Here is an 89918-nt window from a genome sequence, read left to right on the forward strand (position 1 = left end):
CTCGTCGAATTGATTGTTTTTTGATCATTTGGCGAGTTTAAAAGTTGCGCTAGGTGGTATGCCGGGGAAATACATGGCTACTTCAGACCATCCCTAGGTTAAACATGCCAAACTTCGCTATTAGGAAAGAAGATGACGAAAACCACTAGCTTCAAACTTCGCCGGAACATCACGCTTTTGGTTTCCTGTTTTTTAGGAAGTCAAGCCTGGGCGGTTGAACAGCTTAATATAAGCACCGATCAGATGAAGACGATGGGAATCCAGACAGCACCAGTTCTTAGTAACTCTGGAGATCTAAAAAATCGTTACCCTGCTCAGGTGGTCGTACCTCCCGGCGCAGAACAGATCGTTACGTCACCGATGCAGGCTATGGTTTCGCAGCTTCTCGTCTCGGAATTTCAGGTTGTAACAAAAGGTGACCCGGTGGTGCGGTTGACAGGCCCCGCCATGAGCCAATTGCAGCTTGAATTGCTACAGGCTTCATCTCGAGCAAGCCTCGCTAGAAAAGCCTACAACCGCGAAAATACTCTCTTTGAAGAGGGCATTATTCCTCAACGGAGGGCGCAAGAAGCGGAGGCAGCCTTACGTGAGGCTGAGGCAACGCTATCACAGGTGCGCTCAGAACTTTCACTTGCAGGTCTCTCGAAGTCTGACACCGATAAAATTATAAAGTCGGGTTCGCCTTCGGACGGAATTATTTTGGCGGCGGCTCAAGACGGTATTGTCACGTCTATCTCGGTGAAGCCCGGCCAGAGAGTTGATGCTGCTACAGCTTTATTGAATATCGCCCAAGTCAAGGTTCTGTGGGTAGATATACAGGCCGCTTCAACGGCTGCGCAAAATATAAGCTTAGGTACTATTGTAAATGTTGTAGGTAAAGATGTATCAGGGAAAATTAAAAGCATCAGCCCCATTATAGCGTCGGGCAATCAGTTTGTAATAATGCGAGCAGAAATAGAGAACGTTCAAGGTAAGCTGAGGCCTGGTGAGTATATTTCAGTCGATATTCCAGTAGCATCTTCAGGAAATACTTGGGATCTACCATTGTCCGCTATCGCTCGCAATAAGGCAGACTCAGTCGTATTTGTGAAAACTGAGCAGGGCTTTTCAGTCCGCCCTGTCGAAGTTATGGCCAGTACAGGCCAATACGTGCGAATTGAAGGTGACTTTCAACCACGAGACCAAGTAGCTATCAGTGGTGTGATTGCGCTGAAAGGCGCCTGGCTTGCTGAAGGGGAAGCAGAATGATTTTGAACAAGCTCATTCAATTTTCTCTGGCCCAACGATTATTTATAATTTTGGTTACGGTTTTGATTTCTGCTGCGGGTTGGTATGCCTATCGCGGCCTGCCGATTGATGCGTTTCCAGACGTTGCAAGCACTCAAGTTAAAATTATTATGAAAGCCCCCGGCATGACGCCGGAAGAGGTAGAGAGTCGTATCGCAGTACCCGTCGAAGTTGAGATGCTTGGCATTCCGAACACCAAAACACTTCGATCAGTGACGAAATATGGTCTGGTAGACGTCACCATCGATTTTCAGGATGGCATCGACATTTTCTGGGCTCGCCAACAGGTTGCTGAGCGACTCGGAAATCTGTCGGACAGTTTACCGGAGGGTATTTCCGGTGGCATGGCTCCTATCACTACCCCGTTAGGGGAAATGTTCATGTTTACGGTCGACGGAGACTCTTTATCGCTGGTAGAACGCCGAAGCTTGTTGGACTGGGTAATTAGGCCGGCGCTGCGGACAGTGCCTGGAGTTGCCGATGTCAACTCCCTGGGTGGTTTGGTGCGCACTTTTGAGGTGCTTCCTGACCCTATGAAGATGGCAGCCAATAAAATAACCCTGGAGCAACTATCGAATGCTCTAAGTATAAATAATCGGAACGATGGTGCAGGACGTTTGGCCGAAGGCGATGAAGTATTATTGGTGCGAAGTGAGGGCAGCATTAACTCGCTTGACGATCTAAAAAATATAGTGGTGAGTGCGACGACCGGAACTCCGGTTCGAGTTAGCGACATTGCGAGAGTACAGATCGGAACGCTCACACGCTATGGCGTAGTAACTCAGAATGGCACCAATGAAGCAGTGCAAGGATTGGTACTAGGCCTTGCTGGTTCAAATGCGCGTGAGGTGGTTAAAGGCGTGCAGGACAAATTGGCAGAGTTAGCACCTACCTTACCTGCAGGGATATCGATTACGAGTTTCTATGACCGCTCGTCTCTGGTAGATAAAGCTGTCGGTGCTGTTTTCAAAGCTTTACTTGAAGCAACCGTACTCGTCATCATTCTACTTGCACTATTTTTGGGGAACATTCGTGCGGCTTTGACCGTTGCGCTCGTGCTGCCACTTGCGGCGCTGATTACTTTCATCCTTATGCGACTATTTAATATGTCTGCCAACCTTATGAGCTTGGGGGGGTTAGCAATTGCAATCGGGATGCTGGTCGACGCGGCAGTGGTCGTTGTTGAAAACATCGTGCAGCGACTGGCTACCGATGAGTCTCGTGGAAAAGTTCCAAGGCTTCATCTCATATTCCGAGCCGTTCGAGAAGTCGCTGTTCCTGTAACTTCTGGTATCTTGATCATCATTACTGTTTTCCTCCCTCTAATGACCCTACAAGGCCTTGAGGGCAAGTTTTTCGTCCCTGTAGCGCTGACGATTGCTTTTGCACTGGCAGGGTCGTTGCTGCTTTCCTTAACTGTTATACCTGTGCTTTCATCTTATTTTTTAAAAGAGGTAAAGCATGAAGATCCTTGGTTGGCGAGAAAGCTTCTAGGGCTCTATAACCCGATTTTGAGTTGGGGCATGCAGAAGCAAAAAGTAGTGTTTGTTGGTGCTGCAGTTATGCTTTTAGCCGCTGGGATTGTGTACACACAAGTCGGTAAAACCTTTATGCCTACAATGGATGAAGGGGACTTGATCGTGGGTATAGAGAAATTGCCATCCATCAGTCTCGAGCAAACTGCCGAGCTGGATAAAAAGATTCAAATGGCGTTGATGACGGCTATACCAGAGATAAAAGGAGTTGTAGCTCGCGCTGGCTCTGATGAGATTGGTTTGGATCCTATGGGTCTCAATCAGACTGACACCTATTTGCTGCTCAAGCCAAAAGACCAGTGGCGCATGAGCTCTAAGGAAGATTTGCTGAATGAGATTCGTAAAGTTCTAGATAATTTACCTGGTATCGAATACAGCTTTACTCAGCCTATCGAAATGCGTGTATCTGAAATGATTATTGGTGTTCGGGGCGACTTGGCCGTGAAGGTATATGGCCCAGACCTTGGCACACTCAATAAGCTCGGAACCCAAATTGAAGAATTACTGAAGACAATCAACGGTAGCCAGGACGTTTATACGGTTCAAAATGACGGTGTCCAATACTTGCGAGTCGAAATTGACCGATTGCAAGCAGGTCGATTAGGACTTGATGTTGAAACCATTCAAAACATACTTAGAGTTCAGATTGAAGGTAAGCAAGCTGGCATTGTGATCGAGGGCAATCAGCGTACGCCGATCTTGATTCGTGCTGATAAAAGTGTTCGTACCTCACCGGCGGAGTTCGATGCTTTGATTATCACTACACCTTCAGGAATGTCTGTTCCTCTGCGCGATGTCGCCAAGTTAGTTCGTGCGGACGGCCCCGTTAAAATTGACCGTGAAATGGGTAGCCGATATGGCGTAGTAATTGCGAACGTGAGTAACAGGGATCTGGTAGGTTTTGTTGAGGAGGCCAAGGCTTCGGTTGCCAAAAATATCGAATTACCCAAAGGTTACACAATTACTTGGGGTGGGCAGTTCGAGAATCAACAGCGCGCTGCTGCGAGATTATCTATTGTGGTTCCAGTCGCACTTGGCTTGATTTTCGTGCTGCTGTTTTCGACATTTGGATCCGTCAGACAGGCTCTGCTTATTCTTAGCAATATTCCTTTTGCACTTGTAGGCGGTATCGTTGCCCTTTGGGTTACTGGCGAATATCTGTCAGTGCCAGCTTCAGTCGGCTTCATCGCACTGTTAGGTATCGCGGTACTCAACGGGATCGTCTTGGTCAGCTATTTCAATCAGCTCTATCATGAAGGGATGGCTATTAAAGACGTAGTCATCCAAGGTTCAAGGCGCCGGTTAAGACCAGTCCTCATGACTGCTTCTATTACTGCTTTTGGACTGGTTCCACTTCTATTTGCAACGGGCCCTGGCTCAGAAATTCAACGCCCTTTGGCTATTGTAGTGATAGGCGGCTTGATCACTGTTACGGCATTGACACTTCTCCTCTTACCGATACTGTATTTGCGTTTTGCTCATTCGAAAAAGGAGAGCTCCAATGCCTAACTTGCGAATTACTCTACTTTTGCCGCTAAGTCTTGAAGAGAAGGTTTCTGACTATTTTCTTTGTGATCCTAGCATCGGAGTCTTTACGAGCAGGGTGGTTTCAGTACATGGACTATCCAACTCCATGTTGAACTCTGCGGAGCAGGTTATGGGAAGCGCTAAAGAAACGGAAATCGTTGTCGTGGTAGACGAGGAACGCTTCGAACTCTGGATTAGTGAATTTGAGAGGCTTTTCACTAGCTCGGGTATTCGCTATTGGTCGACCCCTATTTACCGTTCGGGAGTTCTGGTGTGATGGAAAAGTTATTACTTCTAGTATTACTACTGGGTGCCAGTGGAGCGGCTCAGCCTCAGTCTTTTGAAATGCCATTGCCACCTGCTCAAATTTTACCAGCAAGCATTGCGACAAAGCTATTGGATGCAGATCCACGAGTAGAGTCAGCCCGGGCCAGTCTGGATGCGGCTATACAGGAGGCGGGGATTATTAAAAGATCTCCTTACGAATGGATAGTTAACGGTACCTCTCAGCAGCGTCGTGTCCAGGGGGGGCCTAACTATAACGAGTGGACGGCTGGAGTAGAGCGCACCATACGGCTCCCTGGAAAGTCTAGTGCTGACTCGGATATCAGTACCGCAACCCTTGAAATTGCGGAGGCTAGTTATGGTGAAGCTAGGCATGAAGCCGCCCGTGAACTGATGTTAGCTTGGCTTGATTGGCAAGCTGCTGAGGAGGCCCGAGATATTGCGGCGAGAGGAGTAGAGTCGGCTAAAGATAGCCTGGCAGCAGTGCAGAAACGCAACAGAGCGGGGGACGCATCTACGCTTGACGTGAATATCGCTAAGGCAGAGCTCTCCGATCAATTACGCTCGGGTAATGATGCAAAGGTGAAGGCAACTACGACTTGGATTGCGCTTACCACCAAGTTTCCTGGCGTTGAGCGAGCGCGAGTCGCTCTGCCGGCTCCCGTAAAAGTTACTGGAAATGATGAGTCCTGGACGGCGAGAATTATTGAGCAAAGCGATGAGCTGAGGCGCACCATCGCAACTGCAAGGCGCGCTGAAGGTTTGTCCGGACGTGCCCGGGCGGATAAAATACCCGACCCCACATTTGGCGTATTTACGAACTCTGAGCAGGGTAACAGAGAGCGTATCTATGGCGTCAGCGTGAGTATGCCAATACCTAGCCGGTCACGTAGTGCGCGTTATGCTCAAGCGTTGGCGCAGGAAGACGCTACTAGGCACGATTCAGCGCTTGTTAAGCGACAACTTACGACCTTGATTACACAAAATCTGGCGTTGGCTGAAGGCGCCTTTGAAAGCTATCTGCTTGCCAAGGACGGAGCTCAGGAGATGGAAACGAACAAGAGCCAGACTCAACGAGCGTATGAGTTGGGGGAGGCGGATCTTCAATCATTGCTTTTAGCCCGCCGCCAATCCGTTTCGGCAGCCACAACGGCCCTAGAGGCACAAGTAGAGACGTTAAAGACAAACTTATCCCTCCTGATTGATGCCCACTGGATCTGGGATCTCGATCACAGTTGAGCCACCATTCCGGCAGCGCAATCAGCTGCCGGAATTCTTTCAAATTTGTAATTCTTCAATCATCTTGAGGTTATGTTTGTAGGTCAGAATGAGTGGCGGTCATTGCAATCACCATTATAAAAAAGGCCGTCATCATAAGAAACTGCCAAATCTTCGGAGCAGACATGACTAGGATAACCAAGATCTCAACAGGCGTATTAGCGGCAATAGCTGGGTTTAGCTCAGTCGCCTATAGTGCAGAGAAGTCAGAAGGTTTTGTTGAAGGTAGTAAATTTACCGTTACCAGCAGAACATTCTATTTCAACAGGGATAATCGTAATGGTGAAACTGCACCAGGGGGGCGGGATATTCTGAGGCGACTGCTCAAGCATTCATTGCGAAATTCAATTCTGGTTACACCCAAGGGACGATTGGTTTCGGACTAGATGCTTTCGCCATGATCGGCTTGAAATTGGACACTGGTGGCGGACGCAATGGTGGGCGAAGTTCGTTTGATGTTCTTCCAGTTGACAGTAACGGGGATGCCCGTGATGAGTACACTAAAATTGGAGGCGCCGCGAAGATTCGCGCCTTTGATACGGAGCTCAAAGTAGGCGACGTGTTTCCTACCAGCCCAGTAGTGTATTACGGTGATTCGCGTCTACTTCCTGAGTCTTTTAGAGGTACTATATTTTCCAATAACAGCATCAAAGGCCTGACATTGCAAGGTGGCCGGCTCCATTCTATGAGTCAGCCTGTATCAAGCGATATGAGGGATGGTTTTGCGACCTTCTACGCAGGCCCTGTAAACTCACCAGGAATGAGCTATTTCGGTGGTGACTACGTTCTAAATGAGAACGTAAGTTTCGCGTTGCATGCTGGCCAACTTCAGGATGTATGGAATCAAACGTATTTCGGTACGAACCTCAGCTACGCTCTCACAGATAATCTCGCGTTGATCGGTGGTTTTAATTACTATCGTGCAGTTGACGAAGGCAAGAAGTTATTAGGTGAATTTGATACCAATATTTGGAGCGGGCGTTTTGGTGTTCAGTTTGGTGGCCACACACTCGCCTTAACCCACCAACGAAACAATGGCGAAAACGACTTCGACTATTTACGACAATCCGACTCTGTTTTCTTGGACAACTCAATACAATATAGTGATTTCAACGCCCCCAAGGAAAAATCTTGGATGCTGCGTTATGATCTGAGCATGAAGTCGTACGGGGTTCCTGGACTCAGCTTTATGACGCGTTATGGCCGAGGTAGTGATATTGACTACTCGAGTGCGAATAGTGTCTACATGCGCCGTGATGCCGAGGGCAGTCCGCTCGTGAATCAAAAGAGGTGGGAGCGCGACATCGAAGCAAAATATGTAGTTCAAACTGGAAAAATGAAAGATATGTCATTCCGCATACGCCAGTCTAATACACGCGCGACTCAATTTGAGTCTGACCTGGATGAGTTTAGGCTAATTGTAGAATACCCTCTTGTTTCTTTGTAAGCGGGCTAGACGTAAACGGAACAAAATTTGATTGTGAACTTGGCCTTGATCTAATTTGCACGTCGCTATTTTTATAGATTTTTAGCTATGAATGTTTGCGTGCAAGTTTGATTGGGGGCTGATTGATCTTTCAGCCGTCTAGATCACTGTTAAAGCTAGCGCCCTTTGGGCGCTTTCTAATTCAAATCTTGTGGTTTAAGGCAAATTCAAACTAAAGGGTGTGGGTTACGACATGAAGACTATTAAGATTTCAGTTTTTATCGCGCTTGCTTTTGCGTCGCAATTTATTAATGCGCAAACGCAATCGAAGACAGACGTTGAAAGGGTTGAGCGCGCCAACAAGGTTGCGCTCGAGAATTATGCCAGCAAAGTCGGCGAACCAGTTCCTGAAGTTAAGGATTATGTGTATGGCATGAAGCTAGACGTTGCCAAGACTATACATGTTTCCCCACCAGTAAAATATTGTGGAAATGTCGATAGCTATATGAGTTATCAGGACTCTCAAGGAAAGCTTCACTCCATTCGATATATCCTGCAGGGCGACTGTCCCCAAAAGCGTTAACGCAATTTTTTACCATGACCCCTCGGCTACGCTTCACTGCCTATTTCGCCGTTATCAGCCTCCATCGCAAATCCTTTCATGGCATGTGGTAGGCCGAGGGTTAGCGGACTGCTCATATGCACGCCGACAGTGCGTTTCTATCGGCTCGCCATATACCGGTTGGCGCTAGTTTGAATTCGAGCATGGAGACGTGAGTTCTCGGCCTTACTGATCCCCCCTAAACACATTCCCCTCTAATTTGATCCTCCCCTACCATCAAATAGACCGTACAAAGAGTAGCACCATTCGCTTGATGCCAATGCTTACTGCCATGTCCGCTGCGTCGAAGCTGATGACGGCCAGTTAAGCCAGCACCAGGCTAGAAGGCTTGCATGCAGCGGGAAGCGGTTTCGTATGTGGTGCTCAACATGATTGGAGGCCTGCCTCGCAACAAGCGCGTCCTTTCGTTTGGTCAAAATTGTGTAGGTTCCTCCGTTCAAGAATAAGCGTGTGTCATTTCTCCGTGTCTACGACAACCGACTTTGCCGGTATAGCACGCACTTTTCGTTTCGCGCCTACCAGGGCTAACGTTTCCAGCAATGCAAGTCGCCGGTAGTGCCGAGCGATGTAGCGGGTACAAAAGAAAATCAAAAAAAACTGTTTCAATCGGGTGAGGTTCATGATCCCCCAAAGCCTCTCGCTTACCTATTTTCTGATCATCATCCAGTTGTATGTGACAGCTCTTGTCGATGCATCACTAAATTTTGCTCTGGACTCGAAGGCTTGAGAACTCTTCGCTCCATCAGCGTGGCCACCGACGATGTAGATCATCAATCACATACGGGTGTTCATGCCTTTCTGCGTTGGTGTCGTCAACATGGGCACGATTGTCTGATAGTTCATCATGAGTGTGCTCGACGATTTCTCGATCATGAGCTGGTCGCCAGATGAGGCTACTCATGATAAGCGAGCCTGCTGCCAAGACCGCTAGCGCAATGAACGATGCGGCCAGGCCGTAGTGTGCTCCCAACCATCCCGCCAGAGGGTAAGTGATTAACCAGCAGGCATGGGATAAGGCGAACTGGGCAGCAAATAATGCTGGACGATCCTCAGCATGTGCTGAGCGACGCAAGATGCGACCGCTAGGAGTCTGGGCAAGGGAGTAGCCAACCCCAAGCACCAACCATAGTGGTAGAAGCAAGTTATAAGTGGTGACGTTAATGCCAACCGCTAAACCCGCGACCAATATCCCTCCGCCGAACAGCATGGCAGTTCGGTCTTTGATGTTTTTCAGCAGCCTGGGCAAGACCAAGGCTGACACCATCGACCCTCCCCCAAACGCTGCCAGGGCCAAAGCAGTGGAACTCTGAGGCAGAGCGAAGCGCGACTGCACCAGAACTACTGTATTGACGATCACCATGGCGCTAGCGGCAGCTACCGTAAGATTGAGCGCCAACAGTCCCCGTAACCGGGGCGTAGCTAGGAATATGCGCATACCACGGGTGGTTCGTTCATAAATGCTGCGTCGTGGTACCTGTTTCGCTTTGGGTAGCAGCACCGTAGCGACTAGAGCCGCAGAAGCAAGGAAACCAATGACCGTACCCGCGAACAGATTATGAAAGCTGATCACGGTCAGCAGTGCAGCGGCGAGCATCGGACTGGCAACACTTTCGAGATCGTAGGCCAGACGCGATAGTGACAAGGCACGGGTGTAGTCATCCTCATCCGGCAGGATGTCTGGAATGGTCGCCTGGAACGTCGGAGTGAACGCTGCCGAAGCGGACTGAAGGACGAAAATCAGCACGTAGATTTGCCAGATTTCCGTTACAAACGGCAGTGCAAGTGCGACCAGTGCTCGCACAAGATCCAGTGAAACCAGCATTGCCCGACGCGGTAGACGTTCTGCAAAAGCCGCTGCAATCGGTGCAACGCCGATGTATGCCGTCATCTTGATTGCTAACGCCGTACCTAGGACGGCGCCGGCTTGGGCTCCTGCGAGGTCGAACGCCAGTAGTCCTAATGCGACAGTGGCAAGACCAGTCCCCACAAGCGCAATCACTTGTGCGAGAAAGAGGTGGCGGTAGGTTCGATTGGCTAAGATTTTCAGCATGAGAAATCTCACATAAGGACACACGCGCCCAGTTGGTTGCCGAGCTTTTCTCGAATTAACAAAGCGACGAGTTGTTCGCTTATCGAGGATTCGTATCCCCCTGGGGGGGATATGAAGTCATCCTAAACTAGAGCCGGCATTAGCTCAAGAAGCAGCCGATCAGTCGCTCATCGAATATTTGCGAAATCAAGCAGGATGCGCTTGCTCGGTGAAGGCACTTAGCCATACGCTGCCGGGCGTGAGACCTCTCACGGATATAAAAATATGAGCAAGGAGCAGACCCTGATGAAGCTGTCCGCCATTTTGATCGCCGCTTTACTTTCGATTACGTCCGTTGCTGCCTTCTCGCACAGCGGCGGTACTGATTCAAAAGGTTGCCATCGAAACCATAAAACCAACGACTACCACTGCCATTAAATGGCAAAAGCCCAGCGTCAGGCTGGGCTTTGGTGTGAGCTGGTCACTTCAGATCTGAAGGGGCCTGGGTGTCTGACGGACGCTGTTTAATCCGCTCGTGATAGCTAGCGCAACAGATGTACTGCTAGACCAGCGAGCGCACAGGCCATCAGTACCTGAATGACGCCGCGCTTGAAGCGGAACAATGCTATTGCCGCTGCGATGGCGATTACTGCTGAAGGCCAGTCGAGGTTGCCGCTGAAGCCTTTCGGCCAAAGCACGTGATACCCGAAGAAGCACGCCAGATTGAGGATCACCCCAACTACGGCGGCGGTGATGGCGGTAAGCGGTGCAGTGAACTTGAGTTCGTTGTGGGTCGACTCAACCAGAGGGCCACCCGCAAGGATGAACAGGAACGAAGGTAAGAAGGTGAACCAGGTCACCAGGGCAGCTGCGACAGCTCCGGCCAGAAACACCTGATCAGCCCCGAACACTTGCGAGACATAGGCCCCGACGAAGCCGACGAAAGCCACCACCATGATCAGCGGCCCTGGCGTGGTTTCCCCCAGCGCAAGGCCGTCGATCATCTGTGTCGGGGTTAGCCAGCCATAGTGACCGACTGCGCCTTGATAGACATACGGCAGTACGGCATAAGCCCCGCCGAAGGTCAGCAATGCAGCTTTGGTAAAGAACCAGCTCATCTGGGTCAGGGTTCCTTCCCACCCAAAGAGCGCGGTCAAAACACCCATCGGCAAAGCCCATAGCACGGCACTAATCAGTGCGAGTGAGGCCAATTTCAACCAGCTGAACCGAGCATGTTCGGGGGACGGCGTGTCGTCATCGATTAAGGCCGGGCCGAAGGATTTTTTGGCGGCGCTATGGCCACCGGCTCTGAATTTTTCGGGTGCCATTCGCCCCCCGAAATAGCCAATCAACGCTGCCCCTAAGACGATCAGCGGGAACGGAACATTGAATGCAAAGATGGCGGCAAATGAAGCCGCTGCTATCGCCCACAGCCAATTATTCTTCAGTGCCCGAGAGCCGATTCTATGCGCCGCCTGCACCACGATGGCCGTCACGGCGGGCTTGATGCCGTAGAAAAGTCCGGCTACCACGGGTACTTCGCCGAACGCGATGTACATCCACGACAGCGCGATCAGGATGAATAGTGAGGGCAGCACAAACAGCGCGCCGGCGACCACGCCTCCCCACGTTCGATGCATCAGCCAACCAATGTAAGTCGCCAGTTGCTGAGCCTCGGGCCCTGGCAACAACATGCAGTAATTGAGGGCATGTAGAAATCTGCGTTCTGAAATCCAGCGTCGCCGCTCCACCAACTCCTGATGCATGATCGAGATCTGGCCCGCAGGCCCGCCGAAGCTAATGAAACCGAGCTTCAACCAGAACCAGAACGCCTCACGCAGACTAATCTGTTCAGGCCTCAACGGATTCGCTTCAACCTCTGGTGCCATAACTTTACTCATTGGGTTGCTCCTCTTTCACAAACCCGGCGAGCAGGCCGTCGAAGATGGCGCTCGCGGCAGCCAGAAGTTGGTCGTCGTCGGAAATGGTCTCTCGCAGCCCAGCAAGCACCCGCTCAATCCCGGCAGCCTCCACCGGCTGAATATCGCCAACATCGAGGTAATGCACAAGGGCAGCAATGCGACCTAGACCTTGTATCTGGATTTGAAAACTGGCCTGTAGGGTTTCAAAGGTGACGCGGTTACCAACATGGCTGAAGGTTGCGTCATCAAAATCAAACCCCAAGGCGTTGACTGGGCAGTCCTGTGGAGTGTTCAGCCAGACGATCTGAGCTTGCGGGTCGATGAAGCGGCGGATCAACCAGGCACAGGCGAGCCGGTCGACCCAGGGACGTTTACGCGTTGCCCAGATACGGCCCTGATAATCGCTGAGATTGAGTACCGATATCGGTTGATTACTGCTGTGCGGCTCATCCGGCGACAGGGCTCTACTGACTGCCGTCTCTAACTCCTGTAGAGCCGCATCAATCTGGTGCTTTGGTTCACCTGGGAAGTAATCGATGCTCGCTATCTGATCGTAGGCTTTGCGCAGCTTGCGGATTTGTTTGGTCGTCGCCAGCGCATTTTCAGCATTCAACTGCTCACGGCAGCCTTCGATCTCTCCACCAAGTTTGGTGTAGTCATCCTTGCGGTCGAAAAACTCGATAAAGCGCTCACCGTTGGGATCAACTACAGGCAGGAGGTAGGCGGTGCCATTGATGGCCAATATGTCTCGTTCGACAGAAGTCAGAGCTTCGCGGCAAGCGCTGGTATCAGGGAGCAGGTAAACACCGTCACGGAGTACAGCGGCACCTGAAGCTTTCAAGGCACGCCAGGCTCGCATGCGCTCGGTGGCGTTGGCGGTGGGTAAGCCAAGGATCAATGCGAGCCAATTTTTCATGTAGGAATATCTACTCGATATGTAGTAATCGCTACGCTACTCCTTGCTGCAAGGCTTGGGAAGCGGTGCTCAACAAAAGCAGTTGTTCAGAGGGCATTCGGAAGAAGGAACAGACACGCAGACTTGCGGTGGTCATTGCGAGCGAAGCCAAGCTTCCATTTTTTGCAACCTTCCTCTACGTAAAAGCACCGGTTTCCCTAAATCCAACATCACCAACAATCCCTGCCTTTCGCATGTTGAAGGGAACCAATCAGCGATTTCGACGTTGCAGCGTTTGGCGTCACCTACCGCCCACTTAATAATCATGTCTGCTGCGGCACGGTAGTGATCCGCCATGAACAGCCTTTTGCCGTCTTCTGACCAGCCTCTCATCGCAAGCTCGTCGGTTACGTCGATGAGTCCAGCGTCTCCAAAGAAATCGGTCGTATCTGGATAATGAATACCTGCCAAGGACACCTTGGCCACGCCGGATTTTCGGTCGAAGTAAGACAGGAAATGCCATCCTCCCGTTGTACTACCTGGATCTGGAAAATTGATCGCAGCTTTGCCAGTGATGTAGTGCGTGCGGGAAACGCGTTTGAGATCAAAATCGAAAAGCGGCTGGTTCATGGGAGTGTTTTGAGCCGGGCCAGCCCCTGTTTGATATGACCAGCGTTCTCACCAATTGTGTAAAGCGCACCACGGACGTTGTCGCCGACTTCCGCATGTCCCTGGGCTTCCACCTGGAGGGTCAGCTCCATGAGCGCAGCCTCAAGGGCCAGCTGGTTTTGGTACATCCTTTCCAGCACATCTGATAGCGAGTATTCACTGGGCATCTACATGGACTCCTTGATGTCGACCCAGCATAGCTCGATGATGAGTCAGCAAGTGTCTTGCGGGTATAGGCATACCCTGAGAGCACCTTATGAGCGTCCCGTCCCTAAGTAGTCTCAAGGTGTTTGATTTGCAAGCTAGAACAGCAAGAAGCCCGAAGGACAGAGATGCCCGCTAGACACTTGGTCGGTTTTTATTGACCCGCCGTACCGGATTTATCAGAGGCCGGGCCTCCATTGAAGCTAAAATCGGTGGTGCCGTTGGTGATCCATTCGACCAGCTTTTCCTTGTGAGTGTAAGCCACCACTCCACGTTTTTGAGTCGGATCGAATCTTAAGACGCGCCATATACCGAAATCGGGGCCGAAGTCGATGAACACGGGTTTGGAAACCCACCAGCGAGCAAAAAGCTTGCTGCGGGAATGCCAGCTAAATGAAGCCAGTCCATTCTCCGACACTTTCGACAAACCCATTCTGAAGTTGTACCTGTCGAACTCAGTCCGCGTGCCATCGATCACCCAGATCATATTTTGATAGTAGTTTTGCCTCGCGATTTGCGCATTCCACGCCATCCGGCCACCCAGTCCACCAACATCCGGCCACCCGTTCCACGCTCATCCGGCCAGGCAGTCGGAGCGCAGCGACGCAGGATGCGCATTCCACGCCATCCGGCCACCCAGTCCACCAACATCCGGCCACCCGTTCCACGCTCATCCGGCCAGGCAGTCGGAGCGCAGCGACGCAGGTTTGCATTGTTAGTCTGAAGTCCCTGTCGTCGTCAATTTCGTTGCGCGTCTGCGCATCGATTCGCCCTTCAGTTCGATCCGATAAGCGTTGTGCACAGCGACGCAGGTTTGCATTGTTAGTCTGAAGTCCCTGTCGTCGTCAATTTCGTTGCGCGTCTGCGCATCGATTCGCCCTTCAGTTCGATCCGATAAGCGTTGTGCACCAGCCGGTCGAGGATCGCGTCGCCCAAGGTCGGATCGCCGATCAGTGCATGCCATTTGTCCACGGGCATCTGGCTGGTGACCAGCGTCGAGCGGACGGATCGCCGATCAGTGCATGCCATTTGTCCACGGGCATCTGGCTGGTGACCAGCGTCGAGCGGTTGCCGTAGCGGTCGTCCAATAGCTCAAGCATGTCGCGCCGTTGCGGTGCGGTAAACGGCGCCAGGCCCCAGTCGTCCAGGATCAGCAAGTCGGTCTTGGCATAGCCCGCCATCAGTTTCGCGAATCGACCGTCTCCGTGGGCCAGGCCCAGTTCCTCCATCAGGCGCGGCAGACGCAAGTAGCGCACGCTGTAGCCGTCACGGCAGGCCTTGTGGGCCAGCGCGCAGGCGAGCCAGGTTTTGCCTACACCGGTCGGGCCGCCGATGATCAGGTTCAAGCCATCGCGCAGCCATTGGCCGCTGCCCAGTTGCAGGATCAGGGACTTGTCCAGGCCGCGTGGGCTGCGGTAATCGATGTCTTCCAGGCAAGCGTTGTGGCGCAGTCGTGCCAGTTTCAGCCGGCTGCTCAGACGCGTGTTTTCACGTTCGGTCAGCTCGCGGTCGATCATCAGGCCGAGGCGTTCGTCGAAGCTCAGATCATTGATATCGGGCGTGGCGTGTTGCTCGCTCAGCGCCTTGATCATGCCGTGCAGGCGCAGGGTTTGCAGCTTGTCGAGTGTCGGATTGGGCAGCATTTTGGTGCTCCTTTTTCAGGTCAGTGGTAGTAGCCAGGGCCGCGCAGGTTGATGTGTTCGTCGGGCAGTAGCGGCAGGTTTTGCTGGNCGCCCAGTGCCAGCGCTCGCTGGCAAGCGGCTTCCAGCCGCTCTTCGCCGTGCTGCTTGCTCAGGCGCAGGATGCCCAGGCAGGCGCGGAAGCCGTGCTGAGGATGGATTCGGCGCTCAAGGATGTAGGCGATAACGCCAGCGGTGTTAGGCCCGGTCTGCTCGGCCCAGCGGATCAGCCGTTGCGGTGTCCATTCGGCGTGCTCCCGGTGGCTCTTGGGCATGTGCTCGGTTTGGGTGGTGTGGCGGCCTTTGTGCAGCGAGCGCAGGTGACTGGCCACCCGCTGGTTGGCGTGGAAGCACTCGACGGTCTTAGCGGTTAGCCGCACTTCGAGTTGGTGCTTCACCAACTGGTACGGCACCGAGTAGTAATGGCCCTCGACCTCGACGTGGTAGTCGATGTGCACCCGCACCTTTTTCCATTCGGCGTAGATGTACGGATGTTCTGGTAGCGGTTGCAGTGCGGGTTGGTCGATGGTCTCAAAGGCCGAGCGGCGTGAGCCGGGCAGCTTCTTGAAGGGCTTTTGATTGAGGCGTTCGAGCAGCAGGCTGATTGCCGTGTTGAGTTCGCCCAGCGAGAAGAACTGGCGGTTGCGCAGCGCGGCGAGGATCCAGCGCTCGACGACTTGCACGCCGACTTCGACCTTGGCTTTGTCCTTGGGTTTGCGCGAGCGAGCAGGTAATACGGCGATGCCGTAATGCTCGGCGAGATCGCGGTAACTGGGGTTGATGTCGGGCTCGTAGCGATGCGCCTTGGTGACGCCGCTGCGCAGATTATCGGGCACCAGGATCTGCGATGTGCCACCGAAAAAAGCAAAACAGCGGGCGTGCGAGCCCAGCCAGTCAGGCAGCTTCTGCGACCAGGTGGCCTCGGCAAAGGTGTAGCTGGACGCGCCGAGAACGGCGACGAAGATCTGCGTTTGGCGGATCTCGCCGGTTCGCCGATCAATGACCGGTACGGTCTGGCCGGCGTAATCGACGAACAGCTTTTCGCCGGCACGGTGCTCCTGGCGCATGACCACGTCGACCTTGGCGGCCCAGAGGCGGTAGTGCTCGCAGAACCAGCTGTATTGGAAGCCTTGCGGGTGGGCGAGTCGGTATTCCTGCCAAAGCAGGGCCAGAGTTACGCCGGGGCGGCGTAACTCCCCGTGTACATGAGCCCAGTCTGGCACCGGCCTTTGATCGCTGGGAACGGTGGGCGGCGGCGGAAAAAGATGCCGTTGTAACTCGGCGTCAGTCAGCGCAGAGGGCCAGGTCAGGCCGCTGGCAGCAAAGCGATTGAGGTACTCACCGACGCTGGCTCGGCCTACTTGCAAGCTACTCGGCGTCAGTCAGCGCAGAGGGCCAGGTCAGGCCGCTGGCAGCAAAGCGATTGAGGTACTCACCGACGCTGGCTCGGCCTACTTGCAAGCTGCCAGCGACCTGGCGGGCAGATAGGCCGACCTCGAATTTGAGACGTAGCACTTCTCGAATTTTACGCATGGATAAACGCTCCACGACGACCTCTCTGCTTCGATAAAAGAGGACCAGCGACCTGGCGGGCAGATAGGCCGACCTCGAATTTGAGACGTAGCACTTCTCGAATTTTACGCATGGATAAACGCTCCACGACGACCTCTCTGCTTCGATAAAAGAGGTCGATGGTAGTGAATAATCCTGCGTTGCTGCCTGCCTTAAGGGTGGCCGGATGAGCGTGGAATGGGTGGCCGGATCATCGTGGAATCAGTGGCCGGATGTTTATGGAATAGGTGGCCGGATGGCCGTGGAATCCGCAAGTTGCTGCCTGCCTTAAGGGTGGCCGGATGAGCGTGGAATGGGTGGCCGGATCATCGTGGAATCAGTGGCCGGATGTTTATGGAATAGGTGGCCGGATGGCCGTGGAATCCGCATCGCGATTACCTCTTCAGGATGTATCGTCGATCTCTGAAACTCAATAACCATCCCTGAAGGCGTTCGGACATCTGCTATATGTCTCTCCCCTGAGGACGCTTGCAACACAACTTCCTGCCACTCGGTTGGGAACATATTCTTCCAATCGCGATGCCATGCCGTTTCCGTTTCCCACCACGGATCGCAATTGTCCAAACGTTTATGAGCCCAATGCCAGACGACATGGTTCCCGCATTTAGCGACAGTCTGGGAACCACAAAAACTGCAAACACCACGTGCTTTTGGAGTGGCCTCTACACGAGCGCCTTCAAGCAATGAGTATTTCATTTTCTTCCTTGATGATAAAAATGAGGGGCGGTAGCTCTTAACTTCCTAGTTGTCAGTACCTTGTGACCCACAGGACGAAAGACAAATATCTGAACACGGTAGTCGTCGTGTCGCTCTGGCCTCTTTCAACAATTGCTCAGCGTACATAGCCGGATCATCATCTGGCAGCGGGTAGCCTGCAGCAGATAGAGCTTCGGCGCGCTCTTCAATGAGCAGACGCTCGGGATCGCGAACCGTTTGGTAGGCTCTGCCTGGTACGCGTCGAGTCGTGTCCATTCTCGGCTCCCCAGAAGGCTGATGGCTAAGAGCGACTAAATTACTTTTAGAACGATAACAGAACGCTCTGAATAGCGATGCTCCGCTGCGAGTCACGAGGGAGGGTGCGTTACGATCTATGTTTCACAGAGACGCAAACACCAAGCAAGCGGAGCGCGCAGGCGTGAGGGATGCGAGCCCGCAGGGTCGAGACACGCCTTGGCGGGGCTCGATTTACGGCAGCCTGACGCCGCAGGCGGCACGCCATCAACGCCAACAAGAGGTAACTCAAATGCCCGACGATGAACTGCGCGAACTGGAGGCCAAGAGACGAAAGGCTTTGTGGATACTTGCGCACATATCTCCAGGCGATTCGAAGGCGTTCGATGCCTTATCCATCCTTGATGACCTTGACCTTCAAGAACGGAAATACTCCCCCAATGCTGACAAGGCACTTGATCTCAACCAGCTTCGGGATTGTGTCACGCTGCAGCATCACAACTCCGGAATCGACATCATTTTGGAGCAGACTATCCCCCAGCCCTGGAGGGAGCGCTTCAATCAGGCGAGTATCGGGTCGACCAGATTGTTAGATGGGCCTTACGCTGCGGACTGGTATAAATTCCTGGCTTGTTGGGAATCAGAGATGCAGCACCTCGAGGCACACAGAACTGCCAGAAGTAAGCCCAAGCTGGATTGATGCAGACGGAGAATAGACGTGGAACGAGACAGCGATGACACCGTGTATTGCGACATCCAAATGCCGGTGGCTCAAGGGCGTGAGCTATTGGCGTTAGTGAATGCCCTGCGAGAGTCGAAAGCTCATCCAAGTCTCGACAGAGTTTTTGAACACATGCAGGACGAGCTCAGCACCTCAATCGACATCGTTAAGAATCCGCCATCGTGGGGCCCATGGGGGCCGACGCATAACTGAGCCTTTAGTCGGCTATCCTTTCCATTCAGACGAGCAAACGCTGACTGGGAGCATGGAAGACTCAAAAAACGTCGCTCCGGCGCCCTATAACGGGGCGAAAATAACGGCAAAATACACTTTAAGTGGGTGATTGCCATATGCCATACTCGGTTATCAACGATTTTTCGCCCAGCTTGGCCACCTCCCTGATGGAGGTTTTAGTCGCTATGGTAACGACTAGCAGGAGAAGAGCCTTAATGGCGTTCCTGAGAAGCGGAGCTGTGACGGGGCTGCCGTTTGCCGAGTTCTGAGGCTGCTTGTTTATTGAACCTTGGGGGCTTTCGCCAAGTCTGAACTATAGTCGTAAAGCCGCTTGTCGGCTGACGGCAGGTACTGCTTGTGAAGCTTGGTGAACGAGCTCGATAATCCGCACCGCTTTTGCTAGCGAGGCAGTATTACGTTTTTTTCCATTGAAAGCAGTGGTCGCGCATTGGAATTCGTTGATGCACCGTGGAACAAAATTCTTAGAGGATGGAGCTATGACTCTTGAGCGTATGATCGAAGAGGCCCGTAACCGTAACGGTTCTCATGAAGCCAGCCTAAAGGCGGCTCGTGATCGCATGGCCGCGACTAACCACCGTCTGGCACGTGAATTCGCTAAACAAGAAGTCACTGCGACGCTGCTTGCCAAGACCTGCAGCCTCTAATAAATCCCTTCATCCGAAAGCAGCCTAATGGGCTGCTTTTTTTTGCGCGATCACAATGACTCCATACCTCATCACCAGCTTCGAAGAGGCGACGATGGCAGCGTTGATTCATGAGCCATACGGCTATGATCACGCTGACATCTTCAAAAAACCTCAGATCAAGTACATCTATAACTACTTGAAGTCCTTCATGCCCGAGATTCCGAAGGGTAAGAAGACGGTAGGAAGCATCCTGCTTGAGCACGAATACATCGACCGAGACTTCCTCGAGGACTACTCGCGTTTTTACCTGGGGCGTTTCGGCAACGATGGCTACAAGTGCGCTCGGCTTCACTTCTTCAGTTGCGATCTGACTCACAAGCGGCTCGACGCTCTACTGGCGGGTGACGTGGGAGAAATGTTAGATGATGCTGAGGATGACAATGCTGTAAAAACTCTAGAGCAACTCCAGTCGCACTACCTCGGTTTCATGGTTATCAAACCTCTCACCAGGACATTCGTGGGGAAAACCTGCCTTCGTGTCAGTGGTGACCGAGGTGTGGGCAAGAAGAAAATTGACAAGCCTTATGATGTGAATCTCTTTGGCATCAAGCTGACAATCGACTCAATTGCATTCCAAGAACAGGACAAGGTGGTTGCCGCGTGTGCTACCACCGCCATTTGGACAGCGTTGCACAGTTCGCCTGGTCGTAGTGTTAAGGACATTAAATCCTGCAGTGAGATCACCACCGCCGCCCTGAATTTTGTGGACGGTTCCAGTAATGGATTCCCAAATAAAGAGCTTACCAATAAGCAGATCCAGCGAACGCTTGATATTGAGGGGCTGCGATATCACAACAATAGCCTTGAGGAATCAACTCCTGAATCTTTCCGAGAGTCCCTCGTTGCTCACATTAATAGCAACCTGCCCGTCATTTTGACGGGAAAAGTATACGGCGTGGAACCCAACGAAGCTGGTGAGTACGTCAAAGCTGGGCACGCAATTACCGCCCTTGGTTATGACTTCCGGGGTGATTCGAAATGGGTATACGTTCATGACGACCGACTCGGGCCGTACGCACGAGCAGAAATGGTCATGCTTGACGAATTTTTCGGGGAATCCACTCCTGAGGCCGTAAAAGGTCGTTGGGGGCTGGCGATGTCCATTCGAGAACCGGATGCCACTAACTGGGTGGCTCCCCATGAGATTATTGTTCCAGATATCTCGATCATCCCGGCAGATAGAAAGACGCGCATCGACTTCAAGTTCGCTCATGGCACAGCAGAGCGTATTCGTGATCAGGTATTGGGATACCTGGAAGATGAAATGTGTCCTCTACTTGAGATCCCGGTTCCTTCGGTCAGGTACGAGATCAAACTGGCATCGATTGCTCAAGCGCGAGACGATGTCCGTAAACATTACACCCACCGCAAGGTCAATGACGTGTTGGGTACTTACACCCTCGATGAAGAGAGAATGATTCGCTGGCGTAAGGAAAAACTCAGTTTCTTGACTGGCAGCCTCGCACGCTTACAGTGGCAAATTGATGTCTACTGGGATTCCGAGTGTGCTTTCCAGGTGTTCTTGGATGCGACTGACATTCCCTTGGGCAACGCTGTATCTGGCATTTACATTCATGACCCAATTTATGCAGATGCGATGCTGGCCGGCTTCAAGGGGCAGGAGAGCCAGATCGCCGGTCTAGATGATCAGCACTTCTTCCCGGCGTTCACCAGGGCTGTGAAGCAGCGCCGAGATGACTACGAAAGTCATCTCAATAGCATGTATGGGACATTGCGTGCGCCCAACCACATTAAAGAGAACGAGGTCTCGCGGAACGGAAAAGGCACCAACAAGACCGCGAAAAAATTCTGGGATCCGCAACAAATCCGTTTGGTTGATGTTCACGAGGCCTACAAGAAAGTGGCCGATTCAGTGGCTAACGACCCATCCTCTGAGAGTAAGCTTATCTGGGCCATAGGTAAGGACGGCGTGTTATTCGTCGCTGAGGACATTCCAAAACCTGATGAGCTCGGTCACCCAAGTATGACTGGGATGCAGGCCGCTCGGATTGCGGGAGAAATACGGCCAAAGGCTGGCTATTGGGAGGTCAACTTCTTCTCTGGAAGGTACAGCGGTGATTACGCCGATATAGAGAAGACTCAGTTTCTTACAAACGCCGTGTACAAAATTCAGTCACTCTTCCCGTATGACAAGTTTGAAGCTTTTTACCCTTATGCCCCTTCCTCCCAAGGTCTGGTTTCGCCTGATCTAGCGGCACAGGGAGGCGGTGACGATACGGCGGAACCCGCTGCTGTGCTCGCTTAATCCGAATAAACCCGGCTTCAGGGCATCGCCCTCGGTCGGGTTCACTCCTATCAAGCTGTTCACCGCACTGGTGAATGCCCTTTTCTCAGCCTGCATCCAATCTGGGCGTTTATCCCTTCAGAAAGCCAGTGCCAGACTCACGTTTGACTTTTCAATGGATCAGAATGTGCGAGCTACAGGCACTGTCCAGGGAGGAACTGATCTCTGCATACCGCAAGCGGAGCGCGCAGGCGTGCGGGATGAAAGCCCGAAGGGCCGAGACGCAGGCTTTGCCAAGGCTCGGTTCACGACAGCCGCTACCCGCAGGGGCACGCCGTGACCGAAAACTCAGGGTCATCAGAGCTCCGCATTCCATGCATCCATAGCCTCGCTCACAGCCGCGTACCACTGGAGATCATCGAGCTGTAGGGCATTCGCGATTTGCCTGTTGGTATTGCCGTCGACCCAAGTCGGGAGACTCTCCATGGCCTCTCTGAACAGACTGGCTGTAGCGACAGCGAATCGCCCCGTACTTGTAGACTGGAGGCACACGTAGCGCACAGCAGCGCCACTATGGAGCCGACGCCAAGCCACCACCTCAATACAGTCCTGCAGCTCTACAGGGGCCTCAGCAGCGTGATCAGCCTTCTGCCCCACCTCGATCTCTGCCACAGATTGAAATGGCCTGCTAGATTTTCCCGGTTGGTGGACAAGGTGCTGCAACTGCTCACGTGCCGCGATAATCTGATCTCGGAGTTCTTCAGGATCGATGGACATCCCGCCCTCCGGTGTCACCTTGAGGGTCTTCAAGGAGTTCGCCGCTAGGATGAACTCGCGTTCACGCGCTTTCTCACGCTCGGGGCGGCGGTCGGGGCGGATGACGCTCCAAAGCGTTGTGAGCAACTTCAATGAATTCTCCTACCTGAGGCATTGGGCGCGGATCCCGCGATCATACAAGCAAGGTAAGGCGCCTGAAGCGAAAGCCCTGCCCACAATATTGTAGGGCTAACAACCTGTTTGGTATTCAAACCGAGAAGCCCACACAGAGGGTGTCACTTCGGTTCGGGCGAGCTACCCCCTGCTGCATGATGTCATGCGTGCTTAGGATCAAGGCCAGCCGCTTAGATCGTGAGACGGCTGTGTAAAGCATGCTTCGTTCCACAAATTCGCTTTGACTCAGAGTGCAAAGGATCGACGTCTCGTACTCGCTGCCTTGCGCCTTATGAATGGATATGGCGTAGGCAAGTTTCATTCCCAGCCCGAACAAGTCCATCCTGGAGAGGGTCACTTCGAGCCCATTGAAGAAAAACACACCTGAAGTCTGGCCATCGATTGACGTAATGCCAGTCATGATCCCGGTGTTGCCGTTGAACAGATTATGCTCGTAGCTATTCTGAGTGACGATGACGGGGTCGTTAACGCGCAGCCAGTATTTGCCCATCCAGATACCCTGCGTCTCGTCTGTATGCTGGAGGGCGCTTTGCAGGTGTTTGTTTATCTTGTGCCCGGAATCCGGCATGCGATCAGACATGTGTGGCGTCAGGATCTGAGCGTCAGGGATGATCTGCTTGATCTTCGCGAGGTGTGTCAGCATGTCCTGCGTGTTTGTGCAGGGGATCAGATAAACCCCATCGCTCTCGCCATTCCAGAATGGCAAGGTGTCCAGGTGACCAGATCTAATCTTCATGGCGATGTTCTGAAGATGACTGTTGCCGGTAGACCTGTGAACCTTGATCAGGTGGGTCGACGGTATCGCCTTCGATTTGGCCAGTGCATGGAAGAAGATTCCATAACCAACCGGAGATAGCTGACCGGTATCGCCTACTAGCAAGAGAGACAGTTCTTTCTTCGCAAAGGCATTCAGCAGTTTCAGCATCAAGGCGATGTCTACCATGCTGGATTCATCGATAATTACCAGAGGGTCGCCTCCAGTGCTGAGCCCTGAGCTTGCAGTGCTGATTTTGATCAAGAAACTGTGGATCGTGTAGGTGTCTCGGCCAACAGACTCCTTGGCCCGCTCCTTGGCTTTTCCGCTCAGTGCTAAGACATGCACAGGGCGGTGCTGAGAGGCTATATCAACGATGGCTTTCAGCACCGTTGTCTTGCCCGTACCGCCAAATCCAGTCAGCGTGCTGATGCGATTAGTAAGCGCCATCAGCACTGCGCTTTTCTGGTCTCGGGTGAGTGAGTGTCCAGGCACGCTCTTACCGTGTGCGCAGTAATCTTCAATCGCTTGCTCCAGTTCCTGCGGAGAACCGTGAAGCAATGAGGCCTGAGCGGACAGTAGACTCGCGACTCGCTGCTCGAGTTTACTTTCGACAAGGGCCGCTCCCAGTGGCTGGATAAGCGTCGTCCCTTGATACTTCTTAACGCATACAGCACGCCTTTGTAGGGCGCATTCGATAGCTTGGTCTACCAGTCTGGCGGATGGAAGCTTCTGCATCAGGGCGGCTTTTAGCTCTTCTATTTCGTATGCGGTATGGCCCTGATCCAAGCGCACATAGAGCAAATTCTCCACAAGGCCGGCCAGCCTGCGTGGGTCATCACGAGGTATGCCTAGCTTGGCTGCTGCGGCGTCTACGATTTTCCACATGTTTGGGTGGATGCCTTGAAACGCAATGAGGCTGTACGGATTAAGCTTCAGGCGCTCTACCGTATCCGTCTGGCAAACCTTGAGAACGCTTTTGGCGAGCCCAGGATCGAAGTCGTGCTCCATGAGAAATTCAATTGTTGAAATCTCATCCTGCAGTGTCCTCCAGGCATCCACGACCTTTTGGGCGAGATCAGGATTAATCAGTTCCGCCAGGTGGCTGACTCTGCCTGCAGTCAATGCCTGAGCAAGGTTTTCTGCGCCAAATGCCCTGACCAGTTTCGAGACTTTCGCTTTGCCGAATGACAGCCCGCGAAATGCAGGATGCTTTATCAGCAATCTTTCCACATATGCCGCTATGGGCAGGTTTACGATGTGACAGCTTTCGATCAGAACGAAATCCCTGTACTGATCATGCCCTGTGATCGAGCCTTTGAACTGCCAGCATTCACCGGGTTGAGGAATGCGGGTGATGACTTTATAGCTTGCTCTGCATGTGTAAATTTTGTTTTGGCCAATGATGCGCCCGGAAAAGACTGCACCGCCAAAACTGCCTGGCTTCACCGAGCTCACCTGGATCACGCTCGACAGATTGCTCATAGGATGAATGACCGCCCGGAGTCGATCATCAAGTCCTGCTGGCTACTGATTTCCTGTGCAGATGTGCGAAGCAACCGCAGCTCGGCAGAGAGTTGCTCAACTTGCTCGCGGAGCAGTTCGTTTTCCTTCGACTTTTGCTCAAGCATTACTCGCAACCGATTCGCTTCGCGACTTTTCGAATCCGCCATATCAATCGCCAGAGACTCAGGATCTTTGGCCGCAACAAACTCACTGCCTATGCGGCGAATGTCCTTCGCGATGACCTGCTCAAGGGTTTTGCCCTGTGAGCAAAAGATCTTCTTGGCGCTTTCAGAAAACCACTGCCTACGATTACCACATTCATCAGCGATTTTGCTGAAGTTGACGGCGCCAAACTGATTCACAGGAAACTTTTTTCCAGCCTGTTCAAGCTGCAGCACATAGTCCCTGTAGCGGTCGTACGGAGAGCGCTTTTGATCACTGGTCGCCATGCGCGCTTCCTTTAGCCTTCATCCAAAGGACGAAAGGTTCGACAAGCTCTTTTGGGACAAGACCCTCCCTAGGTTCAAGGTCGTCAAAACTGCAGCAAATCTTTTTAGCCTGCATGTCAACTGTAAACATCCCATCACTTGCATCGAGCACCAACTTGAGGGCCCGGCAGGTTTTGTCAAACTTCGCCATGAATCCTTGATCCACATGCGTTGTGTCCGGCAGGGTTACTGGCTGAGCACCATGGCTACGAAGGGCTGAGCGCAGAGCTTCGACCTCCTTCCTCAGTTTCTCTGTCTCAGCTTGAAGTTGGTCTGCTCGCTGAACGGCCAGCTTTCCGACAAGCTTGTCCTTCTTGGACTCCATGTTTCCAGCAGCATCCCAGTGCTTGAAGAATATTGGCCCGAGCAGAGTCCAATAGTCAGTGCTCTGTACCAAGGTTCTGTAGCCAATCTTCTTTTCGTTTACAGGAAGCCCATCGTTGTAAAGTTCGGCGCAGAATCTTGAGTAAGGCGTAACTCCATCGAATGATGCTTTTCCTACGAAAGACTTCAGCTTAGGTATTACTTCGTCTTTAATTCGGGAAATTCTATAGTCGCGGTTCAGCTTTTGAGAGCCTGCAAAGCGGTTTTGGCCCTTTTTTGCACCTTTGCTCATGCAGGAACACCTCTTGGGCTCGAAATTAGCTTCAGGATTGCAGTAGGTCGTTCCAAGGCCATGGGCTTACTCATTGCATCATTCAAATCATGCAGTGAAAGACCCAGAACTTCACACGTAGACCGAATCAGACCCCTAAATTCATCGATCAACGTGAATCCTGTAGGAGCTTCTTGCAGCATGCGGTTAAAGTCTCCAGTGAATGCAAGGAGCTTGTTTCTTGCCACTTTAACCTGCGTGTCTAACTGTGGAGTGAAATACTCCGCATGCGACTTGGCTTCTGCAGTGCGAGCAATCAGGTTGGAAAGCGAGTCTTTCTTGAGCTCTAAGCGCTCCAGGTGCTCTGAAACGATTTCAGGTTTTTCTACCAGGAAGCTTTCACGCGTTTTGATTTCGTTATGCATTTGCTCGAGGCAGTGAGCAGTAACGCTCCATGAAATGATCTCTGCGGCGAGGAATTTGCGACGATTGGCTTTTGGCACAAGGCTTTCAGGCGATGCTCCATTCCTTTTAGACTCAGCGATATAGGCCTCCAGCTCGCTACACTCGTCAGTTAGCACACGAATGTGACCGTATATCCTTGGCAGGTGGTCGACAGTTTTGACCGAGTAATAGCAGCCCCCGCACGGCATACTTATCCCAGGAATGGCACCCAGGTCTTTAACGACGTCCGCTGGGCAGCGATTACCAAATGGGCAGATATGAGTGGGCATAAAGGCCAGCGAGTCGATGGGGCGCTGCCTTGTCTCCCTGACACCCGAAACCACATCATCCTTGGTCTCACGGTCAAAAGAGATCGCACCGAAGTCAATCAGAGACTTCTCCTTGTCTCGCCGGAAAGCCTGCTGAAGCTTCGATGCAACGTCTTCTGCTTTGATGTTAGACATTGCTGGGCGGTCAACTAGCCATCCATGCTCAATACTCAATTTTTGATACTGGGCAACCGATTTTAGGTATGCAGGGTCAACTTTTGCGTAATACATTACATGTTCATCACTGGCATGGCCGGTAATAAATGCGCCGATGATGTGTGGCGGCAAAATTGGGATGTATTCAGATACAACTGATACTCGGCAGGAGTGCGGGGTATGTTCGATTAATTTGCAGGCCTGTCCCTCAAGTTTGATCACGGTGAGATAGTCGTGAGGATCATTAATAGATTCCAGATCCCCCACAGCCTCTGGCATTGCGTTCGTCGCCTCAATGCCCAGCTGAAACCTGCAGAACAAGTCAAAAGAATAAATTAGCCTTTTGAAATATTTCGCATAGGCCTCCGGAGTCAGCACGCCAGGACTTGTTCCCTTCGGAAATAGCGTGATGATTTTGCCATGCTCATTTTCTTCATGGTAGTCATACCAGGTTTCGACATCCATTGCGGGATCGTTAAACCAAGGGATCATGGCTTTTTGACGATCCAGCAGTTCAATTACCGTCTTCGAAACAGTAGCGTCCCAGGGGCCGTTTACTTTGTCAGTGTTGATGCGTAACTTGCAAAGCGCAGGCAGGGGTCTTGAACGATCAATTCGCATATCATAGGTTCGCCTCTCTAGCCAACGTATGTGAATACTACGAACCCCTGTCTCCAGTGCGATGATATTATGTCTGATGTAATTGAGCTGAGGATAGAACACCCACTTCCCTTCGCGTTCAACCGAGTGTTCAATAATTGGCACGACAAACCTTGGAAGAAGTCGCAGCGCCTCATACTTCATGGGGCGATTATCTTCGGATTTAGGCTGCGAAGCGTCAAATGATGGGTTCCGGTAGAACACAATTGGAACGTACCCAAGTTTTTCAGTTTGAACGATTTTTTGGGTGTTGTTCCAATCCTTTGTTTCAATATCTGCCCTGAATTGTTTGTCGAATAGGTTTATTTGTTCGTGATATACCCTTTCGGCTAGGTGAGTTGTGAAAGACTCTATCGCGTAGCAGTATTGGAGAAGGTATGGGAAATGCTCAGAATGAAATGCAGGCTTATTAGAGCTATTCCTTCTTCGCACGATGGGGAAATCGAGCTCAAGTATGGGGCAAACAAAACCAGAAAGTTTCTCGTCGGCGCTCGAGTGAGCCGTCAAGTAGTTGAAAAAGCTGGTGATGTGGTACATGATCTGCTGGATCGTTGAGTTTGACCTGCCTCTGCGAAGAAAAGTGAGGAAGCCTATGTATCCATCGCCCTCCATGTGCGTCCGATTAAGCTCACTTGGGTGAGGAGGAAGCAATCCCGTGGCAGTAGGGTATTCGCCAAACAACCAGGTATTCAGAACTGAGAAGCTCTTGCTGTAAGCGTCGAAAGACTTAATACCCCGAGACTTTTGTAAGCCGGTGTATTTGTCCTGATATTTCAACCACGACTCGACACTTTCCTTGTGCTCATCAGGATAGTCATATTCGCCAGAGGCCAGAGCTTTTCTACTGGCGTGCAAATCATTTTTAGGGCGGACGGCGACCTGGCTACATCTGTCAGAATACAGCCTCTGAACATAGTTCCAAAACGCGGCTGGGGCGATGGGGTACTGGAACCAGTCAACGTCATTTCTTCGCATTAAGACCAAGTGGTCGGCGAGGTCAGCGATGTCATCTGGATTGATGTCTTCGATTCTATGCCAGTCTGTGCAACGAATCATGCGCCATGCGTACCATCCAAAGTTTTTGACGGCACTAGGCTTCATTACGGAGGTAATGTCCGGAATGTCTTCGTAGGGAACATGCGAGACAAACGGTTTGCTCACAAATGCAAGCACCTCGGTATAGGATGCTGCAGCAAACTCATAGAAGTTGGTTCCTTCGTCCTGATTGTGAACCGTGGGCTTCCTAAGGTCAGCCGGGAGCAGGACAGCTCGCTCCTGCCAGAGAAAGTGAAGAATTAAGACGCAGTCTTTACTCAGCCTCTCCAAGGAAGACTTGTTGAGCCAGTCAATAGAGGCCTTCGGAACGACCTGCTTCGCAATTTCTATCGGCGCAGTCTTTTTCGTGCAAGCTAAAGCATTACGCACCCACACTTCATCATAAATAGGTGCATTTGACACGTTCAGGTGGTCATCAAACAGGCGCACGATGGACGCGTTGTAATATTCGTTACGAGCGCCGCTTGTTACCTTACTTGGAGAGATATAGTTCGTGCCAAACAGCTCTTTGCAGACGCAAGCCTTGGCTTTCGTGATCGCCTCTTTAATGGAGCTATCAAGAGGCGCTCCAGTTTTGATAATCTGAATATCCTTAGTCAGGTTAATCATGTTGCGTCCCTTGAATGCGATTCGCCTCGTCCTTCAATACTTCGAGCTGGCGCAGATAAAACTCCTCGCGAATTGTGGTAAAGGAGGCATCGCCTCTTTGCATGACGTACTGGTTAGCATGTTGAATGTATGCTTCGATGATGTCGGTGTCGTGCTTCGCGTACTTCATCGTGGATGTAACGCTGGCATGGCCCATCAGGATCTTCACGTAGGTAATGGGTAGACCAGGAAGGGTTTGACCAGGAACTGGCATGTAATTAAGCGTGTAGGTTCCGTACATATGCCTCAGAGAGTGAGTGCTGATGCCTGTGACGTCCGGCAAGCCTGCCTTCAAAGAGTATTTCTTGAAGGTTTTGTCACGGCTGCTCCTGTCGCTTGCGAAGAAGGGCCTGCCGTCAGAGTTCTGAAACAAGAAATCATGTCCAACGCTAGAGTTGTATTCTAGGGTCAGGTACTTCTCAAGGCTCTCCCAGAATATTTTAGCGAATGGTTCAATCATGAAGGTGACCTCGGTCTCCCGACCTTTCCAGGAGAGAAGCTTATGCTCTTCTTCAGTAATACCAGGCGCTTTCCTCGCAAAGGGGTCGCGTAGGAACACTGCAAAATCGTCATCGTCGATGTCGGACATTCGAACTTGTAGCGCCTCGCTTGTACGCGAACCTGTCGCGGCAAGTAGGGCATATAGCGTCATATCCCTGTAAAATGTCGTGGACTTTGCAGGCTTGGCCTGTCTGAGAAAGTCGATGGATCGTTCTATAGGGAATGGAAGGATCTTGAACGGCTGCTTGTCGTGTTTGCTGTTCCTACGCCCTGCTTTAGCAAACAGCTTATCTCTCTTGCGTTTAGGCAAAACTGAGTTCAGCGAGCCACGAATGACTGCTGCCATCCATGAATTAGCTTTTTGGGCCGAAACCTCATATTGACTTCGATATTCGGCCTTGCTCGAGCAGAACCGACTGAACAGATGGTCAGGTGCTGTCATGTTTTTTGACTCGGCTACCTCAAGAAACCATCGAATAGACGACTCTATTGATTCCGCGATTGAGTTTTGACCGGTTAGCCGTGTCTTCCCTAGGCTATGGGCCAGCGTCTTCGCTATCGGGTTCGTGGCGTCCGTACCGAAGAGGAGATAAACCTGGTAGCTGTAGATGACGGTCTCGATAGTGACCTCGACATCTGCAGGAAATTGGGTTTTCGTCGCCTCATATACGTAGTCGATGAAGCGGCCAACGTGCTCCGAGTAGAGCTTATCGGTGTTTCCTGCGTAGCCCTTACGTGCCAGCCACGTCGTGTAGTCGGTGAACGGTTTGAACTCGCGTGCCTCGTCGGGCATGCCAGGGTCGAGATGAAGCAGGATGTAGTTAGCCTCGCTCGTAACGGGCGCTTCGACCAAGATGAAGTTTTTCATGAGCTCTTATTCCAAATACCACACCCTATTAGCTTTGGGTGTCGCACTTGCCTTTGTCAAGGAAAAAGGCTCAAGTGGGTGAATCAGGCCAACGCAGAAAGCTCCGTCAGCATGGCCGTTGGCCGTCTGCGGAGTGCGCTAAGTGTTTGATTGTAAGGGGAGATGGGGCCACCGGCGGGAATCGAACCCGCGACCCACCGATTATGAGTCGGTTGCTCTAACCAATTGAGCTACAGTGGCGCTGAGAAGGTGCAAAGCTATCAAAAATCAGGTTCAAATGCCACACCAACATTCGTACCACATAAGAACCTACGACCAAGGGATTATGAGTCCCCTGCTCTAACCAACTGAGCTATAGGCCCTCAGTAGGTCGCGGATTATAACGATGGTTTCTCCACTGTGCTATCCGAAAAATCCGAATGGGTCATGTGAAGGAAGGTCGCGGCGAATATGTCGGGAGGCAGGGGCAGGCTGACGATGTAGCCTTGCATTTGTTCGCAGCCTTCGTCGGCGAGGAAGGCTTGCTGGGCGGGGGTTTCCACGCCTTCGGCGATGATGGTGAATTGCATGCTGTGGCCCAGGGCAATGATGGCGCGCACGATGGCGGCGTCGTGGGGGTCGTCTGGCAGGCCGCGGACGAAGGACTGGTCGATTTTCAGGAAGTCCAGGGGCAGGCGCTTGAGGTAGCTCAAGGAGGAATAGCCGGTGCCGAAGTCGTCGATGGCCAGTTGTACGCCCAGGCGCTTGAGTTTATGCAGCACTTCCAGGGCTTCTTCGGCCTGGCTCATGATGAAGTTCTCGGTGATCTCCAGTTGCAGGCAATTGGGTTGCAGGCGGTTGTCGCGCAGCAGTTGCTCGATGCGCCCCAGCAGGTTGGGGTGGCGCAGTTGGGCGCCGGCGAGGTTGACGGAGAGCGGGCCAAAGTCGTCATAGGTCTTGCGCCACTGATGCAGTTGCCGACAAGCCTGTTCCAGGACCCAGTCGCCGATTTGCAGGATCATGCCGTTCTCTTCGGCCAGGGCGATGAAGTGTTCGGGAGGCACGTCGCCAAAGGTGGGATGGCGCCAGCGCAGCAGGGCTTCGGCACCGATCAGCTGTTGGGTCTCCAGGCTCCACTTCGGCTGGTAATACAGAAACAATTCTTCGCGTTCCATGGCCCGGCGCAGTTCGTGTTCGAGGGCGACGCGCTCGTTGGCCTGGGCGGTCAGGTCCTGGGTGTAGCGCTCGACCCGGTTGCGGCCCTTGGCCTTGGAGCGGTACATGGCGGCATCGGCGTTTTTGACCAGGGTGGCGACGTCGATGCCATCCTGTGGGTAGAAGCTGGTGCCGATGCTGGCGCTGATAAAGAACTCGTGTTCGCCCGCCTGGAAGGGCAGGGTGAAGCAGGCCAGCAGTTTATTGGCCAGGTGCTGGGCGTCGCTGGCTTGTTGCAGGCCGGGCAGCAGGATGATGAATTCGTCACCGCCCAGGCGCGCCACGGTGTCGATATCGCGCAGTTGTTCCTTGAGGCGCAAGGCGATGTCTTTGAGCAGCAGGTCGCCAATCGGGTGGCCGAGGCTGTCGTTGATGTGTTTGAAGCGGTCGAGGTCGAGAAACAGCACTGCGCCCTGGCTACCGGTTTCCTGTTGGGTGTTGAGGGCGGTCTGCAGGCGGTTTTCAAACAGGGTGCGGTTGGGCAGGCCGGTGAGCGGGTCGTGGTGCGCCTGGTAGTCGAGCCGCGCCTGGGCGTGTTTGAGGCTGGAGATGTCGGCAAATACCGCCACGAAGTGGGTGATGGACTGCTCGTGGTTGCGCACGGCGCTGATGGTCAGCCAGCTGGGATACAGCTCGCCGTTCTTGCGCCGGTTGGAGATCTCGCCTTGCCAGTGGCCGTTGGCAGTCAGTTGGTGCCACATGGCTGCGTAGAATGCGCTGTCGTGCATGCCGGAAGCCAGCAGGCGCGGGGTATGGCCCAGGGCTTCGGCTTCGCTGTAGCCGGTGATTTCGCTGAAGGCGCGGTTGACCGCGCTGATGTTCTGCCGGGTATCGGTGATCAAGACGCCTTCGGCGGTGCTCTCGAAAACCGTCGCGGCCTGTTGCAGTTTTTCCTGCATCAGCTGGCGCTCGGTAATGTCGCGAGCGATGGTCAGCATGCAGTCGTCATCCCCGATGGGCAGTGGGCGACTGGACACTTCGCACAGGCGGATCTGCCCGTCACTGCGGCGGATATGGCAGACGAAATCACGCACCAGGCCGTCGCGCTGCAGCAGGTCGAGCATGTGCTTGCGTTCATTCAAGTCCACCCAGATCCCCAGGTCCAGGGTCGATTGGTCCAGGGACATCGCACTGTTGAAACCGGTGATGCGGCTAAAGCCTTCGTTGACCTCCAGCAGCAGGCCATCGTGCTGGCGAGTCAGCAATAAGCCGTCGGGCGAGGCGTGGAAGGCTTTGGCGAATTTCTCTTCGGAGGTTTGCAGCCGTTGCTGGGTTTCTTTGAGCTGGGTGATATCCCGTACCACGACCACTAGCGCTTCGATGGTATCGAGCTGGAAGGGTTCGGCAGAAATCAGCCCGATAAACGCCTGGCCGTTACTGCGCAGGAACGGCATCTCCAGGTTGCGGATGCTGCTGCTCTGCACGCGCTTGAGCAGGTTGGGGCCCACTCCCGGGATGCCCCAGATGTTCAGCTCGGTGGCGGTCTTGCCGATGACGTCTACGGCGCTCAGGCCAATCTGGTCCTCGAAGGCTTTGTTGACCTCCAGCAGGCAGCCATCGGACAGGCGGGCGATCACCAATATGTCCGGGCATTGCTGGAACACCGAGGCAAACTTCTCTTGCGAAAGCTGCAGCGCTTCCTCGGTGCGCTTGGCTTCGCTGATATCGATCATCAGGCCACGCATGACGGGCTCATGCCCATGTTTGATCAGGCTGACAATGTCCCTGACCCACAGGCAACGGCCGTCGGCAGTGATCACCCGGTAATCGATGCTGTGATCACGGTGGGCGTGGGTTTCCTGCTGGCAGAAGGTATCGGCGCGGGTCAGGTCGGCGGGGTGGATGATGTTGCGCCAGAAACCGGGGATCAGCCAGTGAGCACGGGGGTAGCCCAGGAGTTCCTCGGCATGGGGTGACACATAGCTGTAGGTGAAGTCGCTGATGTCCGCTTCCCAGGCGATGGCGGACAGGCTTTCCACCAGTCCCCGGTAGTGGTATTCGCTGCTGCGCAGTTCTTGTTCGAGGGCCACCCGGCGGGAAATTTCCGAACTGAGCCGGCGGTTGATCCGAATGACGATGGCCAGCACGGTACTCAACAGCAGTACGGCAGGCAGGCCGTAGAGCAGCAAGTCGCTCCAGAAGGTCCGGTGATCGATGACATTGCCGACCCAGCGCTCCTGGATCTCGTCAACTTCGCTGAGGCTGAGGTCGGCGAGAACTTTATCCAGGATGCCAATCAGCATTTTGTTTTCTTGGGGCGCGGCCATTGCCAGTTGGTAGCGATAAGGCGTTTCGCCACTGACATATAAGCCGTCGAGCTTGAGTTGGCGCAGGCTCCAGACACTGGAGGCCAGGTCCCCGACAACGGCGTCCACCTCATCGGTGGCCAGGGCCTGCAAGGTCGAGCTGACGTTGGGCAGTGCTACCAGGTTCAGGTCGGGATGGTGGGTACGCAGCAGCTCGTGGGGCGCGTAGTTCTCCACCACGGCGATCTTCAGCCCATACAAGTCCTTGAGGGCGCGGGGCTGGGCACCGCCTTCGTGGGCGAGAATGACGATGGGAAAGTCGAGGTAAGGCCGGGAAAATGCCAGGAAACCCTGGCGCTCCGGGGTGGACATGATGCCCGGCAACAGGTCGAGCTGGTTGTTCTTGGCCTGCTCCAGGAGCGCGCTCCAGTTGGCGGGCTCGATCAACTTGATCTTGATGCCCAGGCGTTCCTGGATCAGTCGTACATAGTCAGCGGCCAGGCCCTGGTAGCGGCCTTCTTCATCACGATACTCAAACGGCGGCCATGACGCATCAACGCCAAGGCGCAACTCAGGGTGGGCCGCCAACCAGCCATGCTCTTCATCTGTGAGAGTCAACGCGCCAGCCGTTGCGGTCCAGGTCAGCAGCGACAGCAGTAGCACGGCCGGCAGTCTGGGCATAACGGTCTCGTTATGGCACGGGGAATGTTTCGAGTGTAGACGGGCATTGCGAGGGGGAGTGAAGCGGGGAGGATTTAATCTGCACAAAGCAAAACCCCCAGGCCAGGGCCTGGGGGTTTTGTGATCACTCGTCGAGGAAGGAGCGCAAATGCTCGCTTCTCGTCGGGTGGCGCAACTTGCGCAGCGCCTTGGCTTCGATCTGGCGGATCCGCTCGCGGGTCACGTCAAACTGCTTACCGACTTCCTCAAGGGTGTGGTCGGTATTCATGTCGATGCCGAAGCGCATGCGCAGTACCTTGGCTTCACGGGCAGTGAGGCCGGACAGTACGTCGCGCGTCGCTTCCTTGAGGCTCTCAACGGTGGCGACATCGATTGGCGACTGCATGGTCGAGTCTTCGATGAAGTCACCCAGGTGGGAGTCTTCGTCATCACCGATCGGGGTTTCCATGGAGATCGGCTCTTTAGCGATCTTCAATACCTTGCGGATTTTATCCTCAGGCATTTCCATGCGTTCGCCCAGCTCTTCCGGGGTCGGTTCACGACCCATTTCCTGCAACATCTGCCGGGAAATACGGTTGAGCTTGTTGATGGTCTCGATCATGTGCACCGGAATACGGATGGTGCGGGCCTGGTCGGCGATCGAGCGAGTGATCGCCTGACGGATCCACCAGGTGGCATAGGTCGAGAACTTGTAGCCGCGACGGTATTCAAACTTGTCCACAGCCTTCATCAAGCCGATGTTGCCTTCCTGGATCAGGTCGAGGAATTGCAGGCCACGGTTGGTGTACTTCTTGGCGATGGAGATCACCAGACGCAAGTTCGCTTCAACCATCTCTTTCTTCGCGCGGCGGGCCTTGGCCTCGCCGATCGACATGCGACGGTTGATGTCCTTGATCTCGGCAATCGTCAGACCGGTTTCGGTCTGCAATGCAGTCAGCTTCTGCTGGCAACGAACAATGTCGGCCTGGAAGCGACCAATGGCTTCAGCGTATTTGCTTTTGCCCTTGGCCAGTGCGTCGGTCCAGCTTTCGTCGACTTCATTGCCCGGGAACTGGCGCAGAAAGTCGGCACGCGGCATGCGCGCATCACGGACACAGAGCTGCATGATCGCCCGCTCTTGTGCACGCAGACGCTCAAGGGCGCTACGAACCCGCTCAACCAGGCCCTCGAATTGCTTCGGTACCAGTTTGATCGGCATGAACAGCTCGGCCAGGGCCAGCAGTTCGGCGGTTGCCTGCTTGCTACCACGACCGTGCTTCTTCAGGGCCTTGCGCGCCAGTTCCATCTGATCGGAGACCGCGCCAAAGCGCTGGGCTGCGATGATCGGATCCGGGCCGCTTTCGACTTCTTCTTCGTCGTCGGTGCTGGCTTCAGCCTCGTCGTCGTCGGTTTCGTCGTCCGCTTTCACGGCTTTCGGGTCGACAGGCGGCGGAATTTCGGCAGCCGGCGGCGTAATGCCGTCGTCCGGGTCGATATAACCGCTCAGGACGTCGGACAGGCGGCCACCTTCGGTGGTCACGCGGGTGTACTCGGAGAGAATGTGGTCAACCGTGCCTGGGAAGTGCGCGATCGCGCCCATCACTTCACGGATGCCCTCTTCGATACGCTTGGCGATTTCGATTTCGCCTTCCCGTGTCAGTAGCTCTACCGTACCCATTTCGCGCATATACATGCGCACAGGGTCAGTCGTGCGACCGATGTCGGTCTCCACCGCTGCCAGCGCGGCAGCTGCTTCTTCAGCGGCTGCCTCGTCGGTATCGGAGTCGGCCAACATAAGGGCGTCCGCATCCGGAGCACTCTCGTGTACGGGGATCCCCATGTCATTGATCATGCGGATGATGTCTTCCACCTGCTCTGGATCTGAAATATCTTCAGGCAGGTGGTCATTGACCTCTGCGTAAGTCAGATACTTCTGCTCACGACCAAGGAGGATCAAATCTTTGATACGAGACTGCTGTTGCGCTTTTCCGGACATAACACCCTATCCACTGAAGGTCTTGGCGGGCAAAAAACAAGCCGAGGATTATACCCGAGCTATGACCTCACACGCCAGCTGAGGTCGGGTTTGATGCGGAAACATTCTGTTTTAAGAGGTCGCGCATCTGTTTTGCTATCTGAATTTGCTCTTCAGCCGACAATCCCGGCTGCCTTGCTCTCTTGATGAGCTCATCGAGGGTCTGCGTATGTTGACCCGCAGATAACCTTGTAATGGTGTCTAAAAACTGTTGTTCAAGGTTGTCGCCGTCAATTAACCACTCCTTTTCTGCGAGTGCTTTCAAAAGACGCCCTTGCTCGGTGCCATGCCAGCGGGCCATCAACTGGATTGAGTTTAGCTTAGGATTTTTCTGCACGGCCTCGATCAGGGCAATCAGCACCTGGGCGTAGGTATTGCTCTCATTGGCAAAATGTTCGGCGCTTTCCACCCGGCCCGCCAATTGCGGGTGGTGGATCAGGGTGCGCAGGGCAATCAGCGTCGGGGCCTCTACGGCCACCGGCGTGCGCGGGGCGTAGGCCTCGTCGCGGTCGCCGCGCTTGCCGTTTTTGCTCCAGGGCTTTTTGTCCCATTTCTTGCCGCCGGCACCGGGTTTCTTCGGTGTCCAGTCCTGTTGAGGCACAAAGGCTTCTTGAGGCTGGTGAAAGTCGGCGTAGTCCGGCATGGCGTCGTAGTCAAAGCCCGGGTCGTAGGCCGGTGGTGCCTCCTGGGGCGCGCTATGCACCAGCTGGCTGACCGCCTCGCCGCTCAGGCCGGTGATTTCCAGCAGGCGCTGGCGCATCAGGGCCTTGAGGTTGGCGCCGGGCACCTTGTCGATCAGCGGTGCTGCGAGGGTGGCCATGTGGGCCTTGCCTTCGAGGGAGCGCGGGTCGGCCTCTTCGGTCAGTTGCTGGAAAAAGTAATCGGCCAGCGGTTGTGCGTGCTGGTGGATACGTGCGCGAAACGCATCGGTGCCTTCGGAGCGCACCAGGGTGTCCGGGTCTTCGCCTTCGGGCAGGAACAGGAAGCGCGCACGGCGCCCATCCTGCAGGCTCGACAGGGTGGCTTCGAGGGCGCGCCAGGCGGCATTGCGGCCGGCCTGGTCGCCGTCGAAGCAGAACAGCACGCTGGGCACCACGCGAAACAGGCGCTTCATGTGTTCTTCGCTGGTAGCGGTGCCGAGGGTCGCCACGGCATTGCGCAGGCCTTGCTGGGCCAGGGCGATGACGTCCATATAGCCTTCGACCACGATGATTTCATCGAGGTTGCGGTTGTTCTTGCGCGCTTCAAACAGGCCGTAGAGTTCCTGGCCCTTGTGAAATACCGGGGTTTCCGGGGAGTTCAGGTATTTAGGTTTGTCGTCACCCAGTACCCGACCGCCAAAGGCGATGATGCGGCCACGGCTGTCGCGGATCGGGAACATCACCCGGTCGCGGAAACGGTCATAGCGCTTGCCGGTCTCGGCGTTTTCCACCAGCAGGCCGGCGTCGATCATGGCTTTTTGCTGCAGGGTGTCGCTGCTCAGGTGTTTGTACAGGTTGTCCCAGCCTGGCGGGGCGAAGCCCAGGCCGAAGTCGCGGGCGATTTCCCCGGTCAGGCCACGGCCCTTGAGGTAGTCCACGGCGGCCTTGCGTTGCGGATGGCTTTTCAGGGCCTGGCGATAGAACTCGGCGGCGGCGGTGAGCAGCGGGTACAGCGGCGAGTCGGTGGGTTGGCGCGGTTTGTGCGGTCGACCACTTTCTTCGCGGGGGATTTCCATGCCGGCGGCTTTGGCCAGTTCCTCGACGGCCTGGGGGAAGTCCAGGTTGTCGTGGTCCATGATAAAGCCCAGGGCATTGCCGCCCGCGCCGCAGCCGAAGCAGTAGTAGAACTGCTTGTCAGGGCTGACGCTGAACGATGGGGTCTTTTCTTTGTGGAACGGGCAGCAGGCGGTGTAGTTCTTGCCGGCCTTTTTCATTTGCACGCGCGAGCTGACAACATCGACGATGTCGGTGCGGTTCAGAAGGTCGTCAATAAAGCTCTGGGGAATTAGCCCGGCCATGGCGTTCTCGTCATCACTGCGTGTAAATGAGGGCCCGTGACGCACTCAAGGCGCCCGATAGCGGCGGCTTGATCATCGATTGTCTGTTTGGGCTGTCAGGAAGTGTATCTGTCGAGCATTCACTGACGTTAGTTCCAATCAGTCTTCGACGTGTTTGAAAGTGTTGCCCTGGAGTCCGGTCACGGCCAATGGCGGCCTCGGAAGCTCATCATGGGGCACAGTCGACCTATTGATCGCCTGCCTGGAAAATAAGTGTGCTCGTCAGTAGCCTTGATAGGCTCGTCAGAAGAGACGTGCACCGCTGGCAAAAGAGCCAGTCCTGACGTGTGAAGCTTTGTCTCGGTCGCATGGGCGGCGTCGACGGTGAAGCATCAAGCGATATCCGCAAATGCCAACAGCCCGGCTGAGGGCCGGGCTTGGCAGAAGCTTGCTACGAACGTCTGTGTATTAGTACAGACGAACGGCGCGGCGCTGTTCGCGCTGAACTTTCTTGGCGTGACGCTTAACAGCGGCTGCTGCCTTACGCTTACGCTCAGAAGTTGGCTTCTCATAAAATTCGCGGCTACGAACTTCAGCCAGAACACCGGCTTTTTCGCAGGAGCGCTTGAAACGACGCAGAGCTACGTCGAAGGGTTCGTTCTCTTTTACTTTGACGGCTGGCATCCAGAGCTACCTTCTTTCATTACCGGGAATCAACGTTCTCGTCGCAAAAAATTCGCGGCTGAGGTCGTCGGTTTTTAAGGGTTGCGGATGTTAACCCCTCATTGCCCGGAATGCAAAGCCTCTGATCGAAAACCGCTAGTCGGGAAGGGAAGTGGCGACTATTATGCGCGCCTTCAAATTCAGCCTCTACAAGGCGCAAACCCATGTTAGTACTGGGCTTAGAAACCTCCTGCGACGAGACCGGCGTCGCGCTTTACGACAGTGAACGCGGGCTTTTGGCCGATGCACTGTTCAGTCAGATCGACTTGCATCGGGCCTATGGCGGCGTGGTGCCGGAGCTCGCCAGCCGTGATCATGTCAAACGCATGTTGCCATTGATTCGCCAGGTGCTGGACGAGGCCGATTGCGTTGCCACCGAGATCGATGCCATCGCCTACACCGCCGGCCCAGGATTGGTCGGGGCCCTGCTGGTTGGGGCTTCCTGTGCCCAGGCGCTGGCATTTGCCTGGGGCATTCCAGCCCTTGGCGTGCACCATATGGAAGGCCATTTACTGGCACCGATGCTGGAAGAAAACCCGCCTGGGTTCCCGTTCGTCGCTTTGTTGGTTTCCGGTGGCCATACGCAGCTGGTTCAGGTCGACGGAATCGGTCAGTACACGCTTTTGGGCGAAACCCTGGACGATGCTGCCGGTGAAGCGTTCGACAAGACCGCCAAGATGATGGACCTCAATTATCCCGGCGGCCCGGAAATCGCGCGCCTTGCCGAAAAAGGCGTGCCCGGGCGCTATACCTTCCCGCGTCCGATGTGCGATCGCCCTGGCCTGATGTTCAGCTTCAGCGGCCTGAAAACCTTTGCCTTGAACACCTGGCAGCAAAGCGTCAGCGCCGGGGACGACGGCGAGCAAGCCCGTTGCGACATCTCTCTGGCGTTCCAGCAGGCGGTGGTGGAGACTTTGACCATCAAGTGCAAGCGCGCCTTGAAGCAGGCCGGTATGAAGCGTCTGGTCATCGCTGGAGGCGTCAGTGCGAACAAGGCGTTGCGCCTGTCACTGGAAAAGATGCTCGGCGACCTCAAGGGCGAGGTGTTCTACGCGCGCCCCGAGTTCTGCACCGATAACGGCGCGATGATTGCCTTCGCCGGCTGCCAGCGCTTGCAGGCTGGCCAGCATGAGAGCCTGGCCATCAGCGTGCAGGCGCGCTGGCCGATGGAGCAGTTGCCGCCGTTGTGAGCGACGAATATGAGCCGGGTTCAGCGGGCGTATTTAAAAATGCCGTTCGCGCCCGGCAAACAGGTCGCGTAAATTGCCGCGATGGCGCCATACAATCAGCAGGGTGAGTACGCTCATCGGCAGCAGGGCCGCAGGCTCCTGCCAGGCCAGCAATGGCAGGGTCAGGGGGGTGGCGATCAATGCCGCAAGGGAGCTGGTGCGGGTCAGGTAGAACGTCAGCAGCCAGGCGAGCACCGCCAGCAGCGCCGCCGGTGGATAGATCCCCAGCAGCATGCCGGCCGCCGTCGCGACGCCCTTGCCACCGCGAAAGCGAAAGTACAGCGGGAACAGATGGCCGAGCACGGCACACACGCCGATCCAGGCCTGTTGTTGCAGGGAAAGGCCGGCGAGGTCGGCGATCAGTACGGGTAAAAGGCCTTTGCAGACGTCGCCAAGCAGCGTGAGTACGGCGAGTTTCTTGCCGGCCAGGCGCAACATATTGGTGGCGCCGGCATTGCCTGAGCCACCCATGCGCGGGTCGGGACTTCCCGTCAGGCGGCTGAGCAAGATGGCAAAGGACAGCGAGCCGAGCAGGTAGGCGAGGGTCGCCAGTAACCAAGACATGCTAACTATTCCGGGCGAGGACGCCTTGATTCTAACGGGGCATTGCGCCCTTGTCGTGCTGTGGAGAAGAGTGCTTGGACAGAGTGTTTATCGAAGGCCTGGAAGTCGACACCGTGATCGGGGCCTACGACTGGGAGCGAGGTATCCGTCAATGCCTGCGCCTGGACCTGAGTTTCGCCTGGGACAATCGCCCGGCCGCAGCCGGTGATGACCTGACCCTGGCCCTCGATTACGCCAGTGTTTCCACGCGTATCCAGGCCTTTGCTGCGCAGGCGCAATTCCAACTGGTGGAAACGTTCGCCGAACGCCTGGCGCAGGTCTTGATGGAAGAATTCCAGATCCCCTGGCTGCGCCTCAAGTTGACCAAGCCCGGTGCCGTCCCGGCTGCCAAGGGCGTGGGCGTGGAGATCGAGCGCGGATGTCGCTAACTCAGGTTTACCTTGGCCTTGGCAGCAATATCGAGCGCGAGCCCCATTTGCATGCGGGTCTTGAGGCGTTGGATGGCTTTTTGACTGATATGCGCTGTTCCGCCGTATTTGAAAGTCAGCCGGTGGGGATCAAGAGCGGGCCGTTCTTCAACCTGGTGGTCTCGGCGTACACCGATTTGCCGTTGATGGAGTTGGATCGCCGCTTGAAATCCATCGAGGCCGACAATGGCCGTTATGCGCCAGATCGCAAGGGCCTGCCCCTGGATATCGATGTGTTGCTGTATGGCGACCTGACGGGTAATTTCGATGGGCTGGTGTTGCCACGCGCAGAAATCCTGAAGAACGCCTTTGTGCTGTGGCCGCTGTCGTTGATGGCGCCCGAGCGCGTGCATCCTGAAGTGGGCAAGACGTTTGCCGCGTTGTGGCGCGACGCGCAGATCGATCAGGTGCTGGCCCCGGTTGCCTTCAAATGGCGCGACCAGCAGCTCACCCCGGACCTGTAGGCGTCGGCTTGCCGCTCTGGCTTGCGGTGATATTACTGACGCCATCGCGGGCAAGCCCGCTCCTACACTGAATGCTGTTCTTTGTAGGCTTTCAGGGCGTTGAGCCGTTCGCGCTTGAGGGCTTCGCCCAGTTGCGGGCCCTTGAAGCCTTTCTCCAGCAGTGGCGCCACTGCAACGCCTCGTGCCACCTGTGCGGCACCCCGTAAATAATCCGCCTGTGGATAACTTCGCTGCTCAAGGCCCTTGCGGCCTCGCGCGTCCATTTCGCAGGCGACGACAAACTCTTCAAAGCGCTGTGGCCGGCGGAATACGTCAAAACTCTGCAGCAATTCCAGCAGGGTCGAGGCTTTCAGCTCCAGTGCCCGATGGCCATGGGTGTGATACTCGCCGACCAGTAGCGCCAGTTCCTGGCAGTCTTTTGGCACTTTGAAGCGTTCATTGACCGCCCTGATCAGCTTCAGGCCCCGCTGTTCGTGAGCGATATGCCTGGGTAACTTATCCACAGGGGTCAGGCCCTTGCCCAGGTCATGCAGCAGGCAGGCCCAGCGCACGGTCAGGGGTTGGGCGTGCAGGGCGGCCTGCTCCAGCACGCTCAGGGTATGGATGCCGGTATCGATCTCGGGATGGTGGGCTTCGGGTTGGGGCACACCAAACAGCGCATCCACTTCCGGCAGCAGGGTTTTCAGGGCATGGCAGTCGCGCAGTACCTGGATAAATACCTGCGGCTGATCTTCCATCAGGGCCCGGGAAATTTCCTTCCAACTGCGTTCCGGCGTCAGGGCTTCCAGTTCGCTGGAGTCACTGAGCTGGCGCATCAACTCCAGGGTTTCGGGGGCGATAGTAAAACCGAGTCTGGCATAACGTGCGGCAAACCGTGCAACCCGCAGTACACGCAGGGGATCTTCGGCGAACGCCGGGGAAACGTGGCGCAGCACCCGGGCTTGCAGGTCGCGTTGGCCGTTGTACGGATCGGTCAGGTTGCCGTCGTCGTCTTCGGCCATGGCGTTGATGGTCAGGTCGCGACGGATCAGGTCTTGTTCGAGGGTGACGTCAGGGCTGGCATGAAACACAAAGCCGCCATAGCCCCGGCCGCTTTTGCGTTCGGTACGGGCGAGGGCGTACTCCTCGTTGTTGTCTGGGTCCAGGAACACCGGAAAGTCAGAACCCACGGGCCGATAGCCCCTGGCGAGCATTTCTTCGGTGGTGGCCCCGACGACGACCCGGTCGATATCGGTCACGGGAATGCCCAGCAAGCGATCACGTACCGCTCCACCGACTGTGTAGATTTGCATGAAAAAGCCTCCATTAGCCCTACAGGATAACGCCTGCGCCAGGCCAATGGAGGCATTGCTGCGTCAAAGGTGAACCACGGCCAGGTCCAGGCGGCCGTAATCGTTGTCGTTGTGTTCGTTGCGCGGCGGAACATGGTGGGTCTTCATCACTTGGTCGCCTTGCAGGGTCTCCAGGTGGATATCGAAGCCCCATAGCCGGTGCAGGTGCTTGAGCACTTCGTCCGTAGACTCTCCCAGGGGTTTGCGGTCATGTTGCTGGTGGCGCAGGGTCAGGGAGCGATCCCCGCGCATATCGATGCTGTAGATCTGCACGTTGGGCTCGCGGTTGCCCAGGTTGTATTGGGCCGCCAGGGTTTCGCGGATGGTGCGGTAACCGGCTTCGTCGTGGATCGCGGGCACCAGCAGGTCGTCCTTGAGGTCGTCGTCCATAATGCTGAACAGCTTGAGATCGCGAATCACCTGGGGCGACAGGTACTGCAGGATAAAGCTCTCGTCCTTGAAGCTGCTCATGGCGAACTTGATGGTCGATAGCCAGTCGCTGCCGGCGATCTCCGGGAACCAGCGGCGATCCTCTTCGGTGGGGTGTTCGCACATGCGCCGGATATCCCGATACATGGCAAAGCCCAGGGCATAGGGGTTGATGCCGCTGTAGTAGGGGCTGTCGAAGCCTGGCTGGAAGACCACGCTGGTATGGGAGGTGAGGAACTCCATCATGAAGCCGTCGGTCACCAGGCCTTCGTCGTAGAGGTCGTTCATCAGGGTGTAGTGCCAGAACGTGGCCCAGCCCTCGTTCATCACCTGGGTCTGGCGTTGCGGGTAGAAGTACTGGGCGATCTTGCGCACGATCCGCACGATTTCCCGCTGCCAGGGCTCCAGCAGCGGCGCGTGTTTTTCCAGGAAATACAGGATGTTTTCCTGGGGTTCGACGGGGAAGCGTGCATTGTCCTTGTCGCTGTTCTTGTCGGCGCGTTTGGGGATGGTGCGCCACAGGTCGTTGATCTGCTTTTGCAAATGCTCTTCACGATCCTTCTGCCGAAGCCGTTCCTCCTCGGCAGAAATGGGGTAGGGGCGCTTGTAGCGGTCCACGCCGTAGTTCATCAGGGCATGGCAGGAATCCAGCAGATCCTCCACGGCGTCGATCCCGTGGCGCTCTTCGCATTGCATGATGTACTGCTTGGCGAATACCAGGTAATCGATGATCGAACTGGCGTCGGTCCAGGTGCGGAACAGGTAGTTGCCCTTGAAAAAGCTGTTGTGGCCATAGCACGCGTGGGCCACCACCAGTGCCTGCATGCAGATGGTGTTTTCTTCCATCAGGTAGGCAATGCACGGGTCGGAGTTGATCACGATTTCATAGGCCAGCCCCATCTGGCCGCGGGTGTAGGACTTCTCGGTGCTGAGGAAGTGCTTGCCATAGGACCAATGGTGATAGCCCAGGGGCATGCCCACCGAGGCGTACGCGTCCATCATTTGCTCGGCGGTGATCACTTCGATCTGGTTGGGATAGGTATCCAGGGCATAACCGGCCGCAATGCGGCTGATTTCCCGGTCATAGGCCTGGATCAGTTCAAAAGTCCATTCGGACCCTGTGGAAATGGGTTGGCGCTTATGCTCTTTGGCGGTCATGTCACTAACCTGCGCTGGAAGAGTTCACGGAAGACCGGATAGATATCGCCGGCCGAGACCAGTTGTTGCTGGGCGAAGGTGTCGGCAAAGGCTTCACCGATGCGTTCGTATTCAAACCACAGGGCCTGGTGCTCGCGGGGGGTAATCTCCACATAAGTGTAGTACTGCACGAACGGCATGATCTGGTTGATCAGGATGTCGCGGCAGACGGGCGAGTCGTCGTTCCAGTTGTCGCCGTCGGAGGCCTGGGCGGCGTAGATGTTCCATTCGTTGGCTGGGTAGCGTTCAGCCATGATTTCCTGCATCAGCTTCAGCGCGCTGGACACGATGGTGCCGCCAGTCTCCCGCGAATAGAAAAACTCTTCTTCGTCGACCTCGCGGGCACTGGTGTGATGGCGAATGAAGACGACGTCGATCTTGTCGTAGTTCCGCTTGAGAAACAGGTACAGCAGGATAAAGAAGCGCTTGGCGATGTCCTTGGTCGCCTGGGTCATGGAGCCGGAAACGTCCATCAGGCAGAACATCACGGCCTTGGAGCTGGGGTTGGGTTGCTTGACCAGCAGGTTGTATTTCAAATCGAAGGTGTCGAGGAACGGCACGCGGTGAATACGTGCGCTGAGTTTCTCGATTTCCGTTTCGATTTCCTGGATATCGCCGAAGTTGTCTGGTTCTTCGCGCTTCAAGCGCGCCAGTTCCTCCTTGGCCTCCCTGAGTTTGGCGCGGCTGCTGCCAGACAGGGCAATCCGTCGCGCGTGGGCCGAGCGCAGGGTACGGATGATATTGATCCGCGAGGGGTTGCCCTCGTTGCTGATACCGGCGCGGACGGTCTTGAAGGTGTCGGTGCCGGTCAGGTTTCGTTTGACCAGGTTGGGCAGTTCCAGGTCCTCGAACATGAATTCGAGAAACTCCTCCTGGGTGATCTGGAATACGAACTCGTCCATGCCTTCGCCGGAGTTACCGGCCTTGCCCGGGCCTTTGCCGCTGCCACCGCCTTGAGGGCGCTGGATGTGTTCGCCGGAGGTGAATTCCTTGTTTCCCGGATGAACCACGGTCTGTTTGCCGCCACGGCCGTGATGCAGTACCGGTTCGTCGATATCCCGGCCGGGAATGCTGATCTGCTCGCCGTGCTCCATATCGGTAATGGAGCGGCGACTCACCGCTTCTTCGACGGCTTTTTTGATGTGGTCACGGTAGCGCCGCAGGAAACGCTGGCGGTTTACCGTGCTCTTGTTCTTGCCATTGAGGCGTCGGTCGATCACATAGCTCATAGGGAGCCCTCCGGGCAGCTTCACGTTACAAGCTTCAAGCCGCGAGCTGGAAGCTTAGAGACAAGCGGTCAGCTGCCAGGCCAGGGGCCCGGCAGCATGCGCTTGTCGCTGCCTTACTGCGATTTGCGAACCCGCAGGTACCACTCGGAGAGCAGGCGCACCTGTTTGTCGGTGTAGCCGCGCTCGACCATTCGTGTCACGAAGTCGTTGTGTTTTTGCTGGTCCTCCTTGCTGGCCTTGGCGTTGAAGCTGATGACCGGCAGCAGATCCTCGGTGTTGGAGAACATTTTCTTCTCGATGACCACCCGCAGCTTCTCGTAACTGAGCCAGGTAGGGTTCTTGCCGTTGTTGTTGGCCCGGGCGCGCAGTACGAAGTTGACGATTTCGTTGCGAAAATCCTTCGGGTTGCTGATGCCGGCCGGTTTTTCGATCTTTTCCAGCTCTTCGTTGAGGGCTACGCGGTTGAGGATCTCGCCGGTCTCCGGGTCGCGGTATTCCTGGTCCTGGATCCAGAAGTCGGCGTACAGCACGTAGCGGTCGAAGATGTTCTGGCCGTATTCGCTGTAGGACTCCAGGTAGGCGGTCTGGATTTCCTTGCCGATGAACTCGATATAGCGTGGCGCCAGGTACTCCTTGAGGAAGCGCAGGTAGCGCTCGCGGGTTTCAGCCTGGAATTGTTCCTGTTCGATCTGCTGCTCCAGCACATAGAGCAGGTGCACCGGGTTGGCGGCGATCTCATGGGGGTCGAAGTTGAAGACCTTGGACAGGATTTTGAAGGCGAAGCGGGTCGACAGGCCGTTCATGCCCTCATCGACGCCCGCCGTGTCGCGGTATTCCTGGATCGACTTGGCCTTGGGATCGGTGTCCTTGAGGTTCTCCCCGTCATAAACGCGCATTTTCGAGTAGATATTCGAGTTTTCCGGTTCCTTGAGGCGCGACAGCACGGTGAACTGGGCGAGCATCTTCAGGGTGTCTGGCGCGCAATGGGCCTTGGCCAGGGAGCTGTTGAACAGCAGCTTGTCGTAAATCTTGATTTCATCGCTGACCCGCAGGCAGTACGGCACCTTGACGATGTAGATCCGGTCGATGAAGGCTTCGTTGTTCTTGTTGTTGCGGAAGGTGTGCCACTCCGATTCGTTGGAGTGGGCCAGCAAGATGCCGGTGAACGGAATCGCCCCCAGGCCTTCGGTGCTGTTGTAGTTGCCTTCCTGGGTCGCGGTGAGCAGTGGGTGCAGCACCTTGATCGGCGCCTTGAACATCTCCACGAACTCCATCAGGCCCTGGTTGGCCCGGCACAGTGCGCCCGAGTAGCTGTAGGCGTCAGCGTCGTTCTGCGGGAACTCCTCCAGTTTGCGGATATCGACCTTGCCCACCAGCGCCGAAATATCCTGGTTGTTCTCATCCCCCGGTTCGGTCTTGGCCACGCCGATCTGGTTGAGGATCGACGGATAGAGTTTCACCACCCGGAACTGGCTGATATCGCCGCCGAATTCGGCCAGGCGCTTGGTGGCCCAGGGCGACATGATGGTGTTGAGATAGCGCCGTGGGATACCGAAGTCCTCTTCGAGGATCGCGCCGTCTTCGGTGGCGTTGAACAGGCCAAGGGGCGACTCGAACACCGGAGAGCCCTTGATCGCGTAGAACGGCACCTTTTCAATCAGTTGCTTGAGTTTTTCGGCCAGGGAAGATTTACCGCCGCCCACGGGGCCGAGCAGGTAAAGGATCTGTTTCTTCTCTTCCAGGCCCTGGGCGGCATGGCGGAAGTAGGAGACGATCTGGTCGATGCATTCTTCCATGCCATGGAAGTCTTCAAAGGCCGGGTAGCGGCGGATCACCTTGTTGGAGAAGATTCGCGACAACCGCGAGTTGTTGGCGGTGTCTACCAGTTCCGGCTCGCCAATCGCCAGTAGCAGGCGCTCGGCGGCAGATGCGTAGGTGCTGCGGTCCTTTTTGCACAGCTCAAGATACTCTTGCAGCGTGAGTTCTTCTTGCTGTGTGGACTCGAAGCGTTGTTGGAAGTGGCTAAAAATACTCATGACGTCGTCACCTCGCTCGATACCTGGAGCCGACGCTGGATCAATCAGTCGATGCTGGCAGCCATTGGCGTTTGCCGTGGCCATTTCCCCCCAGAACACCCTGAAACGCTACCGATGACCCGCACGCCGGTGTACCGGCTCTCCCCTGTTTTGGATGGCCTGCGCTTAATGATAGTTGGGAATCCGGGAGGTCAAGGCGAGATGCCCAATTAGTTTGGGCGCGCCGTTCGTCAGAAACGGCGCGAGCCCAAGCGTCACGCGGGGTAGCGGGGTTTGAAAAAAATTATTGCGAATCGCCGCTAACCATTTCCGCAGGATACGTCGTACGCCACAGCTCAAAGCCGCCGTCCAGGCTGTAGACATCGGAGAAGCCCTGGCTGACCAGATAAGCCGCCGCACTCTGGCTGGAGTTGCCGTGATAGCAGGCCACGATCACGGGGGCGTCGAGGTCGGCGGCACGGATGAAATCGGCAATGTTGTGGTTGTCCAGGTGCCGTGCGCCCTTGATGTGGTTCAGCGCGTAGGCCTGGGGATCACGGATATCCACCACCACGGCGCCTTGCTCACGCAGGGCCAGGGCTTGTTCGGGAGGGATACGTTTGAATTCACTCATGGCGGGCTCCTTGGGCGGGCGGCAAGCGGCGTCTAGCGCTTGGCGGCAGCCGGCAGTGTAACGGGAAGGGGGGATTGGCACTGGCAGCTCAGGCGCTCGCCGGTGTCGATGTTCATCAGGGTCATGGCCCCGCCCCACACGCAACCGGTGTCGAGGGCAAATACGCCGGGTTCGTCGCAGTGCCCTTCAAGGGCGGCCCAGTGACCGAAGATGATCTTCGTGTCGCGGGTCTTGCGTTCCGGGTGGGCGAACCAGGGTTTGTAGCCGGGCAGGGCGGTTTCGGCGCCTTCCTTGCTCTTGAGGTCGAGTTTGCCTTCGGCGGTGCAGAAACGCATGCGCGTGAAGTAGTTGGTGATGACCCGCAGGCGGGCGGCGCCTGTCAGGTCGTTATCCCACTTCAGCGGTTCATTGCCGTACATGCCGTCCAGATAGGTGGCGAACAGGGTGTCATCGGCCAGGGCGGCTTCGACCTCGGCGGCACATTTAAGGGCTTTTTTCAGGGTCCATTGCGGTGGGATGCCGGCATGCACCAGGGCGGTATTACGGCTCTCATCGTAATGCACGAGCTTTTGCCGGCGCAGCCAGTCGAGCAACTCGGCGCGATCCGGGGCCTCGAGGACTTCCCGCAGGGTGTCGCCCTTTTTCAGGCGCTCGATATTATTGCCTGCCGCCAACAGGTGCAGGTCGTGGTTGCCCAGCACGCAGACCAGGGAATCGCGCAGGCGATACAGGTAGCGCAGGGTTTCCAGGGATTGCGGGCCGCGGTTGACCAGGTCGCCCACCAGCCACAGGCGATCCCTGGCCGGGTCGAAAGCTACCCGGTCAAGCAGGCGTTTGAGCGGCTCCAGGCAGCCTTGCAGGTCGCCGACAGCATAGGTTGCCATCAGTGCAGGGCTCCGGGCACCGCCAGGCGGAAGGGGGCAATGATGGCGTCGAAGTGCTTGCCGTCTTCGGCCAGCATCTGGTAGCTGCCTTGCATCGTGCCGACCTTGGAGGTCATCACGGTGCCACTGCTGTAGGTGTGGCTGGCGCCGCTGTCGATCAGAGGCTGTTGGCCGATGACACCGGCCCCGCGCACTTCCTCGACATGGCCGTCGCCGTCGGTGATGACCCAGTGCCGCGACAGGAGCTTGGCGGGCACCTGGCCATTGTTCTTCACCGTGACGGTGTAGGCAAAGGCAAAGCGATTCTGTTCGGGTTGCGATTGTTCCGCCAGGAAGCGGGTGACGACGCTGACGTCGATCTGATAGCGAGGATCGGACATGCAAGAGGCCTTAAGAGCAAAAGCGGAGGACAGCAGATGCGGCTCAGTCTAGGCCATGAGGTGGGCACTAGGCCAGATATGTGTCTGACCTGGTGCGCTCCCTTGTAGGGGCTGGCTGACGATGGCTCAGTCGGCGATGGGTGCAGGCTGAATCGCCAACTGGTCCGCCAGGCGCACGAACGCCGCCAGGTCCAACTGCTCTGGGCGCAGGCTGCCGTCGACACCGGCGGCTTCGATTTCGGCGTTGCTCAGCAGGGCCTTGAGTGTATTGCGCAGGGTCTTGCGGCGTTGGTTGAACGCTTCGCGCACCACCCGTTCCAGCAGGCGATGATCCTTGGCCGGATGCGGAAGGACCGCGTGAGGCACCAGGCGCACAATCGCCGAGTCCACTTTTGGCGGCGGGTTGAACGCACCCGGACCGACATTGAACAGGTGCTCGACCCGGCAGTGGTACTGGACCATGATCGACAGGCGACCCCAATCACCACCGCCAGGGCCGGCCGCCAGGCGCTCGACCACTTCCTTCTGCAACATGAAATGCATGTCGCGGATGATCCCGGCGTTGTTCAGCAGGTGAAAGATCAGCGGTGTAGAGATGTTGTATGGCAGGTTGCCGACCACCCGCAGGCTGTGGGGGGCCGCATTGAGGCTGTTGAAGTCGAACTTCAATGCATCGCCCTGGTGCAGGTTGAAGTTGGACTTGCCGGCAAATTGCTGGTTGAGGATCGGGACCAGGTCCTTGTCCAGCTCAATCACATCCAGTTGCCCACCACTGTTGAGCAGGCCCTGGGTGAGGGCGCCCTGGCCCGGGCCGATTTCCAGCAGGCGGTCTTCAGGCTTGGCATGGATGGAGCGCAGGATGCGGTCGATAACGCCGGCATCGTGCAGGAAGTTTTGCCCGAAGCGCTTGCGCGCCCGGTGTTGGTAATGCTCGGTCATATACGGGTCTCGGCCATCTGATAGGCGGTTTCCAGGGCCACGTGCAGGCTGCCGGTATCGATCTTGCCGCTGCCCGCCAGGTCCAGGGCGGTGCCATGGTCGACGGAGGTGCGGATGATCGGCAGGCCCAGGGTCACGTTGACTGCGGCGCCGAAGCCTTTGTATTTCAGCACGGGCAGCCCCTGGTCATGGTACATCGCCAGCACTGCATCGCAGTGCTCCAGATATTTGGGGGTAAACAGAGTGTCCGCAGGCAATGGGCCGCGCAGGTCCATGCCGTCTTGGCGCAGGCGCTCTAGTGTGGGTTCGATGATGTCGATTTCTTCATGGCCCAGGTGGCCGCCTTCACCCGCGTGGGGGTTGAGGCCACACACCAGGATTCGCGGCTGGGCGATGCCGAATTTGTGTTGCAGGTCGGCGTGCAGGATGCGCGTTACGCGCTCCAGGCGTTCCGGGGTGATGGCATCGGCAACCTGGCGCAAGGGCAGGTGAGTGGTCACCAGTGCCACGCGCAGGCCGCGGGTTGCCAGCATCATCACCACTTGTTCGGTGTGCGTCAGCTCGGCCAGGAACTCGGTATGGCCGGAGAAGGCGATACCGGCTTCGTTGATCACGCCTTTGTGCACCGGCGCGGTGATCATCCCGGCGAAGTCGCCGTCGAGGCAGCCTTGCCCGGCGCGGGTCAGGGTGTGCAGGACGAAGGCGGCGTTGGCCTTGTCCAGTTGCCCGGCGACCACCTTGGCCTGTAGCGGGGTGTCCCACACGTACAGGCTGCCCGCGGGGGCCGGCTGGTCGGGCCAGTTGCCCGGTGAGACGGGCAGCAAGTCGACAGCCACGCCCAGTTGCGCGGCCCGCTCAAGGAGCAGGTCGCGGCTGGTAATGGCAATCAGGGGGTGAGGCTGGGCTTGCGAGGCGAGCAGCAGGCACAGGTCTGGACCTATGCCGGCCGGCTCGCCGGGTGTCAACGCGAAACGCTGGGGTTTCACTGGGCTGCCTGGTCGGTGCCTGTCGGTTCGGCGCCAGGCAGCTTGTTTTCTACGTAGGCTTCGTCACGGATCTGACGCAACCAAGTTTGCAGCTCTTCGTCGTATTTGCGGTTACGCAGTACGGTCAGCGCTTGTTGCTCACGGGCCTGGCTGGTGTTGTCGGTGGCGCGGCGGCCAAGGACTTCCAGGACGTGCCAGCCATATTGGGTCTTGAACGGCTTGGACAGCACACCTTGCGGCGTCTCGTTCATGACTTGCTGGAACTCGGGCACCAGGGCCCGTGGATCGATCCAGCTGAGGTCGCCGCCATTAAGGGCCGACCCCGGATCTTCCGAGAAGCTTTTGGCCAGGGTGGCAAAGTCTTCGCCGCCTTCGATGCGCTCATAGATCTTTTGCGCCAGCTCCTTGGTTTGTGCCTCGGTGCGGATTTCGCTTGGCTTGACCAGGATGTGACGGACATGCACTTCGTCTTTCAGCGAAGTCTCACCGCCGCGACGCTCCAGCAACTTGAGAATGATGAAGCCGCCAGGCGTGCGTGCAGGTTGGGTGATACCACCCACTTCCATGGCGCTCAGCTCACGGTCAAACGGTGGTGGCAATTGAGCGGCTTTACGCCAGCCCATATCACCGCCTTCGAGGGCGTTGTCGCTGCCGGACTGGGCAATGGCCATTTGGGCAAAGTCGGCGCCGGCCTTGAGACGGTCATAGATCGCCTGGGTCTTCGCGGCCGCAGCATTGAGTTGCTCGGCGTTGGCGCTGTCTGGCGTCGGGATCAGGATATTGGCCAGGCGCAGCTCTTCGGAGAGTTGCATCTTGCCCAGGTCCGAGGCCAGGAAGTTCTTCACTTCCTGCTCCGATACCTGCACGCGCTCGGCCACACGGCGCTGCCGCACACGGCTGATGATCATTTCGCGGCGGATCTGGTCGCGGGCGTCCTCATAGGACAAACCGTCGCGGGCCAGGGCGGCGCGGAACTGATCAATGCTCATGTTGTTGCGTTGAGCGATGGTGCCGACAGCCTGGTTCAGTTCTTCGTCGGTGATACGGATGCCCGAGCGGTCGCCAATCTGCAATTGCAGGTTTTCGACGATCAGGCGCTCTAGCACCTGCTGGTCCAGGACGCTGGTCGGTGGCACGCCACCGCCACGCTTGGCGATGGTTTGCTGAACTTCCTTGACCCGTTGGTCGAGTTGGCTCTGCATGATCACGTCGTTATCGACGATGGCCACCACCTTGTCCAACGGTTGCACGCCAGCGTGCGCCGCTGCAGTGCCCAGGAACAGCGCGCCCAGCATCAGCGGGCGCAGACAATCAGAAAGCTTGATCTTCACGTTCACGATAACCTTGGATGCCTTTTTCGAGGAAGCTCTCTACCTTGGCGCCAGTCAGGCCGCCGAGTCCCTTGAGGACGATTTGGAGGAAGAGCCCGTGGTCGCCTTTTTCGTTCAGCGGGGCGATCTGGGTGTATTCGTCGTTGGAAACCCAATAACGGTTGATTACACGCAGTTTCCAGCAGCAGTTGTCGTACTCGAAACCACCAAAGGCTTCCAGGGTACGGTTGCGTGCATAGTCATACTGCCAGCGGGTGATCAGGTTCCACTGTGGAATGATCGGCCACATCATCGAGAAGTCGTGTTGCTGGATTTTGTAGTAATCCTTCACGTAGTTCGCGGTGTCCGAAGGGACGCTGTAGTCGCCGCCAAACTGCCATTTGCCGGTCAGCTGGTTGTATACCACCTGGTCATTGCGATAGCGGTAACCAACGTTGATAACCTTGTTAGGGTTGTCTTCCGGCTGGTAGTGGAACATGGCGCTACCGGAGCGTGGAGCGTGCTCCTCGGTGTCCCAGTTGTAGTCGGCGGTGGCGCGCCAGTCGCGATTAAAGCGGAACTCGTAGTCCAGGGCGATTGGCGAGACGTCCGACCGTGAGTCAGCGCGATCGGCAGCCACGATCCCTGGCAGTTGCACTTCGCGATCCTTGAAGTACAGCGCCTGGCCGACGGAAACGCGTTGACGTTCAAAGCCGTTTTCTTCGATCCAGCGGCTGGTTACGCCCAGGGACAGTTTGTTTTCGTCGCCGATCCGGTCAGAACCCGAGAAGCGGTTGTCGCGAAAGAGCGAGCTGTAGCTGAACGAGGTTTCGCTGGTGTCGAACACCGGGATATCGTCCTGGTCTTTCTCTGGAACATAGAGGTAGAACAGGCGTGGTTCCAGGGTCTGGTTGTAGTTCTTGCCAAACCACTGGGTGCTGCGGTCGAAGTACAGGCCGCTGTCGACACTGGCAATCGGGATGGAGCGGTTTTGAGAGCTCTTGAACTCCTGGCCAGCAGCGACCATTTGTGCCTTGCCTGTACCGTCAAGATCAAGATCGTACTTGGTGTAGGCATACTTGAGCTTCGGCGTAATGAAACCGTAGCTTGAGGTCATCGGCAGCGAAACGCTTGGCGCCATATTCAACCGTGTGCCGTTGGCCCGGGTAAGCCCAGTGACATAGGTGTCAAGGCGCTGGGTATTGATGCCATATTTATCGGTAAAGTCCCCGGTCTCAAGATCCCGGTCAAACCTTACCGCTTCTGCGTCATAGGCAAAATTCAGCCCGCCAGGATGGTATGGCAGCGAACCGTTGAAAGTGATCTGCGGCAAGCGGTTGTACGGGGTGATCTGGGAGATCGTCGCCAACTTGTACGCTTGCAGGTTCAGGCGTGCGTTGAAGTTGTCACCGCGATAGTTCACGGCAGCTTGCTGATTAAGCGCATCGCGCCTTTCAACACCAATCTGGTCGGTCCGCAGATCCTGGAAGTAGTACGGGTCGCTGATGTCGGTGTAGTCGACTTCAGTCATGACGCGCGAATCCAGGCCGCCCTTGTGCTGCCAGTTAAGCATCCAGCGGGTTTTCTCGTAATCCGTCTGCTTGCGGCGCTCGTCGTTGTCGTCGTTCAGGTAGGCACCGCCGACCTGGCCTTCGCTGGACTTGGTGAGGTAGCGGAACTCGCCTTCCAACAGCATGCCGCGCTTGCCCATATAACGCGGGTACAACGTGGCATCGTAGTTCGGTGCCAGGTTGAAGTAGTAAGGCGTTACCAGGGTAAAGCCACTTTCCCCGCTAGAGCTGTAGCTCGGCGGCAGGAAACCGGACTGACGGCGATCATCAATCGGGAAGTAGATGTACGGGGTGTACAGGATCGGGATGTTCTTGACCCGCAACGTCGCGTTGGTCGCCGTACCGAAACCGGTGGCCGGGTTCAACGTGATGTTGTTGCCGCGCAGTTGCCAGGCATTGCTGTCTGGCTCGCAGGTGGTGTACGTACCGTCCTTGAGACGGATGATCGCGTTTTCGGCGCGCTTGGCGTACAGCGCGTTACCGCGGATGCGCGATTTGTGCATCACGTATTCGGCGTTGTCGATCTGCGCGGCGCCGGTGTCCAGCTGGACCTGGGCATGGTCGCCGACGATCAGCGCGCCATTGTCGCGCATACGCACGTTACCGTTGAGCTCGCCACGGTTCTCGGCCTGGTACAGGCTGGCCTCTTGGGCCTCGACCTGCATGCTGCCCTGACGCATGACCACGTCACCGGCCAGGGTTGCGACCTGGGTTTCCTGCTCGTAACGAGAGGCCTTGGCACCGATGAAGGTCGGTGCGTCGCTCTTGTCCGTCTTGTCGTTCATGCCGGGACGGATCGGCTCGATGTACGCACCGGCGCAATAAGGACCGGTTTCGGCCAGTTGCGCGGCGGTGAGTTTCTCGCGGGGGACCCAGTCCAGGTGGCTGTAGTCGGCACTGCGCGAACGCAGGCCACGGCCCTTGGATTCGGTGACCAGCTTGGTCTGCGGCACGGCTTCGGCACCCGCAGCTTCGCCTTGCGGCGTGCTGTTGGCCGAGCTGACGGCACTGCCGTCATGCACCGGACGCGGTGGCAAAGGGGCTGCGCTGGCCTTTGGCGCGCAATCCCAGGCACCCGAAGCAGAGACTGAGCAGTCATACTGTTCGGCGGCGACCACGAGTGAGGTGGCGAAAGGTTGCATGGCCAGCAGACTGCCGGTTACCAGCAACGGAAATTTTCTACGAAACGCGGGGGATTTCAATGCCATCTTATTAGTCCGGGCTTCCTGCGTGCCATCTGCCCGCGGTGTGGGCCGCACGCCTCTCGATGGTCTGAAAAAGATGCGTGATAATAAAGCATGACCCGCTTGACGGCTAGCGCCGTCGGAGACCCTTGTAATGCCCGACCAAGATCTACGTTTGCAACACCTGAAAGTCTGGCTTGATCAGCAGTTGCCCGAGCTTTTCCATACCCAGGGATGGGGCGCCGTACCCCCGGCTACATTGACTGCGGCCAGCAGCGACGCGAGTTTCAGACGGTACTTCCGTTGGCAGGGCGAAGGTCGCACATTGATCGTGATGGATGCCCCGCCCCCCCAGGAAAACTGCAAACCTTTCGTCGATATCGCTCGAATGCTGGCAAAATCTGGCATAAATGTTCCGCAAATATATGCCGAAGATCTGTCCCAGGGCTTTCTTTTGCTCAATGACCTGGGCAAAAACACCTACCTGGATGTGATTGACGGCGAAAATGCCGATCAATTATTTGCCCCTGCCATCGACGCGCTGTTGGCTTTCCAGCAATTGCCGATGGATGCCGGCTTGCCCAGCTACGACGTGCCGTTATTGCGCCGGGAACTGGAATTGTTCCCTGAGTGGTACGTGCGCCGGCACCTGGGCATCGAGTTCGACGACCAGCAGTCGGCCCTGTGGCAGCGGGTCAGCCAGGTGTTGATCGACAGCGCCCTGGCCCAGCCCAAGGTCCTGGTGCATCGCGACTATATGCCGCGCAACCTGATGATCAGCGTGCCGAACCCAGGCGTGCTGGATTTCCAGGATGCGGTCTACGGCCCCGTGACCTACGACATTACCTGCCTGTTCAAGGACGCCTTCCTCAGTTGGCCCCAGGCGCGGGTGCGTGAATGGCAGCGCAGTTACTGGGAGCGTGCTGGCCAATTGGGCATCCCGGTTCAGGCGGATTTTGAAGATTTCCTGCGGGCCAGCGACTTGATGGGGGTGCAGCGTCACCTCAAGGTTATCGGTATCTTTGCGCGTATCTGTCACCGTGATGGCAAGCCGCGCTACCTGGCGGACGTGCCGCGCTTCTTTGCCTATATAGAAGCGGTGCTGGCCGAGCGTGCGGAACTGGCCGACCTGGGCGAGTTGCTGGCCAGCCTGCGCCAACCGGCCGAGGTTGTTGTATGAAGGCCATGATCCTGGCGGCCGGCAAGGGCGAGCGCATGCGCCCGCTGACCCTGCATACCCCCAAGCCACTGGTCCAGGCCGGTGGCAAGCGCCTGATCGAGTACCACCTGGAGGCACTGGCCAAAGCCGGGTTCACCGAGATCGTCATCAACCATGCCTGGCTCGGCCAGCAAATCGAGGGTTACCTGGGGGATGGCGCGCAGTTCGGCCTGCGCATCCAGTATTCGCCCGAAGGCGAACCGCTGGAAACCGGTGGCGGGATTTTCCAGGCCTTGCCCCTGCTGGGAGACGAGCCGTTCCTGGTGGTCAATGGCGATATCTGGACCGACTACGATTTCTCCCGCCTCAAGCAGCCGCCCGCTGGCCTGGCGTACCTGGTGATGGTCGACAACCCGGCCCATCACCCCAGTGGTGGCGATTTCTATATCAAGGACGGTTTGCTTCATGATGCAGCGCCCGGTGCCGATAACCTGACCTTCAGTGGCATTTCGGTGCTGCACCCCAAGCTGTTCGCGGGTTGCAGCGCCGGTGCCTTCAAGCTGGCGCCCTTGTTGCGCACAGCGATGGCTCAAGGCTTGGTCTCGGGGGAGCACATGGATGGACGCTGGATTGACGTCGGTACGCTGGAGCGCCTGGCGCAGGTTGAAACGCTGCTGACCGTGGGCCAGTAAGATGCTGTGGCCAGGGACTCTGATCGGCGCCGGGGCGGGGTTTGCCATCGCCAGCATTCCGGGGGCCATGTTGGGCGGGCTATTGGGCCAGGCGCTGGACCGGCGCCTGCAATTGCACAGTTGGGCGCAACTGCGTGAGCGCCTGGGCGGCCGTCCGGCGCTGCGTAATGACGAACTGCTGTTTGTGTTGCTGGGCCGCCTGGCCAAAAGCAATGGGCGGGTGGTGGACGGGCATATCCAGCAGGCGCGGGTGGAGATGCGCGCGCTGGACATGACCGAGCCGGCCCAGCGCCGGGCGATTGCTGCGTTCAACCGGGGCAAATCGGGGACGGATCGCGTGCGCAGTTACCTGCGTGTGCTCAAGGCCCAGCCCCATGCGGCGGAAGGCGTGCTGCGCGCCTGTTGGCGCATGGTCTGGGCCGACGGCAAGGCCAGTCTTGCAGAACGCGACCTGATTGAGCTCTGGGGCAAATGGCTGGGATGGACGCCGCAACAGCTCCAGGCCCTGGCCCACGACTACGAACCGGAGCGCAGGCCCCTGGCCACTCGCGGTAGCACTTACCAGGAAGCCTTGCGGATTCTCGGGGTGAGCGCCACGACAGAGCCTGCAGTCATCAAGCGTGCATACCGACGGCTGCTCAGCCGCCATCACCCGGACAAGATCGCCGGCAACGGCGCCAGCCCGGCGCAAGTGCGCGAGGCCACGGAGCGCACGCGGGAGCTGCATAGCGCTTACACGATCATTCGCGAGCAGCGGGATTTCCGCTGACTCGCCACAACCACCGACGGGGCGGCTGGGTATCAGCTACCGCTGCCTGGCGGGCTCAACCAGCCGCGAATGCGCCGGTACAACTGCTCCTGGGCTGCCGGACTATTGCCGGGGAGCGTCTTTAAGGACACCTGCCTGTAGTGGTCATTCTTCAGGCGCTTGCTCGCCTGGCTGCGCTCCAGCGCCATTTTGCCGGCCAGGGCGTTGTCCTGGTAGAAGATATCGGCGGTTGCCAGCTTCAAGGTTGGCGCCAACTGTTGCAGGTCTGGCTGACGGCCCACCGGTGTTTGCGCCGCGACCATGATGAACTTCTGCACCTGGGCTGGTTGTTTTTCGCTCAGGTAGCGCGCCGCCCACCAGGCCCCGGTCCCGTGCCCGAGCAACACGACTGTGCGGGCGTTCTGGGTCTGGGCATAGGCGACGGCGGCATCGATACGGGCGAAGATCCGTGTTGCGTCGGTCTTGTCCTGCTCATCCACGCCGGGGACCACGGCCGGGTCGGTGCCTTCGGCTTCGGCGCTGGCTGCCTGTTCGATCGGCTTGGGCGCGGCAGTGCTGGCATCCTTGCTGCTGGTATCGATGGCCGCCTCGGGGGCCTGGATGACCCGGGGTGGCAGGGTGTCCAGGCTCTGGTCGGGCAGTGACAGGCTCAGGCTGGCCCACTGTGCATCCGGCAACTTCTGACGCAAAGGCCCGATGGCTTGCGGCCAGTCAGCGGTTTCCCCGGCGCCGGGGACGAGAATCACCACCCCTTGCGGCTCGGCGCTGTTGGCCGGTTTCCACAGGGCCAGGAACGACTCATCGCCGGCCTGCAATTGTTGCTGTTCCTGGGGCGGCAGTTGTCGCTCCAGGGCGCTGGCTTCCTCCTGGCTGCGCTCGGGCAAAGGCTGGCGCTCGGGTGGCTTTTCGGCGGCAGCCGGCGCGGTATCCGCCGCCTGCACGCAAAAGGTGCTGGTAAACAGCAGCGACAGGCACAATGCTGGCAGTGTCGAACGGTGAAGCAGGGGCATAGTGCAATTCCGGCCAGAAGTGATTCCGGCAGCCTAATGGGTTGGATGTGAGATGTGAATGATGATTTTTCGCTGTCTGCTGGTTATCGGCGCTCTGTGCTTTCCCTTGATGGCAAGTGCCGCGCCTGCGTCCGTGGTGCCGCCGGCGGTGCTCAGTCCCCAGCAGCGCGAGTGGCGGGCGCAGCCCCCGCCATTGCGGGTCGGCGTGGTGTTGCAGGCGCCCTACGCGCAATATGACCGGCGCCTGCAGCGGTTGTCCGGGGCCAATATCGAGCTGATGCAGGCGCTGGCCAAGGCGCTGAATATTGAGCTGAGCTGGCGCAACTTCCCCACGCAAGAGCAGTTGGAGGACGCCCTGCGCGAGGACGCGGTCGACCTGGCCCCGGGCCTGCTGCAAACCCCGGCCGGCCTGCGCCTGTGGTTGTTCTCCGACCCTTACATGCGCGTGCCCCAGCACATTGTGGGCATCCGCGACGGCAGCGGCGCGGTGGACCTGGAAAAACTCGACGAACACTCGCGGGTTGCGGTGCGTATGCCCAGTGCCGTGGCGGACTACTTGCGCAGCAATTACCCCAACCTGAACCTGCAAGGCGTGCCGCTGGAGCGCCAGGCCCTGCAATTGTTGGTCAGCCAGCAGGCGCGCTATGCGGTGATCGATGAGGCGCAGTTGAGCCGGCTGTCGGTCGAGCCCGAATTCGCCGGCCTGGCGGTGGTCGGCGATATTGGCCTGCCGCAACTGCTGCGGGTGGCCACCCGGCGAGACTGGCCGGCCTTGGCGGACATTGTCGAGAGCGGCCTGCGGGCCATTCCTGCCCGTGAGCTGGAGCAATTGCACGCCCGCTGGCTGCAGCCCAAATATCCACGGTTGTCGGAGTCGCCGGGGTTCTGGCAAAACCTCAGCTTGCTGCTGGGCCTGCTGTTGCTCGCGTGCCTGGCGGTTGCCCTGTGGCAGCGTCGGCAAAAACATGTCCTGGAGCATCAGTTGCTGGCCGCGCGTGAGGAAAGCGCCGCCCGTGCCGCGGGCGCCGAAGCCTTGCGCCTGACCCAGTTCTCCATCGATCAAAGCACCGTCGGCATTCTCTGGGTCAATTGGGACAGCCATGTGCGCTACGCCAACGTCGCCGCCGAAAGCATGCTCGGCTACGCCCCGGGCGCGTTGATCGAGCGCCCGCTGATCGAGTTCGAGCCCAACCTGAGCATGGACCGCTGGCTGAGCCTGTGGAAACGTGCGCGCGCCAGCGAGGACGGGCCACAGAGCTTCGCCACCCAGTGCCTGCGCGCGGATGGCAGCCTGTTGCCCACGGACGTGTCCCTGAGTTTCCTGCGTTTTGCCGGTGGCGAATACCTGGTGGTGTACCTCAATGACGTCACCGAGCGGCGACGGGCCTTGGCCGCGTTGCAGGAAAGTGAAGCGCGCCTGCAAGGCATCGCCGCCAATGTGCCGGGGCTGGTGTTTCGCCTGGAGCGCCTGCCGTTGAGCGCCGCCATCGACTTTGCCTATATCAGCGAAGGCAGCGAACGTCTGGTGGGCTATTCGCCGGCCGTGCTCAGCCATCGTGATGTGGGGCTGCGCAGCCTGGTACACCCGCAGGATCGCGCCAGTTATCACCAGACCCAGGACCAGGCCATCGACACCGAGAGCAATTGGTCGTGGCAAGGCCGGATCCTGACCCGGCAGGGCGAGCAGCGCTGGGCCGAGATCAAGGCAGTCACCCGGCGCCTGGACGACGGCGCGGTGGTCTGGGACGGGATCGTCTGGGACATCAGCGACAGCAAACGCATCGAACTGGAGCTGGACGCCTCGCGAGCGCAACTGCGCGAACTGTCGGCCCACCTGGAAACTGTGCGTGAGGAAGAGAAAGCGCGGATCGCCCGCGAAGTCCACGATGAGCTGGGGCAGATGCTGACGGTGCTGAAGCTGGAAACGTCCATGTGCGAGCTGGCCTACGCGCACATGGACCCTGGCCTGCACGAGCGCCTCAATAGCATGAAGCGCCTGATCGCCCAGCTGTTTCAACTGGTCCGCGATGTGGCCACCGCGTTGCGCCCGCCGATTCTCGACGCGGGGATCGCCTCGGCCATCGAGTGGCAGGCGCGGCGGTTTGAGGCCCGCACGCAGATTCCCTGCCTGGTGCAAGTGCCGGACAACCTCCCGACCTTGAGCGACGCCAAGGCCATCGGCCTGTTCCGCATCCTGCAAGAGGCACTGACCAATGTGATGCGCCATGCCCAGGCGCACACTGTGGAGCTGACCCTGGCGGTGGAGGGCACCAATCTGCGGTTGACCATCAGTGACGACGGCGCAGGCTTCGTCCCCGCGCCGGGGCGCCCGGTGTCGTTTGGCCTGGTGGGCATGCGCGAGCGGGTGCTGATCATGGGCGGGCAGTTGACGTTGGACAGTGAGCTGGGGGAGGGCACCACCCTGAGCGTTACAGTGCCGTTGGATTCGCCATAGACCCCTTGTGGGAGCGGGCTTGCCCGCTCCCATATTTTGAATGTCGGCGTTTAATCGCTATATAGAGAGGAAAGTCCCGTGATCCGCATATTGGTAGCCGAAGACCACACCATCGTCCGTGAAGGCATCAAGCAGTTGATCGGCCTGGCCAAGGACCTGCTGGTGGTCGGCGAGGCGGGGAACGGCGAACAGCTGTTGGAAGCCTTGCGCCATATTCCGTGCGAGGTGGTGTTGCTGGATATTTCCATGCCCGGGGTCAATGGCCTGGAAGCCATTGCCCGGATCCGCGCGCTGAACAATCCACCGGCCATCCTGGTGTTGTCGATGCATGACGAGGCACAAATGGCCGCCCGGGCGCTGAAGGTTGGCGCGGCAGGGTATGCCACCAAGGACAGCGACCCGGCGCTGTTGTTGACGGCGATCCGCAAGGTGGCCGCAGGGGGGCGCTATATCGACCCGGACCTGGCGGACCGCATGGTGTTTGAAGTCGGCCTCACCGATGCCCGGCCCTTGCACTCGCTGTTGTCCGAGCGTGAGTTCTCGGTGTTCGAGCGTTTGGCCCAGGGCGCCAACGTGAACGATATCGCCCAGCAACTGGCCTTGAGCAGCAAGACCATCAGCACTCACAAGGCGCGCTTGATGCAAAAGCTCAACATCACCTCCCTGGCGGAACTGGTGAAGTACGCGTTGGAGCACAAACTCCTGTAGGGACGTATCTATTCGCGACATCGCCCAAACCCCGGGAAGCCCGTGCTTGCAGCTTGTCGCTTGAAGCTTGCCGCTCAACTGTCCCCAGCCCGCCATCCGTGTAGGGCAATCCCTACCCCGAACCTTCCACCCGGCTGATGCCAATCTCTCCTGCGCCCCGATTTCCGGGGGCTTGCGCCTGGACTACGCTAGCGCCACAGCAGTCCAAAACAAAAAGGTGCGGGTATGAGTGAGGTGGATGCAAATGATGTGCTGGTCAGCTTTCGTGGTGTGCAGAAGAGCTACGACGGCGAGAACCTGATCGTCAAAGACCTCAACCTGGACATCCGCAAGGGCGAATTCCTCACCCTGCTGGGCCCGTCCGGCTCGGGCAAGACCACCAGCCTGATGATGCTCGCCGGCTTTGAGACGCCGACCGCCGGGGAAATCCTGCTGGCCGGGCGCTCGATCAATAATGTGCCGCCGCACAAGCGCGACATTGGCATGGTGTTCCAGAACTATGCGCTGTTCCCGCACATGACCGTGGCCGAGAACCTGGCGTTCCCTCTGACGGTGCGCGGCTTGAGCAAAACCGATGTCAGCGAGCGGGCCAAGCGCGTGCTGAGCATGGTCCAGCTCGACGCCTTCGCCCAGCGCTACCCGGCGCAACTCTCCGGCGGCCAGCAGCAGCGGGTGGCCCTGGCCCGCGCCCTGGTGTTCGAGCCGCAACTGGTACTGATGGACGAACCCCTCGGTGCCCTCGATAAACAGCTGCGTGAACATATGCAGATGGAGATCAAGCACCTGCACCAGCGCCTCGGTGTGACGGTGGTCTACGTGACCCACGATCAGGGCGAGGCGCTGACCATGTCCGACCGGGTGGCGGTGTTCCACCAGGGCGAGATCCAGCAGATCGCCCCGCCGCGCACCTTGTATGAGGAGCCGAAAAACACCTTCGTCGCCAACTTCATCGGCGAGAACAACCGCCTTAACGGCCGCCTGCACAGCCACACCGGCGAGCGTTGCGTGGTCGAGCTGGCGCGGGGCGAGAAGGTCGAGGCGCTGGCGGTGAATGTCGGGCAGATCGGCGGCCCGGTGACCCTGTCGGTACGCCCGGAGCGGGTCAGCCTCAACGGTTCCAGCCAGAGCTGCAACAACCGCTTCTCGGGCCGGGTGGCCGAATTTATCTACCTGGGCGACCACGTGCGCGTGCGCCTGGAAGTCTGCGGCAAGGCCGATTTCTTTGTGAAACAACCGATCGCCGAGCTGGACCCGGCGCTGACGGTCGGCGATGTGGTTCCGATTGGCTGGCAAGTCGAGCACGTTCGCGCACTCGACCCACTTCTAGAGGCGAATTGATCGCCCCCTTGGCTTCACCCAACCCTGCACGTGGAGAGAACAATAAATGTTGAGATCCCTGAAATTGACCGCCCTGGCCATTGGCCTGGCAGGTGCTTCACAGGTCATGGCCGGCCCGGACCTGACGGTGGTGTCGTTTGGCGGCGCGAACAAGGCGGCCCAGGTCAAGGCCTTCTATGCCCCGTGGGAAAGTGCGGGCAACGGCAAGATCATCGCGGGTGAATACAACGGCGAGATGGCCAAGGTCAAAGCCATGGTCGACACCAAGAGCGTGTCCTGGGACTTGGTGGAGGTCGAGTCGCCGGAATTGTCCCGTGGCTGTGACGAAGACATGTTCGAGCCGTTGGACCCGAAGCTGTTCGGCAACCCCGATGACTATGTGAAAGGCGCGATCCAGCCTTGCGGCGTGGGTTTCTTCGTGTGGTCCACGGTGATGGCGTACAACGCCGACAAATTGAAGACTGCGCCCACCGGTTGGGTGGATTTCTGGGATACCAAAAACTTCCCGGGCAAGCGTGGCCTGCGCAAAGGCGCCAAGTACACCCTGGAATTCGCCCTGATGGCTGACGGTGTGGCGCCCAAGGATGTCTATAAAGTGCTGGCCAGCAAAGATGGCCAGGACCGCGCCTTCAAGAAACTCGATGAGCTCAAGCCGTCGATCCAGTGGTGGGAAGCCGGCGCACAACCGCCGCAGTACCTGGCCTCGGGCGATGTGGTGATGAGTTCGGCCTACAATGGCCGGATCGCCGCCGTGCAAAAAGAGAGCAACCTGAAAGTGGTGTGGAACGGTGGCATCTACGATTTCGATGCCTGGGCGATCCCCAAGGGCCTCGGCAAGGAGCGCGCCGAAGCCGCGAAGAAATTCATCGCCTTCTCCGTCGCCCCGCAACAACAGAAAACCTACTCGGAAAACATCGCCTACGGCCCGGCCAATACCCAGGCTGTGCCGCTGCTGGCCAAGGACATCCTCAAGGATATGCCGACCACCCCGGAAAACATCGCCAACCAGGTGCAGATCGATGTGAGCTTCTGGGCGGATAACGGCGAGCAGTTGGAGCAGCGCTTCAATTCCTGGGCTGCCAAATAACAAGCCCCACCGCTTAACCCCTGTGGGAGCTGGCTTGCCTGCGATGGCATCACCTCGGTACACCTGACACACCGAGGCGCTGCCATCGCGGGCAAGCCCGGCTCCCACAAGGGGGCCTTTCACACGGGTTCCAACTGTAGATTTTCCGGAGTTTGCCATGGCCATCGCCGTTCCCTCGAACGAGGTCACCACCCCCAGCTTGAAACAGCGTCTGGCCCGTGCCGAGCGGCTTAACCGCTGGAAAGCCCAGGCGTTGATTGCGCCACTGGTGGTGTTTTTGCTGCTGGTGTTCCTGGTGCCCATCGTTGCGCTGCTCTACAAAAGCGTCGGTAACCCGGAAGTGGTCGCCGGCCTGCCGCGTACCGTGGTGGCGGTGACCGCCTGGGATGGTCGCGGCCTGCCCGACGAGCCGGTGTACCAGGCCATCAGCGAGGACCTGGGTGAAGCCCGTAAAAACCAGACCCTGGGCGACCTGTCCAAGCGCTTGAACATGGAACTGGCGGGCTACCGCAGCCTGTTGACCAAAACTGCGCGGGCGCTGCCGTTTAGCGAAGTGCCGGCCTCTTATAAAGAAGCGCTGGAAAACCTCGACGAGCGCTGGGGCGACCCCGCGTACTGGCAGGCCATCCGGCGCAACACCAGCAACCTGACGCCGTATTACCTGCTGGCGGCGGTCGATCACCGGATCGACGACCTCGGCGAAGTCGCCCCGGCCACGCCGGACCAGGCGATCTACCTCGATATCTTCGCCCGTACCTTCTGGATGGGCCTGGTGATTACCGTGTGCTGCCTGCTGCTGGCCTATCCGCTGGCGTACCTGCTGGCCAACCTGCCGGCGCGGCAAAGTAACCTGCTGATGATCCTGGTGCTGTTGCCCTTCTGGACTTCGGTACTGGTGCGCGTGGCCGCGTGGATTGTGTTGCTGCAGTCCGGCGGGCTGATCAACGGCGCGCTGATGGGCCTGGGCATCATCGATAAACCCCTGGAGTTGGTGTTCAACCGGCTGGGGGTCTACATCTCCATGGTGCATATCCTGTTGCCGTTCATGATCCTGCCGATCTACAGCGTGATGAAGGGCATTTCACCGACCTATATGCGTGCGGCGATCTCTTTGGGTTGTCATCCATTCGCCAGTTTCTGGCGGGTGTACTTCCCACAGACCTACGCGGGCGTAGGCGCCGGTTGCCTGTTGGTGTTTATTCTGGCGATTGGCTACTACATCACTCCGGCCCTGCTGGGCAGCCCGAACGACCAGATGGTTAGCTACTTCGTGGCGTTCTACACCAACACCAGCATCAACTGGGGCATGGCCACCGCGCTGGGCGGCTTGCTGCTGCTGGCGACCGTGGTGCTGTACCTGATCTACAACTGGCTGGTGGGCGCCAGCCGCCTGCGCCTGAGCTGAGGAGCGCCTCAAATGTCCAGTAGTCCTTATAGGTCACCCATCGAGCGGGTGTGGTTCTACAGCTTGCGGATCCTTTGCGGCTTGATCCTGTTGTTCCTGATCCTGCCAGTGCTGGTGATCATCCCGCTGTCATTCAACTCCGGGAGTTTCCTGGTGTACCCGCTGCAAGGGTTTTCGCTGCACTGGTACCAGGATTTCTTCGCCTCGGCGGAATGGATGCGCGCCTTGAAGAACAGCATCATCGTCGCGCCGGCGGCCACCGTACTGGCGATGGTGTTTGGCACGCTGGCGGCCATCGGCCTGACCCGTGGCCATTTTCCTGGCAAGGCGCTGGTGATGGCCCTGGTGATTTCGCCGATGGTGGTGCCGGTAGTGATTATCGGCGTGGCGAGCTACCTGTTCTTCGCCCCGCTGGGGCTGGGCAACAGCTTTTTTTCGCTGATCGTGGTGCATGCGGTGCTGGGCGTGCCCTTTGTGATCATTACCGTGTCGGCAACGTTGCAGGGCTTCAACCATAACCTGGTGCGGGCCGCAGCCAGCCTGGGGGCGTCGCCGTTGACCGCGTTTCGCCGGGTGACGCTGCCGCTGATTGCGCCGGGGGTTATTTCCGGGGCGCTGTTTGCCTTTGCCACCTCGTTTGATGAGGTGGTGGTGACCCTGTTTCTCGCCGGCCCCGAGCAGGCCACCTTGCCTCGGCAGATGTTCAGCGGCATCCGCGAAAACCTCAGCCCGACCATTGCCGCTGCGGCCACCTTGCTGATCGCCTTCTCGGTGGTGTTGTTGCTGACCCTGGAGTGGTTGCGTGGGCGCAGCGAAAAACTGCGTACGGCGCAGGTCTGACTGCTGAAACCCGATCATCTGTGGGAGCTGGCTTGCCTGCGATGGCATCGACTCGGTACACCTGAGGCACCGAGTCGATGCCATCGCAGGCAAGCCAGCTCCTACATTGAGCGTGCCCGCTCTGAATCATCTGACCATTCAGCCGCTCAATGGCAGACAACCCTTATCCCTCAGCTATTCTTGTGCCAGCCCCACAATTTACAAGAGGCCGCGCACATGAGTACCTCCTCATTCAAGATCGCCCACAAATTGCTCACCGGCCCAGGCGCCATCGAGCAATTGGCCGCCGAGCTGACCCGGCTGGATATCGATAACCCGTTGATCGTCACCGATGCCGCGCTGATCAAGTCTGGCACGGTGCAGCTGGCGTTGGCGCAGTTGGGCGATCGTCCCTACGAGATCTTCGACCGGGTGTTGCCCGACCCGGAGCTCGCGATCGTTGAAGACTGCATGCAGGCCTACCGTGACGGCGGGCATGACGGCCTGATCGGCCTGGGCGGTGGCAGCGCCATCGATATCGCCAAGAGCGTCGCCGCCTATGCCGGTTATCACGGCGCCCTGGCGGACCTGTTTGGCGTGGACCAGGTGCCGCGCAAGGGCCCGCCGCTGATCGCCATCCCGACCACGGCCGGCACCGGTTCGGAAGTGACCAATGTGGCGATTCTCTCGGACAAGGCCGCGCAATTGAAAAAAGGCATCGTCAGCGACTACCTGCTGCCGGATGTTGCGCTGATCAGCCCGCAAATGACCCTGACCTGCCCGCGTAGTGTCACGGCAGCCAGTGGCGTGGATGCCCTGGTGCATGCCATCGAGTCCTATCTGTCCCTGAATGCCTCGCCGATCACCGATGCCCTGGCCATTGGCGCGATCAAGTTGATCGCCAAGGCCTTGCCCAAGGCTTATGCCAACCCGGCCAACCTGCAGGCGCGTGACGATATGGCCACTGCCAGCCTGATGGCCGGCATGGCCTTCGGCAATGCCGGGGTGGGCGCGGTGCATGCGTTGGCCTACCCGTTGGGCGGGCGTTTCAATATTGCCCATGGGGTGGGCAATGCGTTGCTGCTGCCCTATGTGATGCACTGGAACAAGTTGGCCTGTGTCGAGCGTATGCAGGATGTCGCCCAGGCCATGGGGGTGAATATCACAGGCTTGAGCGTCAACGAGGCGGCCGACCAGGCGGTGGAGGCCATGACGCGACTGTGTGCCGCAGTGGAGATCCCATCCGGCCTGCGCAGCTTCGGCGTGCCCGAGGACGCGATCCCGGCCATGGCGCTAGAGGCGGCGGGTATCGAGCGGCTGATGCGCAACAACCCACGCAAGCTCAGCGCGGCGGATATCGAAAAAATCTACCGCGCTGCCTACTAGCCATTGAGTCAGGTCACGGTGCGCGCAGCAAAGCATGAGGTATACAATGCGCGCCATTGTGATTTAGCTCAGAAAAGGTGCGTCATGCAGCCCTTCGTTATTGCTCCATCGATCCTCTCCGCCGACTTCGCCCGCCTGGGTGAGGAAGTGGACAACGTATTGGCCGCCGGTGCCGACTTCGTGCACTTCGATGTCATGGACAACCACTATGTGCCAAACCTGACCATCGGCCCGATGGTCTGCGCGGCGCTGCGCAAGTACGGCGTGACTGCGCCTATCGATGTGCACCTGATGGTCAGCCCGGTGGACCGCATCATTGGCGACTTCATCGAGGCCGGTGCGACCTACATCACCTTCCACCCGGAAGCCACGCTGCATATCGACCGTTCCCTGCAACTGATCCGCGAAGGTGGCTGCAAGGCCGGCCTGGTGTTCAACCCGGCGACCCCGCTGGACACCCTCAAGTACGTGATGGACAAGGTCGACATGGTCTTGTTGATGAGCGTCAACCCAGGCTTTGGCGGGCAGAAGTTCATCCCCGGCACCCTCGACAAGCTGCGTGAAGCCCGTGCGCTGATCGATGCCTCTGGCCGCGATATCCGCCTGGAGATCGACGGTGGGGTCAATGTCCACAACATCCGCGACATCGCTGCGGCGGGCGCCGATACCTTCGTCGCCGGCTCGGCGATCTTCAACACCCCTGACTACCAGGCCGTGATCGGCAACATGCGTGCAGAACTGGCGCTGGCGCGTCCATGAGCGGTTTTGAGCAACTGTTTCCCGGTAAATTGCCGCGGCTGGTGATGTTCGACCTGGACGGCACCCTGGTCGATTCGGTGCCGGACCTGGCGGCTGCGGTGGATCACATGTTGCTCAAGCTGGGGCGCAAACCGGTTGGCATCGAGTCGGTGCGCGACTGGGTCGGCAACGGTGTGCACATGCTGGTGCGTCGGGCCCTGGCCAATCACATCGATGCCGAAGGCGTCGATGAGGTGGAGGCCGAGCACGCGCTGGAACTGTTCAACGCCGCCTACGAAGACGGCCACGAGCTGACCGTGGTTTACCCCGGCGTACGCGACACCCTCAAGTGGCTGCACAAGCAGGGCGTGGAAATGGCCCTGATCACCAACAAGCCGGAGCGCTTCGTCGCACCGTTGCTGGACCAGATGAAGATCGGCCGGTATTTCCGCTGGATCATTGGCGGCGATACCCTGCCACAGAAAAAGCCCGATCCGGCGGCGCTGTTCTTTGTGATGAAAATGGCCAATATCCCGGCCTCCCAGTCGTTGTTTATCGGCGATTCGCGCAGCGATGTGCTGGCCGCAAAAGCCGCGGGCGTGCAGTGCGTGGCCCTGAGCTACGGCTACAACCATGGCCGACCGATTGCCGAAGAGTCACCGGCGCTGGTCATTGATGACCTGCGACAGCTAATCCCCAGTTGCCTGGGAGCGGGCGCTGAGATAACGTTGCCCGACGCTGTCCCATCCCCTTCTGGAAATCCCATCGTGGTGGTCACTCGCAAACTCTGGATGAAAGTCATCAAGGCCCTGGCCCGCTGGCGTTGGCGCGCCTGACTGATCCTGGCCGCGCTGCGGCACGTTTGCCTACCTGACTGTTAGACCCTCACGCCACGAGGCACCTCATGATCCGCGAAGAATTCCTGCGTTTGGCCGCTGCCGGCTACAACCGCATCCCCATGGCCCGGGAAACCCTGGCCGACTTCGATACGCCGCTGTCGATCTACCTGAAACTGGCCGACGAGCCCAATTCCTACCTGCTGGAATCGGTGCAGGGCGGCGAGAAGTGGGGGCGTTACTCGATCATCGGCCTGCCGTGCCGCACGGTTTTGCGGGTGCACGACCATCACGTCAGCATCACCCATGACGGCGTCGAGATCGAAAGCCACGATGTGCAAGACCCGCTGGCATTCGTCGAAGATTTCAAGGCGCGCTACAACGTGCCGACCATCCCTGGCCTGCCGCGGTTCAATGGCGGCCTGGTGGGGTATTTCGGCTACGACTGCGTACGTTACGTGGAACAGCGCCTGGGCAAATGCCCGAACCCCGATCCGTTGGGCGTGCCGGACATCCTGCTGATGGTGTCCGACGCGGTCGTGGTGTTCGACAACCTGGCCGGCAAGATGCACGCGATCGTCCTGGCCGACCCGGCCCAGGCCGATGCGTTCGAGCAAGGCCAGGCCAGCCTCGAAGCCCTGCTGGACAAGCTGCGCCAGCCGATCACCCCGCGTCGCGGCCTGGACCTCAGCCGTCCACCGGCGGCCGACCCGGTGTTTCGCTCCAGCTTTACCCAGGATGACTACGAGCGCGCAGTCGAGACCATCAAGCAATACATCCTCGCCGGTGACTGCATGCAAGTGGTGCCGTCGCAGCGCATGTCCATCGACTTCAAGGCGGCGCCCATCGACCTGTACCGGGCGCTGCGCTGTTTCAACCCGACGCCGTACATGTACTTCTTCAACTTTGGCGACTTCCACGTGGTGGGCAGCTCGCCGGAAGTGCTGGTGCGCGTCGAAGACAACCTGATCACCGTGCGCCCGATTGCCGGTACGCGCCCCCGTGGTGCGACCGAAGAGGCCGACCTGGCGCTTGAAGAAGACCTGCTGTCGGACGACAAGGAAATCGCCGAGCACTTGATGCTCATCGACCTGGGGCGTAACGACACCGGGCGCGTTTCGGAAATTGGCTCGGTGAAACTCACCGAGAAGATGGTGATCGAGCGTTATTCCAACGTGATGCACATCGTGTCCAACGTCACCGGCGAGCTGAAGGCCGGCCTGACGGCGATGGATGCGCTGCGCGCCATTCTGCCGGCGGGCACCTTGTCTGGCGCGCCGAAGATCCGCGCGATGGAAATCATCGACGAACTGGAGCCGGTCAAGCGTGGTGTCTACGGCGGCGCCGTGGGCTATTTTGCGTGGAATGGCAACATGGACACCGCCATTGCGATCCGCACGGCGGTGATCAAGGACGGCGAACTGCATGTGCAGGCGGGCGGCGGGATCGTGGCTGACTCGGTGCCGGCCCTTGAGTGGGAAGAAACCCTGAACAAGCGCCGGGCGATGTTCCGTGCGGTGGCGTTGGCTGAGCAGACGCCGCAAGACTGACGGTCGATCCCGAGCTAAATGTGGGCTTGTGTGGGAGCGGCGGTGCGACGATTCGACTTGCCCGCGATTGCGGAGTGTCAGCCAATAAATCTGGCACTGATACACCGCTATCGCGAGCAAGCTCGCTCCCACATTAGTTTTATGTTGTTCTTACGACCGGTTTAGAAATCCAGGCTCACCCCGACACTGACCCCTTGCTGGGTCAGGCTGTCATCCTTCCTCACGTTATACGCCGCGCGCAACGCCAGTTCCTCAGTCAGCTTGTGGCTGACCCCGAGACTCAAGCGCTCCGAATTGCTGCGAGGCGTGTAGCCGTCCAGCTTGAAATCGATCCCCTGCACGCTGTTGAGCGAAATATTCACCTTTTGGGTGTCATTCTCGAACTCATGCTCGTGAGCCACTTCGCCAAACACCTGGGTGTGCGGGGTGACGCGGTAGCTGCCCTGCAGGCCAACGCCCAGGCGCCTGGAGTCGCGCTGCTGATCATCAAAGGTCAGCGCGGTGGAGCGGTTGCCTTTTTCCCCGTAGCCATCGACTTCGACCCGCGCATAGTCGGCGCTGATGAACGGTGACAGGTGCCAATCGCTACCGACCCCGGCAATGTCATAGCCCACGCGGCCGCTCAAGGCCCAGAGCCAGCCATCGGTGTCGCCTGTTTCTGAGCCTTCGCTGACGCCCAGGGCGAACTTGCGCTTGAGGCTGTCGAAGTCCAGCCGGCCGCCGGTCAGCGCGGCATCGGCCCACCAGTGATTGTGCTGATATTGCGCGAATGCACTGCCCATGTAGCTGTTGAGCTTGTAGTCCGAGTCGCTGGTGCCGGCTTCGAGCGTCTGGCGATACAGCCCGGCCGCCACGCCTACGCGCCAACCCTCGTCGAGGCGATAGCTGGTGCCGACATTCAGGTTGTAGCCACTGCCGTCGCCACTGGCCGAGCGGCCTTGACCGTCGAAGTCCAGGCGCTGGCCACCACCGGCGACAATCGCGCGCCATTGGCCAACGGCCTGCCAGTTGCCGTTGTCCGCCTGCCATTGGTTGCGCAATTCATCCTGATGGGCGCGCAGGGTGCCTTGGGCCATCTCTGGCAGCAAGGTCAGTTCCCAGGGGGCGGCGAGCAGCGAATAGGCGTAGTCGGCGATCAAGCGTTGCCCGGCAATGGTCGGGTGGACCGAGTCGTTGTAGATCAGCTTGGTCGGGTCCGGTTGGGTGCCGCCAATGCCATAGGTCGGGTTGGCGGTGCAGCCGTTACCACTGAAGCAGGTGCCGGTCAGGTTCTGCCCGGTCGCCAGGCCAAATCGGCCCGGGTCGGCGAAGGACTCCTGCAACAGCAGTGGGATATTCAATGGGATGATCTGGGCATCGATCTGCGACAGGCGCTGGACCAAGGCCTGATTGAAAATAGTGCTCAGGGCGGAGGTTGCTGCCTGCTGCGGCGTGCCGTTGATGGCGGGTGTCAGGCCCAGGTCGGGCAGCATCCACACCATGATGTAGCGTGCGCCGGCTTGTTGCAGGGCCTGGGCGCTGTCGGCCAGGCGCCCGCCGGCGGCTACGGCCTGGCCTGGGCTAAGGACGCGTTGTTGCAGGAAGTCATTACCGCCACCGGACAGAAAATACAGCGCCTTGGGGTCGGCGCGGCCCCCGTTTGCGGGCAGATAACCCTGGCGACTGCGCAACACCGTGCCCGCGCCCGTATTGCCGGGAGGGATCGCGGTGTTGGAGACCTGGGTGATGGAATCGAGGATGTTGTCGGTACGGTAGCCGCCGACCGCCCAGTTGTTGCCGTCAGGCAAGCCTTGCACCGCGCGAACCGGTGAGGTCGAGGCATTCAGGTCGTTTGGCGCGACCCCCAGTTTCGAGCCCAGCAGGGTCGATGAAACCAGGCCATAGTCACCCTGGAATGTAGGGCCGGTGCGGTTGGTAAAGCGCAGGGTCGCGCCGGACACACCATCGGGAAACTGGCCCGCGTCTGCCAGGCTATCGCCGAAAACGACCATAGTTGAATAAGGTGAAGGCGCTGCAAACGCTTGTGCGCAGGCCAGTGACAAGAGGCAGCCGGTCAGGGGCGCAACAAAAGAGGGTCTGGGCATAGGGCATTCCATGTGATTGTTTTTGTATCGGAAGTGAAACACTAGCAATGTAGTGGGAGTTCCCTGTGGGGAAAATCGTTTTTTCCTACAAACCCTTGGTCATAGCCCCCGTATTTGCTGCTCCATATTGCACCGTCGGCGAGGCTACGTTACTGTGCCTGAACGTATGAATGAGACCCTCCCCGTGTTGATCATCAGCAAACTCTTGATGCGAGTAGTCAAGGCACACGCCCGTTGGCGTTGGCGCGCCTGAATTTTCTCTGCCGGCCCGGCCGGACCTGTACCGATTTGCCTTCTTCACCCGTTGTTCGACGCCCCTTGCCGGCTGACCCCGGCAACCGGAACGTGCGTCTGGCAGCGGGTCACGCTCTTGGAAGGCAGTCATCCAAAATCAGTGAATTCAAGAGGTTTGAACCCACATGTTGCTGATGATTGATAACTACGACTCCTTTACCTACAACGTTGTGCAATACCTGGGCGAGCTTGGTGCCGAGGTCAAGGTGGTGCGCAACGATGAAATGACAGTGGCGCAGATTGCCGCCCTGAATCCTGAGCGCATCGTGGTTTCCCCAGGCCCCTGCACGCCGACCGAAGCGGGCATCTCCCTGGACGCCATCCGCTTTTTTGCCGGCAAGCTGCCGATTCTCGGGGTTTGCCTGGGCCACCAGTCCATCGGCCAGGCGTTTGGTGGCGACGTGGTGCGCGCCCGCCAGGTGATGCACGGCAAGACCAGCCCGGTGTTCCATAATGATCAAGGTGTGTTCCAGGGCTTGAACCTGCCGGTGACGGTGACCCGCTACCACTCACTGGTGGTCAAGCGCCAGACCTTGCCCGAGTGCCTGGAACTGACGGCCTGGACCCAGCTGGAAGACGGCTCGGTCGACGAGATCATGGGCCTGCGGCACAAGACACTGAATGTCGAAGGGGTGCAGTTTCACCCCGAATCAATCCTGACCGAGCAGGGCTACGAGCTGTTCGCCAACTTTCTCAAGCAGAGCGGCGGCACGCGCTAAGGACTTTCCATGGATATCAAGACTGCCCTGAGCCGTATCGTCGGCCATCTGGACCTGAGCACCGCTGAGATGAGCGATGTCATGCGCGAAATCATGACCGGCCAATGCACCGATGCGCAGATTGGCGCCTTTATGATGGCCATGCGTATGAAGAGCGAGAGCATCGACGAAATCGTCGGCGCCGTCTCGGTGATGCGTGAACTGGCGGACAAGGTCGAGCTCAAGACCCTCGACGGTGTGGTCGATGTGGTTGGCACCGGCGGCGATGGTGCGAATATTTTCAACGTCTCGACGGCGTCCTCCTTCGTGGTGGCGGCTGCCGGCTGCACCGTGGCCAAGCACGGCAACCGTGCCGTCTCCGGCAAGAGCGGCAGTGCCGACCTGCTGGAAGCGGCCGGGATCTACCTGAACTTGACACCGGTGCAGGTGGCGCGCTGCATCGACAACGTCGGCATCGGCTTTATGTTTGCCCAGTCCCACCATGGGGCGATGAAGCACGCCGCCGGCCCGCGCAAGGACCTGGGCCTGCGCACCCTGTTCAACATGCTTGGCCCGCTTACGAATCCGGCCGGTGTGAAACATCAGGTGGTGGGCGTGTTCAGCCAGGCGCTGTGCCGGCCATTGGCCGAAGTTCTGCAGCGCCTGGGCAGCAAGCATGTGCTGGTGGTGCACTCCAAGGATGGCCTGGACGAGTTCAGCCTGGCGGCCCCGACCTTTGTGGCCGAGTTGAAGAACGATCAGGTCACCGAATACTGGGTCGAGCCAGAAGACCTCGGCATGAAGAGCCAGAGCCTGCATGGCCTGGCGGTGGACAGCCCGGCGGCGTCCCTGGAATTGATTCGCGATGCCCTGGGGCGTCGCAAGACCGAAAACGGCCAGAAAGCGGCCGAGATGATTGTTCTGAATGCTGGCGCGGCACTTTATGCAGCCGATCACGCCTATAGTCTTACAGAAGGTGTCGCCTTGGCCCACGATGCGCTGCATACGGGTCTGGCTCGCGAAAAGCTCGAAGAGCTGGGAGCATTCACGGCCGTATTCAAGATGGAGAATGAAGGATGAGCGTGCCAACAGTTCTGGAAAACATCCTCGCCCGCAAAGTTGAAGAAGTGGCCGAACGCCGCGCACGGGTGAGCCTGGCCGAGTTGGAAAGCCTGGCAAAAAGCGCCGAGGCACCCCGCGGTTTTGCCAATGCCCTGGTCACCCAGGCCAAGCTCAAGCAGCCAGCGGTGATCGCCGAGATCAAAAAGGCCTCGCCGAGCAAAGGCGTGATCCGCGAGCACTTCGTGCCAGCAGAGATTGCGGCCAGCTATGAGAAGGGCGGGGCGACTTGCCTTTCGGTGCTCACCGACATTGACTACTTCCAGGGCTCCGACGCTTACCTGCAACAAGCCCGCGCCGCGTGCAAGTTGCCGGTGATCCGCAAGGACTTCATGATCGACCCGTACCAGATCGTCGAAGCGCGGGCGTTGGGCGCGGATTGTGTGTTGCTGATCGTGTCGGCCTTGGGCGACGGGCAGATGGCCGAGCTGGCGGCAGTTGCCAAAGGCGTGGGCCTGGATGTGCTGGTCGAAGTCCATGACGGTGACGAACTGGAGCGTGCGCTGAAAACCCTTGATACACGGCTGGTGGGGGTCAATAACCGCAACCTGCACACCTTTGAAGTCAACCTGGAAACCACCCTGGACCTGCTGCCGCGCATTCCCCGCGACCGCCTGGTGATTACCGAGAGCGGGATCGTCAATCGCGCGGATGTGGAGTTGATGGAAATCAGCGACGTCTACTCGTTCCTGGTCGGCGAGACCTTTATGCGGGCGGAGAATCCTGGGGCGGAGTTGCAGCGCCTGTTTTTCCCGGAGCGTGGCCTGCCGGTCAGTGGTTCGACGCTGGATTGATCCAAAAGGGGCTCACTTTGGGAGCTGGCTTGTGTGGGAGCTGGCTTGCCTGCGATAGCATCACCTCGGTGCAACAGAGACACCGAGGCGACAGCATCGCAGGCAAGCCAGCTCCCACATTTTTTGTGTTTATTCAGAAAGGTAGGTGTTCGATGATCCAACCCGTAGCGATGACCGTTGAAGCAGGCCTTGCCGCCGAGCAGGACTTGCTGGCTGCCGTCTGCGCGGGTGAGCAATCCTTCGGCCTGCTGTTCTGGCAACCCAGCGACCAGGCCCTGGTGATGCCTCGTCGCCTAAGCCGCTTGCCTGCGTTTGAAGCGGCGAGCCAGGTATCGGCCGCCCACGGTTGGCCGGTGTTGCTACGGGAAACCGGCGGTGAACCGGTGCCGCAATCGAGCGCCACGGTCAATATCGCCCTGGTCTACGCACCGCCGCGCAGTGAGGGCGACCAGGGCCGGATTGAAACCGGCTACTTGCGTCTGTGCCAACCCATCTGTGACCTGCTGACCGAATTGGGTGGCGATGCCTCCGTGGGCGAAATCGACGGGGCCTTTTGCGATGGCCGCTATAACGTCAACCTCGACGAGCGCAAGATGGTCGGTACGGCCCAGCGCTGGCGCCAGAGTGGTGGGCGCCCGGTGGGCCTGGTGCATGGCGCGCTGTTGCTGGATAACCATCGCGAGGAACTGATTGCGGCGGTCAACCGCTTCAATCAGGCGTGCGGCCTGGAGCAGCGGGTGCGCGCCGACAGCCATATCGCCTTGCATGAAGCTTTTGCTGCGCCGGATGCCATCAGCCGCCTCGACGGTTTATACCGGCAGATGCTGGCGCAGGTCTTTGCGCCCTAGCGAGTACCGAACACTACCATCGTCTTGCCTTTGACGTGCACCAGGTTGCGCTCTTCCAGATCCTTGAGCACTCGACCGACCATCTCCCGCGAACAACCGACGATCCGCCCGATCTCCTGGCGAGTAACCTTGATCTGCATGCCGTCGGGATGGGTCATGGCATCGGGCTGCTTGCACAGTTCCAGCAGGCAGCGGGCCACGCGCCCGGTGACGTCGAAGAACGCCAGGTCGCCGACTTTGCGCGTGGTGTTGCGCAAGCGCTGGGCAATCTGGCCGCTCAGAGCGTAGAGGATGTCGGGGTCCTGTTGGGCCAGCTCGCGAAACTTCGTGTAGCTGATTTCTGCGACCTCGCACTCGATCTTGGCCCTTACCCAGGCGCTGCGTTCCTGTTCTTTCCCGGCTTGCTCAAACAGGCCCAGCTCCCCGAAAAAATCACCGGTATTGAGGTAGGCGATGATCATTTCGCGGCCGTCTTCATCCTCGATCAGGATCGTGACTGAACCTTTGATAATAAAGAACAGGGTTTCCGAGCGTTCCCCGGCGCAGATGATGTTCTGCTTGGCCGGATAGCGCCGACGCTGACAATGGGTCAGCAACTTATCGAGGTTCTTGATCTTGGGTGTGGGGGGGGTAATAGCAACCATGGTTGTATCCCGAAAAGACTGCACGGTGTGGTTGGACGTGTATTTTTTATCGAGCGAGGTCCATCCAGTGGATGGCAATGCGCCATTGATTTGGCGCCAGCTTAACAGACACATTCTGACTCGATCAGGGAATTTACCTATCAACGCCCACTGTTGATCGTGTTCCGGCAGAACACTGCGCTCGCGGGGGCCTGTGATAAGCTGACGCCCCTTTTTTAGCAGTGGAGTCTGGGCGATGAAGGCACGCATCCAATGGGCGGGCGAAGCCATGTTCCTCGGTGAGTCGGGCAGTGGTCATGTGGTGGTCATGGACGGCCCGCCAGAAGCCGGTGGCCGCAATCTGGGGGTACGTCCCATGGAAATGCTCCTGCTCGGCGTGGGTGGCTGCAGCAACTTCGATGTGGTCAGTATCCTGAAGAAGTCGCGCCAGGCAGTGGAAAGCTGCGAAGCCTTTCTGGAGGCCGAGCGCGCGACTGAAGACCCGAAGGTATTCACCAAGATCCATATGCATTTTGTGGTCAAGGGGCGTGCGCTGAAGGAAGCGCAGGTCAAGCGGGCCATCGAACTGTCGGCGCAGAAGTACTGCTCGGCCTCGATCATGCTCGGCGCGGCCGGTGTGGCCATTACTCATGATTACGAGATCATTGAGTTGGGTTGATCACAGGACCTGCTGGCAAAAAGAAAGGGCGCTTTGCAAGCGCCCTTTTTTGCAGTTCAGATTCGGTAGGTGCTCTTGGTCATGACCTTGGCCATCAGGCTCATGCCAAACCTCACTGGCGCCGGGAAGCGGAAACCGCCGGCATCCAGCGCGCTTTCTGCGTGCTGCTCTTCATCGATACGCATCTGCTCAAGAATCGCCCGGGATTTTTCGTCCGCGGCCGGCAGTTGTTCCAGATGCTCATCCAGGTGCTTGCACACCTGATGTTCGGTGGCGGCGACAAAACCCAGGCTGACCTTGTCGCTGATCAAGCCAGCAGCGGCACCGATACCAAACGACAGCCCATAAAACAGTGGGTTCAGCACACTGGGGTGGCTGCCCAACTGACGGATACGTTGCTCACACCAGGCCAGGTGGTCGATTTCTTCCTCGGCCGCATGCTCCATGGCTGCGCGCACTTGCGGCAGCTTGGCGGTCAGGGCCTGGCCCTGGTACAGCGCCTGGGCACAGACTTCACCGGTATGGTTGATACGCATCAGGCCAGCGACATGCCGGGTATCCGTCTGGCTCATTTGTGCTTCGGGTTGCACGATGGCCGGTGATGGGCGATACGGCTGGCCGCTGAAGGGCAGCAGCGTACGCATGGCGGTGTCGGCTTGCAGCAACAGTCGGTCAATCGGCGAGTAGTGACGCTGGGTAGTCATGCTGACCTCCGGGAAAAATCTCGGCGGCCAGTTTACCGCAAGAGAGGGGTGTGCGTTTGCGCTGGGTCATGCTTCTTGCAGGGGCCGGCAAGCCGGCTCCTGCAATGGGGGGCCTCAGCCCGGTGGCCAGTTCATCTGGCGTTGACCCAATACGTGCATATGAATGTGATAGACGGTCTGGCCGCCATCCTCATTGCAGTTCATCACCACACGAAAGCCTTTTTCACAGCCTTGTTCCACGGCCAGGCGCTGGGCGGTGAACAGGATATGCCCAGCCAGGCCCTTGTCTTCTTCCGTAAGGTCGTTGAGGGTGCGGATCGGTTTTTTCGGAATCACCAGGAAATGCACGGGGGCCATTGGCGCAATATCGTGGAAGGCCAGGACCTGGTCATCCTCGTAGATAATCCTCGCGGGTATTTCTCTGTTGATGATCTTGGTGAACAGAGTATCCACAGCTGTTTCTCCATTATGAAAGTGCAGGGTGAGTGTACTCAGCAGGTCAGCGCGGGCAATAGGCTTTGTTGATGGCGCCGGCAATCTTGCGGGTCAACCAGCGCGGGCTCAAGCGCGGGCTGAATGCCAGCCAGCGGTTACGGCGACCGGGAATAATGATCGCTTTGTTCTTTGCCAGGGCACGCACGGTGTGCAGCGCCACTTCTTCCGGGCTCATCAGTTGTTGACGGTCCAGCTTGGCAGTGTCCATCTGCGCGGTGCCGAAGAAGGCGGTGCGTGTCGGGCCGGGGCAGAGCACTGAAACCTTGATGCCACAGCTCTTCAGCTCTTCGCGCAGGCCTTCGGAAAAGTGCAGCACATAGGCCTTACTGGCGTAATAGGTGCTCATCCACGGCCCCGGCTGGAAGGCCGCGACCGAGGCGACGTTGAGGATCTGCCCCCCACCGTGCAGGGCCATGGCATTACCCAGCGCGTGGCACAGGCGGGTCAGGGCCAGGATGTTGACCTCGATCAGGTCCTGCTCGGTCATCCAGTCCTGGGCCAGGAACGGGCCGCTGGTGCCCATGCCGGCGCAGTTGACCAGCAAGTCGATCTGCCGCTCGCCTTCTTCCAGCTCCAGCAGGAACCCCGAAAGCCGCAATGGCTCACCCAGGTCGCAGGCGCGGAACAACACTTCGACGCCAAAGCGTTGGGTCAGCTCTATGGCAATACTTTCCAACTGATCACGCTGGCGGGCCACCAGAATCAAGCTGCGGCCGCGACGGGCCAGTGCTTCGGCCAGGGCCAGGCCGATGCCGCTGGAGGCGCCGGTGATCAGAGCGTAACGGGTCATGCGTTTCTCCATCGCAACGCCACCGGGCCTGCGACAGATGCGTCACAGGCGTGGGGCGTTTCTTCATTCTTCTGGAGAGTCTACAGGTTCGGCTGCTTCGGCAGCACTTTGCACATCTTCTTCACCGGCGATGACGCTCTGGTCAGCTTCATCATCGGTGCTCATGGCGCTGCTTTCGTAGCCGCTGTCCACGCTGGTTTCCAGTTGGTCCAGATAACCACTCATGCCCAGCATCACTGCGGCGGCGAATATCAGCGGGATGATTGCCAGCCACAGAGTGGCCAGGACTTTCACGGCGGTGGAGTTGCGTGGCGGTGGCGCACCATATTGGTTGGCGCCCGCATTGCCTGGCAGCACAATCAGCAGGATCGGGAAAATGCTGCCTACGATCGGCACCAGGTTCAGGAACCATAACCACCCGGACCAGCCCAGGTCATGCAGGCGTTGCACGGTGATCTGGACACTGATCCACACAGAGGCCACAAACAGGGCGGTACCGAGCAGTGAGCCAATGATGATTGCGGCCGTGGGGGAGACGGCCGCAACACCCAGGCCAACCGTGAACAGGGCACCAACGATGGCTGACAAGACCATACTCAAGACCAGCGTCCAGGCGAGGAAGCGCAGGCGACCTATCCGCCCGTTGATGGTGAAGACCTTTAGGGTGGAAAACTCAGGAAGGTTATCCCCCACGGCTGCGCGCGGCGGTGCATACGGCGACGCGGCCGGGCGCGAAAAGTCAGAGGCGCCGGAATCGGTCTCGTGGGTTTCGGCCAGGTTGAAGGCCACGGGTTGTTCGGCTTCGATACGTGCATCAACCCCGGCGTTTTTCAAGGCGGCCAGGTAGGTTTCGGCATCGGGGTGGGACAGGTCGCGTTTGAGCGCAACCGGGCGCCCGGTGAAGAGCTTTTCGATCGCCTCGACTTCGCTTTTGAACAGTTCGGCCAGGTTCAGCTTGGCGGTGGTGCTTTCGACACCCGGGAGCAGGGCTCCATCAAACACAATCTTGAAACGGTTGTCGCTCATGCGGGCATCCTTGTCACTTTTCAGGGGGTAATGCAGGCCTGCTTCAATGGGCAGGCCTGGCGGGTATGTCAGCGTGGCCAGCGCAATTGTGCTGCTTGCTCGCGGGCCTTGCGGTATTCGGCATCGAGGCGGGCAACCAGTTCATCGACACTGGGTAAATCGTTAATCTCACCCACGCCCTGGCCGGCGGACCAGACCGTCTTCCAGGCTTTTGCCTCGTCGCTGAGGGGCTTGAGCTTGGCGCCAAAGTTGACTTCACCCTTGCCTTGCAGGGCGGCGAGGTCGAAACCGGCGTTTTCCAGGCTCTGACGCATAAAGCTCGCCGGCACGCCGGACACCGCCGGAGTGTGCACGATATCGGCCGCGCGCGATGTGAGCAGCATCTCTTTATAGGCATCGGGGGCGTGGCTTTCAGTGGTGCCGATAAAGCGCGTGCCGAAATAGGCGAGATCGGCACCGAGCAATTGCGCGGCGAGGATTTCGTGCCCATGGTTCAGGCAGCCGGCCAGCAGCAGGGTCTTGTCGAAGAACTGGCGGATTTCGGCGATCAGCGAGAACGGACTCCAGGTGCCGGCATGGCCACCGGCTCCCGCTGCCACGGCGATCAGCCCGTCGACACCGGCTTCGGCAGCTTTTTCGGCATGGCGCCGGGTGGTGACGTCATGGAACACCAGGCCGCCGTAGCTGTGTACGGCGTCTACCAATTCTTTGACCGCGCCCAGGCTGGTGATGACGATCGGCACCTTGTGCTCGACACAGATCGCCAGGTCAGCCTCAAGGCGCGGGTTGCTGTGGTGCACGATCAGGTTGACCGCGTAGGGCGCGGGGTTGTCCAGCAGCGCCAGGCCCGCCTCGATTTCTTCCAGCCAGGCCTTGAAACCACTGCTTTCGCGTTGGTTGAGTGCCGGGAAGCTCCCGACCACGCCATTGCGGCAGCACGCCAGGACCAGTTGTGGGTTGGAAATCAGGAACATCGGCGCAGCCACCACGGGCAGGCGCAGACGTTGTTCTAGCAAAGCGGGCAGCGACATTGGAAGTACCCCGGATTAAGTGCAACTGATGAGAGTTAGAACGGCTTTACGACGACCAAAATTACAATAGCCAGCAATATCAGAACTGGCACTTCATTGAACCAGCGATAAAAGACATGGCTGCGGGTGTTTTCGCCACGGGCAAAACGTTTTACCTGGGCGCCACACATATGGTGGTAGCCGATCAGGATCACCACCAGGGTCAACTTGGCGTGCATCCAGCCACCCTGGCTGAAGACGCTCGGGTTAAGGCTGATCAACCAGATACCGAAGACCAGCGTGGCGATCATCGCCGGCAGCATGATGCCCTTGTACAGCTTGCGCTCCATGAGGCTGAAGCGCTCCTGGCTGACAGCATCCTGGCTTTGTGCGTGGTAGACGAACAGGCGCGGTAGGTAAAACAGCCCGGCAAACCAGCAGACAATGCTGACGATATGAAAGGCTTTGAGCCATAGATAAAGCATTTTTAGTTATTCCCAGGTTCACGGTAACTGGAGATAGTAGAGGTTAGAGTGTGCGCACGTCACCTTGACGGTTGTCGCAGAACGATACGGCCCCTATTATCGACGGCTTTCCAGTGGTTCGTTGAGGGCAGGTTTATGGTCAAGGTCGGTATCGTCGGCGGCACGGGTTACACCGGTGTCGAATTGCTGCGTCTGTTGGCTCAGCATCCGCAAGCTGAGGTGGTGGTCATCACCTCCCGATCCGAGGCCGGCCTGGCCGTTGCCGATATGTATCCCAACCTGCGCGGTCATTACGACGGGTTGGCGTTCAGCGTTCCGGATATCAAGACCCTGGGTGCCTGCGACGTGGTGTTCTTTGCCACGCCGCACGGGGTTGCCCATGCCTTGGCCGGCGAGCTGCTGGCGGCCGGGACCAAGGTCATCGACCTCTCGGCGGACTTCCGCCTGCAGGATGCCGATGAGTGGGCCAAGTGGTACGGTCAGCCCCATGGTGCTCCAGAGCTGCTCGAAGAGGCGGTGTATGGTTTGCCCGAGGTCAATCGCGAGCAGATCAGGCAGGCGCGCCTGATTGCCGTGCCGGGTTGCTATCCGACGTCGGCCCAGTTGGGTTTCCTGCCGTTGCTGGAGGCCGGCCTGGCTGATGCTTCGCGCCTGATTGCCGACTGCAAGTCGGGGGTCAGTGGCGCAGGTCGCGGTGCGGCCGTAGGCTCCTTGTACTCCGAGACCTCGGAAAGCATGAAGGCGTATGCCGTCAAAGGTCATCGTCACCTGCCGGAAATTCGCCAGGGCCTGCGCCGTGCGGCCGGCCGTGACGTTGGCCTGACGTTTGTGCCGCACCTGACCCCGATGATCCGTGGGATTCACTCGACACTGTATGCAACCGTTACGGATCGCTCGGTGGATCTGCAGGCATTGTTCGAGAAGCGTTATGCCAATGAGCCGTTCGTCGATGTGATGCCGGCCGGCAGCCACCCGGAAACCCGCAGCGTGCGCGGTGCCAACGTGTGCCGGATTGCCGTGCATCGTCCGCAGGATGGCGACCTGGTGGTGGTGCTGTCGGTTATCGATAACCTGGTCAAGGGCGCGTCGGGCCAGGCTGTGCAGAACTTGAACATCTTGTTCGGCCTGGATGAGAAGCTCGGCTTGTCCCACGCCGGCATGCTGCCTTAAGGCTTTGGCTGCTGTGCAAAAGGCCCGTTGATCGGGCCTTTTGTGTTTTTTAGGGGGCGCCGGGCAGATTGATATACCGTAACAATAGTTGACCGCTTTTCTAGGAGAAGCGGATAATGGCCGCCATCACGCATATGGCGGCGCTACGCCGGGAGATTATCAGCATGAGCGTTGAATCCTTCACCCCCACGGCTTTGCAATTCACCCACGGTGCTGCGCACAAGGTGAAGAGCCTGGTCGATGAAGAGGGTAATGATCGCTTGAAGCTGCGCGTATTCGTTACGGGCGGCGGTTGTTCAGGGTTTCAGTACGGCTTTACCTTCGATGAAGATGTGGCCGATGACGACACCATCGTCGAGCGCGAGGGCGTAAGCCTGGTCGTGGATCCGATGAGCTTCCAGTACTTGGCGGGTGCCGAGGTGGATTACCAGGAAGGTTTGGAAGGCTCGCGCTTTGTGATCAAAAATCCGAATGCCACCACGACTTGTGGTTGCGGTTCGTCGTTTTCGATCTGATCGATAGCGGGTAGGCAAAACGCCGCTTGGCTCTTATGGGGCAAGCGGCGTTTTGCTATCTGCGATTCAGGCGGGGTAGATCGCGCCCAGTACGCGAAGGCCGCGGGCACCGGTCACGCTTGGGCGGTTGGCGGCGATGCCTTCAAGGCAGCAATGGGCCAGCCAGGCGAAGGCCATGGCTTCCACCCAGTCAGGATCTACGCCGTAGGTGGCGGTGCTGCTGACGCGGGTGGCCGGTAGCATGGCGGCGAGGCGGTTCATCAGCGTGGTGTTATGCGCGCCGCCGCCACACACCAGCAGGGTTTCGGTGTGCGATTGCGCGGATTTCAATGAGGCAACGATGGTCTGCGCCGTCAGTTCCAGCAGCGTGGCCTGGACATCCTGGGCATGCAGTGATGGCAGTCGGCCGAGGTGCTGTTCCAGCCAGGGCAGGTTGAAGACTTCGCGCCCTGTGCTTTTTGGGCCCTGGGTCAGGAAGAAAGGGTCACTGAGCAACGCGCTGAGCAGCTGTGGCTCGACCTTTCCTGTCGCCGCCCATTGGCCGTCGCGGTCAAAGGTTGCGCCCCGTTGCTGGTGAATCCAGGCGTCCAGCAGGACATTGCCTGGGCCGCAGTCAAAACCCGCTACCGGTTTGCCGGTCTCGATCAGGCTCAGGTTGCTGAAGCCGCCGACATTCAGTACTGCGCGGTTGCCGTCGGCCTCGCCAAACAGCGATTCGTGAAAGGCTGGCACCAGTGGCGCACCCTGACCACCGGCGGCCACATCGCGGCTACGAAAGTCACTGACCACGGTGATTCCGGTCAGCTCAGCCAGTAAGGCGGGGTTGCCGATCTGTACGGTGAAACCGCGGGCAGGCTCGTGGCGAATGGTTTGTCCGTGGCTGCCAATTGCGCGGATGTTGTGGTGAGTGAGCTGCTGTTGCTCCAGCAAAGCATGAATGCCCTGGGCGGCGAGTGTTACCCAGTTTTGCTGGGCAATCGCCGAACGTGCAATCTCGTCCGGGCCGCTGGCGCAAAGGCCCAGCAGTTCAACACGCAGGGGGGCGGGCATGGGGATGTAGTGCGTGGCGATCAGCTTGACCGCCGTTTCCTGCTCGATCAGCGCAATATCCAGGCCATCGAGGCTGGTCCCGGACATCACACCTATATAGAGCGCCATCGCTTAGCGCTTCGCCGAAGCCAGCATGGTGGCGCGTTCCTGGTCCATGCGTGCCATCAGCGGTTGGCTTTGCTGAAGGAAGCGGGCGCGCTCGGCCTTGGCGATCGGGTCGGCCATTGGCAGCTTCTGGCCCAGCGGGTCGACGTGCACACCGTTGACCTGGAACTCATAGTGCAGGTGCGGGCCGGTGGACAGGCCAGTGGTGCCGATATAGCCGATCACTTGGCCTTGCTTGACGTTGCCGCCGGTCTTCACACCTTTGGCAAAGCCTTGCATGTGACCGTAGAGCGTACGGTAGCTGTTGCCGTGCTGGATGATAACGGTGTTGCCGTAGCCGCCGCGGCGCCCGGCCAGCAGCACCTTGCCGTCGCCGGCAGACTTGATCGGCGTGCCGCGCGGTGCGGCATAGTCCACGCCTTTGTGGGCGCGGATTTTGTTCAGAATTGGATGCTTGCGGCCCATGGAGAAACGCGAGCTAATACGGGCGAAGTCAACCGGAGTACGGATGAAGGCCTTGCGCATGCTATTGCCGTCGGCGGTGTAGTAGCTGCTATTGCCTTGTTTGTTGGTGTAGCGCACGGCGGTGTAGGTCTTGCCGCGGTTGGTAAAACGCGCCGACAGGATATTACCGGTGCCGACGACCTTGCCGTTGGCTACCTTTTGCTCGTAGATCACGTCGAACTCGTCACCCTGGCGAATATCCTGGGCGAAGTCGATGTCGTAGCCAAATACGCTGGCCATGTCCATGGTCATGCTGTGGGACAGGCCCGCGCGCGCTGCGGACTGGGACAATGAGCTGTTGATCACGCCATGAATGTAGGCCGAGCGCATCACCGGCTTGGTGGTCACGCGATTGAAGGCAAAGCCCTTGGCGCCCTTGGTCAGGGTGATGCTTTCGAGGTCATTGAGGTTGCTGTGCAGGGTGGTCAGTTGGCCGTCCGGGGTCAGCTCGAACTGAAGCTTCTGGCCACGCTTGAGTTGGGTGAACTGTTTGGCTTGCTTATCGCTGGCCAGCACCTCATTAACAGTCGTGGCTGGAAGGCCGACCTTTTCAAACAGCGTCGATAGCGTGTCACCTTTGCCCACGATGACTTCACGATGCTCCGGGCCCTTTGCGATCTGGGGTGTAGGTGCTGCCTGGGCGGTTTGCTGGGTGTCGTCCGCACTGTCTTCGATCTGTGCAAATGGTGACTCGACGCTTGCGGTTGTGGCTTGTTGCGCGTCAGAGGCGTCTTGATCTTGTGTCAATTGTTCAATCGGGCTCTCCAAGTCAAGGCTCAGAGTCGTTCGTTTGGCTTCTACGTCACTGGAAGGGAATACCAGGAGTGCCAGGCTGAGAAGGGCGGCGATACCACTTGCGGCGAGCAGGTGGGTCTTCGGGTAAAGCGGCGGCGCTTTAGACGGTTCAGTGGTCATAGGTAATTTTGACTTTGAAAAGATGAAATGGAAAAGATGAATGACATGATGAAGATGAAATAACTGTATAAAATATAACCAAATCATCTGTGGTGCAAGCTTGCGAATGCCGGGCTCGCCGAATGGTGTCTGTTTACAGGGCAAAACTTGTAATTAGTCCCTGATCTTGTATGGTTGGTTCCCTTTGAATCTGAGCCTTGCGGGTCTGTTATGAAGTCGGTTGAAGAGCAGCTAGCGCTGATCAAACGTGGTGCGGAAGAACTGTTGGTCGAGGCCGAGCTGATCGAAAAGCTCAAGCGTGGCCAACCCCTGCGTATTAAGGCTGGCTTTGATCCGACAGCGCCGGATCTGCACCTGGGTCATACCGTGCTTATTAATAAGCTGCGCCAGTTCCAGGAGCTGGGGCACCAGGTGATCTTCCTTATAGGTGACTTCACCGGGATGATCGGCGACCCGAGTGGTAAGAGCGCCACGCGCCCGCCGCTGACCCGTGAGCAGGTTCTCGATAATGCCGAGACCTACAAGACCCAGGTCTTCAAGATTCTCGATCCGGCCAAGACCGAGGTGGCGTTCAACTCCACATGGATGGATCAAATGGGCCCGGCGGACTTTATTCGCCTGACATCCCAGTACACCGTTGCGCGGATGCTTGAGCGCGATGACTTCGATAAGCGCTACTCCACCAATCAGCCTATTGCGATTCACGAGTTCCTATATCCGTTGGTTCAAGGTTATGACTCGGTGGCGCTGCGTGCGGATGTCGAGCTGGGCGGTACTGATCAGAAGTTCAACCTGTTGATGGGGCGTGAGCTGCAGCGCGCGTATGGTCAGGAGGCCCAGTGCATTCTGACCATGCCATTGCTGGAAGGGTTGGATGGCGTGAAGAAGATGTCCAAGTCGTTGGGCAACTATGTCGGGATCCAGGAAGCACCGGGCGTGATGTACGGCAAGCTGGTTTCTATTCCGGATGCGCTGATGTGGCGTTACTTCGAGCTGTTGAGCTTCCGCTCGATGGATGAGATCAATGCGTTGCGTGCCGACGTAGAGGCGGGTGCGAATCCGCGGGACGTCAAGATCAAGCTCGCGGAAGAGATTGTTGCGCGCTTCCATGGCGAGGAGGCTGCGGCCAGTGCTCACCGTGCGGCGGGCAATCGCATGAAGGATGGCGAGCTGCCGGATGATCTGCCTGAGATTGAGCTGACTGCTGGCGAGGCGATGCCGATCGCGGCTGTCCTTAATAAGGCAGGCCTGGTGAAGAACTCGGCGGTTGCTCGTGACCTTCTGGGTTCTGGTGGTGTGCGTATAGATGGTGAGGTTGTCGATCGCACCTTTATATACGAGCTGGGCGCGACCCACGTTTGCCAGGCCGGCAAGAAGGCATTTGCACGTATTACGCTTAAATCCGAATAAACCTGAAATTAAGGGTTGACGGCGATTTATATCTGTCTATAATTCGCCCCACTTCCGGCGCAGTCGAAACGGAAAACTCCTTGGTAAACAAAGAGTTACGCAGAATTCGACAGCGAGTTGCTTCAGTTCATCGAAGCCCAGAAGGAGTTGGTAGAGCAATGTTGTTTGGCTCTATTAACGTTTCGATCCTCTCGGTCGAAAGCGGAGAAAAAGAGGTGTTGACAGCAGCGTGTAACGCTGTAGAATTCGCCTCCC

The 89918-nt window shown here is 57.9% G+C and carries 74 protein-coding genes, 1 tRNA gene and 3 pseudogenes; 35 read left to right on the forward strand and 43 right to left on the reverse strand.

All coding sequences use genetic code 11. The features are described from left to right. Window positions 1-132 precede the first annotated feature (132 nt). The 6 genes and pseudogenes from AO268_RS13735 to AO268_RS13760 all read left to right on the forward strand — a co-directional run bounded on the left by AO268_RS13735 (window position 133) and on the right by AO268_RS13760 (window position 7921). Window positions 133-1248 (forward strand): efflux RND transporter periplasmic adaptor subunit, encoded by a 1116-nt coding sequence (locus AO268_RS13735; RefSeq protein ID WP_099168991.1) that lies wholly within the window; start codon window positions 133-135, stop codon window positions 1246-1248. Then, window positions 1245-4331 (forward strand): efflux RND transporter permease subunit, encoded by a 3087-nt coding sequence (locus tag AO268_RS13740; RefSeq protein ID WP_186352427.1) that lies wholly within the window; start codon window positions 1245-1247, stop codon window positions 4329-4331. The genes AO268_RS13735 and AO268_RS13740 overlap by 4 nt, the downstream gene beginning before the upstream one ends. Beyond that, complete coding sequence (locus tag AO268_RS13745; RefSeq protein ID WP_033902318.1) at window positions 4324-4626, forward strand: DUF3240 family protein; 303 nt, start codon at window positions 4324-4326, stop codon at window positions 4624-4626. Before AO268_RS13740 ends, AO268_RS13745 begins: the two co-directional genes overlap by 8 nt. Continuing rightward, the gene (locus AO268_RS13750) at window positions 4626-5873 is read left to right on the forward strand and encodes a TolC family protein (RefSeq protein ID WP_033902317.1); all 1248 of its coding nucleotides are present in this window, start codon (window positions 4626-4628) and stop codon (window positions 5871-5873) included. Before AO268_RS13745 ends, AO268_RS13750 begins: the two co-directional genes overlap by 1 nt. Window positions 5874-6037: 164 nt before the next feature. After that, window positions 6038-7359 (forward strand): annotated as a pseudogene (locus AO268_RS13755) (OprD family porin). A gap of 232 nt (window positions 7360-7591) precedes the next feature. After that, window positions 7592-7921, forward strand: a complete 330-nt coding sequence (locus tag AO268_RS13760; protein ID WP_033902240.1) for a DUF2790 domain-containing protein — start codon at window positions 7592-7594, stop codon at window positions 7919-7921. A gap of 781 nt (window positions 7922-8702) precedes the next feature. Here AO268_RS13760 and AO268_RS13765 read toward each other — a convergent pair. Beyond that, window positions 8703-10010: an MFS transporter gene (locus tag AO268_RS13765; protein WP_034139959.1), complete on the reverse strand. Its 1308-nt coding sequence runs from the start codon at window positions 10008-10010 to the stop codon at window positions 8703-8705. Between the two features lie 264 nt (window positions 10011-10274). Between AO268_RS13765 and AO268_RS13770 the strand changes: the two genes are divergently transcribed. Further along, window positions 10275-10427, forward strand: a complete 153-nt coding sequence (locus AO268_RS13770; protein ID WP_223817870.1) for a YHYH domain-containing protein — start codon at window positions 10275-10277, stop codon at window positions 10425-10427. 104 nt (window positions 10428-10531) lie between these two features. Here the strand turns inward: AO268_RS13770 and chrA are convergent, their stop codons facing one another. The 8 genes and pseudogenes from chrA to AO268_RS32730 all read right to left on the reverse strand — a co-directional run bounded on the left by chrA (window position 10532) and on the right by AO268_RS32730 (window position 17626). Further along, window positions 10532-11890 carry a chromate efflux transporter gene (gene chrA, locus AO268_RS13775; RefSeq protein ID WP_033898332.1) on the reverse strand — a complete coding sequence of 453 codons (1359 nt, stop codon included), beginning with the start codon at window positions 11888-11890 and terminating at the stop codon, window positions 10532-10534. Further along, window positions 11883-12827: a chromate resistance protein ChrB domain-containing protein gene (locus tag AO268_RS13780; RefSeq protein ID WP_044269477.1), complete on the reverse strand. Its 945-nt coding sequence runs from the start codon at window positions 12825-12827 to the stop codon at window positions 11883-11885. Before AO268_RS13780 ends, chrA begins: the two co-directional genes overlap by 8 nt. A 132-nt stretch (window positions 12828-12959) precedes the next feature. Continuing rightward, on the reverse strand, window positions 12960-13436 hold the full coding sequence (locus AO268_RS13785; RefSeq protein WP_032894812.1) for a hypothetical protein: 477 nt from the start codon (window positions 13434-13436) through the stop codon (window positions 12960-12962). Next, a complete protein-coding gene (locus AO268_RS13790) occupies window positions 13433-13642 on the reverse strand; it encodes a hypothetical protein (RefSeq protein ID WP_033898334.1) in 210 nt (69 codons plus the stop codon). Before AO268_RS13790 ends, AO268_RS13785 begins: the two co-directional genes overlap by 4 nt. A 191-nt stretch (window positions 13643-13833) precedes the next feature. Continuing rightward, window positions 13834-14211, reverse strand: coding sequence for a hypothetical protein (locus AO268_RS13795; RefSeq protein ID WP_141562815.1), 378 nt, complete (start codon window positions 14209-14211; stop codon window positions 13834-13836). A 290-nt stretch (window positions 14212-14501) separates the two neighbouring features. Beyond that, a pseudogene (gene istB, locus AO268_RS13810) lies at window positions 14502-15322 on the reverse strand (IS21-like element helper ATPase IstB). A 20-nt stretch (window positions 15323-15342) separates the two neighbouring features. Then, window positions 15343-16906 (reverse strand): annotated as a pseudogene (istA, locus tag AO268_RS13815) (IS21 family transposase). Window positions 16907-17197: 291 nt separating this feature from the next. Then, window positions 17198-17626: a competence protein CoiA family protein gene (locus AO268_RS32730; protein ID WP_176561370.1), complete on the reverse strand. Its 429-nt coding sequence runs from the start codon at window positions 17624-17626 to the stop codon at window positions 17198-17200. Window positions 17627-18173: 547 nt separating this feature from the next. On the opposite strand from AO268_RS32730, the gene AO268_RS13825 reads away from it, so the two are divergent. From AO268_RS13825 to AO268_RS13840, 4 genes are all read left to right on the forward strand, one after another. Continuing rightward, a complete protein-coding gene (locus tag AO268_RS13825) occupies window positions 18174-18581 on the forward strand; it encodes a hypothetical protein (RefSeq protein WP_038448081.1) in 408 nt (135 codons plus the stop codon). Window positions 18582-18599: 18 nt separating this feature from the next. Further along, complete coding sequence (locus tag AO268_RS33185; RefSeq protein ID WP_007246723.1) at window positions 18600-18815, forward strand: hypothetical protein; 216 nt, start codon at window positions 18600-18602, stop codon at window positions 18813-18815. Between the two features lie 518 nt (window positions 18816-19333). Then, a complete protein-coding gene (locus AO268_RS32735) occupies window positions 19334-19501 on the forward strand; it encodes a hypothetical protein (RefSeq protein WP_010203399.1) in 168 nt (55 codons plus the stop codon). Window positions 19502-19595: 94 nt separating this feature from the next. Continuing rightward, window positions 19596-21809 carry a hypothetical protein gene (locus AO268_RS13840; protein ID WP_010203400.1) on the forward strand — a complete coding sequence of 738 codons (2214 nt, stop codon included), beginning with the start codon at window positions 19596-19598 and terminating at the stop codon, window positions 21807-21809. 336 nt (window positions 21810-22145) lie between these two features. On the opposite strand, the gene AO268_RS13845 is transcribed toward AO268_RS13840, so the two are convergent. The 11 genes from AO268_RS13845 to rpsU all read right to left on the reverse strand — a co-directional run bounded on the left by AO268_RS13845 (window position 22146) and on the right by rpsU (window position 39541). After that, on the reverse strand, window positions 22146-22697 hold the full coding sequence (locus AO268_RS13845) for a hypothetical protein (RefSeq protein WP_044269470.1): 552 nt from the start codon (window positions 22695-22697) through the stop codon (window positions 22146-22148). A 115-nt stretch (window positions 22698-22812) separates the two neighbouring features. After that, a complete protein-coding gene (locus AO268_RS13850) occupies window positions 22813-24978 on the reverse strand; it encodes an AAA family ATPase (RefSeq protein ID WP_038443833.1) in 2166 nt (721 codons plus the stop codon). After that, on the reverse strand, window positions 24975-25448 hold the full coding sequence (locus AO268_RS13855) for a hypothetical protein (protein WP_034139556.1): 474 nt from the start codon (window positions 25446-25448) through the stop codon (window positions 24975-24977). Before AO268_RS13855 ends, AO268_RS13850 begins: the two co-directional genes overlap by 4 nt. Beyond that, on the reverse strand, window positions 25435-26103 hold the full coding sequence (locus AO268_RS13860) for a hypothetical protein (protein WP_034139555.1): 669 nt from the start codon (window positions 26101-26103) through the stop codon (window positions 25435-25437). Before AO268_RS13860 ends, AO268_RS13855 begins: the two co-directional genes overlap by 14 nt. Beyond that, window positions 26100-29336, reverse strand: a complete 3237-nt coding sequence (locus tag AO268_RS13865; protein ID WP_034139554.1) for a hypothetical protein — start codon at window positions 29334-29336, stop codon at window positions 26100-26102. Before AO268_RS13865 ends, AO268_RS13860 begins: the two co-directional genes overlap by 4 nt. Then, window positions 29329-30744, reverse strand: a complete 1416-nt coding sequence (locus tag AO268_RS13870; protein ID WP_034139553.1) for a tyrosine-type recombinase/integrase — start codon at window positions 30742-30744, stop codon at window positions 29329-29331. The genes AO268_RS13865 and AO268_RS13870 overlap by 8 nt, the downstream gene beginning before the upstream one ends. Window positions 30745-30907: 163 nt before the next feature. Continuing rightward, window positions 30908-30984, reverse strand: a tRNA-Ile gene (locus tag AO268_RS13875). A 137-nt stretch (window positions 30985-31121) separates the two neighbouring features. Further along, a complete protein-coding gene (locus AO268_RS13880; protein WP_099168993.1) occupies window positions 31122-34865 on the reverse strand; it encodes an EAL domain-containing protein in 3744 nt (1247 codons plus the stop codon). Window positions 34866-34989: 124 nt separating this feature from the next. Continuing rightward, window positions 34990-36840, reverse strand: coding sequence for an RNA polymerase sigma factor RpoD (rpoD, locus tag AO268_RS13885; RefSeq protein ID WP_076962244.1), 1851 nt, complete (start codon window positions 36838-36840; stop codon window positions 34990-34992). A 67-nt stretch (window positions 36841-36907) separates the two neighbouring features. Beyond that, window positions 36908-38878, reverse strand: a complete 1971-nt coding sequence (gene dnaG, locus AO268_RS13890) for a DNA primase (protein ID WP_076962243.1) — start codon at window positions 38876-38878, stop codon at window positions 36908-36910. A 447-nt stretch (window positions 38879-39325) separates the two neighbouring features. Next, window positions 39326-39541 carry a 30S ribosomal protein S21 gene (rpsU, locus tag AO268_RS13895; RefSeq protein ID WP_002551877.1) on the reverse strand — a complete coding sequence of 72 codons (216 nt, stop codon included), beginning with the start codon at window positions 39539-39541 and terminating at the stop codon, window positions 39326-39328. Window positions 39542-39744: 203 nt separating this feature from the next. Here rpsU and tsaD point away from each other — a divergent pair, with 203 nt between their 5' ends. Further along, entirely contained in the window at window positions 39745-40770 is a 1026-nt protein-coding gene (gene tsaD, locus AO268_RS13900; protein WP_076962242.1) for a tRNA (adenosine(37)-N6)-threonylcarbamoyltransferase complex transferase subunit TsaD, read from the forward strand. Window positions 40771-40803: 33 nt separating this feature from the next. Here tsaD and plsY read toward each other — a convergent pair whose 3' ends face one another. Continuing rightward, window positions 40804-41373: a glycerol-3-phosphate 1-O-acyltransferase PlsY gene (plsY, locus tag AO268_RS13905; RefSeq protein ID WP_076962241.1), complete on the reverse strand. Its 570-nt coding sequence runs from the start codon at window positions 41371-41373 to the stop codon at window positions 40804-40806. A gap of 74 nt (window positions 41374-41447) precedes the next feature. Between plsY and folB the strand changes: the two genes are divergently transcribed. Further along, the gene (gene folB, locus AO268_RS13910; protein WP_076962240.1) at window positions 41448-41801 is read left to right on the forward strand and encodes a dihydroneopterin aldolase; all 354 of its coding nucleotides are present in this window, start codon (window positions 41448-41450) and stop codon (window positions 41799-41801) included. Beyond that, entirely contained in the window at window positions 41792-42304 is a 513-nt protein-coding gene (gene folK, locus AO268_RS13915) for a 2-amino-4-hydroxy-6-hydroxymethyldihydropteridine diphosphokinase (protein WP_076962239.1), read from the forward strand. The genes folB and folK overlap by 10 nt, the downstream gene beginning before the upstream one ends. A 62-nt stretch (window positions 42305-42366) precedes the next feature. Here the strand turns inward: folK and AO268_RS13920 are convergent, their stop codons facing one another. The 11 genes from AO268_RS13920 to AO268_RS13970 form a co-directional block, all read right to left on the reverse strand. Beyond that, entirely contained in the window at window positions 42367-43596 is a 1230-nt protein-coding gene (locus AO268_RS13920; RefSeq protein ID WP_099168994.1) for a multifunctional CCA addition/repair protein, read from the reverse strand. A gap of 63 nt (window positions 43597-43659) precedes the next feature. Then, complete coding sequence (locus AO268_RS13925) at window positions 43660-45222, reverse strand: SpoVR family protein (RefSeq protein ID WP_038443818.1); 1563 nt, start codon at window positions 45220-45222, stop codon at window positions 43660-43662. Further along, entirely contained in the window at window positions 45219-46490 is a 1272-nt protein-coding gene (locus AO268_RS13930) for a YeaH/YhbH family protein (protein WP_099168995.1), read from the reverse strand. The genes AO268_RS13925 and AO268_RS13930 overlap by 4 nt, the downstream gene beginning before the upstream one ends. A 113-nt stretch (window positions 46491-46603) precedes the next feature. After that, window positions 46604-48526, reverse strand: a complete 1923-nt coding sequence (locus tag AO268_RS13935) for a PrkA family serine protein kinase (RefSeq protein WP_076962236.1) — start codon at window positions 48524-48526, stop codon at window positions 46604-46606. Between the two features lie 283 nt (window positions 48527-48809). Continuing rightward, window positions 48810-49139, reverse strand: coding sequence for a thiosulfate sulfurtransferase GlpE (gene glpE / locus AO268_RS13940; RefSeq protein WP_099168996.1), 330 nt, complete (start codon window positions 49137-49139; stop codon window positions 48810-48812). Between the two features lie 32 nt (window positions 49140-49171). Beyond that, window positions 49172-50023: a symmetrical bis(5'-nucleosyl)-tetraphosphatase gene (locus AO268_RS13945; RefSeq protein WP_099168997.1), complete on the reverse strand. Its 852-nt coding sequence runs from the start codon at window positions 50021-50023 to the stop codon at window positions 49172-49174. Further along, window positions 50023-50403 carry a Co2+/Mg2+ efflux protein ApaG gene (gene apaG, locus AO268_RS13950; RefSeq protein WP_076962233.1) on the reverse strand — a complete coding sequence of 127 codons (381 nt, stop codon included), beginning with the start codon at window positions 50401-50403 and terminating at the stop codon, window positions 50023-50025. Before apaG ends, AO268_RS13945 begins: the two co-directional genes overlap by 1 nt. Before the next feature lie 126 nt (window positions 50404-50529). Next, the gene (gene rsmA / locus AO268_RS13955; protein WP_076962232.1) at window positions 50530-51342 is read right to left on the reverse strand and encodes a 16S rRNA (adenine(1518)-N(6)/adenine(1519)-N(6))-dimethyltransferase RsmA; all 813 of its coding nucleotides are present in this window, start codon (window positions 51340-51342) and stop codon (window positions 50530-50532) included. After that, window positions 51339-52328, reverse strand: coding sequence for a 4-hydroxythreonine-4-phosphate dehydrogenase PdxA (pdxA, locus tag AO268_RS13960; RefSeq protein WP_076962231.1), 990 nt, complete (start codon window positions 52326-52328; stop codon window positions 51339-51341). The genes rsmA and pdxA overlap by 4 nt, the downstream gene beginning before the upstream one ends. Then, a complete protein-coding gene (locus AO268_RS13965; protein WP_169865948.1) occupies window positions 52325-53659 on the reverse strand; it encodes a peptidylprolyl isomerase in 1335 nt (444 codons plus the stop codon). The genes pdxA and AO268_RS13965 overlap by 4 nt, the downstream gene beginning before the upstream one ends. Next, the gene (locus AO268_RS13970; protein WP_076962229.1) at window positions 53640-56417 is read right to left on the reverse strand and encodes an LPS-assembly protein LptD; all 2778 of its coding nucleotides are present in this window, start codon (window positions 56415-56417) and stop codon (window positions 53640-53642) included. The genes AO268_RS13965 and AO268_RS13970 overlap by 20 nt, the downstream gene beginning before the upstream one ends. Before the next feature lie 130 nt (window positions 56418-56547). Here AO268_RS13970 and AO268_RS13975 point away from each other — a divergent pair, with 130 nt between their 5' ends. Genes AO268_RS13975 through AO268_RS13985 form a run of 3 tightly spaced genes read left to right on the forward strand, consistent with a single transcriptional unit; the run spans window position 56548 to window position 59013 of the window. Further along, on the forward strand, window positions 56548-57573 hold the full coding sequence (locus AO268_RS13975; RefSeq protein WP_076962228.1) for an aminoglycoside phosphotransferase family protein: 1026 nt from the start codon (window positions 56548-56550) through the stop codon (window positions 57571-57573). Continuing rightward, window positions 57570-58244 carry an N-acetylmuramate alpha-1-phosphate uridylyltransferase MurU gene (gene murU / locus AO268_RS13980; protein WP_099168998.1) on the forward strand — a complete coding sequence of 225 codons (675 nt, stop codon included), beginning with the start codon at window positions 57570-57572 and terminating at the stop codon, window positions 58242-58244. The genes AO268_RS13975 and murU overlap by 4 nt, the downstream gene beginning before the upstream one ends. 1 nt (window position 58245) lies before the next feature. After that, a complete protein-coding gene (locus tag AO268_RS13985; RefSeq protein WP_099168999.1) occupies window positions 58246-59013 on the forward strand; it encodes a DnaJ domain-containing protein in 768 nt (255 codons plus the stop codon). A gap of 32 nt (window positions 59014-59045) precedes the next feature. Here the strand turns inward: AO268_RS13985 and AO268_RS13990 are convergent, their stop codons facing one another. Beyond that, window positions 59046-60023: an alpha/beta hydrolase family protein gene (locus tag AO268_RS13990; RefSeq protein WP_099169000.1), complete on the reverse strand. Its 978-nt coding sequence runs from the start codon at window positions 60021-60023 to the stop codon at window positions 59046-59048. A 61-nt stretch (window positions 60024-60084) separates the two neighbouring features. On the opposite strand from AO268_RS13990, the gene AO268_RS13995 reads away from it, so the two are divergent. From AO268_RS13995 to trpE, 10 genes are all read left to right on the forward strand, one after another. Beyond that, complete coding sequence (locus AO268_RS13995; protein ID WP_176561371.1) at window positions 60085-62478, forward strand: PAS domain-containing sensor histidine kinase; 2394 nt, start codon at window positions 60085-60087, stop codon at window positions 62476-62478. Window positions 62479-62556: 78 nt separating this feature from the next. Then, entirely contained in the window at window positions 62557-63186 is a 630-nt protein-coding gene (locus tag AO268_RS14000) for a response regulator (protein ID WP_076962223.1), read from the forward strand. Window positions 63187-63411: 225 nt separating this feature from the next. Next, window positions 63412-64524 carry an ABC transporter ATP-binding protein gene (locus AO268_RS14005; RefSeq protein ID WP_099169002.1) on the forward strand — a complete coding sequence of 371 codons (1113 nt, stop codon included), beginning with the start codon at window positions 63412-63414 and terminating at the stop codon, window positions 64522-64524. A gap of 46 nt (window positions 64525-64570) precedes the next feature. Further along, window positions 64571-65611: an ABC transporter substrate-binding protein gene (locus AO268_RS14010; RefSeq protein WP_076962221.1), complete on the forward strand. Its 1041-nt coding sequence runs from the start codon at window positions 64571-64573 to the stop codon at window positions 65609-65611. A gap of 157 nt (window positions 65612-65768) precedes the next feature. Continuing rightward, window positions 65769-67016, forward strand: coding sequence for an ABC transporter permease (locus AO268_RS14015; protein WP_099169003.1), 1248 nt, complete (start codon window positions 65769-65771; stop codon window positions 67014-67016). 12 nt (window positions 67017-67028) lie between these two features. After that, window positions 67029-67856: an ABC transporter permease gene (locus AO268_RS14020; RefSeq protein ID WP_076962219.1), complete on the forward strand. Its 828-nt coding sequence runs from the start codon at window positions 67029-67031 to the stop codon at window positions 67854-67856. 216 nt (window positions 67857-68072) lie between these two features. Then, window positions 68073-69221, forward strand: coding sequence for an iron-containing alcohol dehydrogenase (locus AO268_RS14030; protein WP_099169004.1), 1149 nt, complete (start codon window positions 68073-68075; stop codon window positions 69219-69221). 84 nt (window positions 69222-69305) lie between these two features. After that, window positions 69306-69980, forward strand: coding sequence for a ribulose-phosphate 3-epimerase (gene rpe / locus AO268_RS14035; protein ID WP_076962217.1), 675 nt, complete (start codon window positions 69306-69308; stop codon window positions 69978-69980). Further along, the gene (locus AO268_RS14040) at window positions 69977-70795 is read left to right on the forward strand and encodes a phosphoglycolate phosphatase (RefSeq protein WP_099169005.1); all 819 of its coding nucleotides are present in this window, start codon (window positions 69977-69979) and stop codon (window positions 70793-70795) included. Before rpe ends, AO268_RS14040 begins: the two co-directional genes overlap by 4 nt. A 68-nt stretch (window positions 70796-70863) precedes the next feature. Further along, window positions 70864-72345: an anthranilate synthase component I gene (gene trpE, locus AO268_RS14045; protein ID WP_076962215.1), complete on the forward strand. Its 1482-nt coding sequence runs from the start codon at window positions 70864-70866 to the stop codon at window positions 72343-72345. Between the two features lie 161 nt (window positions 72346-72506). Here the strand turns inward: trpE and estP are convergent, their stop codons facing one another. After that, window positions 72507-74429: an esterase EstP gene (estP, locus tag AO268_RS14050; protein ID WP_099169006.1), complete on the reverse strand. Its 1923-nt coding sequence runs from the start codon at window positions 74427-74429 to the stop codon at window positions 72507-72509. Between the two features lie 419 nt (window positions 74430-74848). On the opposite strand from estP, the gene AO268_RS14055 reads away from it, so the two are divergent. From AO268_RS14055 to AO268_RS14070, 4 genes are all read left to right on the forward strand, one after another. After that, window positions 74849-75442 (forward strand): aminodeoxychorismate/anthranilate synthase component II, encoded by a 594-nt coding sequence (locus AO268_RS14055; protein WP_076962213.1) that lies wholly within the window; start codon window positions 74849-74851, stop codon window positions 75440-75442. A 9-nt stretch (window positions 75443-75451) separates the two neighbouring features. Next, window positions 75452-76501 (forward strand): anthranilate phosphoribosyltransferase, encoded by a 1050-nt coding sequence (trpD, locus tag AO268_RS14060; protein WP_076962212.1) that lies wholly within the window; start codon window positions 75452-75454, stop codon window positions 76499-76501. Further along, window positions 76498-77334, forward strand: coding sequence for an indole-3-glycerol phosphate synthase TrpC (gene trpC / locus AO268_RS14065; protein ID WP_099169007.1), 837 nt, complete (start codon window positions 76498-76500; stop codon window positions 77332-77334). The genes trpD and trpC overlap by 4 nt, the downstream gene beginning before the upstream one ends. Window positions 77335-77486: 152 nt before the next feature. Continuing rightward, entirely contained in the window at window positions 77487-78182 is a 696-nt protein-coding gene (locus AO268_RS14070) for a lipoate--protein ligase family protein (protein ID WP_099169008.1), read from the forward strand. On the opposite strand, the gene crp is transcribed toward AO268_RS14070, so the two are convergent. Then, window positions 78179-78826 carry a cAMP-activated global transcriptional regulator CRP gene (crp, locus tag AO268_RS14075; protein ID WP_076962209.1) on the reverse strand — a complete coding sequence of 216 codons (648 nt, stop codon included), beginning with the start codon at window positions 78824-78826 and terminating at the stop codon, window positions 78179-78181. The two genes, AO268_RS14070 and crp, sit on opposite strands and share 4 nt — an antisense overlap. Window positions 78827-79061: 235 nt before the next feature. Here crp and AO268_RS14080 point away from each other — a divergent pair, with 235 nt between their 5' ends. Beyond that, window positions 79062-79484 carry an OsmC family protein gene (locus tag AO268_RS14080; RefSeq protein ID WP_029296755.1) on the forward strand — a complete coding sequence of 141 codons (423 nt, stop codon included), beginning with the start codon at window positions 79062-79064 and terminating at the stop codon, window positions 79482-79484. Between the two features lie 56 nt (window positions 79485-79540). Here AO268_RS14080 and coq7 read toward each other — a convergent pair whose 3' ends face one another. The 6 genes from coq7 to hemJ form a co-directional block, all read right to left on the reverse strand. Further along, window positions 79541-80188 carry a 2-polyprenyl-3-methyl-6-methoxy-1,4-benzoquinone monooxygenase gene (gene coq7, locus AO268_RS14085; RefSeq protein ID WP_099169009.1) on the reverse strand — a complete coding sequence of 216 codons (648 nt, stop codon included), beginning with the start codon at window positions 80186-80188 and terminating at the stop codon, window positions 79541-79543. Between the two features lie 114 nt (window positions 80189-80302). Next, window positions 80303-80641, reverse strand: a complete 339-nt coding sequence (locus AO268_RS14090) for a histidine triad nucleotide-binding protein (RefSeq protein ID WP_032858506.1) — start codon at window positions 80639-80641, stop codon at window positions 80303-80305. Window positions 80642-80687: 46 nt separating this feature from the next. Further along, complete coding sequence (locus tag AO268_RS14095; RefSeq protein ID WP_099169010.1) at window positions 80688-81473, reverse strand: SDR family NAD(P)-dependent oxidoreductase; 786 nt, start codon at window positions 81471-81473, stop codon at window positions 80688-80690. Between the two features lie 63 nt (window positions 81474-81536). Continuing rightward, complete coding sequence (locus AO268_RS14100; RefSeq protein WP_099169011.1) at window positions 81537-82499, reverse strand: DUF805 domain-containing protein; 963 nt, start codon at window positions 82497-82499, stop codon at window positions 81537-81539. Between the two features lie 68 nt (window positions 82500-82567). Then, window positions 82568-83530, reverse strand: a complete 963-nt coding sequence (locus AO268_RS14105; RefSeq protein ID WP_099169012.1) for an NAD(P)H-dependent flavin oxidoreductase — start codon at window positions 83528-83530, stop codon at window positions 82568-82570. A 35-nt stretch (window positions 83531-83565) separates the two neighbouring features. Then, complete coding sequence (gene hemJ, locus AO268_RS14110) at window positions 83566-83994, reverse strand: protoporphyrinogen oxidase HemJ (protein ID WP_029296744.1); 429 nt, start codon at window positions 83992-83994, stop codon at window positions 83566-83568. Window positions 83995-84129: 135 nt separating this feature from the next. On the opposite strand from hemJ, the gene argC reads away from it, so the two are divergent. Continuing rightward, complete coding sequence (gene argC, locus AO268_RS14115) at window positions 84130-85164, forward strand: N-acetyl-gamma-glutamyl-phosphate reductase (protein ID WP_076962204.1); 1035 nt, start codon at window positions 84130-84132, stop codon at window positions 85162-85164. Between the two features lie 164 nt (window positions 85165-85328). Further along, complete coding sequence (erpA, locus tag AO268_RS14120; RefSeq protein ID WP_003176443.1) at window positions 85329-85679, forward strand: iron-sulfur cluster insertion protein ErpA; 351 nt, start codon at window positions 85329-85331, stop codon at window positions 85677-85679. Between the two features lie 66 nt (window positions 85680-85745). Here the strand turns inward: erpA and AO268_RS14125 are convergent, their stop codons facing one another. Both AO268_RS14125 and AO268_RS14130 read right to left on the reverse strand, forming a co-directional pair. Then, window positions 85746-86837, reverse strand: coding sequence for an anhydro-N-acetylmuramic acid kinase (locus AO268_RS14125; protein WP_099169013.1), 1092 nt, complete (start codon window positions 86835-86837; stop codon window positions 85746-85748). A 3-nt stretch (window positions 86838-86840) separates the two neighbouring features. Next, entirely contained in the window at window positions 86841-88253 is a 1413-nt protein-coding gene (locus tag AO268_RS14130) for an OapA family protein (protein ID WP_076962202.1), read from the reverse strand. Window positions 88254-88463: 210 nt separating this feature from the next. On the opposite strand from AO268_RS14130, the gene tyrS reads away from it, so the two are divergent. Further along, window positions 88464-89663: a tyrosine--tRNA ligase gene (gene tyrS, locus AO268_RS14135; RefSeq protein WP_076962201.1), complete on the forward strand. Its 1200-nt coding sequence runs from the start codon at window positions 88464-88466 to the stop codon at window positions 89661-89663. Window positions 89664-89918: the final 255 nt, after the last annotated feature.

Source organism: Pseudomonas sp. ICMP 8385 (genome assembly GCF_002699915.1).
GTDB lineage: Bacteria > Pseudomonadota > Gammaproteobacteria > Pseudomonadales > Pseudomonadaceae > Aquipseudomonas > Aquipseudomonas gessardii.

What these genes read in the sequence shown, in the direction of transcription:
- AO268_RS13750 (WP_033902317.1), top strand. Translation starts at nt 4,626, where the DNA reads ATGGAAAAGTTATTACTTCTAGTATTACTACTGGGTGCCAGTGGAGCG.
- rpe (WP_076962217.1), top strand. Translation starts at nt 69,306, where the DNA reads ATGCAGCCCTTCGTTATTGCTCCATCGATCCTCTCCGCCGACTTCGCC.
- dnaG (WP_076962243.1), bottom strand. Translation starts at nt 38,878, where the DNA reads ATGGCCGGGCTAATTCCCCAGAGCTTTATTGACGACCTTCTGAACCGC.
- AO268_RS14010 (WP_076962221.1), top strand. Translation starts at nt 64,571, where the DNA reads ATGTTGAGATCCCTGAAATTGACCGCCCTGGCCATTGGCCTGGCAGGT.
- AO268_RS14020 (WP_076962219.1), top strand. Translation starts at nt 67,029, where the DNA reads ATGTCCAGTAGTCCTTATAGGTCACCCATCGAGCGGGTGTGGTTCTAC.
- AO268_RS13735 (WP_099168991.1), top strand. Translation starts at nt 133, where the DNA reads ATGACGAAAACCACTAGCTTCAAACTTCGCCGGAACATCACGCTTTTG.
- glpE (WP_099168996.1), bottom strand. Translation starts at nt 49,139, where the DNA reads ATGAGTGAATTCAAACGTATCCCTCCCGAACAAGCCCTGGCCCTGCGT.
- AO268_RS14130 (WP_076962202.1), bottom strand. Translation starts at nt 88,253, where the DNA reads ATGACCACTGAACCGTCTAAAGCGCCGCCGCTTTACCCGAAGACCCAC.
- AO268_RS14005 (WP_099169002.1), top strand. Translation starts at nt 63,412, where the DNA reads ATGAGTGAGGTGGATGCAAATGATGTGCTGGTCAGCTTTCGTGGTGTG.
- estP (WP_099169006.1), bottom strand. Translation starts at nt 74,429, where the DNA reads ATGCCCAGACCCTCTTTTGTTGCGCCCCTGACCGGCTGCCTCTTGTCA.
- AO268_RS13745 (WP_033902318.1), top strand. Translation starts at nt 4,324, where the DNA reads ATGCCTAACTTGCGAATTACTCTACTTTTGCCGCTAAGTCTTGAAGAG.
- AO268_RS13935 (WP_076962236.1), bottom strand. Translation starts at nt 48,526, where the DNA reads ATGAGTATTTTTAGCCACTTCCAACAACGCTTCGAGTCCACACAGCAA.
- AO268_RS13930 (WP_099168995.1), bottom strand. Translation starts at nt 46,490, where the DNA reads ATGAGCTATGTGATCGACCGACGCCTCAATGGCAAGAACAAGAGCACG.
- AO268_RS14125 (WP_099169013.1), bottom strand. Translation starts at nt 86,837, where the DNA reads ATGGCGCTCTATATAGGTGTGATGTCCGGGACCAGCCTCGATGGCCTG.
- coq7 (WP_099169009.1), bottom strand. Translation starts at nt 80,188, where the DNA reads ATGACTACCCAGCGTCACTACTCGCCGATTGACCGACTGTTGCTGCAA.
- AO268_RS13990 (WP_099169000.1), bottom strand. Translation starts at nt 60,023, where the DNA reads ATGCCCCTGCTTCACCGTTCGACACTGCCAGCATTGTGCCTGTCGCTG.
- chrA (WP_033898332.1), bottom strand. Translation starts at nt 11,890, where the DNA reads ATGAGTAAAGTTATGGCACCAGAGGTTGAAGCGAATCCGTTGAGGCCT.
- rpoD (WP_076962244.1), bottom strand. Translation starts at nt 36,840, where the DNA reads ATGTCCGGAAAAGCGCAACAGCAGTCTCGTATCAAAGATTTGATCCTC.
- AO268_RS14080 (WP_029296755.1), top strand. Translation starts at nt 79,062, where the DNA reads ATGAAGGCACGCATCCAATGGGCGGGCGAAGCCATGTTCCTCGGTGAG.
- AO268_RS13870 (WP_034139553.1), bottom strand. Translation starts at nt 30,744, where the DNA reads ATGAAAAACTTCATCTTGGTCGAAGCGCCCGTTACGAGCGAGGCTAAC.
- AO268_RS13790 (WP_033898334.1), bottom strand. Translation starts at nt 13,642, where the DNA reads ATGCCCAGTGAATACTCGCTATCAGATGTGCTGGAAAGGATGTACCAA.
- hemJ (WP_029296744.1), bottom strand. Translation starts at nt 83,994, where the DNA reads ATGCTTTATCTATGGCTCAAAGCCTTTCATATCGTCAGCATTGTCTGC.
- AO268_RS13925 (WP_038443818.1), bottom strand. Translation starts at nt 45,222, where the DNA reads ATGACCGCCAAAGAGCATAAGCGCCAACCCATTTCCACAGGGTCCGAA.
- tsaD (WP_076962242.1), top strand. Translation starts at nt 39,745, where the DNA reads ATGTTAGTACTGGGCTTAGAAACCTCCTGCGACGAGACCGGCGTCGCG.
- AO268_RS14040 (WP_099169005.1), top strand. Translation starts at nt 69,977, where the DNA reads ATGAGCGGTTTTGAGCAACTGTTTCCCGGTAAATTGCCGCGGCTGGTG.
- AO268_RS13985 (WP_099168999.1), top strand. Translation starts at nt 58,246, where the DNA reads ATGCTGTGGCCAGGGACTCTGATCGGCGCCGGGGCGGGGTTTGCCATC.
- AO268_RS13855 (WP_034139556.1), bottom strand. Translation starts at nt 25,448, where the DNA reads ATGGCGACCAGTGATCAAAAGCGCTCTCCGTACGACCGCTACAGGGAC.
- AO268_RS13795 (WP_141562815.1), bottom strand. Translation starts at nt 14,211, where the DNA reads ATGGCGTGGAATGCGCAAATCGCGAGGCAAAACTACTATCAAAATATG.
- trpD (WP_076962212.1), top strand. Translation starts at nt 75,452, where the DNA reads ATGGATATCAAGACTGCCCTGAGCCGTATCGTCGGCCATCTGGACCTG.
- plsY (WP_076962241.1), bottom strand. Translation starts at nt 41,373, where the DNA reads ATGTCTTGGTTACTGGCGACCCTCGCCTACCTGCTCGGCTCGCTGTCC.
- AO268_RS13760 (WP_033902240.1), top strand. Translation starts at nt 7,592, where the DNA reads ATGAAGACTATTAAGATTTCAGTTTTTATCGCGCTTGCTTTTGCGTCG.
- AO268_RS14100 (WP_099169011.1), bottom strand. Translation starts at nt 82,499, where the DNA reads ATGAGCGACAACCGTTTCAAGATTGTGTTTGATGGAGCCCTGCTCCCG.
- trpC (WP_099169007.1), top strand. Translation starts at nt 76,498, where the DNA reads ATGAGCGTGCCAACAGTTCTGGAAAACATCCTCGCCCGCAAAGTTGAA.
- folK (WP_076962239.1), top strand. Translation starts at nt 41,792, where the DNA reads ATGTCGCTAACTCAGGTTTACCTTGGCCTTGGCAGCAATATCGAGCGC.
- AO268_RS13780 (WP_044269477.1), bottom strand. Translation starts at nt 12,827, where the DNA reads ATGAAAAATTGGCTCGCATTGATCCTTGGCTTACCCACCGCCAACGCC.
- AO268_RS32735 (WP_010203399.1), top strand. Translation starts at nt 19,334, where the DNA reads ATGACTCTTGAGCGTATGATCGAAGAGGCCCGTAACCGTAACGGTTCT.
- AO268_RS13765 (WP_034139959.1), bottom strand. Translation starts at nt 10,010, where the DNA reads ATGCTGAAAATCTTAGCCAATCGAACCTACCGCCACCTCTTTCTCGCA.
- rpsU (WP_002551877.1), bottom strand. Translation starts at nt 39,541, where the DNA reads ATGCCAGCCGTCAAAGTAAAAGAGAACGAACCCTTCGACGTAGCTCTG.
- AO268_RS13840 (WP_010203400.1), top strand. Translation starts at nt 19,596, where the DNA reads ATGGCAGCGTTGATTCATGAGCCATACGGCTATGATCACGCTGACATC.
- AO268_RS13970 (WP_076962229.1), bottom strand. Translation starts at nt 56,417, where the DNA reads ATGGCATTGAAATCCCCCGCGTTTCGTAGAAAATTTCCGTTGCTGGTA.
- rsmA (WP_076962232.1), bottom strand. Translation starts at nt 51,342, where the DNA reads ATGACCGAGCATTACCAACACCGGGCGCGCAAGCGCTTCGGGCAAAAC.
- AO268_RS13785 (WP_032894812.1), bottom strand. Translation starts at nt 13,436, where the DNA reads ATGAACCAGCCGCTTTTCGATTTTGATCTCAAACGCGTTTCCCGCACG.
- crp (WP_076962209.1), bottom strand. Translation starts at nt 78,826, where the DNA reads ATGGTTGCTATTACCCCCCCCACACCCAAGATCAAGAACCTCGATAAG.
- AO268_RS14095 (WP_099169010.1), bottom strand. Translation starts at nt 81,473, where the DNA reads ATGACCCGTTACGCTCTGATCACCGGCGCCTCCAGCGGCATCGGCCTG.
- AO268_RS14105 (WP_099169012.1), bottom strand. Translation starts at nt 83,530, where the DNA reads ATGTCGCTGCCCGCTTTGCTAGAACAACGTCTGCGCCTGCCCGTGGTG.
- AO268_RS14070 (WP_099169008.1), top strand. Translation starts at nt 77,487, where the DNA reads ATGATCCAACCCGTAGCGATGACCGTTGAAGCAGGCCTTGCCGCCGAG.
- AO268_RS13975 (WP_076962228.1), top strand. Translation starts at nt 56,548, where the DNA reads ATGCCCGACCAAGATCTACGTTTGCAACACCTGAAAGTCTGGCTTGAT.
- AO268_RS13865 (WP_034139554.1), bottom strand. Translation starts at nt 29,336, where the DNA reads ATGATTAACCTGACTAAGGATATTCAGATTATCAAAACTGGAGCGCCT.
- tyrS (WP_076962201.1), top strand. Translation starts at nt 88,464, where the DNA reads ATGAAGTCGGTTGAAGAGCAGCTAGCGCTGATCAAACGTGGTGCGGAA.
- AO268_RS13860 (WP_034139555.1), bottom strand. Translation starts at nt 26,103, where the DNA reads ATGAGCAAAGGTGCAAAAAAGGGCCAAAACCGCTTTGCAGGCTCTCAA.
- AO268_RS13825 (WP_038448081.1), top strand. Translation starts at nt 18,174, where the DNA reads ATGCCCGACGATGAACTGCGCGAACTGGAGGCCAAGAGACGAAAGGCT.
- erpA (WP_003176443.1), top strand. Translation starts at nt 85,329, where the DNA reads ATGAGCGTTGAATCCTTCACCCCCACGGCTTTGCAATTCACCCACGGT.
- AO268_RS13880 (WP_099168993.1), bottom strand. Translation starts at nt 34,865, where the DNA reads ATGCCCAGACTGCCGGCCGTGCTACTGCTGTCGCTGCTGACCTGGACC.
- AO268_RS32730 (WP_176561370.1), bottom strand. Translation starts at nt 17,626, where the DNA reads ATGAAATACTCATTGCTTGAAGGCGCTCGTGTAGAGGCCACTCCAAAA.
- AO268_RS13995 (WP_176561371.1), top strand. Translation starts at nt 60,085, where the DNA reads ATGATTTTTCGCTGTCTGCTGGTTATCGGCGCTCTGTGCTTTCCCTTG.
- AO268_RS14015 (WP_099169003.1), top strand. Translation starts at nt 65,769, where the DNA reads ATGGCCATCGCCGTTCCCTCGAACGAGGTCACCACCCCCAGCTTGAAA.
- AO268_RS14055 (WP_076962213.1), top strand. Translation starts at nt 74,849, where the DNA reads ATGTTGCTGATGATTGATAACTACGACTCCTTTACCTACAACGTTGTG.
- AO268_RS13770 (WP_223817870.1), top strand. Translation starts at nt 10,275, where the DNA reads ATGAGCAAGGAGCAGACCCTGATGAAGCTGTCCGCCATTTTGATCGCC.
- trpE (WP_076962215.1), top strand. Translation starts at nt 70,864, where the DNA reads ATGATCCGCGAAGAATTCCTGCGTTTGGCCGCTGCCGGCTACAACCGC.
- AO268_RS13740 (WP_186352427.1), top strand. Translation starts at nt 1,245, where the DNA reads ATGATTTTGAACAAGCTCATTCAATTTTCTCTGGCCCAACGATTATTT.
- AO268_RS13945 (WP_099168997.1), bottom strand. Translation starts at nt 50,023, where the DNA reads ATGGCAACCTATGCTGTCGGCGACCTGCAAGGCTGCCTGGAGCCGCTC.
- AO268_RS13850 (WP_038443833.1), bottom strand. Translation starts at nt 24,978, where the DNA reads ATGAGCAATCTGTCGAGCGTGATCCAGGTGAGCTCGGTGAAGCCAGGC.
- argC (WP_076962204.1), top strand. Translation starts at nt 84,130, where the DNA reads ATGGTCAAGGTCGGTATCGTCGGCGGCACGGGTTACACCGGTGTCGAA.
- murU (WP_099168998.1), top strand. Translation starts at nt 57,570, where the DNA reads ATGAAGGCCATGATCCTGGCGGCCGGCAAGGGCGAGCGCATGCGCCCG.
- AO268_RS14030 (WP_099169004.1), top strand. Translation starts at nt 68,073, where the DNA reads ATGAGTACCTCCTCATTCAAGATCGCCCACAAATTGCTCACCGGCCCA.
- AO268_RS13920 (WP_099168994.1), bottom strand. Translation starts at nt 43,596, where the DNA reads ATGCAAATCTACACAGTCGGTGGAGCGGTACGTGATCGCTTGCTGGGC.
- apaG (WP_076962233.1), bottom strand. Translation starts at nt 50,403, where the DNA reads ATGTCCGATCCTCGCTATCAGATCGACGTCAGCGTCGTCACCCGCTTC.